Here is a 101,848-nt window from a genome sequence, read left to right as displayed (position 1 = left end):
AGTGTACTCAATGAATTTATCAAGTTTTTTTGATGCATTTAAAGAGGATGCGGATTCTTTATTGAGATCTTCAGATTGGCCTGATATACCAGAGCATTATCAAATACCTGCGCATTATAATTGCCCTATCAAGTAGCAAAGTTTCCAGCAATTTGGCCGGGATCTTTGTTTCAAGCATGGTAGGCAAAGGACAGAGCCGCCTCGATACCGGCACGCTGGGCTGGACGGACATCCACAACCAGGCGGACTACAGCGCGACGCACAGCGGCGGGTCATTCAGCACCGGCGGGCCGGTGGGCAAAGACCTGCTGACCAACATGGCCGGCGGCATGCTGTCGGGCGCCAACAACAGCGGGCACGCCGAGGGCACGACAAAGGCCGGGGTTAGCGAAGGTACGCTGATAGTCCGCGACACCGGCAAACAGCAGCAGGATGTGGCGCAGCTGAACCGGGATACCGAGCATGCCAACGCCGGCAGCATCAGCCCGATATTCAACAAGGAGAAGGAGCAAAACCGGCTCAAACAGGCGCAGCTTATCGGCGAGATTGGCGGCCAGGCGATGGACGTCATCCGCACGCAGGGCGATATCGCCGGGCTGAAGGCGCAGAAAGACCCGGCGGCGCTGGCGCAGGCCAGGGAACAGCTTGAGAAGAGCGGCAAACCAACGAACGATGCGGCGGTGATGCAGCGGGCGTACGACAACGCGATGCGGCAATACGGCACCGGCAGCGACCTGCAGAAGGCGGCGCAGGCGGTGACGGGGGCGCTGACGGCACTGGCGGGCAATAACCTGGCGGGCGCGCTGGCGAGCGGTGCCTCGCCGTATCTGGCGACGGAAATCAAGAAACTGACCACCAATCCGCTGACCGGTGAAGTCGACGTTGCCGCCAATGCGATGGCGCACGCGGTGCTGGGGGCGGTGACGGCGCAGTTGAACAACCAGTCGGCCGCGGCAGGGGGACTGGGCGCGGGGGGAGGTGAACTGGCGGCGCGCTACATTGCCGGCCAGCTGTTCCCGGGCAAAACGAAAGAGCAGCTGAGCGAAAGCGAGAAGCAGCAGGTGAGCGCACTGAGCCAGCTGGCCGCAGGGCTTGCAGGCGGGCTGGCGACGGGGGATACTGCAGGAGCGGTGACCGGCGGGCAGGCAGGGAAGAATGCGGTGGAGAATAACTTCCTGAAGGTCGTTGCGGAAGGTTGTGCTATCGCTGCACCGTGTCGTAGCAAGGTCGCAGAGCAGTTGCTGGAGATAGGCGCCAAGGCGGGTATTGCCGGACTGGCAGGTGCAGCCGTGAAGGATATAGCGGACAAGATGACGTCCGATGAGCTGGAGCATCTTGTTACCTTGAAAATGATGGGTAACGATGAAATCACCAGTAAATATCTGAGTTCACTTCAGGATAAATATGCACCGGATGCAGCCTCGAACCCGAGTATAGGCAAGGATCTGACTGATGAACAGAAGAAAGAACTGGGTGGTTCGGGGTCTGGAACTGGAACACCACCACCGCCAGAAAATGATCCGAACAAATCAGAAGAGAAAAAAGTCGATAATCTGAATCAGAAGCAAGAAAGTGCTATCAAGAAGATTGATAACACTATAAAAAATGCTCTGAAAGATCATGATATAACAGGAACCCTCAAGGATATGGATGGTAATCCTGTTCCTAAAGAGAGTGGCGGTTATTGGGATCATATGCAGGAAATGCAAAACACTCTCCGGGGATTGCGGAACCATGCGGATACGTTGAAAAACGTAAATAACCCTGAGGCTCAGGCTGCATATGGCAGAGCAACTGACGCCATTAATAAAATAGAATCAGCCTTGAAAGGATATGGGATATGATTACCTTCCGTAAATTGATAGGAAACATCAACTTAACGAAGGAACCAAGTCAACAATCTCCGCTTGAACTATGGTTCGAACGCGTCATTGACATACCTATCGAAGAGTTGGCCGTAGAGGATCTTTGCCGTGCCATTCGGCAAGATCTATGTGTTGATCAGTTGATGCCAAGAGTTTTGGGTGTTCTGACTGAAGATCCGCTGGCTGGAGAATATTATGATGGTGAACTTATAGCCGCTTTATCGACGATAAAAGGCGAAGATCTAAAAGATCACAAACGTACTTTTATCCAAATAAAGCAGCTTATAAGTCAGTTAGAGCCTTCGGATATTAACGATGATTTAAGAAAAGATATATTAAAAATCAATCAAATAATCGTATAACTGACCCCGGCCAACTGGCCGGGGTTCTTACTTCTAAGCCCTAAATCCTCCCACTTCCCGCCGCTGTAACCGGATAACACCGTGCGCAGCGGTCACCTCAAGCTGTTCAGCGCTGGCAATGCCGGACTCGGTGAGCCAGTCGCCGCCAATAATCACCTTGCCGTTCTCCCGCACCCATTCAGCCCCCATGCCGTGGCGGTGCTGGCTGGCTTCACAGACGGCTTCCCAGGTGGCCTCATCGGTCACAGTGGTGATCCACAGACCACCAGGCCGCAGCGTAAGCTGCAACGGTATGCCGGATGTAAAACCGAGTGCGGCCAGGGCGCCGTCTGTGAGCGTCAGCTCCGGGATCGGCTCAGGGGTAAAGGTGATGTTCATACGGCTCCCTCAGTGGCGGGTACTCAACTGGCCCGGTTCGGTGATCACCTCGATCCGCTGGCCTGTGGTGAATCCCAGCGGCTCCAGCCAACGGCCCTTGAGGGTCAGTTGCGACAGCGGGTTCGGCTTACCGGCGCGCAGGCCAGCGGAGAAAAAGTCACCGTCGACGTGGGCCGTAACCTGGCGCTGGAAAGCCAGCAGGACAGCGACCGTTATGACGCCAAACAGCAAAACGCCAGCGCGGGCGGCAGCTTCACCTTCGGCTCGATGACCGGCTCAGCCAACGTAAGCGCCAGCAAGGACAAACTGCACAGCAACTTCGACTCGGTAAAAGAGCAGACCGGGCTGTTTGCCGGCCAAGGCGGGTATGACGTCAAGGTCAAAGAACACACCCAGCTCGACGGCGCTGTGATTGCAAGCCAAGCTGACAAGGAGAAAAACCGCCTCGATACCGGCACGCTGGGCTGGACGGACATCCACAACCAGGCGGACTACAGCGCAACGCACAGCGGCGGCAGCTTCAGCACCGGCGGGCCGGTGGGCAAAGGCCTGCTGACCAATATGGCCGGCGGTATGCTGTCGGGCGCCAACCACAGCGGGCACGACGAAGGCCGGGGTCAGTGAAGGTACGCTGATAATCCGTGACACCGGCAGACAGCAGCAGGATGTGGCGCAGCTGAACCGGGATACCGAGCATGCCAACGCCGGCAGCATCAGCCCGATATTCAACAAGGAGAAGGAGCAAAACCGGCTCAAACAGGCGCAGTTGATTGGGGAGATTGGCGGCCAGGCGATGGACGTCATCCGCACGCAGGGAGATATCGCCGGGCTGAAGGCGCAGAAAGACCCGGTGGCGCAGGCCAGGAAGCAACTGGAGAAGAACGGCAAACCGTTCCGCGAGGCGGACGTACTGCAGCGGGCATACGACAACGCGATGGGGCAATACGGCACCGGCAGCGACCTGCAGAAGGCGGCGCAGGCGGTAACGGGGGCGCTGACGGCACTGGCGGGCAATAACCTGACGGGTGCGCTGGCGAGCGGCGCCTCGCCGTATCTGGCGATGGAAATCAAGAGGCGGGTCGGTGAAGACAATATTCCTGGGGGCGACATCTTCAGACAAACTGTCGTCCGTTAACGGCCCAACCCCTTAAGCAGTGCTCTGCTCAAGAGGCCGGCCGTTTATCCTAACGGCGAGACTCAGCTGCGGCCGGTCTCCTCCCGCAGCGCGGCGCTGACCTCATGCGTCGTCGGCTGTTCGGAGCGCAACGCCCGGCGGATCGCGAAGAAGGCGGCGATCAGCATGGTTACCGCCACCAGCATAAAGAACCCGCACAGCGCGGCGTTGATTTGGTTGCTGAACACGATGGTCTCCATGTCTTTCAGCGATTTGGCCGGCGCAATGATCGTGCTTTGCTCAATGCCGGTGGAGAATTTCTTCGCCTGCGCCAGGAAACCGATGCTCGGTTTCTCGTGGAAGATTTTCTGCCAGCCGGCGGTCATGGAGGTCACGAACAGCCAGGCGGTCGGCAGGATGGTAACCCAGGCGTAACGCTGTTTTTTCATCTTGAACAGCACCACGGTGCCGAGGATCAGCGCCATCGATGCCAGCATCTGGTTGCCGATGCCGAACAGCGGCCACAGGGTATTGATGCCGCCGAGCGGATCGACCACGCCTTGATACACGAAGAAGCCCCAGCCGGCTACCGCCACCGTGGTGCCCGCCAGATTGCCGAACCAGGAACGGTTGTTGGCCAGCTGCGGCACCGCCACGCCCACCAGATCCTGCACCATAAAGCGGCAGGCGCGGGTACCGGCGTCGACGGCGGTCAGAATGAACAGCGCTTCGAACAGAATGGCGAAGTGGTACCAGAAGGCCATCATCGCCCGGCTGTTGAACACCTCGCTGATGATGTGCGCCATGCCCACGGCGAAGGTCGGGGCGCCGCCGGCGCGCGACAGGATGGAGTTCTCACCCACCTCTTTGGCGATCAGCGCCAGCGTTTCCGGTGTGACGATAAAGCCCCAGCTGTTGATGACCTGCGAAGCATTTTCCACCGTGGTGCCGATCAGCGCCGCCGGCGAGTTCATGGCGAAGTAAACGCCCGGATCCAGCACCGAGGCGCAGATCAGCGCCATGATGGCGACGAAAGACTCCATCAGCATGGCGCCGTAACCGATAAAGCGGATGTGGCTTTCGCGCTCCACCAGCTTGGGCGTAGTGCCGCTGGAGACCAGCGCGTGGAAGCCGGAAATGGCGCCGCAGGCGATGGTGATGAACAGGAACGGGAACAGGGCGCCGGCGAACACCGGGCCGCTGCCGTCGATGAAGCGCGAAACCGCCGGCATTTTCATCTCCGGCATGGCGAAGACGATGCCGATGGCCAGGCCGATGATGACGCCGATTTTCATAAAGGTGGAAAGGTAGTCGCGCGGCGCCAGCAGCAGCCACACCGGCAGCACCGAAGCGACGAAGCCGTAGATCACCAGCACCCAGGTCAGGGTGGTGCCGTGCAGCGTGAAGAACGGCCCCCAGTAGGGATCTTGCGCCACGTTGCCGCCGTAAATGATCGCCAGCAGCATCAGCACGAAGCCAATCACCGAAATTTCAGCGATCTTGCCCGGCCGGATAAAACGCATGTAGATGCCCATTAACAGCGCGATCGGGATGGTGGCGGCGATGGTGAACAGCCCCCACGGGCTGTCGGCCAGCGCTTTTACCACCACCAGCGCCAGCGCCGACAGGATGATGATCATCACCCCCAGCGCGCCGAGCATGGTGATCACCCCGGCGAAGGCGCCCAACTCTTGCTTGGCCATTTCCCCCAGCGAACGCCCGTCGCGGCGCGTGGAAATGAACAGCACCAGGAAATCCTGCACCGCGCCGGCCAGCATGACGCCGACCAGGATCCAGATGGTCCCCGGCAGGAAGCCCATCTGCGCGGCCAGAATCGGCCCCACCAGCGGCCCGGCGCCGGCGATGGCGGCGAAGTGGTGGCCGAACAGCACCCATTTGTTGGTGGGCACATAGTCCAGGCCGTCGTTGCGGCGTTCGGCCGGGGTCAGACGGCGGTCGTCCAGTTCAAAGACCTTGTCGGCAATGAACCGGCTGTAGAAGCGGTAGGCGATGCTGTAGCAGGCGACGGCGGCGACCACCAGCCAGACGGCGTTGACGTGTTCGCCGCGGCTGAGCGCCAGCATGGCGAAGGCGAAGGCGCCGACCAACGCCACCAGCAGCCAGATAAGTCCGGACCTGATGTTTTTCATGAAACAACTCCTTGGCGTACAGAGGTAAAAATCGACGTTGTTATTTGGAATGACGTTTTAACAGTAGAAGTTTTGCCGCTGAACTGCGGCAGGTCGGATGAGAAATGTGAAGCAGGTGGGGTTTTAGTGTAAAAACAAAGTGATGAAACAGCGTTGGCGCAGGCTGCCGCCCACAGAATCCCGGGCAGTTATTCATTCTGCATTTTCGCGGTGCGTACAGCGAATCATTGTCGTTTTTTATCTGGATACGGCGTCTGGCGGATTATTATTTTATCTGTCGAGGCGAGCCGAAATAAAATTATTCATGCCGTGTTATACCTTTATTTTCACCCTCAGGTTTATTCATTCACGAAATAAATAATAAAATCACGAAAGGAATGTAATTATGATAAATAAAATCATCGAAGGGTATTTACCGCAGCTCACGGCTATTCGGCACGACATTCATCAGCACCCCGAATTGGGTTTCGAAGAGTTTCGCACCAGCGATCTGGTCGCGGATTATCTGAGTTCGTGGGGTTATGAGGTGCACCGCGGATTGGCGGGCACCGGCGTGGTGGGCACGCTGCGGGCGGGCGACGGCGTGAAAAGCCTCGGGCTGCGCGCCGATATGGATGCCTTGCCGATCGAGGAGAACACCGGCAAACCCTGGAGCAGCAGCGTGGCCAACCGCATGCACGCCTGCGGCCATGACGGCCATACCACCATGCTGCTCGGCGCCGCCCGTTACCTGGCGCATACGCGCAACTTCAACGGCACGCTGCACCTGATTTTCCAACCGGCGGAAGAGATGCTGAACGGCGGCGCGCGCATGGTGGAACAGGGGCTGTTCGAGCGCTTCCCCTGCGACGCCATCTTCGCCATGCACAACATGCCGGGCATGCCGCTCGGTGAGTTCTTCTTCCAGCACGGCCCGTTTATGGCCTCGATGGATCAGTTCAACGTGCGGGTGCAGGGGCGTGGCGGCCACGGCGCCATCCCGCAGCTGACGATCGATCCGGTGCTGGTGGCCTCGCATATCACCGTTTCCCTGCAGAGCATCGTCTCGCGCAATATCGATCCGCTGGAAGCGGCGGTGATCACCGTCGGCAGCATCAAGGCCGGTGAGGCGGCCAACGTGATCCCGGACAGCGCGGAGATGAAGCTCAGCGTGCGCTCGCTGGATCGCCAGGCGCGCGCAACCTTGCTGGCGCGCATTCCGGCGCTGATCGAGGCGCAGGCGGCAAGCTTCGGCGCTCGCGCGGTGGTGGAACATGTTAACGGCACGCCGGTGCTGGTCAACGACGAAGGGATGACCCGTTTCGCCCACCGCGTGGCACAGCAGCAGTTCGGCGCCTCCCGCGCGCACTATGGCGCCCGGCCGCTGATGGGCAGCGAAGATTTCGCCTTCATGCTCGATGCGCACCCGCAGGGCTGTTACCTGATCATCGGCAACGGCGATGGCGAAGGCAGCTGCATGGTGCATAACCCGGGATATGACTTTAACGACGGCTGTCTGGCGGCCGGCAGCCATTATTGGGCAGCGTTGGCGGAAGCGTATTTAAAATAAACGCGAAAAATAATAACAGGGAAGATAATGATGAGTGAAAATACGGCTGAAACTCAAACGGCAATAATATCGGCTCCGAACGCCAGCGGCAAAAAGGTCATATTCGCCGCCTCTTTCGGTAATGCGCTGGAGTTTTTCGACTTCGGTATTTATAACTTCTTCGTTATTTACATCAGCGTATTGTTCTTTCCACCGTCCAGCGATCCGCATTTGGCATTGCTGTTGGCGTTCGCGACGTTTGGCGTCAGCTTCTTCATGCGGCCGCTGGGCGGCATTCTGATTGGCGCCTATGCCGATCGCTGCGGCCGCAAACCGGCGATGATCCTGACGATTTCCTTGATGAGCCTGGGCACGGCGATGATCGGCTTTGCGCCGACCTACGCCAGCGCCGGCTACTGGGGAACCGTCACCTTGGTAGCGGCGCGCTTGATCCAGGGCGTGGCGGCGGGCGGCGAGGTAGGGGCGTCGATGTCGTTGCTGGTGGAGTCGGCGCCGCCCAACCGGCGCGGCTTCTATTCCAGCTGGTCGTTGGCGACGCAGGGCATCGCCACCGTGGTTGGCGGCGTCACCGCGCTGGCGCTCAGCGCGGCCTTGCCGGTGCTTTCCGGCGAGCCGAACGCCATGGCCGAGTGGGGATGGCGTATTCCTTTCTTTATCGGCGTGGCGTTGGCGCCGCTCGGTTGCTGGCTGCGTCTCGGGCTGGAGAGCGATCGGCCGTCGGTGCCGCGGGCGCACGAGCCACCCGCGCAGTTGCGCAAGCACTCGCGGGCGGTGGTGCTCGGCGTGATGCTGACCATCGGCGCCACCGTCGCCACTTACATCTCGATGTATTATCTCGGCACCTACGCGGTGAAATACTTGGGGATGGCGCAGGCCTACGGCTATGCCGCGATGCTGCTGGCGGGGCTTGTCACCTTCGGCGGCAGCCTGCTGGTCGGGCACTGGTGCGATCGTTACGGCCGCCTGCCGCTGATCCGTTGGTCGCGGATCGCAATTCTGATCGTGGCCCTGCCGGCGTTTTGGTGGCTGAGCGCGGTGCCGCATCCGGCGGTGCTGTTGCTGATAGTCGCGCTGCTGGTCGGGTTGACCACGCTCGGTTCGGTGCCGACCATGCTGATGATTTCGGAGCTGTTCCCGCAGCGCATTCGCGCTTTGGGGTTTGCGTTGGTCTACAGCCTTGGGGTGGCGATCTTCGGCGGTTTTGCCCAGTACATCGCCTCGCAGTCGATCGCGCTGAGCGGCTCGCTGCTGGCGCCCGCCGTCTATTTGATGCTGGCGACGCTGGCTTCGCTGGCGGTACTGCCGCTGCTGCGCGAAACCGGCGGCGAGCCGCTGCGCTAGCCGGAATAAGGCGAAAAAAAACGCCGGCGGTTTTCACCGTCGGCGTTTGGCGCTGCTACCGTTTCAGGTTGGCGTTCAGGCCGCAGGGCGGGCGATCACGCTGCGCGTTTCCATGCGCACTTCGGCGATGGTGACCTGCAAGGTGTCGCTCTGGCGGTAAACCACTTCACCCTTGATCTGCACGGTGCCGGTTTCCTGGCTGCACTGCATCTCGTCGCGCACCGCGTGAATAAACGGCGCCGGAATGAAGGCAACCGCGCCGTTGTCCAGCAGGCGCACGCGCAGGCCGCCGCGGGTCACGTCGATGATCTCGGCGTTGAAGCGGGTATCGGTACCGGCCTTGTCCTGCAGGAAGCGAGCGTACAGCCAGTCGCCGACGTCGCGCTCCGCCATGCGGTTGAGGCGGCGGCGCTCCGCCAGCTGTACCGTCACGTCATCCTGCGGTTTTTCCGCCGGCTGCTGGTTGATGATCGCCTTCAGCAGGCGATGGTTGACCATATCGCCGTATTTACGGATCGGCGATGTCCAGGTGGCGTAAGCCTCCAGCCCCAGACCGAAGTGTGGCCCCGGCGTGGTGCTGATCTCCGCGAAGGTCTGGAAGCGGCGGATGCGGCTGTCGAGGAACTGGGTCGGCTGCGCGTCCAGGTGGCGGCGCAGTTCGCAGAAACCGTCGAGGGTCAGCAGCTTGTCGGCTTCGGCTTCCACGCCGTTGGCCTGCAATACGGTGACCGCTTGCTCGACCAGCGCAGGATCGAAACCGGTGTGCACGTTGTACACGCCGAAGCCCAGGCGATCGCGCAGCACGATGGCGGCGCAGACGTTGGCGGCGATCATGCACTCTTCAACGATGCGGTTAGCGCTGCGGCGCTGCTCGGTAACGATCTCCAGCACGTCGCCTTTTTCACCCAGCACGAAGCGGTAGTCCGGGCGATCTTTAAACACCAGCGCATGCTGGTGGCGCCAGGCGTTGCGCGCGTCGCAAACGCGTTTCAGCAGGGCTACCTGCTGTGCGATGGCGTCGCTCGGTGGCTGCCAGCCGGCAATGCCTTCCAGCCAGTCGGACACTTCGTCGTACACCAGTTTGGCTTTGGATTCGATCTCGGCGGCGAAGAACTGAATATCTTCGCCCAGCGCGCCGTCGGCGGCGATGGTCACGCGGCAAGCCAGCACCTGGCGGCGCTCGTTAGGGCGCAGCGAGCACAGGTTGTCCGACAGATCGCGCGGCAACATCGGGATGTTGAAGCCAGGCAGGTAGTTGGTGAAGGCGCGCACGCGGGCGATATCGTCCAGCTTGCTGCCTTGTTCGACGTAGGCGGTCGGATCGGCGATGGCGATGGTCAACTGCAACGAACCGTCGCCGTTGTCGGTCACGTACAGCGCATCGTCCATGTCTTCGGTGCTGGCGCTGTCGATGGTGACGAATTCGAGCGCGGTCAGATCTTCACGCGCCGACGCGGCGGCCGGTTCGCTGAGAGCCAGCATCTCCGGCGCCTCTTTTTCCAGGTTGTGACGCGCCAGCGTCACCCACCACGGGGCGAAATGGTCTTCACCGTTGGTGATAAACTGGGTCAGATCGGCGTTGAAGCCGCGATCGCCTTTCAGCGGATGACGGCGCATTTCCGCCACCGCCCAGTCGCCGGCCTGGAAGTTGTGGGTCAATTCACGCACCGGGCGGCACGGAATCGCCTCTTTCAGCAACGGATGATCGGGCACGATGGACAGACGGTCGTCGCGCTTTTGCACGCGGCCGACAAAGCGCGACAGGAACGGCTCGACCAGGGTTTCCGGCTCGGCGATTTCGCGCTCTTTCTCGGTGTGCAGGGTGGCGATAATGCGATCCCCGTGCATGACTTTCTTCATGTACGGCGGCGGAATGAAGTAACTTTTTTGACCGTCTACTTCAAGAAAGCCAAAGCCTTTCTCAGTCCCTTTCACGACGCCTTCAACGCGCGGGGTTTGAGAGTGAAGTTGCTGTTTAAGCTGCGCCAGCAGCGGGTTATCTTGAAACATATCGTCCAGTGAATGGGTTGTGAGTGGCAAGATTTGCGGCTGACAGTTTTACGCGAATCACCCGCTGCGAGCAAGCCTAACGTCACTGAACCCCGCGTTGCCGCGCGATTTTGCGCAAGATTGGTCAATCGAAACGCTATCGATGAAAAACCCCGGCGCGAGGGCCGGGGTGGAGGGCGGGTGACCGTCAGTCTTGCAGCGGCGTCGGCTGCAGGATTTCAATCCAGTAATCGTCCGGATCGCGAATGAACGCCACGTAGTTCATGCGGCCTTCATGCAGGCGTTTCTGGAAGGTGACGCCGAGGCGCTCAAACCGCTCGCAGGCGGCGCGCACGTCCGGCACCGTGACGCACAGGTGGCCAAAGCCGCGCGGCTCGCCGTTGCCGTTGTGATAGTGGAAATCCGCCTGATTTTCGGTGCCGTGGTTATGGGTCAGCTCGAGAATGCCCGGCTGGCTCAGCGCCCAGCGTTTGCGCTCGTCGTCGTCCTGCGGGATCTGTTCACGCGGGCTGCGCGTCAGGTAGCAGATGGTGAAGGCGGCTTCTTCGAACGTTTCCAGATAAACCGGGGTAAAGCCCAGCACGCGGGTGTAGAAATCCAGCGCCTTGGTCAGATCCTTCACGCGGATCATGGTGTGGTTGAACACGTAACCGTCGGTTACCGCATCCGGTTGGGCCGCCACGCCGGGCAGCGTCAGTAGGTCATTCAGTGGCATCAGAGATCCTCCTCAGGGTGTCGGCAGACTGTAGGTGAAATCGATGCTAATCTAAAGTGATTGTTTTTAACTAAAACACTAACTAAAAGTGAATGATAGATGAAGCTGAGCCAGCTGAAGTTTTTCTGCACCGTGGTGGAACATAAAACCATCGCCGCCGCCGCGCGCGAGCTGCACTGCGTGCCTTCCAACATCACGCTGCGGCTGCGCGAGCTGGAGGAGTCGCTGGGCGGCGAGCTGTTTTTCCGCGACAAGAACCGGCTGTACGTCAATCCCAAAGGGCGGCTGTTCTACCAGCAGGCGCGCGACATTGTGGCGCAGGCGGAGCGCAGCAAGCAGCTGTTCGCCGGCGAGCACCAACATGGGCTGCTGAACCTCGGGGCGCTGGATTTCTCGCTGGTCAGCCATTTGCCGGCGCGCATTGCCCGGCTGCGCCGTTTACAGCCTCATCTGCACATCAACGTGCTGAGCCGCGACTCGTTGGTGCTGGAACGCATGTTGATCGACAGCGATCTCGATCTGGCGATCACCGACGGCCCGATAGAACATCCGCTGCTGGCCAGCCAAAAGGCATTCGACGAACGGCTGGTATTGCTGATGCCGGCCGATGCCGGGGAACCCGACGCCGCCACGCTGGCGCCGCTGGAGTTTTACACCTTCAGCCGCGAATGTTCGTTTCGCCTGAAGGTCGATCACTGGCTGGCCTCGCGCGGGCTGAAACCGCGCATGACGCTGGAAATGGAGTCTTATGCCGCGATGGCGGCCTGCGTGCAGGCCGGTTGTGGCGTCGCCTGCGTACCCGGTTCGTTGCTGCCGCTGATCTTGCCGGCGCCGGGGCTGAAGGTGGTGGAAATGGGTGAGGAGGGGGTGAGCGACCTGTACTTCGTCTGGCGACGGCATCAGCTGTCCGACGAATTGCAGACCATCCTGGCGATATTGGCGCGCCCGGGGTGAACCGGGCGCGCGTTTTCAGGCGATGCGCCGCGAAGGTTGCTGTTCGCTGCGGCGGATCACCACCGGAATCGACTTCGAAGTCGGCGTGCCGGTACCGTCGCCGAAGCTGGCCAGTGGCACCAGCGGGTTGGTTTCCGGGTAGTAGGCCGCCAGGTTGCCACGCGGAATGTCGTAACTCACCAGCTTGAACCCGTCCACTTTACGCACCACGCCATCGTTCCACAGGGTTTCTATCTCTACCCGTTCGCCATCCTGCAGGCCCAGCGCCGCCAGATCCTCCGGATGGATGAACAACACTTCGCGTTGGCCGTAAACGCCGCGATAACGGTCATCCAGGCCATAAATGGTGGTGTTGTACTGATCGTGCGAGCGCAGCGTCTGCAGGGTAAACGGCGCTTGCTCGCCGCCCAGCTGCGGGAACAGGGTGGTCGGCAGCGCGGCGGCGCTGAATTCTGCCTTGCCGCTTGGCGTGGCGAAGCGCAGTTCGGCGGCGGCATTGCCCAGGTAGAAACCGCCGGGCTGGTCGCAGCGCCGGTTGAAATCCTCAAAGCCGGGAATGGTGGCGGCGATATGATCGCGGATCAGCGAGTAGTCGTCGGCCAGTTCCAGCCAGTCCAACTGCTGGGTGCCCAGCACCGCGTCGGCGATGCCGCAGACGATCGCCGTCTCCGAACGTTGGGTCTCCGCCAGCGGTTTGCCGATGCCTTCCGAGGCGTGCACCATGCTGAACGAATCCTCGACCGTAATGTACTGCGAGCCGCTGGCCTGCATGTCCAGTTCGGTGCGGCCGAGCGTCGGCAGGATCAGCGCGTCTTTGCCGGTCACCAGATGGCTGCGGTTAAGCTTGGTGCTGATATGCACCGTCAAATCGCAGTTGCGCAGGGCGCGGGCGGTGCGCTCGGTGTCCGGCGCCGCGGCGGCCAGGTTGCCGCCCAGCGCGATCAGCACTTTCACTTCGCCGCGCAGCATCGCTTCGATCGCTTCCACCGTGTTGTGGCCCAGCGCGCGGTTGGCGGTAAAGTTAAAGTGGCGCTCCAGGCTGTCGAGCAGCGCCTTCGGCGACTTCTCGTCGATCCCCATGGTGCGGTTACCCTGGACGTTGCTGTGGCCGCGCACCGGGCACAGGCCGGCGCCCGGTTTGCCCAGTTGCCCGAACAGCAGCTGCAGGTTGGTGATTTCGCGCACCGTCGCAATGGAGTGTTTATGCTGCGTCACGCCCATCGCCCAGGTGCAGATCACCCGTTCGGCGCCCTGATAGGTGGCCGCCGCCTGGCGCAGCTGCGCCTCGCTCAGGCCCGACTGCGCGGTAATGGTTTGCCACTCGGTGGCGTCTACCTGCGCCAGGTAAGCCTCCACGCCGACGCTGTGTCGTTCGATAAACGCCAGGTCGAATAGGGCGGGCTCGCCGGCGGCCAGACGCTGGCGGTGGGTTTCCAGCAGGGCTTTCACCATGCCGCGCACCGCCGCCATATCGCCGCCCAGATTCGGTTGGTAATAGGAAGAGCTGATCGGCGAGGATTTTGGCGTCAGCATCTGTACCGGATCCTGCGGATCGGCGAACCTTTCCAGCCCACGTTCGCGCAGGGTGTTGAAGCTGACGATGCGCGCGCCGCGTCGGGCGGCGTTTTTCAGGCTGTGCAGCATGCGCGGGTGGTTGGTGCCGGGGTTTTGACCGAACACGAAGATGGCATCGGCCTTTTCGAAGTCATCGATGCGGATGGTGCCTTTGCCGACCCCGATGCTCTGTTTCAGCCCAACGCCGCTCGCCTCGTGGCACATATTGGAGCAGTCGGGGAAATTGCTGGTGCCGAGCATGCGGCCGAACAGCTGATAAAGGTACGACGCTTCGTTGCTGGCGCGGCCCGAAGTATACAGCTCGATCTGGTTCGGGTTGTCCATGCCGTTGATGTGCTTGGCGATCAGCGCCAGCGCATCCGGCCAATGGATAGGCTCATAGTGGTCGGTTTCGGCGTTGTAGCGCATCGGATGGGTGAGGCGCCCCTGATACTCGAGGAAATAGTCGCTTTGCTGCTGCAGGGTGCTGACGCTGTGGGCGGCGAAGAACTCTGGCTCGACGGCGCTGCGAGTCGCTTCCCAACTGACCGCTTTGGCGCCGTTTTCGCAGAAGCTGAAGGTGCTGTGGTTGTCGTCGCCCCAGGCGCAGCCTGGGCAGTCGAAGCCGCGAGCCTTGTTGACGCGCATCAGGTTGCGCATGTTTTTGAGCGTTTGTTTACTGTCGAGGACAAAGCGGGTGGTGGCTTCAAGCGAACCCCAGCCGCCCGCCGGGCCGGTGTAAGGCTTGATTGACGGTTTAAATTTCATGATGACACTTCGCAGGTGGTTGTAGCTAAAAAGTAAACGCTTTTTTATGCGTCTTGCGTATTTATGTCACAAGTTTAGGGGGGCTGCCGGGTGGCGTCTAATCGAATGGGGCAATGGCGGCATAGAGCTTATCTATCGCCGGCGGGCGATGACGTAAACAAATGGTTGCATAAAGACACCCGCTGCAAAAGAGTAATGGTTTCGTCTGAAAGTGAATTAATGCAGTCTATCTCGCGGATTATATTGGCATTTTATTCAGCCTGCGGGCCTGAGGAACACAGCGTGAAGCGTTCAGTATCAGTGGTGATCGGCGGTATATTACTGCCTTTAGCGGCGCAGGCGGCGGGAACGACGCCCCATTTTCCCACCATGACCCCGCCGGCGATAGACGCCGCCTCTTATGTTTTGATGGATTACACCACCGGCCAGGTGTTGGCTGCCGGCAATGCCGATGAACGGCGCAACCCGGCCAGCCTGACCAAACTCATGACCGGGTTGGTGATCGACCACGCGCTTGACCAGCACAAGATTGGTCTTGACGATGTCGTCACCGTGGGGAAAGACGCCTGGGCGCAGGGCAACCCGGTGTTCAAGGGGTCTTCGTTGATGTTCCTGAAGCCAGGTGACAGGGTCACGGTGCGCGATCTCAGCCGCGGCATTATCATCGATTCCGGCAACGACGCCTGCGTGGCGATGGCGGACTATGTGGCGGGCAGCCAGGCCAACTTCGTCAAGCTGATGAACGAGAAGAGCGCGCAGCTGGGCCTGCAGAACACCCATTTTGAAACGGTACACGGGCTGGATGCGCCGGGGCAGTTCACCACCGCCGGCGATCTGGCGGTGATTGCGCGTGCCATTATCATGAGTGAACCGGCGGAATATCATATGTACAGCGAGAAGTCGCTGACCTGGAACGGTATCACGCAGCAGAACCGCAATGGCCTGCTGTGGGATAAGACGCTGCACGTCGATGGGCTGAAAACCGGGCACACCGCCTCGGCCGGATTCAACATCATTGCCTCCGCCACCAAGGGGGATCGCCGCCTGATCGCCGTGGTGATGGGCGGCAAAAGCGCTAAGGGGCGTGAGGAGCAGGCGCGTAAGCTGTTGACCTGGGGGCTGCGCGACTTTACCACCGTACACCTGTTCAGCGCCGGGCAGAGCCTGGGGGAAGAGCCGGTCTGGTACGGCGAGGATCACCGCTTGCCGGTCGGCAGCGCGCAGAACCAGTCGCTCAGCCTGCCAAAAAACGAAGCGGACAAGCTGAAGGCGCAGTACGTAATCAATACCGCACGGCTGGAAGCGCCGATTGTCAAAGGGCAGACCGTCGGCGAGATCCGCATCAGCGACAATGGCCAGGTGGTGAAAACCCTGCCGCTGGTCGCGCTGCAGGCGGTGCCGCAGGGCGGTGTGTTCTCTCGCCTGGCGGATTACGTGAAGCTGAAGCTCTGACTCACCGGGCGGGCGAAGGCGCCCGGTGGTATACTGATGCGACTGCCGATCATTGAGCCGCGCTATGGATATTAAACAACTGATTTATTTGTGTAATTTAGAACGGGAACGCCACTTCGGCCGGGCGGCGGAAGCCAGCTTTGTCAGCCAGCCAACGCTATCCATGCGATTGAAAAATCTGGAAAAAGAGCTGGGCGTTTCGCTGATTAACCGCGGCAACCATTTCGGCGGTTTTACCGCCGAAGGCGAGCGGGTGCTGGCGTGGGCACGTGAGATCGTCTCGGTCTACCAGGGGCTGAAGCTGGAGGTGGAGTCGCTCAAGCACGGCTTGCACGGCACGCTGCGCCTTGGCGTGGTGCCGCAGTGCAGTATCTCGGTATCGGAAATGCTCAAGGCGGTCAGCGCGCGTTACCCGCATCTCGATTACCGGCTGGCGGTGCTGAGCGCCGATCAGCTGCTGGAGGCGCTGACGGCGCATACCGTCGACATCGGCATCGGCTTTTTCGAGCTGTCGACCTTAAAGGAGCTGCATTTCCAATCGCAACCGCTGGTGGAAACCGGCGTCGAGCTGGTATTTCATCCGCAACACTTCCCGAAGCTGGTGGGCGATACGCCGTTACCGCTGGAAGCGGTGGCCGCTTTGCCGCTGTGCCTGGCCGAGCCGACGCGTTATTTTCGCCGCTATCTCGATCAACACTTCCGCGACGCCGGGTTGACGCTGCACACGCGGCTGGAAACTGCCTCGATCTTCCAACTGTTGGAGGGAATTTTCGTCGGCCTGGGCTGCGGGCTCTTCCCGCGCGGCCAGCTGCAATCGCCGCTGATGCCGGCATTACAGCGGCGCCCGGTGGCCATCGGCGCCATGCCGCGTCATGCGGCGGTGGTGGTCGATATGGCGGAGCGCGCCACGCCGTTGGCGCAAAAATTCTTCGACGCCGCCAGCGAGTGGCAGCGTCGGCAAAATGAATAGAGATGTTTAAGTTTACCCGATGTTTCCGCAACGATTATGGCCCCGAGGGGCCATAATCATGTGGTGCCTAACGGTCGACGGAATAAGGTTAATTGCTGATGGTAATGGTCGGATCCCAATAGAAATAACCCAGTAATTTCTGATCGCCGCCGTTTGGCCGATAATAAAGGCCAAATTGGATGCAATAATTTTCCGTGCCGGTATTGCTGATGTCCGCCTGGATGAACCAATAGGTTTGGTTGGTGAAGGTGACGGGGAACACGGTATTTTGCGCCGGCATCATCGAGCTGCGGGTGTACATTTTGAAGGTCGGGTTGGAAAAGACCTGGGTGCCGCTGCCGAACTGCGGCAGCCCGTAGATCAACACGCCGGCGTCGAAATTGGCGGATTCTGAGGTGCCGGTCCAGCGAATGACGTCGCCGACATTGGCTTTAAAGTTCAGGTCCGCCGTACCGGAACCGCCGATCACCTGTTCGGAGGTGACGACCATATAAGCGTATTGATGGCCGATACCTGTTGGGTTGCCGGAGTCCTGACTGGGGTTGTTATTCTCGAATGCTTCTATCAGAGCATCGGTATCGATGACGACAATCACGTTAACGATACTGTTGCTGGATTTAAGTTCTTGCTCAGACATGGGGTTACCTCACAATATTTTTTTGCTGTGATGGAAAATCAAAAAATAATGGGGTTGACGGCGAGCGTTTATTTTTAGTGAATATTTGAAATGGAAATCACAACGTCGCTATCGGCTTAATCATAGAAACTAAACAGCAAGGCCACCACTGCTGAAAAGTTAGAGGCGTTAATGTGTTCCTCTATTAATTAGCAGGGTTAAAACCTTGTTTTACTGCTTCTGCGATGAGAACGGTTACATAATTGAGCGAGGGCGCAATCTTTCTATTGCTTTGTTTGCAGACATAATTTTGACGAGTCGTTATTTTCGCGAACGGCAGGAAAAAACGAATCATAATTCTGACAAATATTATTTTTTCGGATTTATACTTTATCAGTTCATCTTTTGCTGAAGTTTTTAGCCAAAATAGACCAAAGAGAGTTAACGGCGAAATTAGCCGTCAACTCAGTGATAGGTCATTGCGCCGGCTGTGCCGGCTCTGCATCGCCCAGCGTTTGGCGCAGGCGGTTTTCCCAGGCGTAGAGCGCGGCGGTGAGGATCACTTCCAGCGCCTGCGCCTGATTCAGGCCGCTGTTGAACAACGGCTGCACGCTCTGCGGGGTGAATTTCTCCGGAGCGCGCGTCAGCTCGGCGGCGGTGTGGATCACTGCACGTTTGACGGCATCCTCGGTAAAAGCCAGCCCCTGAGGCAGCCCGGCGAACAGCGCCTGGGCCAGCCCGTCGTCCTGTAGCTCTTGCGCCACCGTGGCCGCGCAGTAGCGGCTGCCGTTGATGCGCGAGACCGCCAGCGTCGCCAGCGCTTTCAATCGGCTCGATAACCCATATCCTTCGGCATTGATGCCGTTAAACACGCCGTTACGCTCGCGCAGCGCGGCGGCATCGTGCGCCAACAGCAAATAATAAGATTCGGCGCGCGCCTGCGGGTGGCTCTGATCCAGCACGTCAAGCTGTTCGGCGGCGGCGGCTTCCGTGTCGATTGTCGGCAGACGCGCAGTCCAGCTCAACTCGTCGGCGCTGAAAGCGACGCCATCGGCGTCTTCGACGTTCGGGAAGCCGGGCACCACCACCGCCGGGCGGCCGGCCAACGCCGCCACACCCGCCACTACACGCGCCTGATAGCTGACAAAACCGATCGTCTGAGAGAAGGTTACGATATCCGCCGGGCTCAGCCCGACGTCGCCAAGCTGTTGCAGCGCCCTGCGGCAAATCAGCGTGGGCTGGCTGGCGAGCTGGCGGGCATATTGGGTGATCTGGGCGAGACGGATATTGCTTTCCCGGGAGGCGTCCGGGCTGTGCAGCGGGGCGAGGCGGGCGGCGTAGTGGCTACAAAGCGATTGCACGCCAGTCACCTGAGCGACGGTCAACGCGGTGCTGAGGCGATCGTAGGGTGACAATGTCACGTATCGAGACAGCGACACCTGGTCGGGAAACAGCGCGTGGTAACCGGCCAGCGAGGCATTGAATACCCCGGCGCGGGCGCTGAGCGCAGCATTTAGCGCTTCGTCGGCGAAGGCGCCCAGCCCCAGCAGAAAACGATCGCGCAGGGTGGCCGCCTGCGGCTCCAGCGGCGCATCGCCCCGTACGCTGCTTTGGGTTTCGTGATACCACTGGGCATTATGTTGTCGACGGAGTCGTTCCATAGGGTCAATCCTTAATCGTGATCAACAGCCAACGCTGCGTACGGCAGCGGCGGCTGGACAAAGAGGCAACATGCCCGCAGGCGGGGCGAAGGCGGATTCAGCGCAGCTCATCGCAGCACAGCGCGTGGCCGTAAACAGAGAAACCGGCGGCCAGCGTAAGCAGAAACTGCGAGAGGCGGCGATGGCGAAGGCTGTTCATCAGTGCGATATCCTGTCGTATGAGAGGCTCAACGTAGGGGATATCCTCACCGATCGCCCTGGCGAGATAAAATAATGTTACGGACTAATCAATAACTGAAAGGAATAAAATATAAGGATATATAACAAGAATGTAATTTGTATTTGCGTTTTCTGGCGTAGCGGCAGGCGCGTGCGGCAATAAAAAACCCGCCGCAGCGGGTTTATTGCAGGCCAGGACGGGGCTCAAAAACGGCCGCCGTCGCGCCGCCAGGCGTCGGCGGTCAGCGCCTCGCCGAAATGGCTGGCGATAAGGCGCTTGGTCAATTCGTGCAGCGGCGCCGCCAACACCTCGGCGGTGCTGCCGCGTTCGACGATTTCTCCTTCGTGCATCACCAACACCTGGTCGCTGATATGCTTCATCATGCCGAGGTGCTGAGTGACGTAGATATAGGAAATACCGTGTTTTTCCTGCAGTTCCAGCATCAGGTTGATGATTTGCGAGCGCATCGACATGTCCAGCGAGGCCAGCGCCTCATCGGCGACGATTACCTTCGGCTGCAGGATCAGCGCACGCGCCAATGCGACGCGCTGTTTCTGCCCGGAAGCCAGCATGTGCGGATAGTAGTAGGCGTGATCCGGCAGCATGCCGACCTGGCGCAGCGTCTGGTTGATGCGCTGCTCGCGTTCGGCGGGTTCCAGACTGGTGTTCAGCCGCAGCGGCGCGTCCAGCAGCTGGCCGATGCGCTGGCGCGGGTTGAGCGAGGTGCTCGGATCCTGAAAAATCATGCGAATGCGCTGGCTGCGATAGCGATAATCGCCGAATTCCAGCGGATGATCGTCGATTAGCAGTTCGCCGGCGGTCGGTTCCACCATGCCGGAGAGCATCTTCGCCAGCGTGGATTTGCCGGAGCCGTTCTCGCCGATCACCGCCAGCGTCTGGCCTTCGCGCAGGGTAAAGCTGACGGATTTCACCGCCTCGACGTGCTGACGGCGGAACAGCCCGGTGCGGTAGCGGTAGGTTTTGCTCAGGTTGCGCACTTCCAACAGCGTTTCCATGTTATTGCTCCTCCATGTTCAGCGGGAAGTGGCAGGCGAAGAAGTGGTTTTTGACCGGGCGCAGGCGCGGCGTTTCGATACACTTCTTCTGCGCGTAAGGGCAGCGCGGCCCCAGACGGCAGCCGATCGGCAGGTGTTCCAGCGAAGGAATGGCGCCCGGCAGCGTGTTCAACCGGCTCTTGTGCGGCAGCGAGCGGCCAAAATCCGGCATGGCGCGGATCAGCGCCTGGGTGTAAGGGTGGTGCGGTGCCGCCAGCAGCTCTTCGCACTGGGCGCTTTCCACCGTTTGCCCGCAGTACAGCACGTTCACCCGGTCGGCCCATTTGCTCATCATCTGCAAATCATGGCTGATCAGCAGGATGGTGGTGTTGTTGTTCTGATTGAGGCGCGCCAACAGGCGGAAAATCTGCGCCTGGGTGGTCGGCTCCATGGCGTTGGTTGGCTCATCGGCGATCAGCAGGCGCGGCTGGTTGGCCAGCGCGATGGCGATCATCACTTTCTGACACTCGCCTTCGGTCAGCTCGTACGGGAAGCTGCCCATGATGTCGTCGTGATCCTTGATGCCGACGCGGTGTAGCAATTCGATGGCGCGGCGTTTGCGCCAGTTGAAGCGCTGCCACCAGTGGCCTTTATAAGTCCAGCCCGGGATCGCCTGCGCCAGCTGGCGGCCGATGCTCTCGGAAGGATCGAGACAGGACTGCGGCTCCTGGAAAATCATCGAGACGTTGTGGCCCACCAGCCTGCGCCGCTCGCGCGGGCTCAGCTGCAGCAGATCGATGTCGTCGAAGCGGAAACGGTCGGCGGTGACGCGCCAGTTGTCTTTGGTTACGCCGCAGATGGCCTTGGCGATCAGGCTCTTGCCGGAGCCCGATTCACCCACCAGGCCGCGCACCTCGCCCTCGGTCAGCGTCATGCTGACGCGATCGACCGCCTTGACCGGCCCTTCGGCGGTCATAAATTCAATCGTCAGATTGCGGATATCGAGTAACGGCATTATTCCACCCCGGCATTGATTGCGCGGCGCATACCGTCGCCTAACAGGTTAACCAGCAGCACGCTGACGAGGATGGCCGCGCCGGGCAGCATCACCGTCCAGGGGGCGACGTACACCAGCTCGAGCGAATCGCCGAGCATCGCTCCCCATTCCGGCGAAGGCAGCTGCGCGCCGAGATCGAGGAAGCCGAGTGCGGCGATGTCCAAAATGGCCATCGACAACGCGCGGGTGAACTCGGTCACCAGCACCGCGGCGATGTTCGGCATGACGGCGTACCACAGGATCTGCAGCGTGGAAGCGCCGTCGAGCCGCGCCGCCACCACGTACTCTTTCTCCAGCTCGTCGTGCACCGCGCTGTAGATGGTGCGCACCATGCGCGGCAGCAAGGCGAGCCACACCGCCAGCATGGCGTGTTCAAGTTTGGGGCCGATAAACGCCACCACCACGATCGCCAGCAGCAGCGAGGGAATGGACAGCAGGGTATCGAGGATGTGGTTGAGCACCGCCGAGCGCAGCCCGTGGGTGACGCCGGCGAACACGCCGAGGATCACTCCGCAGAACGCTGCGGCCAGCGTTACCGCCAGCGCCGAGCCGAAGGTGGCGGCAGTGCCGGTCAACAGGCGGCTGAGGATGTCGCGCCCGAGATCGTCGGTGCCGAGAAAGAACGACACGTTGCCGTAGCGCGACCAGGACGGCGGCAGCAGCTGATAGCCGAGGAACTGCTGATCCAGCGCGTAGGGCGCCAGCAGGCTGCCGAACAGCGACAGCAGCAGCAGGGCGATCACCCCGTAAAAACCGATCATCGCCAGCGCGTCGCCGTAGAAAATCCGCCAGGTGTAGCGCAGCGGGCTCGGCATTTTTTTCTCGCGGTATACGTTATCGAAGGGCATACCATTCCTTATGTTTCAGCGGGTTGGTTGCCGCACCCAGAATATCGGCCAGGACGTTAATGGTGATCACCAGCGTGCCGACCACCATGACGCCGGCGGAGATCGCCGCATAGTCCTGCTGGCGAATGGCGTTGATCAGCCAGCGGCCGAGGCCCGGCCAGCTGAACACCACTTCGGTGATCATCGCCAGCGTGAGCATGGTGGAGAACTGCAGCCCCAGCTTGGGCACGATCGGCGGCAGCGCGTTGTGCAACACGTGGCGGCGAATGATGGTGAAGCGCGACAGACCGCGGGTGGCGGCGGCCTTGATGTAGTTTTGGCTCAGCACGTCGTCGGTGCTGATGCGCATCAGGCGCACCACTTCGGTGGTGGGCGCCACCGCCAGCGCGGCGATCGGCAGGATCATGTGGCGCAGGGCGCTGCCGATCATCTCGGCGCGGTACGGCGAGTCCGACAGCCAGGCGTCGATCAGCGCGAAACCGGTGATCGGCTTCACCTGATACAGCAGATCGAAACGGCCGGATACCGGCAGCCAGCCCAGATGCAGCGAGAAGAACAGCATCAGCAGCAGCGCCAGCCAGAACACCGGCATCGAAAAGCCCAGCAGCGCGAAGGTGCTGATGGCGGTGTCCTGCCACTTGCCGCGCAGCACGCCGGCGATGATGCCCAGCGGAATGCCGATAAACAGCGCCAGGGCGAAGGCCAGCAGGCACAGTTCCATGGTGGCCGGGAACACTTCACGCAGCTGTTCGCTGATCGCCTGGCCGTTGATGCTGGAGACGCCGAAGTCCCAGTGCAGCAGGCTGACGAAGTAGAACTGATAGGCGTCCAGCAGGGCGGCGCCGTTCAGCGGCGCGCGCGGCGTGAAATAGCTCAGGCTGAAGCTGACCAGCGTCAGGAAGAACAGCGTGATCAGCAGCAGCAGAATGCGGCGCAGGGTAAAGATAATCACTTTTTCACCTCCGGCGCGGATTCACGGTACACCCCGGCGAACGAGGCGTTGCCGAACGGGCTCAGCACCAATCCCTTGATGTCGTAGCGGTAGGCCTGCAGCCGCAGGGAAGAGGCCAGCGGCAGCACCGGCAATTGCTGCTCGAGGATCTTCTGCGCCTTGCGGTAGTTGTCGATGCGCTGAGACAGCTGCTGCGACAGCAGCGCGTTCTGCAGCACCTCGTCGAAGCCCGGGTCACACCAGTGAGCATAGTTGGTTTGCGAACGGATTGCCGCGCAGCTCAGCAGCGGCCGGAAGAAGCTGTCCGGGTCGTTGCTGTCGGTGGCCCAGCCGGTCAGGGTCAGATCGTGGTTCATCTCCATCAGGCGCGCTTCCTGGAAACGGCCTTCCACCGGCACAATGGTGACGTTGATGCCCACCTGGCCGAGATCGGCCTGGATCAGCTCGGCGGTCTTCAGCGGGCTCGGGTTGTAAGACTGCGAGGCGGTCGGCACCCACAGCTTCAGGTTCAGCTGGCCGACGCCGGCCTGCCGCAGCATTTCGCGCGATTTGGCCGGATCGTACTCGGTGACGTGCGCGTCGTTGTCGTAGGCCCAGGAGGCGCGCGGCAGGATCGAGGCGGCGGTTTCCGCCGTGCCGTAATAGATCGATTGCATCAACCGCTGGTTGTTGATCGCCAGCGAGATCGCCTGGCGCACGTTGAGGTTGTCGAGCGGCGGCTTGCGGGTGTTGAACGCCAGATAGGCGATGTTCATCCCCGGGCGCAGCGTCAGGCGCAGGCGCGGATCGTCGCGCAGGATAGACAGCTGGCTCGCCGCCGGATAGGCCAGCACGTCGCACTCGCCGGTCAGCAATTTGGAGAGGCGGCCGGTGCCGCCGGCGCCCAGATCGATCACCACCTGCGGCATGCGCGGCAGGCCTTTCCAGTAGGCGGCGTTGCGCGCCAGGCGAATATATTGCCCCGAGCGGTATTCGTTGAGCAGGAACGGGCCGCTGCCGACCGGTTCGCGGTCGATCAGCTCCTGATGGCCTTCGCGCGTCAGCGTGTCGGCGTACTCGGCGGACAGCACCGGCGCGTAGTGGGTCGCCAGGTGCCACAGGAACGAGGCGTCCGGCGACTGCAGGCGGATCTCCACCGTGTAGTCGTCGAGCTTTCTCACGCTCTGCACCGAATCGCCGAACTGCAGGCTGTCGAAATAGGGGTATTCGCCGCCGTTGACGTCGTGATACGGGTGTTTTTGGTCAAATACGCGCGCGAAGCTGAACACCACGTCGTCGGCGTTCATCTTGCGGGTGGGCGTGAACCAGGCGGTGGTCTGGAACGGCACGTCCTTGCGCAGATGGAAGCGGTAGGTGGCGCCGTTGTCCAGCACTTCCCAGCTTTGCGCCAGCTCGGGGATCAGCCGGTAGGTGTAGGGATCGACATCCAGCAGGCGATCGTACAGCTGGGCGGCCAGGGTATCCACCGTCAGGCCGCTGCTGGCCATTTGCGGGTTGAAGGTATTCAGTATGCCGCTGACGCAATAGACAAAGCCGCTCTGGCGAATGTCCGGCAGCGGCGCCGCGGCGGGCGCGGGCGGTGTTGTTGTGGCCAGGGCGGAGCCGGTAAAGCACAACGACACTATCCAAAGGGGTAAACCACGCATAGAGGCTCATGGGTTAATCAGCAATAGCGTTAGTGTATCGCACTCTGACCGGCAGCCCAATCCATTGAGCAAAATCACTGAGTTTTCTGCGACTTGATTAATCAGGTCGTTCGCGATCGTGAAAAAAATCTTATTTGATATGTTATAACATAACAAAATCATGATACCGTTCCCCGGCAAAGTCACAATAACGCAAGGGGATGTATGAACGAAGTTGCACTTCCACCACGCCGTTCGCTGCCGGACGCTCAGGCATGGCGCGGCGAAATGAGTGATGTCGGGCTCGATTGGGTCGGGATGCAAGGGATCGCGCTGCCGCTGGAGCTGGCCGGCAAGCCACTGATGGCCAAGGTCGACGCCGGCATCAACCTGCGCGCCGAAGCGGCGGGCGAACGCGGCATTCACATGTCGCGGCTGTATCTGGCGCTGGACGAATTGACGCAGGGCGAGCTGACGCCGCAGCGCCTCTGCCGAACGCTGCAGGCCTTTCTGGATTCGCAGCCGGAACACAGCGATCGCGCCAGCCTGACGCTCAGCGGCGAGCTGCTGCTGTCGCGCCCGGCGTTGCTGTCGCCGCAGCGCGGCTGGAAGGCTTACCCGCTGCGCATCGAGGCCACCCTGACGAACAGGCTGACGCTGGCGCTGACCGTCGGCGTGCCTTACTCCTCCACCTGTCCGAGTTCGGCGGCGCTCAGCCGCCAGCTGGCGCAGCAACAGTTTCAGTTTGATTTTGAACAGGCGGCGGAGCGGATCAGCCAACGGCAGGTGAGCGAGTGGCTGTTGGAGCAGGGAATGCCGGCCACCCCTCACAGCCAGCGCAGCTGGGCCTGGGTCACTGTGACGCCCGAGAATGAACGGGCGTTCGAACCGGTGAAATTGATCGACCGCATCGAACACGCGCTGGGCACGCCGGTACAAACGCTGGTGAAACGCCGCGACGAGCAGGCCTTCGCGCTGGCCAACGGTCAGAACCTGATGTTTTGCGAGGACGCGGCGCGCCGTCTGTATCGCATGCTGCGCAGCCAGTGCGATTACCGCGCCTTCTCGCTGCGCGTCGAGCATCAGGAGAGCTTGCATGCCCACAATGCGGTGGCTGAGCTGAGCTGGCGGGGAGAAAATCATGCTGCGTAAAAATCCCAGCGGCCACCTGCCGCAGGTCTCGCCGCTGGCCTACATCGATCCCACCGCCATTATCTGCGGCCGGGTGATCGTCGAAGATTTCGTCTACGTCGGCCCGTATGCGGTGATCCGCGCCGACGAGTTGAACGCTGCCGGCGACATGGAGCCGATCGTCATCGGCTCGCACTCCAATATTCAGGACGGCGTGGTGATCCACTCCAAGAGCGGGGCGGCGGTCATCATTGGCCGTTACAGCTCGATCGCCCACCGCGCCATTGTCCACGGCCCGTGTCGCATCGACGATCGGGTGTTTATCGGTTTCAACAGCGTGCTGTTCAACTGCCACATCCAGTCCGGCTGCGTGGTGCGTTACAACGCGGTGGTGGACGGCGTGACGCTGCCGGAAAACCGCTATATCCCCTCGACCGAGCGCGTAGGGCCGGACAGCGAGCTGTCGCGCTATCGCCAGGTCGATCGCGGCGCGCTGCAGTTTTCGGAAGAAGTGGCCGCCACCAACGTCGAGCTGGTGCGCGGCTATCAGGCATTACGCAATGAATTTTAATGAGGCTCCCATGAAACAACTTCCCGTGACCGTGCTTTCCGGCTTTCTCGGCGCCGGCAAGACCACGGTGCTGAACCACATCCTGAACAACCGGCAGGGCATGCGCGTGGCGGTGATCGTCAACGACATGAGCGAAGTGAACATCGACGCCGCGCTGGTGGAAAATGCCGTGCATCTCGATCGCCAGGAAGAGAAGCTGGTGGAGATGAGCAACGGCTGCATTTGCTGCACGCTGCGCGAAGACCTGCTGGTATCGGTGCGTGAGCTGGCGCAGGACGGGCGTTTCGATTACCTGCTGATCGAATCGAGCGGCATCTCCGAGCCGCTGCCGGTGGCGGAAACCTTTACCTTCGAGGATGAACAAGGGGAAAGCCTGTCGCAGTTCGCCCGGCTGGATACTCTGGTGACGGTGGTCGACGGGGTGAATTTCATCCAGCAGTACCAGCGGGCGCAAAGCCTGCAAGAGGCCGGCCAAAGCCTGGGCGAGGACGATCTGCGCAGCGTGGCGGATCTGTTGATTGAGCAAATTGAATTTTGCGACGTGATGCTGGTCAGCAAGACCGATCTGTTGACGCCAGCCCAGCAGGGCGAAGTGATGGCGCTGTTGGCCAGCCTGAACCCCGATGCCCGCATTGTGCCGATCGCGCCGGGTAAGCTGCCGCTGGAGGCGGTGCTGAATACCGGCAGCTTCAGCTTTGAAAAGGCGCAGCAGGCGCCCGGCTGGCTGAAAGAGCTGCGCGGCGAACACGTGCCGGAAACGGAAAACTACGGCATCAGCAGCTTCGTCTATCAGGCGCGGCGGCCGTTTGCGCCTGACAAGTTTTACCGCGTGATCAACGGCGATTGGGGCGGCGGCAAGCTGCTGCGCTCGAAAGGCTTTTTCTGGCTGGCGACGCGGCCGCGGCAGGCCGGGCAGTGGAGCCAGGCCGGCGGCATCGCCCACTACGGTCTCGCGGGCACCTTTTGGCGCGCCATCCCGCAAAAGAACTGGCCGCAGGATCCCGAAGCGCGGGCGCACATTCAGGAAAAATGGGTGGAGCCGTTCGGCGACATGCGCCAGGAGCTGGTGTTTATCGGCCAGCATCTGCAGCAGGCGACGATCGTGCGTTTGCTGGACGAATGCCTGCTGAGCGACGATGAAATGGCCGCCGGCGTGGACTACTGGCTGGACATGGCTGACCCGTTCCCTGAGTGGTAATTGCGCAATCTTCGTGTGGAAATGAGAAAAATTCTCAACAAAGTGCTTTACAGACGATACTGATAACTATTATCATCGCCTGGCAGTTCACGGAAGGCCACAGTTTGCGGCTCTGATGTGGAAGGCACGACATTGCTCACATTGCTTCCAGTGTTTTTTAAGCCAGCTCGGGTGCTGGCTTTTTTTTTGCCTGTTATTCCTCGTCCGCTTCGCCGTTTTGCAGCAGCGCATGTTTTTTCAGCATGCCGCGCAGCTGATGATAGGTGAGCCCCAGCAGCTGCGCCGCCTTGCGCTGATTGAAACGCCCCTGCTGCAGAGCCGTTTCGATCAATACCTTCTCCTGCTCCAACTGCCAGTTTTTCAAATCCAGCGGCAGCGCCGGTAATGCGCCGACGCCTTCAGGGGCGGGCGCGACCGGCGCCGCCTCACGCGGCGCAAACGGGTTGATGATGATTTCGTCAAGCGGGCTGTCGCTGTCGTCATGACGATAGACCGAACGTTCGACCACGTTTTTCAGTTCACGCACGTTGCCCGGCCAGCCATATTCGAGCAACGTTTGCCTGGCGCGTTCGGTAAAGCCGGGAAACAGCGGCAGCGCCAGTTCGCGGCACATTTGAATGGCGAAATGCTCGGCCAGCAGCATGATATCGGGCCGCCGTTGGCGCAGCGGCGGCAGCTGCACCACGTCGAACGCCAGCCGATCCAGCAGATCGGCGCGGAATTTGCCCGCCGCCGCCAGCGCCGGCAGATCGTCGTTGGTGGCGCACACCAGGCGCACATCCACCCGCAGCGGCTGGCTGCCACCCACGCGCTCCAGCTGACCGTATTCGATCACCCGCAGCAGCTTCTCCTGCACCAGCATCGGCGCGGTCGCCAGCTCATCGAGGAACAGCGTGCCGCCATCGGCGCGCTCGAAGCGCCCCAGATGGCGTTTCTGCGCGCCGGTAAAGGCGCCGGCTTCGTGGCCGAACAGTTCGGAATCCAGCAGGTTTTCATTCAGCGCCGCGCAGTTGAGCGAGATGAACGGCCCTTGCCAGCGGTTGGAAAGGTAGTGCAGGCGGTGGGCGATCAGCTCCTTGCCGGTACCGCGCTCGCCGATCACCAGCACCGGTTTGTTCAGCTTTGCCACCTGGGAGACTTGCTCCAATACGTCGACAAAGGCGTTTGCCTCGCCCAACAAATTCTCTGGCTGCTCGTTCATGATGAAATTCGCCAATGTTTGGTGAAAATAATCACTCTACAGCAAGCGCGCAGAGAGTCAAAAAATAATATCCATTATTTATCAATGACATAAAAGTTGGCACGGGTTTTGATTATATCTTCAGGCAAGCTGTACGACTTAACGCGGCGCTTCAGACGCCATCAGAATCAAGAGGAAGTGAATTATGGGTATTTTTTCTCGTTTTGCCGACATCGTGAACGCCAACATCAACACCCTGCTGGACAAGGCGGAAGATCCGCAGAAGCTGGTGCGGTTGATGATCCAAGAGATGGAAGACACGCTGGTTGAAGTTCGCTCTACGTCGGCGCGTGCGCTGGCGGAGAAAAAGCAGCTGCTGCGTCGCATCGAACAGGGCGAAAGCCAGGTAGGCGACTGGCAGGAAAAAGCCGAACTGGCGCTGCGCAAAGATAAAGAAGATTTGGCCCGTGCGGCGCTGATCGAAAAACAAAAGGTGGCCGATCTGATCGCCACGCTGACGCAAGAAGTGGCGACCGTAGAAGAAACGCTGGCGCGCATGAAGAGCGAAATCGGCGAGCTGGAAAACAAGCTGACCGAAACCCGCGCGCGGCAGCAGGCGCTGGCGCTGCGTCATCAGGCCGCGTCTTCTTCCCGTGAAGTGCGCCGCCAGCTCGACAGCGGCAAGCTGGATGAAGCGATGGCGCGTTTCGAACAGTTCGAGCGCCGCATCGACCATATGGAAGCCGAAGCGGAAAGCATCAGCATCGGTAAAAAGAAGTCGCTGGACCAAGAGTTTGCCGAGCTGAAAGCCGACGACGCCATCAGTGAGCAGCTGGCGGCGCTGAAAGCCAAGATGAACCGCTCAGAGTAAGGCGAACCGCGGCCACACGTCGGAGGTGGCCGCCTATCCAGGACCCGATAAGAAGGAATAACAATGAGTGCTTTATTACTTGCCATTCCGCTGACAATTTTCGTGCTGTTTGTCGCGCCGATTTGGCTTTGGCTGCATTACAGCAATCGGCAACAGACCGGCATCCAGCTGAGTCAGCAAGAAATGCAGCGCCTGGCGCAGCTGGCGGAAGACGCCAAACGCATGCGTGAACGCATTCAGGCGCTGGAAGAGATCCTTGATGCGGAACACCCGAACTGGAGACAGTCCTGATGAGCATGACGCTGGGCAGTAAAAAGCTTTATCGCGTTCCCGAAGAAGGCATGGTGAAAGGCGTCTGCGCCGGGTTGGCCCACTATTTCGACGTGCCGGTGCGCCTGATCCGCGTGATGGTGGTGCTGTCGCTGTTCTTCGGGCTGTTTTTCTTCACGCTGGTGGCCTATATCGCGCTGGTGTTCGTGTTGGACGAAGCGCCGGCCAGCCGTTTCGAAGGCGAGCATCAGAAGACGCCGCGCCAGCTGCTCGATCAGCTGGAATATGAGTTGGGCAGCGGCGAGCAGCAGCTGCGTCAGGTCGAGCGCTACGTAACGTCCGATACCTTCGGCGTGCAGAGCCGTTTCCGCAAGCTGTAACCCTTCTTGCGATGCCCGGCCTGCGCAGGCCGGGCATCTTCGCCGCCGTTATCCCGTTGAATGTAAAATTAATCGTCTTGTGCCGGAGGGCATTGTCATGAATAAAATCGATGTTGCGAACACCGCCAGAACGGGTGGATTTAAACGAGGAGCGGCGGCAATGTTGAAGACATTGGCTAAAGTCATCATCATAGCGTTATTGAACTATGGCCCGGCGGGCGCCGCCGGCTGGCTGTTGAAGACCGTCGGCCGCAAACCGGTGCGCTTCGTGCTGGCGCTGGTGCTGGAACCGCTGTTCCGTAAAGGCCTGAACAAGGCATTCGGGCGTTACGTCAAGGAGAGCAATGAAACGACTGCAAAATGAGTTAACCTCGCTGGTCAACCGCGGAATGGATCGCCATCTGCGCCTGGCGGTGACCGGCCTGAGCCGCAGCGGCAAAACCGCCTTTATCACCGCCTTCGTCAACCAACTGCTGCATGTGCACAGCGGCGCGCGCATGCCGCTGTTTTCACCGGCGCGCGAAGAGCGCCTGCTGGGCGTCAAACGCATTCCGCAGCGCGATCTCGGCATCCAGCGTTTCACCTATGACGAAGGGCTGGCGCAGCTGTACGGCACGCCGCCGGCCTGGCCGACGCCGACGCGCGGCGTCAGCGAAATTCGTCTGGCGCTGCGCTACCGCTCCAACGACTCGCTGCTGCGCCACTTCAAAGACACCTCCACGCTGTACCTGGAGATCGTCGATTATCCCGGTGAATGGTTGCTGGATCTGCCGATGCTCGAGCAGGATTACCTGGCTTGGTCGCGCCAGATGGCCGGGCTGCTGAAGGGCGAACGCGCAGAATGGGCCAAACCCTGGCTTGAGCTGTGCAAGGCTTGCGATCCGCTGGCTCCGGCCGACGAAAACCGCCTGGCGGCGATCGCCCAGGCCTACACCGATTATCTGCTGCGCTGCAAAAGCGAAGGGCTGCACTTCATTCAGCCGGGGCGTTTCGTGCTGCCGGGCGACATGGCCGGCGCGCCGGCGCTGCAGTTTTTCCCGTGGCCCGACGTGGCCGCGTTCGGCGAATCGAAGCTGGCGCAGGCCGACAAACACACCAACATCGGCATGTTGCGCGCTCGCTTCAACTACTATTGCCAGTCGATCGTCAAAAACTTCTACAAAGAACATTTCGTCCGTTTCGATCGGCAAATCGTGCTGGTCGACTGTCTGCAACCGCTCAACAGCGGCCCGCAGGCGTTCAACGACATGCGTCTGGCGCTGACCCAGCTAATGCAGAGCTTCCATTACGGCAAGCGCACGCTGTTTCGCCGCTTGTTCTCGCCGACCATCGACAAACTGATGTTCGCCGCCACCAAGGCGGACCATATCACCGCCGATCAGCACGCCAATCTGGTGTCGTTGCTGCAACAGCTGGTGCAGGAGGCGTGGCAGAATGCGGCGTTCGAGGGCATCAGCATGGATTGCGTCGGCCTGGCCTCGGTGCAGGCGACCGAGAGCGGCATCGTCGATCATCAGGGGCAACGCATTCCGGCGCTGAAGGGCAACCGCCTCGGCGACGGCGCGCCGCTGACGGTGTTCCCCGGCGAAGTGCCCGCGCGCCTGCCGGGGCCGGCGTTCTGGCAAAGCCAGGGGTTCCACTTCGATGAATTTCGTCCACGCGCCATGAGCGTGGACAGCCCGTTGCCGCACATCCGTCTGGATGCGGTGATGGAGTTTTTATTGGGAGACAAATTGCGATGAGCGAGCCGATCAAACCGCGTATCGATTTTGACGAGCCGCTGCAGCCGCCGCAGGAGCCGGCGTTGCGCGCCGGCGTCGCGTTCGATGCCGAACAGGCGGAAAGCTTTTTCCCGGCGGCGCCGGAGCTGCAGCAGGAAGAGGAAGAAGGGCGCGCCGAAGGCATCATTAACGCCGCGCTGAAACCGAAACGCAGCCTGTGGCGCAAAATGGTCACCGCCGGCCTGGCGCTGTTCGGCGTCAGCGTGGTGGCGCAGGGCGTGCAGTGGGTGCATACCGCCTGGGTGCAGCAGGACTGGATCGCCATGGGCGGCGGCGTGGCCGGCGGCCTGATCGTGTTCGCCGGCGTCGGTTCGGTGGTCACCGAGTGGCGGCGTTTGTATCGGCTGCGCCAGCGCGCGGAAGAGCGCGACGTGGCGCGCGAGCTGTTGCACAGCCACGGGCTGGGCCAGGGGCGCGAATTCTGCGAGAAGCTGGCGCGTCAGGCCGGGCTGGATCAGGGGCATCCGGCGCTGCAGCGCTGGCAGGCCTCGCTGCATGAAACGCAAAACGATCGTGAAGTGGTGGAGCTGTACGCCAAACTGGTGCAGCCGGTGCTCGACAACCAGGCGCGGCGCGAAATCAGCCGCTCCGCCGCCGAATCGACGCTGATGATCGCCGTCAGCCCGTTGGCGCTGGTGGATATGGCGTTTATCGCCTGGCGCAACATCCGTTTGATCAACCGTATCGCCGCGTTGTACGGCATCGAGCTGGGCTACTTCAGCCGCATTCGTCTGTTCCGGCTGGTGCTGTTGAACATCGCCTTCGCCGGCGCTTCCGAGCTGGTGCGCGAAGTGGGCATGGACTGGATGTCGCAGGATCTGGCGGCGCGGCTGTCGGCGCGCGCGGCGCAGGGCATCGGCGCCGGCTTGTTGACCGCGCGGCTGGGCATTAAGGCGATGGAACTGTGCCGCCCGCTGCCGTGGCTGGAAGGGGAAAAGCCGAAGCTTGGCGATTTCCGCAGCCAGCTGATCGGCCAGTTGAAAGACACGCTGAAAAAGAGCGACGGCAAGGCCAAATAATCTCGCACGGCGTTCTCAGGAGCGCCGCTTTCTCAATGGCGCCGACGCCGGACGTAATCGAGACTTGACGACAGTCGATCCCCCTGCGAGTGCGTGATAAATCTCTGCAAAATTAATTCTGGTTGTGATAACTCTCTGTTTGTAGTCTAAAATGACGCCGATGCTGTTATTCGCTTGCGTTTAAAATCAGCAACCACGGCAATAAATCAGAGTTCTGTCAACTTTTGCTGACAGATCGCTTCTACCGCCCGGTGCGAGGGAGTATCATCATCGTCAACGATCCCCGCACCTGCAGAGATAAGGCCAACACTGATGCGTTTGGAAGTATTTTGCGAAGACCGCCTCGGTCTCACTCGAGAATTACTCGATCTTTTGGTATCGCGCAGCATTGACTTACGTGGCATCGAGATCGATCCCATCGGCCGCATTTACCTCAATTTCTCCCAGCTGGATTTCGATACTTTCCGCGCGCTGATGGCGGAGATCCGCCGCATCGCCGGCGTGACCGACGTGCGCACCGTCAGCTTTATGCCTTCCGAACGCGAGCATCGCGCGCTGCGTGCGCTGCTGGAATCGATGCCGGAACCGGTGTTCTCGATCGACATGAAGGGCAAGGTCGAGCTGGCCAACCCGGCGGCGCAGGCGCTGTTCAGCCTGAACGAAGACAAGATCCGCAACCAGACCGCCGGGGCGCTGATCGGCGGCTATAACTTCAGCCGCTGGCTGGAGAGCGAGCATACGGCGCCGCACTCCGAGCGGGTAGTGATCCGCAGCCAGGACTTCCTGATGGACATCACGCCCATCTATCTGGAAGACGAACAGCAGCAGCCGGCCGCGGTCGGCGCGGTGGTGATGCTGAAGTCCACCGCGCGCATGGGCCGCCAGCTGCAAAATCTGTCGGTGAACGACGATACCGAATTCGACCACATCGTCGCGGTAAGCGCCAAGATGCGTCACGTGCTGGAGCAGGCGCGCAAGTTGGCGATGCTCGATGCGCCGCTGCTGATCGTCGGCGATACCGGCACCGGCAAGGATATTCTGGCTCGCGCCTGCCATTTGCGCAGCCCGCGCGGCAAACAGCCGTTCCTGGCGCTGAACTGCGCCGCACTGCCGGATGACGTGGTGGAGAGCGAGCTGTTCGGCCATGCGCCGGGCGCTTATCCCAACGCGCTGGAAGGCAAGAAGGGCTTCTTCGAGCAGGCCAACGGCGGCTCGGTGCTGCTGGATGAGATCGGCGAAATGTCGCCGCGCATGCAGACTAAATTGCTGCGTTTCCTCAACGACGGCACCTTCCGCCGGGTCGGCGAAGAGCATGAGGTGCACGTCGACGTACGCGTGATCTGCGCCACCCAGAAAAACCTCACCGAGCTGGTGCAGCGCGGCGAATTCCGCGAAGATCTCTATTATCGCCTCAACGTGCTGACCATCACCATCCCGCCGCTGCGCGAACGTCCGCAGGACATCATGCCGCTGACCGAGCTGTTCGTGGCGCGCTTCGCCGATGAGCAGGGCGTGGCGCGGCCCAAGCTGGCGAGCGATTTGGGCGGTTTCCTCAGCAAGTACGGCTGGCCGGGCAACGTGCGCCAGTTGAAAAACGCCATCTACCGCGCGCTGACGCAAACCGAAGGCTACGAACTGCGGCCGCAGGATATCGTGTTGCCGGAGTTCGAGGTGGAGATGTCGCTGGGCGACGAGGTGCTGGACGGCTCGCTGGACGACATCAGCAAGCGTTTCGAGCGCTCGGTGCTGACGCGTCTGTATCGCACCTATCCCAGCACCCGCAAGCTGGCGAAGCGCCTGGGCGTTTCCCACACCGCCATCGCCAACAAGCTGCGCGAGTATGGCCTGAGCAGCCGCAAAGGCGGCGCCGAGGGCGAAGAATAAGAAAGGCGCCTTGCGGCGCCTTTAATGGGTATCCAAAGCCGGCGTTCGCCGGCTTTGTTATTTCAGCGCAGCCAGCGCCGCGTCGTAGTCCGGCTCGGTGGTGATTTCGTTCACCAGCTCGCTGTACAGCACGTTGTCCTGGCCATCCAGCACCACGACTGCACGCGCGGTCAGGCCCGCCAACGGGCCTTCGGCGATTTCGACGCCGTACGCCTGCTTGAACTCGGCGCCGCGCAGGGTGGACAGGGTGACCACGTTGCTCAGGCCTTCTGCGCCGCAGAAGCGAGACTGCGCGAACGGCAGATCGGCGGAGATGCACAGCACCACGGTGTTATCCAGGCCGCTGGCCAACTGGTTGAATTTACGCACCGACGTCGCGCAGACGCCGGTATCGATGCTTGGGAAGATGTTCAGGACTTTGCGTTTACCCGCGAAGCTGCTCAGCGCTACGTCTGACAGGTCTTTGGCAACCAGTGAGAAGGCCTTGGCTTGTTCGCCCTGCTGTGGCAGTTTGCCCGCTACGCTGACCGGATTGCCTTGAAAATGTACTGTCTGAGTCATTGCTAGATTCCTTTTACAGGTGTTTATACAAAGGGTATGAACCTGATGAAACGGCGCACCGGCAACGGCATTTAACATCAGGTTCACACCCTGGCGCCAGTTTATGACAACCGGGGCGGATTGGATATCAAAGTTTGCTAAATAGTTGTATATATTAGGCTGTTCTATAAAACATCACCGGCGCATCAGCCTGGCTGAATGCGCAGTTTTCGCTCAGGAGCCGTTATGAGAGACATGCGTTTTTACCCGGAAGCCTGGCCGCTGCATACCGCCTTCGTGATTGCGCGCGGCAGCCGCACCGAAGCCCGGGTGGTGGTGGTCGAGATCGAACAGCAGGGCGTGCGCGGCACCGGTGAATGCACGCCGTACCCGCGTTACGGCGAGAGCGAGGAATCGGTGATGGCGCAGCTGGCAGAGATGGCGCCGGCGATCGCACAAGGCATAACCCGCGAGCAGCTGCTGGCGCAGATGCCGGCGGGCGCCGCCCGCAACGCGCTGGATTCGGCACTGTGGGATCTGGAGTGCCGCCTGCACGGGCAGAGCCTGTGGCAGCGCAGCGGCGTGGCGGCACCGGCGCATATCCGTATGGCGCAGACCGTCAGCATCGGCACGCCGGAAGCGATGGCCTTCGCCGCGCGTGAACTGGAGCAGCAGGGCGCCACGCTGCTGAAGATCAAACTCGACGATCACTATATCAGCGAACGACTGGTGGCGATCCGCGCTGCGGTGCCGCAGGCGACGCTGATCGTCGACGCCAATGAGTCCTGGCAGGCGGAAGGGCTGGCGGCGCGCTGCCAGCTGCTGGCCGATCTCGGCGTGGCGATGCTGGAGCAGCCGCTGCCGGCCGGTGACGACGCCGCGCTGGAGCACTTTATTCATCCGCTGCCGATCTGCGCCGATGAAAGCTGCCACACCCGCGCCGATCTGCCGCGGCTGGCGCAGCGCTATCAGATGATCAATATCAAACTGGACAAAACCGGCGGCTTGACCGAAGCGTTGGCGCTGGCGCAGGCCGCGCGCGAACAAGGGTTCGCCATCATGCTCGGCTGCATGTTGTGCACGTCGCGGGCGATATCCGCCGCCTTGCCGCTGGCGCCGGCGGCGCGCTTCGTCGATCTGGACGGCCCGACCTGGCTGGCGCGGGACGTCGAACCGGGCCTGGCGTTCGAATGCGGGGCGATCGTCGATATCGCCCCGTAAGGATTAATTCGGGTAGGTCAGCAGCTCGGTCATCGCGTCGATGTAGCGCTCGCTGGCGGCATCGGCGGAGATCGGCGGGAATTCGGCGGTGATGCACGGCAGCGACAGATCCGCGCACCAGCTGCCGAACGAACCGGGCGTTTCATAACCGACGCTGGTCACCAGTGGTAGTTCGAACTTGTGCGCCAGCCAAACGCCGAGCCGCGAGCTGGCGGGATCTTCGATGCAGGCCAGCGGCTCATGGAACGATACCACCCAGTGGGGCTTCAGGCGATGGATCAGGTGACACAGCGCCTGGGTTTCCGGTTCGGAACCGGGGCGCCCGCCGGTGGAGAGCTTGACGTCGCGCACCGGCGCCGCGCTGTTCCAGCGGTAGACGGTGTCGCCGGAGCGCCAGTTGGCGGCCGGGAAGTTGCGGTTCAGATCGACGCCGTTGGCATTGGCGCGCAGCCCCAGCTGGCAGCCGTCGGGGTTGACCGCCAGCACCACGTGGTGACGCAGTTGCTCGGGCGCGATGCTGCGCAGCGCGCAGGACAGGGTCACGATGGCGGCGCTCTCATCGCCGTGGGTTCCGGCGATGATCAGCCCGGTCTGCGGACTGATCATCGCCGCCGGGAAATAGAGCAGCGGCGCGCCCAGCAGCGAGCTGCCGTAGTTCTCTCCTGCGATGGCCAACTGGCCACGTTCACTGCGTGGTCGATGTTCGGTCATGGTGTTGTCCCTGGATTAAAGGTCGAGAGTCATTGTCATTTTATTCAGTGTATTACGCTTTGAGACATCTTTCCCATCGCAATTGTGCGGCGTTTGCGCGATCTGTGACGCGGCGGCGGCGAAAACGCCAATTAAACCGCACCTGGCCTGACGCTGTTGTTATACTAACGGCAGTGCTAAGCCAATCACCCGCAAGAGGATTTAACATGCCAGTAGCCAGAATCATCGCCAGCTATAGCGAAAATGAAAATGACACCATCACGCTGCTGTGCGGCGTGGACGCTGAAAACCAGATCCGCCAGGGGGAGTGGTTCGGCGTGGTGAAAAACGACGACGGGCGCGGGGATGAATCGAACTATCCGTTCACCCTGCATATCGATTACCAGAAAGATGCCTTCTACCTCGATTACGGCTACGACGATGCCGACGCGCGCCAGCTGCAAAAAACCGATATTTCGGCCCGTCCGCTGGCCGAGAAAGGCTTTTTCACCGTGTTCGATGAAGAAGAAGGCGAAGAGTTCAGCTACCGCATCAACAGCATCCACCTGTACGACTGACGGTCGCCGCTGCAAACACCGCCCGTGCCGCCCTGCGCCGCACGGGTTTTTTTATCGCCTGAATCGCACTTTTTGCAACTTCTCGGCCGTGAGCGCTAGGCCGGACGGATCTTGTGCTATATGATAAAAAATTCAGATGGTTAACGGGGGAACATCATAATGACGGGAAGAAAAATGCAACGAGGTTTTCGTTTGGCGCTTTGCGCGGCGGCGATCGGTGCCTGTATGAGCAGCGCCATGGCGGCGCAGGTTCCCCCGGGCACCGCGCTGGCGGCCAAACAGGAAATCGTGCGCCACATTAAAGACGAGCCGGCCTCGCTCGATCCGATCAAAGCGGTAGGCTTGCCGGAGGCCCAGCTGGCGCGCGATCTGTTCGAAGGGCTGGTCAATCAGGACGCCAACGGTAAAGTGATCCCCGGCGTGGCCGCGCGTTGGCAGACCAGCGACAACCAGACTTACATTTTCCATCTGCGTAAAGACGCGCAGTGGTCAAACGGTGACCCTGTCACGGCGAAGGATTTCGTCTACAGCTGGCAGCGGCTGGTCGAGCCGAAAAACCTGTCGCCATTCGCCTGGTTCGCGCAGCTGGCGGGGATCCAGAACGCCGAGCAGATCATCAGCGGCAAATTGCCGGCCGATCGCTTGGGCGTGTCGGCGCCGGACAACTACACGCTAAAAGTGCAGCTGGACAAACCGGTGCCGTACTTCGTCAGCCTGACGGCCAACTTCAGCCTGTTCCCGGTGAATCAGGCAGTGGTGGAAAAATACGGCAACGACTGGACCAAGGTCGGCAATCTGGTGGGCAACGGCGCGTTCAAACTGCAGGAGCGGGTGGTGAACGAGAAGCTGGTGCTGACGCCTAACGATCATTACTGGGATCATGCGCATACCGTGCTGACCAAAGTGACCTTCGTACCCATCAACCAGGAATCCAACGCCACCAAGCGTTACCTGGCAGGTGACATCGATATCACCGAATCCTTCCCGAAAAACATGTATCAGAAGCTGCTGAAAGACATTCCGGGGCAGGTGTACACACCGGATCAGCTCGGCACCTATTACTACGCGTTCAACACCCAGCGCGCGCCGACCAACGACGTGCGGGTGCGCCAGGCCTTGTCCTATGCCATCGATCGCAAGATTATCGCCGAAAAAGTGCTGGGCACCGGCGAAAAACCGGCCTATCACTTCACGCCGGACGTGACGGCCGGGTTTAAACCGGAAGTGAGCTTGCTGCAACAGCAATCACAGGCGGAGTTGGACGCGCAGGCCAAGGCGTTGCTGCAGGCGGCCGGTTACGGCCCGAACAACCCGCTGAAGCTGACGCTGCTGTATAACACCTCGGAAAGCCACCAGAAGATCGCCATCGCCGTGGCCTCGATGTGGAAGAAGAAGCTGGGGATTGACGTCAAGCTGCAGAACCAGGAATGGAAAACCTACATCGACAGCCGCAACACCGGCAATTTCGACGTGATCCGCGCCTCCTGGGTAGGTGACTATAACGAAGCGTCGACCTTCCTGTCGCTGCTGACCTCGACCCACAGCGGCAACATCGCCAAGTTCAAGAACGCGGACTACGACAAGCTGCTGGCGCAGGCGGGGCGGGAAACCAATCCGGCGGCGGTGACCGCCGATTACAACAAGATGGAGCAGATCATTGCCGATCAGGCGCCGATCGCGCCGATTTACCAGTACACCAACGGCCGCCTGATCAAACCGTGGGTAAAAGGCTACCCGATCACCAATCCGGAAGACGTGGCCTACAGCCAGACGATGTATATCATCAAACACTGAGTCGCTTTAATTATCGCCCTCGCTTGATGCGGGGGCTTTATTTTTTCGACGATGAAACTAAGAAGATAATTAATTATTCCACGCGATAAACCCCGTTTAATAATAAACAGGGTTACCATCATCACAGTATTTTCGCTATTTCAGAGAGTGGTTACGCTTATAGACAGTCCCGCATGGCATCCACCACCACCCGGCCGTTCATGTCGGTTTGAGTGATGCGGTAACTGGTGGGGTACGAGCGTCGGGTGCTGAAACGATCGTGGACGGAGACCTTGCCAATCTGCAGGCCGGCGGCGTTTTTCACCACAAACTCACTGATCTCTTCCTGGCCCTGGTTTTGCAAATGGATATTGCTGATTTTTTCCAGCGTATCGCTGGCGTTTATTTTTAAATGGTCGCGTAACATAACTACCTCCTCGTAGTGAGAAAAGTATATGCCCCTAAAATTTGCGCTGAAACAGCTTTGTGTTGATTTATTATTATCATTTTGAATTAAAAATGATAGCAATATGTTAAGTCATAATAATAACGGCATTGCCAGCGCTTTATCGGCGATATTGCCTGATTTGTCGGCAAAGGTTTATTTCATTGCCGTTATTATTAGTCTGCATTAATGGGGAAAAGCGCCTGCCTGGCCGCCGGGGCGGAAAATACGCAGGCGACGTTGTGCCCGCAGCCGGGAACGATCGTTAACCGATGCGGCTTCTCCGGCGCCAGGTAATGCCGATCGTAGTCGGCGTAGGCCAGGGCGCGCTGCAATCGATAGGGGCCCTGCAACTGGGCGGCGCAGGATTTGTCGAGTATCCGATAGTAGGCGCCCGGCGCGGCGCCGGTATCCTCGGCGGCGGCCAGATAGGTGATATCGGCGGCGGCGTAACGCCGACGAGCCGCGTCGGCGGTGCGCTGCAGGTGAGCGGGAAACGCTTCCAGACCGTATTTCCATCGGTTGGCCTGCGGACAATGGCCGGCGTCCAGCGTTTGCCAGCGAAAACGGCAGGTTTCTTCACTGCTGCAGTTTCCCCAACTGGTGGGCAGAGGGCGCAGGCGATCAAAATAGAGCCAGCTGCCGGGATCGGCCACCACATAGCGCAGACGCACTCCGCGTGGCGGCTGGGCAAAGCCGACATAATGCTGCACGAACTGGGCGCCGGCGGAAAAACCGGCCACGGTTATCGACTGCAGCGACGGCCAGCGCCGTTTCAGATCGGCCAGCAGGTTATCCATGGCGTTGAACGAACCGGTCTTCCCGCCATTATCCAAGCCGCCCTCGATCCAGGAGCCGCAGCGCCACAGGGCGTCGCCGTCTTGCGGCTGGGGCAGACCGGCGGAATGGCAGTGGGCGGCGAGTTTTACCGGTACCTGAAACAGCGGGGCGACCAGCAAGCTGCTGTCTCCTGCTCCCTGCGCGGCGTCGATCGCCGCTTGCAACGTCCTGGCGGCGTCGCGTGGATGGCCGTGCATCACCACCAGTGCGTTACGCGGCTGGGGGGATTGAGCGTGAGCGACAAAATAAGGCAGGGAACCGGCCGCCGTCGGCGCGCGATAGGGCGTGGCGAGGCGCTCCAACACCGGCTCTGCACGAACCGATTGGCCGAACAGCAGCAGGGCGGCCATTGCGATGCACCGCAGGCAGCGCATTCTCGTCAGGCTCGGCGCAGCGCAGTGCGCATTTGTCTCAGGACTTCCCGGCATCGTTGTTCCTCACGCGCTCGTTGGTAGTAGCGATAAAAGGCGCGTTCCGAGCTGAGGTTACCCGCGCGTGCCAGCTGTCTGAAGGTCAGGTATGCCAGGCTGAACATAATGATAATAAATAATAAGCCGGGGAACAGCAGCTGCCAGCCGTCGGTGATGCGCGCATTAGGCAGATAGCTGAGTGACTGGGGCGTAATCAATACCCCTAACTGTTGCAGTCCCCATTGAGTCAACGCGGGGAGTAGTACCAGCAGCGTGACGAACAGCAGATACAGCAAAAAATGGCGACAGGAAAGCAGGAAACGTTTGAAGGCGTTATTGGCGTTTGGCCGCAAAACGAAACCGTCGGGCGCAGTGCGCAGGATCTGCTGTCGGCCTGCGGTGAAGCGATAGCGCTCCAGCGCGGCTACGCTGTCCGGCAATGCCAGCAGCAGCTGCAGCGCAGTAAGGCCGGCGCTGCTGTTGCCGAGATAGTCGCGAAATCGCAACAGGCGTATGGGGGCGCTCTGGCGCTTCTCGACGGATTCGAGCAGGTTCAGCAGCTTATCGCGGTTTTCCCGCCGAATGCGAAAAGGGGTTTTGACGACGGCGATAAACAGCGTAATGACGGTCGGTAAGACGATTTTCAAAATATCCGCGGCGCTGATTTGTAACATGCGAGTCTCCTCTCGGGCTGTCTTGCGTTCCTTGCGGCAGAAGTATAGACCACGCTTGCGGGACAACGTGAAAACTGGCGTTACAGCTTGGCCTTTGATCTCCAAGGCGTTAACGCTAGACTCAGCAACATAAGCAAGACTGAGGGGATAAATGAATGGATGTGATTGAGGGGAGCGAGCTGCAGATCGCCGATGCGGTTTACGCCTACCAGCTGGACGGCAAGGGCGGCGTCACGCCGATCGAGCAGGGTGACAAGATCACCTGCGACGCGCCGTGCTGGCTGCATCTTGATTACGCGCACCCGGCCAGCGCCGAATGGCTGAGCACCACGCCGCTGCTGCCGGACTCGGTGCGCGAAGCGCTCTCCGGCGAAAGCTCACGGCCGCGCGTCAGCCGCCAGGGCGAAGGCACCATGATCACCCTGCGCAGCATCAACTTCAACGCCAATTCCCGGCCGGACCAGCTGGTCACCATTCGCGTGTACATCACCGATAAACTGATTGTCTCTACCCGACACCGCAAGGTGTATTCCATCGATCAGGTGGTGAACGATCTGCAAAGCGGCGCCGGGCCGACCAACAGCGGCAGCTGGCTGGTGGAAATTTCCGATGCGTTGACCGATCACACCAGCGAATTTATCGAAGATCTGCACGACAAGATCATCGATCTGGAGGACGCTTTGCTGGAGCAGCAGGTGCCGGAGCGCGGCCAGCTGGCGCTGATCCGTAAACAGCTGATCGTGCTGCGCCGCTATATGGCGCCGCAGCGCGACGTCTTCGCGCGGCTGGCCAGCGACCGCCTGCCGTGGATGAGCGACGACGATCGCCGCCGCATGCAGGACATCGCCGATCGCCTGGGGCGGGGATTGGACGATCTGGACGGCAGCATCGCGCGCACCGCCATCTTGTCCGACGAAATCACCACGGTGATGGCCGATGCGATGAACCGCCGCACTTACACCATGTCATTGTTGGCGATGGTATTTCTGCCTACCACCTTCCTGACCGGGTTGTTCGGGGTCAACCTTGGCGGCATTCCGGGCGGCGGCAATCCTCTCGGTTTTGCGGCGTTTTGCCTGATGCTGGGCGGGTTGGTGCTTGGCGTCGCCTGGTGGCTGAAGCGCAGCCGCTGGCTGTAGGCAAAAATGACGAAAACCCGGTTAACATTGAGCAATATCAACATTTAGCCGGGGGAAATGGGGCATGATCTCTCTCGCAGGTGAATGCAACGTCAAGCGATGGGCGTTGCGCTCCATAATTGTCTTACTTTCTTATTTTTGAATTACTGCATAGCACATTTGATTCGTACAATGCCGGTTTAATCACCGGCATTTTTTTATTCGGCATTCCTCTTTTCTTCAGGCTGCGCTTTCATCCCAGAAGCTGGCTTCAATCTTGTGCCCATCCAAATCACGGACAAAGCAGCCGTAGTAAGCCTCGCCGTAGTGCGGCCGCGAGCCGGGCGCGCCTTCATCGGCGGCGCCGGCCAGCAGCGCCTGGCGATGGAATTCATCCACCTGTTGCTTGCTGGTGGCGAAAAAACCGACGTGCGTGCCGTTGCCGGGCGAGGCCGGCCGGCCGTCGATCGGCACCTGCAGCCAAAACTCCGGATAGTCGCGGCCGTAACCGATGGCGCCGGGATGCTCCAGCACGCGTCGGCAACCCAAGGCGGCCAGCGTGCGATCGTAAAAGGCGGCGGCGGCCTCGAAATCGTTGGAGCCCAGCGAGACGTGGGACAGGCAGGGGGTGATATTCATTGCGCGATCTCCATATGACTGTATAAATAAACAGTATAGGGTAAAAACGGCACCGCCCAGTAAATTTTGCGCAAACTGTGAACAGGATCGAGATCGTCGAGAGAGGGGAATGTCGCCGCTTGCAGAGGGCAAGCGGCGAGAGGGGCTTATTTGATTTCCAGCACGTTCAAACGCTCTGGCGCAGGCACCGCGTCGTCCGAATCTTCCGGCTGCCAACCGACGGGCTGCATCGGGATGTCTTCGCGATCGAAGGCCAAATCGCCGCCGTCCACCACGGCGCTACCGTGGTGAATGCCTTTGAAATCGAACAGATTGATGTCGCTCAGGTGCGAAGGCACCACGTTTTGCATGGCGCTGAACATGGTTTCCAACCGGCCAGGGTAACGCTTGTCCCAGTCGCGCAGCATATCGCCGATCACCTGGCGCTGCAGGTTAGGCTGCGAGCCGCACAGGTTGCATGGGATGATTGGGAATTCCTTGGCGATCGAGAAGCGTTCGATGTCTTTCTCGCGGCAGTAGGCCAGCGGGCGGATCACCACGTGCTTGCCGTCGTCGCTCATCAGCTTGGGCGGCATGCCTTTCATCTTGCCGCCGTAGAACATGTTGAGGAACAGCGTCTGCAGAATGTCGTCGCGGTGGTGGCCCAGCGCGATCTTGGTGGCACCCAGTTCGGTGGCGGTGCGGTACAAAATGCCGCGGCGCAGGCGCGAGCACAGTGAACAGGTGGTTTTGCCTTCCGGGATCTTGTCTTTAACGATGCTGTAGGTGTTCTCTTCGACGATCTTGTACTCCACCCCCAGGCTTTCCAGGTAGGCGGGCAGAATATGCTCCGGGAAGCCGGGCTGCTTCTGATCGAGGTTCACCGCCACCAGGGAGAAGTTGACCGGCGCGCTCTGCTGCAGATTGCGCAGGATCTCCAGCATGGTGTAGCTGTCTTTACCGCCGGACAGACAGACCATGATGCGGTCGCCTTCTTCAATCATATTGAAATCGGCGATCGCTTCGCCCACGTTGCGGCGCAGGCGCTTTTGCAATTTGTTGAGGTTGTACTGCTCTTTTTGGCTAACGGATTGCTTTTCTGACATTTAAATCGTGCTCATTCTCAATGGGGGGCACTAGGGGCATGGCGTTGTAGCCGCGAGTTTACCATTCAACCGGCCGCTTTTGATCATTATTCATCATCCTGCTGCCACGCGCCCGACGCGAGGCCTGTATGGTACGGATTGCGCGCAGGAATGCCAGCGGGTTTTTGCTGCGGCTGACGCCGGCGGTAAAAGAACAGGGCGCGAATCGCTCGCGCCCTGAGGGAGGTTACTCTGCGGCGGATTTTTCCGCCTTGCCGGCCAGCAGGCTGAGGAAATCGTATTTCTCCTGCAGCTCTTTCTCGGCGGCCTGATACAGCGCGCTGGCCACTTCCGGCTGCTGCGCGTTCAGGCGGCGGAAACGCTGTTCTTTCAGCAGCGTTTCCGACAGGCTGCTGTTCGGCGGCCGCGAATCCAGCGCCAATGCGGCCTTGCCCTCGGCGCTGCGGCGCGGATCGAAGCGGTACAGTGGCCAGAAGCCGGTGGCGGTCAGCTGTTTCATCTGATCGTGGCTGAGCGCCAGATCGTAGCCGTGCTCTTCGCACGGGCTGTAGGCGATGATCAGCGACGGCCCCGGATAGGCCTCGGCCTCCTGAATCGCTTTCACCGTTTGGTTGAGCTGCGCCCCCAGCGAGATCTGCGCCACGTAGACATGGCCGTACATCATCATGCTGACGCCCAAATCCTTGCGCGCCTTGCGCTTGCCGTGTTCGCCGAACTTGGTCACCGCGCCGAGCGGCGTGGCCTTCGACTGCTGGCCGCCGGTGTTGGAGTAGCACTGGGTGTCGAGCACCAGCACGTTGACGTTCTCCGTCAGGCTGAGGACGTGATCCAAACCGCCGAAGCCGATGTCGTAGGCCCAACCGTCACCGCCGATCAGCCAGATGGATTTATCCACCAGGTAGTCGGCGCCGGCCGCCAGCTGGCGCGCGTCTTCGCCTTCGAGATTGGCCAACAGCGTGCGCAGTTCGGCGATCTGCTTACGGCGCGGCTCCGGCGCCACGTCGCCCATCTGCAGGGCATTGACCAACCGCTCCGGCAGCTGCGGCGCCAGAGCATTCAGCAGGCGCAGCACTCGCGCGCGATGTTGATCGACCGTTAAACGGAAGCCCAGGCCGAATTCGGCGTTGTCTTCGAACAGCGAGTTGGCCCACGCCGGCCCGCGCCCTTCGGCGTTGGTGGTGTACGGCGTGGTCGGCAGGTTGCCGCCGTAGATCGACGAACAGCCGGTGGCGTTGGCGATCAGCAAACGGTCGCCATAGAGCTGGGTCAACAGCTTGATGTACGGCGTTTCGCCGCAGCCGGAGCAGGCGCCGGAGTACTCGAACAGCGGCGTGATCAGCTGCGAGGTGCGAATGTCGATGCGCTCCAACTGCGTCGGATCGATTTCCGGCAGCTGCAGGAAGAAGTCGTAGTTGTCTTTTTCCGCCGTCAGATTATCGAGGCGCGAAGCCATGTTGATGGCCTTGATCTCCGGGTTCTGGCGATCTTTCGCCGGGCAGACCTCGACGCACAGGTTACAGCCGGTGCAATCCTCCGGCGCTACCTGCAGCACGTATTTCTGGCCGCGCATATCGCGCGCTTTGACATCCAGTGACTGCAGGGAGGCGGGGGCGTGCTCCATCTCCGCCGGCTGAACCACCTTGGCGCGAATGGCGGAGTGCGGGCAGGCGGCGACGCAGTGGTTGCACTGGGTGCACAGGTCGGGCTGCCAGATCGGGATCGCTTCGGCGATGTTGCGCTTTTCCCATTGGGTGGTGCCCACCGGCCAGGTGCCGTCCGGCGGAAAGGCGGAAACCGGCAGCGCATCGCCCAGCCCGGCCAGCATCGCGGCGGTGACGGTTTTGACGAAGTCCGGTGCGGCGTCCGAGACCACCGGCGGGCGCATCGGGCTGCTGGCGTCGACCGGCTGCAGCGGGATCTCGGTCAGCGCGGCCCGGGTGGCGCCCAGCGCTTGCCAGTTGCGCTCGACGATCTCCTGGCCCTTGCTGCTGTAGCTGCGGGCGATGGCGTCCTGCAGCTGTTGCAGCGCCACGTCGCTCGGCAGGATCTGCGTCAGGTGGAAGAACGCCATCTGCATCACGGTGTTGATGCGCGCGCCGAGCCGGCATTCGCGCGCCAGCTTGGCGGCGTTGATGATATAGAAACGCGCCTGGCGTTGGTGCAACAGCGCCTGAACCTCCTGCGGCAGGCGCGACCAGACCTCGTCGGCGCCGTAAGGGGTATTGAGCAGGAAGGTGCCGCCGGGCTTCAGGCGTTCGACCATTTGGTACTTATCGATAAACTGCAGCTGGTGGCAGCCGATGAAGTCCGCGTGGCTGACCAGGTAGGCCGAGTTGATCGGCTGTTCGCTGACGCGCAGGTGCGACACCGTCAGGCCGCCGGCCTTTTTGGAGTCGTAGACGAAATAGCCCTGGGCATACAGCGGCGTGGCGTTGCCGATGATCTTGATGTTGTTCTTGGTGGCCGAGACCGAGCCGTCGCTGCCCAAACCGTAGAACAGCGCTTCCAGCGAGGCGCGCTGCGGCAGGATTTCGTCGCTCAGCGGCAGCGAAAGCCCGGTGACATCATCGAAGATGCCGACGGTAAAGCGCGGGCGCGGCTGCGGCTGGGCCAGCTCGCGGAACACCGCCAGCGCGCAGTCGGGGCCGAATTCTTTCGACGACAGGCCGTAACGGCCGCCGATCACCCGCGGCAGCGTGGCGCGCTCACCCCGGCTGTAGGCTTCTGCCAGCGCGGTCATCACGTCCAGATACAGCGGCTCGGCCAGCGCGCCCGGTTCTTTGGTGCGATCGAGCACCGCGACGCTGCGCACGCTGTCCGGCAGCGCGCCGAGCAGGTATTTGGCGGAGAACGGCCGGAACAGCCGCACCTTCAGCACGCCGACTTTCTCGCCGCGGGTCAGCAGGGTGTCGATCACCTCTTCGCAGGTGCCGGCGGCGGAGCCCATCACCACCACCACGCGCTCGGCCTGCGGGTGGCCGTAATAGTCGAACGGCCGATAGTGGCGGCCGGTGAGGGCGGCGAAGGCTGCCATGGCGTCGATCACGTGCTGGCCGGTGGCGTCATACCACGGGTTGGTGGCTTCGCGCGACTGGAAATAGGTGTCCGGGTTGGCGGAAGTGCCGCGCACCACTGGATGATCCGGCGACAGCGCCCGGCTGCGGTGAGCGTCGATCGCCGCCTGCGGCAGCATTTGCCGCAGCGTATCGTCGCTGAGCGGTACGATCTTGTTGATTTCGTGCGAGGTGCGGAAGCCGTCGAAGAAATGGATAAACGGCACGCGCGCGTTGAGGGTGGCGGTCTGCGAGATCAGCGCGAAGTCCTGCGCCTCCTGCACGCTGCCGGCGCACAGCATGGCGCAGCCGGTCTGGCGCACCGCCATCACGTCCGAGTGGTCACCGAAGATAGACAGCGCGTGCGTGGCTACGGTGCGCGCGGCCACGTGCAGCACAAACGGCGTCAGCTCGCCGGCCAGTTTGTACAGCGTCGGGATCATCAGCAGCAGACCTTGCGATGAGGTGAACGAGGTCGACAGCGCGCCGGTTTGCAACGCGCCGTGCACGGTGGCGATCGCGCCGCCTTCCGACTGCATTTCCACTACCCGGGGAATATCGCCCCAGATGTTTTGCCGGCCATCGCCGGACCAGGCATCCGCCTGTTCCGCCATGGTGGAACTCGGCGTGATAGGGTAGATGGCAATCACTTCGTTGGTGCGATAGGCCACGGAAGCGACTGCATTATTACCATCTGTAGTTATCATCGGCGTTACCTTTTCATTGCTCTCAAAGCCGCGAAAGCGCACTTTCGCAGTAATGGAAAAAAGTCTAACAGAGGGTTTGAACGCGGCTTTATCGTGTTTGTGTGGCGGGTGACAAATCGTCAAAGGCCTATTTCCTCGCCGATTGGGGCCGGCGGCAATAAATTGTTTTCACCGTTTAAAGACAATTTATTTCCGGCACGTCATAATTGCGCATCGGCAAACTGACAGAAGAAAATCATGAGCGCATTTATGTATTTGACGATGGCGATAGTCGCGGAAGTGATCGCCACCACCATGTTGAAAGCTTCCGAGGGCTTTACCCGTCTGTGGCCGTCGCTGCTGGTGGTGCTGGGCTACGGCGTGGCATTTTGGGGGCTGTCGATGGTGGTCAAGAGTATGCCGCTGGGCATCGTGTATGCGATTTGGTCAGGCATGGGGATCGTGCTGGTGTCGGTCGCCGCGGTATTTGTTTATCAGCAAAAATTGGATTGGCCGGCGGTCGTCGGCATGGGATTAATTATTGCCGGCGTGCTGGTGATTAATTTACTATCGAAAGCCACGGTGCACTGAGTGTTATTTTAATGTGAAAAAAGGCCGGCGCGACAGCAAGTCGCGCCGGTTGAAGAATTCAGCCATCATTCACTGAAAATAGTGGAATGCTAATTACTTAGCGCCGCCAGCATAGACGCAAATATCGTCCTCTCCGGTAGTAAAAAATGCGCCGTTTCACTGAAAGCACGCGAAGATAATGAATAGCGATATCGCCGGAAAAACTTCCTGGTCGGCAGCGGTGACGTTATCACTTCCTGCGTGCGGCCGAAGCCTGGCAGCGGGTGGCGCCGTCACGTTTGGCACCGCGCGCCGGTGCGGAAATATTCTGCAAACAAAATAAATGTCCGGCCGACGCAAAAAAACGACAAATAATGGCTGGAATATATTTTCATTATTTATATATCGAGCTAGATTAAACAAGTTTGCATCAAAGATAGCGAAACGTGTCCGCCAAGTGACGCGCGTTATCAGCAATGGCGATTTTACACAGCGCAGTTCCGGGTTCAGGAGTGGGATAATGACGACATCAAAATGGCTGCTTGCCAGCGCCGTGCTGCTTTTAGCCGCCTGCAGCAGCAATAACGAAGAGCCAGTACAGCAGGGCAACAGTGCCAGAATCAATACGTTGCAGACCAGCGCCGGTTGCGCGGCGGTCGGCGGCGTCACCACCATCGCGCACAACCTGAACGGTGAAGCGCTGCGCATGTGCCAAATGCCGAACGGCAAGCAGTGCGAAGAACGCACGCTGGGCCTGGGCAGCTGCGCCGGGTAAGCCCGCAGCGCCAGGCCCAGCGTGCAGGATCAATACACCCAATCGCGCAGGGTATAGATAAGCGTGTGGCCGCTGCCGTTGAGCGTCAGCTGCTGGGCGCTTAGCGTCACTTCGGCGCCGTTTTCCAGCACGGTGCCGATCACTTGATCCCAGCGGTTGCGCTGTTCATCAGGGCACAGTCTGCGCGTCGTGGCCAGCGGTTTCACCGTCAGCACGCCGTCGCGTAATTGCCCCTGGCCGAAGAAGCGGTTGCACATCGCGCCGGAGACATGCAGGTTCTCGCCGAACTCCAGATTGAGCAGGCCGCCGCCCGCCGGTGGCTTCGCCGTTTCGCCATCCACGCTCTGCAACACGAAGTTGTGATGCAGCAGATCGCCTGGCGTGACGGCCGTATGTGGTTTCATGCTGCACCCCGCTAAAGCCAGCGCCGCAAGGGCGGCTACCGTGGTTGTTCTCATCGCGTTCTCTCAAATAAACAGGGCGCCGCAAGGGCGCCCCGAGGTGACGCTCAGGCGTTCAACTGGTTCGGGCAGGCTTCGCCGCGATCCAACTGGCTGATGTTCTGCAGCGTGGTTTGCGAAATGCTGGTCAGCGCCTCTTCGGTCAGGAAGGCCTGATGGCCGGTAAACAGCACGTTGTGGCAGGCCGAGAGGCGGCGGAACACGTCGTCCTGAATCACGTCGTTAGACTTGTCTTCAAAGAACAGATCGCGTTCGTTCTCGTAAACGTCCATTCCCAGCGCGCCGATTTTCTGCTGCTTCAGCGCGTCGATGGCGGCGGTGGAGTCGATCAGCGCGCCGCGGCTGGTGTTGATCACCATCACGCCGTTTTTCATCATCGCAAAGGCGTCGGCATTCAGCAGATGGTGGTTTTCCGGCGTCAGCGGGCAGTGCAGGGTGATCACGTCGGACTGCGCGTACAGCGTTTTCAGGTCGACATACTCCGCGCCCAGTTCCAGCGCCTGTTCGCTCGGGAACGGATCGTAAGCCAGCAGCTTCATGCCGAAGCCTTTCAGAATGCGCATCGTCGCCACGCCGATTTTACCGGTGCCGATCACGCCGGCGGTGCGGTTGTGCATGTTAAAGCCGATCAGCCCTTCCAGCGAGAAATTGGCGTCGCGGGTGCGTTGATAGGCGCGATGAATACGGCGGTTCAGGCACATCATCATGCCTACCGCGTGCTCCGCCACGGCTTCCGGTGAGTAGGCCGGTACGCGCACCACCTTGATGCCCAGTTCTTTGGCGGCGTCCAGATCGACATTATTGAAACCGGCGCAGCGCAGGGCGAGAATCTCGACGCCCAGCGCCGCCAGTTCTTCGAGCACTTCACGGCTGCCGTCGTCGTTAACGAAGATACACACCGCCTTGCAACCGGCGGCCGTTTTGGCGGTTTTTTTGCTGAGTAAAAAGTCGAAGAATTCCAGCTCATAGCCAAACTGCTGATTCACCAGTTCGAGATATTTACGGTCATACTGTTTGGTACTGTATATCGCCAATTTCATCGTGGTTTCTCCACCGTGATTTTGTGATCAATTTAACAGATTTTAGTAAATTCGACAATTGGTTAGCAGTTTGTCCCGCGCGGGGCTTGTTCTATCAGACAGGGGGGTGAAACCGACCCGCATTGGGCCGGTTCACGCGGTTTTAACGAGCGATTTCCGTGTAATGATGCTCATCGTAATCATGGGTCAAATAACTGTTAACGACATCGTTAAAGGCGATCCAATGAGGCGTTTTCTGGTGTGCTGAAAGCGCCGCCTTATCGTCCCAGTTTTCGATCAGCGCGTAGCTGTTCTCATCGCTCTGGCATTGCCAAAGCTGGTAAAAAGAGCAGCCGGCTTCTTTATTGGATTCCTGCACCATGGTGTTGAGCAGGCTCAGAAACGCTTGCCGCTTGGCCGGATTGACCTGAAAAAAGACGTTGAGCGTAATCATGATTGATTTCCTCGGTCGGTAATGAAACTGGATATCTCCAGGGGCAGCATTGTGCTGACAGCGAGGATTTTACGGACTTGATGGCTGACTAAAAGTGAAATAAAGTTCGTGAATCGTTCACTTTTGGTGAAGGCTTAAGGTGTTTAAACGTGCCCAGTTAGCCACCTTTTGCATGGTGGTGGAGTCGGAGAGTCTCACGGCCGCGGCGGAGCGGCTGTTTTGCGTGCCCTCTAACGTGACCAAGAAATTAAAAGAGCTGGAAATGGCGTGCGGCGTCACGCTGTTCGAGCGTGAGCGCAATCGGTTGTCGCTCACGCCGGAAGGCCGAGCGCTTTACCATAAGGCCAAGCGCTTTTTGGCTATCGAAGAGCGGGCGCGAGCGCAGCTTGAACAGGATCCGGTGCAGGGCGAACTGAAGCTTGGCGCGCTGGATATCGCCTTGAGTCATCATCTGCCGCAAAAGTTGGCCCATTACCGTGCGCAGAATCGCCGCGTTCAGCTGAGTGTGGTGCAGGGATATTCGCTGGATCTGGAGTTTCAGCTGCAAAAAGGGGCGCTGGACGTGGTGTTTTCAGATGGGCCGATCGAACATCCGCAGATGCAGAGCCGGCGTGCTTTCCAGGAGCGTTTGGTCTTCATTGGCGGGGCATATCGGCCGGCGTTGTTGGCAAAAAGCGATCTCTATGTTTATTCGCGGCAATGCCACTATCGCCATCTGGTGGACGCCTGGCTGCAGAAGCAGCAAGTCATCCCCGCCGCGCTGCTGGAGGTGGAATGCTACGACGTGATATTTGCCTGCGTAACAGCGGGATTAGGCTATGCGTTTGTGCCCGAAAGCCTGGCGCGGCAGCGAAAGGTTGCATACATAGAATGCGGGAATGAAATGCGCAGCGATATTTATGCTATCTGGCGTAAAGCGAGCGACAGCCGCATATTGCACGATTTTATTGACGCCGTGATTCGGCATTAAGGCAAAAAAATCCCCACGGGGGTGTGGGGAATGGCTTCTCTAGTACACAGTTAGCTAGCAGCTGAACTTTTATTAGAATGGTTGCAAGACTATTAATCATCAATGGCAACGACAATAACAAAAGTCTGAAAACTGTCCTGTTTATGTGATGCATATGTAACGAAAATCTACAACTCCGCACACGTTTGCGCCAAAAAGGTGCAAATCGCCGCTGCGACCCCGCTCAGCTTCACCCTATGTCAAATTCATGCCATCATTATTGTCAATTCAGGCATAGACTTAACCAATGCCTAACTCAGGAACGAAGCAACCATTTAATGACCAGGCGATTAAAAGTATTCATAGGGACGGTGGCGGGCTGCGCAATTCTGGTGCTGGCGTTGTGGCAAACTTTGCCGCGCTGGCTGCCGGGCGTGTTATCGCATTGGTTGCCGGCGGGAAGCCGCCTGGAGTTGCAGGGCAAATTGCACTGGCGCCAGGGTGGCCTGGCGCTGGCGGGGGCGCGTTTCACCGCGCAAGATTGCCTGCTGACCAACGTCGGGCCGACGCGGTTGGCTTACCGCCAGGGCCGCTGGCAGCTGTCGAGCGATAAGGTCAGCGTCGATAGCGCCTGTTTGTCAAAACTGCCGGGCGGCGATGCCAACAGCACGCCGCTGGCGCTCGATCAGCTGCAGCAACAGCTGCCGCCGCTGGATCTCACCATAAATGACCTGACGATGGTTCCCTGGCAGCGCTATGCCGGCAAGCTGCAGCTTTCCTCCGGCCCTGACGGGCAACGCCTGCATTATCAGGGGCCGAATCTCAGCGCCGAGGCGCAGCTGGATGAAAAACAGCAGCTGACGTTGCAGAGCCTGACCGTCGTCCCGCCCAACAGCGCGCAACCGCTGCGTCTCGCTGGCAAGATAACCATTCCGCTGGATCTGGCCAGCCTGCCGACGCAGGGCGCGCTGCAGGGGGAAATGCAGACCGCCTATCTGGAAAAACCGGTATTGCTGGACATGCGCTGGCAACAGCGGCAGGGCGTGTTGACGGTAAGCGAAAAAGGCGACGATCGGCCGCTGGCGGTGCTGCCGTGGGAAGTCGCGCCGCAGCGGGTCAGCATCAGGCAGGGCGAGTGGCGTTGGCCGTACAGCGGGCAGCCGTTGAACGGCGGCCTGAGCGTTGCGCTGCACGACTGGAGCAAAGGGTGGGATGAAACGGAGATCAGCGCGCGGCTGAACGTGATCACCGCCGGCCACAACGGCAAGGGCAATGCGGTACTCACCCTCGGGCCGGGCAAGGTAGGGTTGACCGACAGCGATCTGCGCTTCCAATTGACCGGTCAGGCCAATCTGGCCGACTTCTCCGCCACCGCGTCGATTCCGGGCGTGATCGGCGGCAGCATTCTCAACCCGACGCTGGTGCTGCAGCCAGGGTCGCTGTTGCGCCTGTGGGGCAAGGTGACGCCGGAAATGACGCTGGAAGAGGCGCGTTTGCCGCTGGCGGGCGTGAAGGTGACTGCCGCCGGTATCACCGGCCGCCTGCAGGCGATTCTGAACGCCAGCGACAGCTATTGGGGGCGCTTCAAGCTGCACCTGGACGGCCAGGCGCAGGATTTCTGGCCGGACAAGGGCGACTGGCAGTGGCGTTACTGGGGCAACGGCCGGTTGCCGCCGCTGCAGGCCGCCTGGGACGTCGCCGGCAGCGGGCGCTGGCAGGACAGCGAGCTGGTGCTCGTCAAGCTCTCCACCGGTTTCGATAAATTGAAGTATGGTTTGGTGACGGTCGCCGCGCCGCGCCTGAGCCTCAACCGGCCGCTGCGCTGGCGGCGTGATGAACAAAGCCCGCAGTTCAACGGCGAGCTGCAACTGGCGGCGGATAAGGTCAGCTTCAGCGACGGCGGCCATCTGCCTGCGCCGGTGCTGGCGCTGCAGGTGAACGGCCTTTCGCCGGACAGTTTCCAGCTGCAGGGCAAACTGCAGGCGCAGCAGATCGGGCCGATCGCGCTGCGCGGCCGTTGGGACGGCGAACGCCTGCGCGGTGAAGCCTGGTGGCCGAAACAGTCGCTGAAGGTCTTCCAGCCGCTGCTCGCGCCGGATCTCAATCTCACGCTGCGCGACGGCGAGTTTTATGCGCAGTCGGCGTTTTCCGCCGCCCGCGAGCAGGGCTTCGAGGCCGGCGGCCACTGGGTGGTGAAAAACGGCGGCATGTGGCTGAAAGACGGCGAGATGAGCGGCCTGGACTTTATCCTGTCGTACCGGTTCAAGCAGCATCAGTGGCTGCTGGGGGCCAAACAGCCGGTGTCGCTGCGCATCAAGTCTTTCAGCAACCTGTTCGAGATGCAGAACATTTCCGCCGATCTGCAGGGCACCTATCCTTATAGCGAAGGGCAGCCGCTGACGTTGAGCAACGTCGGCGTGGACATGCTCAACGGGCATATCAGCCTGTCGGCGCTGCGGTTGCCGCAGCATGACGCCGCGGTGCTGAAGCTGGACAAGGTCGATCTCAGCGCGCTGTTCACCGCCCTGAAGCCGAAGCAGTTCGCCATGTCCGGCCGGGTCGACGGCGAGCTGCCGCTGTTCCTGAACCACCCGAAATGGCTGGTGCAAAACGGCTGGATCGCCAACGCCGGCACCCTGACGCTGCGGCTGGACAAAGATATGGCCGACGCCATCGGCAGCAACAACCTGGCGACCGGCGCGGCGATCGACTGGCTGCGCTACATGGAAATCAACCGTTCGCACGCCCGGGTCGATCTCGACAACCTGGGCGAACTGACGCTGAGCGCGCGTATCGACGGCATCAACCCGCAGAAGAACGCCAAGCGCGAGGTGATCCTGAACTATCGGCATCAGGAAAACGTGTTTCAGCTGTGGCGCAGTTTGCGCTTCGGCGACAATTTACAGGAGTGGCTGGAGCAGGCCCTCTCACAACCTGGGGAGCAACAATGAAAATCATGAGTGTGTCGACGCTGGCAGCGGTGCTGTGCGTTTCGCTGCTGAGCGGCTGCGTGCCGCGCATCGAGGTGGCGACGCCGAAGGATCCGATCACCATCAATATGAACGTCAAGATCGAGCATGAAATTCATATCAAGGTGGATAAGGACGTCGAAAACCTGCTGAAAACCCAAAGCGGTCTGTTCTAGGAGCCGACATGAAAAAACGTTATTTGTGGCTGGCCGGTGCCACCTGGTTGTTCAGCGGCGTGGCGATGGCGTTGACGCTGGATGAGGCGAAGCAGCAAGGGCGGGTGGGCGAAACCCTGAGCGGCTATATCGCCCCGGTGAAGCAGGACGCGGAAACGCTGGCGCTGGTGAAGCGCATCAACGCCGGCCGCGCCGAGAAGTATCAGGAAGTGGCGGACGGCAACCATATCGCCGTCGACGAAGTGGCGCGCATGGCCGGGCAGAAGCTGGTGACGCGGGCGCAGAGCGGCGAGTATGTGCGCGGCATCAACGGCCAGTGGCTGAAGAAATAAAAAAAGCGCGCCGTCTGGCGCGCCAAGAGATACGGATAGATGATTATTATGAGGGTAGTGCAGGTTTGACAGGACTTGCTTCTTGTCCGGCAGGGGCGCGGCGCCCCTGCGCAGGATCTTAGGCAGACACCACCTGAGACAGGGCCGCCTTGGCGTCTTCCTGTGCTTTGGTCGCCACTTCCGGGCCGTAGGCGATGCCTTCCGCGAAGACGAACTCCACGTCGGTGATGCCGATGAAGCCCAGGAACAGACGCAGGTAAGGTTCCACCAGGTCGGTCGGGGTGCCTTTATGAATGCCGCCGCGGCTGGTCAGGATCACCGCGCGTTTGTTTTTCACCAGGCCTTCCGGACCGTTTTCGGTGTAACGGAAGGTCACGCCGGCGCGGGCAACCAGGTCGAAATAGTTTTTCAGCTGGGTCGGGATGTTGAAGTTGTACATCGGCGCGGCAATCACGATGACGTCATTGGCCTGCAGCTCGGCGATCAGCTCGTCCGACAGGGCCAGCGCTTCTTGTTGACGCGGGGTCAACGGAGCATCGGAAGGACGCAGCGCGCCGACCAGTTCACCGTCCAGCACCGGGATGGGCTGTGCGGCCAGATCGCGCACGGTGATAGTGTCGCCGCTGTGGGCGTTGCTCCATTGCTCTACGAAGAAATCGGCCAGTTGGTTAGACTGAGAGTAGGTCGCCAGGATGCTTGATTTCAGAACCAATACGTTGCTCATCGATAATTCCTTACGTTGTGACAGTGACATCAGGACTCAGCGTCCCTTGCATGGAGTACATGCTATTCACATTCCTCCAACAGTGATAGCGCAATATTTCGAGATCTTCGTTCGATTTTATTGAATGACATGGCGAGGCTTTACTCGCGGAAGTAGGGGGAGAAAGCCGTTTGTGATAGGCTGTGCGGCTAAAGCAAAAAAATCGCTAAAAAAACATCAAACCGTTGCCAAGCCTGGCCTTGGCGGCGAAGAAACAAGGAACACCGAACGTGAAATCTCCGCTCGAGGCACTGCCGGCCCAACTGGGTGAGCTGATGCTCCGCGATCAACAACGCCTGCGTCGTCGCCTGCAGGGCGCACGAAAAATCAAAAATCCCGATGCCCAGCTGGCGGTTGCCGCCGAAGTAGAAAGCGACATCGCGGCGGCGCGGCAAAAAGTGCAGGCGCGCGCCGCGTCTTGCCCGCGCATTACCTATCCGGAAAGCCTGCCGGTCAGCCAAAAAAAGCAGGACATATTAAACGCCATCCGCGATCACCAAGTGGTGATTGTCGCCGGGGAGACTGGCTCGGGGAAAACCACCCAGCTGCCGAAGATCTGCCTGGAACTGGGGCGCGGGGTGAAAGGGCTGATCGGCCATACCCAGCCGCGCCGCCTGGCGGCGCGCACCGTCGCCAACCGCATCGCCGACGAGCTGGAAACCCCGCTCGGCGGCAGCGTCGGCTACAAGGTGCGCTTCAACGATCAGGTGGGAGAAAATACCCTGGTCAAGCTGATGACCGACGGTATCTTGCTGGCGGAAATTCAGCAGGACCGCCTGCTGATGCAGTACGACACGCTGATCATCGATGAAGCGCACGAGCGCAGCCTCAATATCGACTTTATTCTCGGCTACCTGCGCGAACTGTTGCCGAAGCGCCCGGATCTGAAGGTGATCATCACCTCGGCGACCATCGATCCGCAGCGCTTCTCGCGCCATTTCAACAATGCACCGATCATCGAGGTTTCCGGCCGCACCTACCCGGTGGAGGTACGCTACCGCCCGGTGGTCGACGACGGCGACGATACCGATCGCGACCAGCTGCAGGCGATTTTCGATGCGGTGGACGAGCTTGGGCGCGAAGGGCCGGGCGACATTCTGATCTTCATGAGCGGCGAGCGCGAGATCCGCGATACCGCCGACGCCCTGAACCGCCTCAATCTGCCGCATACCGAGGTGCTGCCGCTGTATGCGCGCCTGTCGAACAGCGAGCAGAACCGGGTATTCCAGTCGCACCACGGCCGGCGCATCGTGCTGGCCACCAACGTGGCGGAAACCTCGCTGACGGTGCCGGGCATCAAGTACGTCATCGATCCGGGCACCGCGCGCATCAGCCGCTACAGCTTCCGCACCAAGGTGCAGCGCCTGCCGATCGAACCGGTGTCGCAGGCTTCCGCCAACCAGCGTAAAGGGCGCTGCGGCCGCGTATCGGAGGGGGTGTGCATCCGTCTGTACTCCGAGCAGGATTTCCTGTCACGGCCGGCGTTTACCGATCCGGAAATTCTGCGCACCAACCTGGCGTCGGTCATTCTGCAGATGACCTCGCTGGGGCTGGGCGACATCGCCGCGTTTCCGTTCGTCGAGGCGCCGGACAAGCGCAACATTCAGGATGGCGTGCGCCTGCTGGAAGAGCTGGGGGCGATCGCCACCGCCGACAACGGCCACTATCAGCTGACGCCGCAGGGCCGCCAGCTGGCGCAGTTGCCGATCGACCCGCGTCTGGCGCGCATGGTGCTGGAAGCGCAGAAGAGCGGCAGCGTGCGCGAGGTGATGATCATCACCGCCGCGCTGTCGATTCAGGATCCGCGTGAGCGCCCGATGGACAAGCAGCAGGCCTCGGATGAAAAACACCGCCGCTTCGCCGACAAGGACTCCGACTTCCTGGCGTTCGTCAACCTGTGGGATTATCTGCAGGAGCAGCAAAAGGCGAACTCCTCCAGCCAGTTCCGCCGGCTATGCCGCAACGATTTCCTCAACTACCTGCGGGTGCGCGAGTGGCAGGATATCTACACCCAGCTGCGCCAGGTGGTGAAAGAGCTGGGGCTGCCGATCAACAGCACGCCTTCCGACTACCGCAGCGTGCACACCGCGCTGCTGACCGGCCTGCTGTCGCACATTGGCCAGAAGGATGCGGACAAGCAGGAATACACCGGCGCGCGCAACGCCCGCTTCTCCATCTTCCCCGGCTCCGGCCTGTTCAAGAAGCCGCCGAAGTGGACCATGGTGGCCGAGCTGGTGGAAACCAGCCGCCTGTGGGGGCGCATCGCCGCGCGCATCGAACCGGAATGGATCGAGCCGCTGGCTCAGCACCTGGTGAAACACAGCTACAGCGAACCGCACTGGTCGAAGTCGCAGGGGGCGGTGATGGCCAGCGAAAAGGTCACGCTGTTCGGCCTGCCGATCGTCGCGGCGCGCCAGGTCAACTACGGCTCCATCGATCCGCTGCTGTGCCGTGAGCTGTTTATTCGCCATGCGCTGGTGGAGGGCGACTGGCAGACGCGCCACGCCTTCTTCCGCGAAAACCAAAAGCTGCGCGCCGAAGTGGAGGAGCTGGAGCATAAATCACGCCGCCGCGACATTCTGGTGGATGACGAAACGCTGTTCGGCTTCTACGATCGCCGTCTCCCCAACGACGTGGTTTCCGGCCGTCATTTCGACAGCTGGTGGAAGAGCGCGGCCAAACAGCAGCCGGATCTGCTGAACTTCGAAAAAGAGATGCTGATTAAGGACGGCGCCAACAAGATCAGCGCGCTCGATTACCCGAACTTTTGGCATCAGGGCAACCTCAAGCTGCGGCTGAGCTACCAGTTTGAACCGGGCACCGACGCCGACGGCGTGACGGTGCACATTCCGCTGCCGATCCTCAACCAGGTGGAGGAGCAGGGCTTCGAATGGCAGATCCCCGGCATTCGCCGCGAGCTGGTGATTGCGCTGATCAAATCGTTGCCGAAACCGGTGCGCCGCAACTTCGTGCCGGCGCCGAACTACGCCGAGGCGTTCCTTGGCCGCGTCACTGCGCTGGAATTGCCGCTGCTGGACGCGCTGGAGCGCGAGCTGCGGCGCATGACTGGCGTGACCGTGTCACGTGATGATTGGCAGTGGGATCAGGTACCCGATCACCTGAAGATGACCTTCCGCGTGGTGGGCGAGAAAAATCAGACGCTGCGCGAAGGCAAAGACCTGGCCGCGTTGCGCCTGCAGCTGAAAGAGAAGGTGCAGGAGACGCTGTCGGCGGTGGCCGACGATGGGCTGGAGCAGAGCAATCTGCATGTCTGGAGCTTTGGCCAACTGCCGGCGTTTTACGAGCAGAAGCGCGGCGGCTATTCGATGAAGGCTTACCCGGCGTTGGTGGATGAAAAGGACAGCGTGGCGATCCGCCTGTTCGACAGCGAAAGCGAGCAGCAACAGGCGATGTGGCAGGGCACGCGCCGCCTGCTGTTGTTGAATATTCCTTCGCCGATCAAATACCTGCATGAAAAGCTGCCGAACAAGGCCAAGCTGGGGCTCTACTTCAACCCGTACGGCAAGGTGCTGGAGCTGATTGACGATTGCATTTCGTGCGGTATCGACAAGCTGATCGCCGAACACGGCGGCCCGGTCTGGCAAGAGGAAGGCTTTACGCGCCTGCAGGAGCAGATCCGCGCCGAGCTGAACGACACGGTCGTCGAGGTGGCCAGGCAGGTTGAGCAGATCCTGACGGCGGTCTTCAACATCAACAAACGGCTGAAAGGCCGGGTGGATATGTCCTTGGCGCTGGCGTTGTCGGACATCAAAACCCAGCTTGGCGGCCTGGTCTACCGCGGTTTCGTCACCGGCAACGGCTGGAAACGCCTGCCGGACACGCTGCGCTACCTGCAGGCGATCGAACGCCGATTGGAAAAACTGGCCATCGATCCGCATCGCGATCGCGCGCAGATGCTGCGGGTGGAGCAGGTGCAGCAGGCCTGGCAGCAGTGGCTGAACAAGCTGCCGCCAAAGCGGCAGCAGGAGGAAGAGGTGAAAGCGGTGCGCTGGATGATCGAAGAGCTGCGCGTCAGCCTGTTCGCGCAGCAGCTGGGCACGCCGTACCCGATCTCCGACAAGCGCATTCTGCAAACTATCGAACAGCTTTCGGGCTAAGTTCGGGCGCGCCGGCCGGCGTCGAACGACAGACAGCACAACTGGCCGGGCAGAAGGTTTTGGGCCGCCGGGCGAGAGGGGGCACCGTGGAGGCATTCCCCTGGCATATTTCTGCCAGGGGGCGTTTGCCTGTCCAGGCTCGGCTCCGATGGCATGAAAGGCGAGCCGAACCCTCTTCGAGTGCGCTGGAGGCTGCATTACTGAGAGAACGGGGATGTTTCAGGTGCATGTTTGTCTCAAAGTCTGTTTCGAAAACCTTGAATACCAGATGCGTGACTACACTGAATTTAATGATTCAGCGTGATTTCAAACGAATCGTTAAAAGATAAAAATGAGGGATGCCTGAGGTACAGAGGCCTTTTTTCAGCCATTATCTCTGAATGCCGCTCCATTTAAAAACATGTGAACTGCATGGCAAACCATTTCCTGAATTTGCGGTGTACTTAGCGGGGTTAATTGGCGCTGGTACACACGCATATCAACCTCTGCGGTTAATAGCGACAAAAATTGTAAAGCTCTAAGGTGCGGATCTGCCAAATGCAGTTCCTTACGCTCCATCGCTATCGCCATGAGTTCCGAGAGTTTTGTTACACTTTCTCGTATTCCTGCATCATAAAATAGAGTGCCGATATCAGAATTACCAGACTCGGCAACCACCATCCGATAAACGGCGATTGCGCTATTATCGTTGGCAACAACCTGCAGCTTTCGCTCGGCAAAACGCATCAAAGTCTGTTCCAGCGTGAAAGTTTGCGCATCAATCATCAGTCCCTCAGCGGCTTCTGTGAGGTGCTGAGTTGCATGTTCACGAACAACGGCGACAAATAGCGCCTCTTTAGAAGGGAAATAACGGTAAAGAGTCGCTTTCGATCCGCCAATCCGCTTGACCAGTTCATTCATTGACGCTCGTTCATAGCCCATTTCTTGAAAAAGCAATGCCGCTTCTTCGACGATAGCGTCGCGGCGTGCTTTAGTACGTACTTTCATTAGCATTCCTTACCGTTAAAGCAATGGTTATATGACAAGACGCTTTTTCTTGACACGCGATGAAACTGTGATAAAAGTGTACCAAGTGGTACTGTTTTGGTGTTTTTGTAATCGATCTTGGTTGTGTACACCACCATCCACCTAAAGAAAAAGTCTTGTTAAGCACCATATTTCGGTTGTTTTTCTGGGGAAAAACAATCAGTTAAAATCAGTATCGATGATATCTCTGGTCGGGAGTCTTAAATGTCTAATTACATCAACGCTTTTCTCTTGGTTGTTGCGGTACCTACCGTTATTTTGGCCGGATGTTCGGCAAAACCACCGGTACGGTATGCTAGCATTGATTCATCATCATTGCTCACTCCTAACACTGATGATAAATCCAACCGTATTCCTTACCGCTATGCCCCGCCAGTGGACTGGAGTAAATACACCAATATCATTATCGAACCGGTCGTTATTTATCAAGGGGGGGATCACCAGTTTGGCGATCTCTTACCGGAAGAGCGCAAGTTATTGGCGGATTATATGTATAACAAATTCAGCGAAAGTTTGCGTCCACACTTCCGAGAGGTCAGCACACCAATTTCCGGTACTATCCGATTAAAACTGACGCTAACAGGTGCTGATACGACGACGTCTTTTATCGGCACTATCACTAAGTTAGACCCTCTGGTGGGAGGGCCTTACAATATTGTGCAATCTATCCGTGGTGAGGAAGGATTATTCAACGGCTCAGTGAATTACGTTGTGGAGCTTTATGATGCTTCTAACCATAGCCTTCTCAACGCCTACGTGGCCAGACAGTATCCGAATGCCATGAATATCGGTGCAAGTATCGGCTCGCTCAACGCGGCCGAGGTGGGAATTGACAAAGGTGCGGAAGAGCTGGCTGAGATGTTGAATTAATTATGCTCAAAGTGCTGATGGTGAAGCTGAATTACCGCCCTTAATGGCGAAAAGATATTTTACCAGAGCCGCCGACAGATAAACATGAGTGAGTCAAGTGGGTATATTAATCTACCACGGAGACAGTGCAATAGCATACATCGGCTATCAGAGAACATATGTTTGAGCGCAGTGCAAGGAGGGATGATGACGGTGGGCCGGTTTATAGTGATATTTACAATCATAGACATTTCATTTCTTGTGTTTGTTGTCTTACTGATTTTGTAAACGACACTGATATTTATAATTGGCAATGGATAGCTCAGCGGGTTTTTCTGGATGCATTATGGGAATACGGCATTTTTGCCTTATGCTCCACACAGCGGCGCCTATTCTGAAGAGGTCGCGCATCAGTATTTGAAAGCGGAATGAGATGTTATCTGGCTTTTTTTATAAAAACGGTCAGTCGCCAACTTTTTGATGAACGCGTTGGCGGAAAGCAAAGCAAGGCAAACCACAGTTACTGATAGATTTAACCCTCTCATCGGAGAAGATAGGGCATCATAATCTCAGTGATATTTGATGAATTATTTAAATGATAAATTTGTATAGGAGTAGCTTAATTATGGCAGATGAATATAGTATGCAATCGCAAGCGTCCTCTTGGCAGAGCGTATTACCCATTTCCCGTAATCTGTATTATGGTGGAAATTGGCATGCTCCCGTCGGAGGTGAAGTCAGAGCAGTGAATAGCCCAGGAACCGGAACGGAGTTATGCAAAGTTGCAGAAGCTGACGAACGCGACGTGTCTTCCGTTATTGACGCCGCCAGAAATGGATTTCAGCTGTGGCGTCAAGTCAAGCCACTCGAAAGAGCAAAAACACTTCGAAAAATGGCTGCTGTAATCCGCAGCAATTTACGCGAGCTGGCGTTGCTTGATGCCATTGACTGCGGAAACCCTGTGCAGATGTTATATGGGGATGTGGCTGCGGCGGCAGAACTGCTGGACTTCTTTGCGGGACTTGTCACCGAGATGAAAGGAAGCTCAATCCCAATGGGAGTCGGGACCGTTAATTTTTCGACACGGGAGCCCTATGGTGTTGTTGCGCGAATAATTCCTTTCAACCACCCACTCCTGACGTGTGCGGGGAAAATAGCTGCGCCGTTGGCGGCGGGAAATGCCGTTATAATTAAACCCTCAGAGCAAAGTCCGCTCTCGGCGCTGAGACTGGCTGAGCTCTTTCACGAACTGTTGCCGCCAGGAGTCTTCAATGTGGTGACAGGAGGGAAGGCCGTTGGCGCTGCACTCTCGCAGCATCCAGGCGTTTCAATGATCACTGTAGTCGGAAGCATGCCTACGGGGCGGGCGGTAATGCGTGCAGCCGCGGAAACGATAAAACCGGTGCTGCTTGAGTTAGGTGGAAAAAATGCCCTCATTGCCTTCTCTGATACTCATCCAGATCAAGTTGCCGATGCTGTGATACGTGGTATGAATTTTGAGTGGTGCGGGCAATCATGTGGTTCAACAAGCCGGGCATACATTCATAGCGATATATATGAGGATGTTATCGAAAAGGTTGCATCGCGCGTGACTCGATTTAAACCAGGCATACCGTCAGACCCTGAAACCACCATGGGGGCATTGATTTCTCAGGCTCAATTAAGCCGCGTGGAATCTTATGTTGAGCAGGCAAAGCTCGCTGGGGCACGGCTTATTGCCGGAGGCTCGAGGCCCGCACATGAATCACTAAAGAACGGCTGTTTTTTTGAAGCAACTGTATTTGCTGATGTAACCATGGATATGGATATTGCACGGGAAGAAATTTTTGGTCCCGTGTTGTCCATTATAAAATGGGATGACAAGAAAAGTCTTATTCAACAAGTGAATCAGTTGGATCTTGGGCTAACTTGTTCTATATGGACTGACAGCCTGCAAGACGCGAATCAATTGGCTCAGGATGTTGAGGCAGGGTTTGTGTGGATAAATGATGTGGCTAAACATTTTCTTGGTGCTCCATTTGGTGGTGTAAAACAGTCTGGGATTGGCCGAGAAGAGTGTTTGGGTGAGCTTTTGGCCTTTACCAGGGAAAAGAATATACATATCAATTTCACACCAGAATAAGTTGATTTGATACAGCATCGATTTTATGTAAAGGGAAATATAAGGAGTTTTCACGATGAGATTTCTGAGCATTTCATTAGAACCAAAAAGATAGAGTTATTTATATGTCATTATTGCCTCAGATTATTCCCCCAGAGCATGGCAATATTTTCAATCATTGGCATGATACAAAGAACTGTCGGGTTTTAATCAAGGCGATAATGGCATATTTCTTAACATTAAAACCCTCTTTCTCTCGGATTAAACGCTGGTTAAGGGAGATCGCCTGAAACCAGCGCTTGTGGAGATAAAGGCTATTTGCCTGCCGCCAGGGCGTCCAGTGCTTCGCGGATGCCGGGCACCGCCAGGGCGCGGTTATCGGCGCGGTAGCGATCTTTCGCCGCCGGCGCCGAGCTTTGGATGGCGATCAACTGCCAGCCGTCGGCGGTTTTCAACAGTAGCGGTGAGCCGCTGTCGCCGGGCAGGGTATCACACTGGTGCGACAGTACGCCTTGCTGGGCCCAGCCGGTGACCTTGCAGTTTTGGTGGCTGTAGAGGTCATCCAGATGATCCTCCGGGTAACCCGCCTGAGTAATTAACCGCTTGGCCTGTTTCAGGGCCTGGGTCAGCGCCTTGCTGTCGCCTTGCCACAGCGGCAACGGTGCGATCGGCAGCGGCTTTTTGTCTTTCAGACGGATCAGCGCAAAGTCATAAGCGGCGGCGGCGGGCGGCACGATCCAGCCATCGCCGTCCGGCTTCAGCTTTTTGCCCAGCTTGCTGTCGACCAGAGTTTCGATATTGTCGGTTTGATACCGCCAGGATTTATCGCCCGCCACGAAGCGCAGGGCGATGGCTTTATCCAGTTGCCCCGGCGGCGCCAGCACGCAGTGGCCGGCGGTCAACGCCAGGTGTGGGGAGATCAGCGTGGCGGTACACAGATTGCCGCTGGCGGTTTCGACCTGGCCGATGGCCTGCCAGGGCTGGGCGGTGGTATCCGTGACCTTGATGCGTTCATCTTTGCCGAAAAACAGACGCGTTTGCTCGGCCTTGGACGGGCCGTCGGCGCGTGCCGCCTGAGCAGCGATGAGCGGGAGTGAGCACAGCAACAGTAAAACGGATTTGCGCATAGATCTCTTGCCTGACAAATACGGATCATCCATAAACACACTGAATGCTAACTATAGACTGATTTAGCATCCGTGTGGATGGGCAATAATTGATTTTTCAATAATTTCCCGCCGGCGATGCGGCAGGCTACAGGTAAAAAAAGACGGCGATCAGGCCGCAAAGGATCAGGGCGGTCAGAACGATCTCGAACAGGTAGCGGCGCAGCATCAATGCGAACCCCCGATGAAAAAACACCCGGCGAACCGGGTGTTGTACACGTCAAGCCTGAAACGGTGAGGGGATCCTCACGTTGTTACGCCTTTTTGTGGCTGGCTTTCTTGTGGTGTTTTTTAGCCGCCTGGGCTTTTTGGGCCGGGGCTTTCGCACCGGCTTTTTTGTGATGCTTTTTGGCCGCCTGAGCTTTCTGAACCGGGGCTTTCTTGCCGTGGTGTTTCACCTGGGCTTTAGCCGGCGCAGCGGTGGCGGTGGTTGCGCTAGCCGCAGGTGCGGTGGTGGCAGCCTCGGCAGCGAAAGCTACGGAAGACAGACCCATTGCAGCGGCAACAACCAGAGCTAATACTTTTTTCATCGCAGAATCCTCAATATGGCTTTTGGGTATCAACCCCACTGCGGGGCCGTTGAAATGATAGTAGGCAAACGGCGTCCGCCTTTCCGTGAGTGATTGGTTTCGGCATGTAACCTAATGTACAGGGCGGCGGTGGGGAGTGGGATTGCTGTTATAATGACCGCCAGGCACGGTAAAAAGGATTTAACATGAACGAGATATCAATTCGTTGTGGCGTGACCGAACAGGGCGAGGTGCCGCTGGCCTATGAGGACTGGGGTGATGAGGCGCACCCGCCGCTGCTGCTCATCATGGGGATCGGCGCACAGCTTTTGCTGTGGCCTGACGACTTCTGCCGCGCCCTGGTGGCCAAGGGATTTCGGGTGATCCGCTATGACAACCGAGACGTCGGCCTTTCCGGCAAAACGCAGGCACAACGTACGCAGCCGTTGTGGCTGCTGATGTTGCGCGCCCAGCTCGGTTGGCAAACGCCGGTGCCTTATACCCTGGCGGACATGGCGGCGGACGCGGCGCATCTGCTCGATCACTTACGCATTCCGCAGGCTCACGTACTGGGCGCTTCGATGGGGGGGATGATCGCCCAGGTGCTGGCCGCCGAATACCCGCAACGCGTCGCCTCGTTATGCATCTTGTTCTCCAGCACCAATCAACCGCTGTTACCGCCGCCGGCCCCTTCGCTGCTATGGCTGTTGGTGCGCCGGCCTGCGGCCGATTTGACGCTGCAGCAGCGCCACGAGGGGATGAAAACCTTCCTGCGCGCGCTCGGCACCCGATTTTATCCGCCGGAGGAGGCGGAGCTGGATACGCTAGTGACGCGGTTGCTGAAGCGAGACGTGGATCCGGAAGGCATGCAGCGGCAACTTTCCGCGTTGCTCGGCAGCGGCGATCTGCGTCGTTATAGCCGGCGCATAGCCGCGCCGACGCTGGTTATTCACGGCGATCGCGATCGGCTGGTGCGCAAGGCGGGTGGGGTTGCGATCGCTCGTGCGGTCGCCAACGCCAAATTGCATATCATGCCGGGCATGGGGCATGACCTGCCCGCGCCATTGAGGCCGCAGCTGGCGGCGATGATCGCCCGTCATGCGCTGGGATGAGAGGCCGGAAAGCCCGGCTTTTTTTGCCATTTTAGTTACAACATACTTATGGTGAGTAGCCAGCCGCCACTCTGTGGCCAAGGCGTTGTCGGCAAAGAATGCGCGCTATGAAACATTATCCGGTCATGCAGGCGGGAAAAGGGCGCGGCCGGGGCCGCGCCAGGAGAGATTACAGGTAGCGGGTTTCCAAATGCTGACGGAAGTAGCGTGGATTGAGCGCTTCGCCGGTCGCGTTGGCGATCAGCGTTTCGGTCGGGAAACGGCTGCCGTGGCGCCAAATGTTGTGCTGCAACCAGTGGAACAGCGGCTGCAGGTTGCCGGCGGCGATATCTTCGCTCAGCGAAGGCAGGGCCTGACGCACGCTGTGGAACAGCTGCGCGGCGTACATCGCGCCGAGGGTGTACGTCGGGAAGTAGCCGAAGGCGCCGTCGGTCCAGTGAATATCCTGCATGCAGCCGTTGCGGTAGTTGCCGATGGTGTCGAGGCCGAGGTAAGCCTGCATCTTCTCATTCCACAGCGCCGGAATGTCTTCCACCTCGATATCGCCTTCGATCAGCGCTTTTTCAATTTCGTAGCGCAGGATGACGTGGGCAGGATAGCTCACCTCGTCGGCGTCGACGCGGATCAGGCCCGGTTTAACGCGCTGGTTGAGGCGAATAAAGTTGGCCTCTTCCAGCGCCGGCTGTTCGCCAAACTGCGCGGTGACCAACGGACGCAAGATCTTCAGGAATTCATTGCCGCGCGCCAGCTGCATTTCGAACAGCAGGCTTTGCGATTCATGGATAGCGGTGGAACGAGCCAGGGCGACCGGCTGGCCGAGCAGATCGCGCGGCAGGTTCTGCTCGTAGCGGGCGTGGCCGGTTTCGTGCACGATGCCGAGCAGCGCGGTCAAAAACTCTTTCTCGTTGTAACGCGTGGTGATGCGCACATCTTCCGGCACGCCGCCGCAGAACGGGTGGGCGCTGACGTCGACGCGGCCGTTGTCGAAGTTGAAACCGAGCAGCTTCATCACGCTGAGGCTAAGCTGGCGCTGGGTGTCCACATTGAACGGACCCTGCGGCGCCTGGCAGGGCTCGTTAGCCTGTTTGGCCACCACGCGCTGCAGCAGATCCGGTAGCCAGGTTTTCAAATCGCCGAAGATGCGGTCGAGATCGCTGCTGCGCATGCCCGGTTCATACAGGTTTAGCAGGGCGTCGTAACGGCTGGTGCCGGCCGCCTGCGCGCGGATCTGCGCTTCTTCCCGGCTGAGCTTGACCACTTCGCGCAGGTTGTCGGCGAAGCCGTCCCAGTCGTTGGCCGGGCGCTGGGCGCGCCAGGCGTGTTCGCAGCGCGCGCCGGCCAGCGATTTGGCTTCGACCAGCGCGGCCGGCAGCAGCACGGCGTCTTCATATTGGCGGCGCATTTCGCGCAGGTTGGCGCGGTCGATTTCGTCCAGCGTCTCTTGCTGCGCGCGATCCAACAGCGCGCCGGTGCTTTGTGCCGTTAAAATCTGGTGCTGCAGCACGCTCAGCTCGGCCAGCGCTTCGGAGCGCGCCTTGCTGCCGCCCGGCGGCATCATGGTTTGCATGTCCCAACCGGCGATGGCAGACAGGTGGCCGAAACGCGACAGCCGGCTGAACAGGGCGCGCAGGTGATCGTAAGCAGACGTGTTGGAATGTGCAGATGTCATTATTATTCGGCTCCAATGAGAAGGTCTGGCGGCATTACGCCAGATCGGCTTTTAAACTGAATGTCGGCTTCACCGGCCAGCAGAAACGGAAGCTGGCGCCGCCGAGCGAACTGCCTTCGACGAACACCTGTCCCTGGTGGGCGACGGCGATGGAATGGACGATGGCCAGCCCCAGCCCGCAACCGCCGGTAGCGCGATCGCGGCTGGGATCGAGACGGACGAAAGGTTCAAACACCCGTTCGCGCTCTTCCGGCGGGATACCCGGCCCGTCATCCTCGACCTGCAAGCAGGCGAGGTCGCCGTCAAACCACAGGCCAACGCGCAGCCGCTGTTCGGAATAGCGCAGCGCGTTGTTGACCAGGTTGTCGAGCACGCGCTCCATCAGGCGCAGATCGACGCCGCCGAAGTCGCCGACGTGCGGGATATCGAGCTGGATGTCGCGATCCTGATGGATCAGGCGGATATCATCGACCTTGTCCTCGAGCCACTTTGGCAGATCGATGGGTTCAATGTTTAACGCAACCTGCGGACGGTCCAGACGGGCATAGGTCAGCAGTTCGTCGATCAGCGACTCCAACTGGCCGATATCGCGGTTCAGCGCCTGCTGCTCGCTGTCGGACAGGTTATCGCTCATTTCAAGCCGGTAACGCAGCCGCACCAGCGGCGTGCGCAGCTCGTGCGCGATGCCGTCGATCAGCTGTTTCTTGCTGGCGATCAGGGTATTGACGTTGTCGGCCATCTGGTTGAACGCCACGCCGAGCCGGCTCAGGCTGGAGGTGGGATCGAAGTGGGTGCGTTCATCCAGATGCCCGGCACCGAGCCGCTGGGCGGCGTTTTCCAGCTTGAGCAGGTCTTGCCAGTGCGGCCGCATCCACAGAAACACCGGCAGCGCCAGCGACATGCCGATAAACACCAGCAACACCAGATCCAGCAGGCGCATCTGATGCAGATAGAACAGATAAGGAATGGGGCCGACCACCAATACGTAGTGGCTGCGCGGAATGCGCTGCATAAAGGTGTACTGATCGTCGAGGGCGATGATTTCCCCCAGCCGTAGCCGCTTTTTCAGATCCTCGCTCAGTTCCTGTTTGCCGAGCGGTTCGATATGCAGCTTGAACGACAGGTTGAGATCCAGCGTGGCGATGGTCTTGTTCCAGTCTTTCAGCGGGATTTCGCGCAGCTCGCTGCGCATCAGGTACAGCGAACTTTTCATCAGATCGTCCATCGACTGGCGGCCGGCGCGCTCGGCGGTCACCTTGTACACCAGGCCGACCAGCATCGCCATCACCAGAAAACAGACGAACAGCAACAGGAAGAACTGGACGAAAAGTTTTCTCATTGTTGCACCGATGCCCAGGCGTTAGGGGCGAACAGATAACCTTTATTGCGCACGGTCTTGATGCGGAACGGCTCCAGCGCGTTGTCGTACAGCTTGCGGCGCAGGCGGGAGATCGCCACGTCGATGCTGCGGTCCATGCCGTCGTAGCTCACGCCGCGCAGGTTTTGCAGCAGCGCCTCGCGATCCATGATCTGCCCGGCGTGGGTCGCCAGTTCCCACAGCAAATCGAAATCCGAGGTGGACAGGGTGATCGTTTCCTCGCCCAGCGTGACCTGCCGGTTGACCGGATCGATGCACAATAGCCCGAAATGCAGCGCGTTGTGCTGGGTGAGCGGCTGAACCGACTCTTCTTTCGGCTGTTGGCTGTGTTGGCGCAGGTGCAAACGCAGGCGTGCCAGCAGCACCGCCGGCGGCGTGGTTTTCAGGATATAGTCGTTGGCGCCCATCTCCAGCGACAGGATATGGTTCATGTCGCTGTCGAGCGAGGTGAGCAGCACGATCGGGCCGGGGAAGGTGGGGCGCAGATCGCGGCACAGCGTCATGCCGTCTTTGCCGGGCAGCATGATGTCCAGCAGCACCAAATCGGGTTGCTCGCGCGCGATGCGCGCCTGCGCACTGTCGCCGCGCGGTTCGATCAACACCTCGATGTCGTGTTTGCCCAGATAGGCGGCGATCAGTTTGCCGACTTCAGGATCGTCTTCCACAAAAACAATTTTATGCATATGCCCGTGTTTTAATAAGAAAAGCGGATTTCAGCATAGCGCGGCCCGCGGCGATGCGCCATGCGGATCTTGGCCTCAGCGCAGCGGCCGGCCGCCGTCGACGCCGTGGGTGCGGCCGGTGACGTAGCGGCTCTCCAGCAGGTAGTTCACCAGGTTGACCACTTCGCTCTCGCCCGGCGCGACCTTCATCAGCGATTTCGCCAGCGCCTGCTGGCGATAAGCCTCGTCGTCGCCAGGATTGAAGATGATCAGCGCCGGCGCAATGGCGTTGACCTTGACCTCCGGCGCCAGCTTGCGTGCGAACGAACGGGTCATATTATCCAGCGCAGCCTTGCTGGCGGCGTAGGCGATGTGTTTGTCGCTGCCTTTTTCCACCACGTAGTCGGTGAGATGGATAATGTCCGCGCCGGCCTGGCCCTGGCCGGTCAGGCAGGTTTCAAGCAGTTGGTTGAGCAAATAGGGCGTATAGACGTGAATTTGCAGCATCGCCGCCATCACCTGTTCCGGCGGCACCTGCGGCGACTCTGCCTGCCAGGCGCTGGCGTTGTGGATCACCGCGCGCAATTTGGGCGCCACCTGCCGCACCTGGTCGGCGAAACGGTAGATGCCTTCGTGCGTGGAAAAGTCGCCCTGAATGCAGCAGGCGCCCAAGGCTTTCAACTCGGCCATCGCCGGATATTCGCTGCGATAGGCGATGATGACGGGAACGCCGCGCTGGAGAAACGCTCTGGCGAGCGCCAGCCCGATGCGCCGCGCGCCGCCGGTAATCAGCACCGGGGCAGAGTTGGGGTGTTCCATTGATTAAAGCTCCTGGACAGACTGGCAAACAATAGGGGAATTATGCCATCATACGGCGGAAAGTCGTTAAAGCTTCGCATGATTATCCATTTCTGGATGTAAGATCCCCAATGCATTTCAGGTTGTCGCCCGGCGGCGGCTTGAAAGACCACGGGTTAACACTGGCCATGAGAGGAATGAGGGGATGAACAGCAATCACCTTGCATCCATCGCGCGCAGTGAGAAAATCTGTTTCGACTATATGGATTTTCTGTCCGCATCGTGCAGGAAGCACTGGCGCTTTGTTGATGCTATTTATGGTGTGATGCCGTTCTTCGGCATGGTGTTGAAATCGCGCGTGACCACGTCACAAACGCGCAAAGAGCAGTTGAAAGAGCTGGCGCTGCAGGTGGTGTCGACCCAGGTCAGCGATGAAACCAATATCGTGCGCCTGATTGACCTGGCGCAGCAGCAGGGCCTGACGGTATTTGATATTCAGCTGCCCTATGAGCTGGAGGCGCAGCAGCTGGCGGCCATTCAGAAAGAGTGCGCGGAAGGCATCGCGATCGCCCTGGTGGGTGAGCGCATGACCGTCACCATTCCCCCTAAAAGCTGACCGGGAATCAACCCGGCCACTCGTTGATGGTTAGGCAATTGACTTGCCGCGATAGCCTAACCATGAACGAGATATTCCGCGCCGCGTAGCGGCCTGCCTTTAAAGCCGGGTTCCGGCATTGGGGCCGGAGCGTAGGGTATAAATGCCGTCTATATGAATCAGCACTGCGTATTTCGGCGGCTTTATTCCATTTTTTTCTGCAAACGCCAGCGCATCGTCAAACGGCTTGCCCGCCAGGAACAGTTCCGGGGTGCCGACAAAGCGGTAACCGTCCAGCGCCTCGCGATCGATAACCACGACGGCCATTTTCGATCCTTCCCTGATATTTTGCAGCGTCTGGCCGCCGGTATTTTCGTTGTAAATCAGCGTACGGTCGTCATACAGGCGCAAAGAGCGCTTGGGGCCGATATCGGGCACGCCGCTTGGGCTGCTGGTCGCCTGCACAGGCAGCTGTTTGGCCAGCATCTTTTTCATCTCATCATTCAATTCATTCATTGGCAGATTACCCCTCAGGTCGTGGTGGCGTTGTTAATGCACGGTGGCGGAATGGTTCGCTGCGGGCGCGCAGACGCTGGTTCCCGGCAGCCGGTGCTCGCGCAGCGCCTGCAGCGTTTCAATTCGGAACCGCAGCAGGTGCCGTTCGGCGATCTGCTGCATCTGTTCGCACAGCGAGGTGTCGTCCATCAGTTGCTCGATGGCGAGCCGGGCCTGATGCACGTGGGGTTCTACGCCGCGAAGCGGCTTTTGCCGCAGGCGCAGATGGGTGATGTTGTTGAACGTGACGATCAGCGCGGCCAGGGCGGATTCGAAAAGATGCAGTGCGTCAAACCGTTCGATATATTCTGCGTTTTGCCAGGGCCGCTCGGCGACGAGCGCCTGAGCGGCCTCCAGTGCCTGCTGGTAGTGCGCCATCGCCAGGCGATCGCGCCGCTGATTAAATGCCGTGTTGCCCTCGGCGATCAGCGCTTCCCAGGCGGCAAACAAGGGTAATGCGTGCAGCAGTTTTTCAGCCATGAAATGCCTTCCATTTTCAGCCGGTCTAAACCCGCCTCCTGACGCCTCTCGGCAGGGGGCGCTCGCGTCTTGCCGTTAATGCTCAGATGATAATGATAATTAATTGCATTTAAGATCGCAAGAGGAGCAACTGACGGATCAACAACGGGTAGCGGGGTAACGGGGAAAGAAGAAAGAAGGGGGAAACGAAATGCGGCTGACGGGCAGCCGCATTGACAGGCGATTTTAGTGCAGCATAAGCCAACCGGCAGGCAGCGTGGCCGCCAGCAGCAAGAAGATGCTGCTCTTTTCCAGCCGGTTGAGCAGATTGATGTCCCGATGGCCGCGGCGGGCATACATGAACACCAACAGCCCAGGCGCATACAGCAGCACCGACATCAGCAGGTGCATCAGCCCGGAAGCGTACAGCAGCCACAGGCCATAGACGCAGGCGCCGGTGGCGGCGAAGATCAGGCGTTTGTCGCGGCGGCGGTAAGCCACCTTGAACAGAAACGCGCCAACCAGGAAGTAAGGCACCAGGATCATTTCCGAAGCGATGGTCAGCAGCGAGTTATAGTTGCTGCCGGTCAGCCAGATCAGCACCAGCGCCAGCTGCACCGCGATGTTGGTCAGCCACAGCGAAGAGGACGGGGCATGATGGCGGTTCTGCTTGCCGAACACGCGCGGAAACGCGCCGTGCTGCGCGGCCAGCAGCGGCACTTCCGCCGCCATGATGGTCCAGCTCAGGTAGGCGCCGCACACGGAAATGATTAGGCCGGCGGCGATGAGCACGTCTCCCCACGGGCCGATCAGTTCCACCATCAGCACCGCCATCGACGGATTGCGCATTTCGGCCAGTTCGCTGCGCGGCACCACGCCCAGCGACAGCAGCGTCACCATCAGATACACCGCCAGCGCCGACAGCACCGCCAGCATGGTGGCGCGGCCCACGTCTTTCTTATTGCGGGCGCGGGCGGAAACCACCACCGCGCCTTCCACGCCGATAAACACCCACAGGGTGATCAACATGGTGTCCTTGACCTGTTCCCACACCGGCTTGCCGAGGGCGATGCCTTTGAAATCCAGCGTGAACACGTCCATTTTAAAGGCGATCGCCGCCAGAACGGCGAACATGCCCAGCGGCAACAGCTTGGCGAGGGTGGCCGCCAGATTGATGCTGGCGGCGGTTTGCACGCCGCGCAGCACCAGCGCGTGTACGATCCACAGCAGGGCGGATTCGGCGATCAGCGCCTGCCAGGTATTGCCGTCACCGAGAATCACGCTGCCGCCGCGATCGGTGAAGATACTCAGCGCCGCGAACACGATCACCAGATACGAGACGTTGGCGATCACGGCGCACAGCCAGTAACCCCAGGCGGAGCAGAAGCCCACCAGCTCGCCGAACCCTTCCTTGGCGTAAGTGAAAATGCCGCCGTCCAGATCCGGACGCAAACGCGTAAGCAACAGCATGGCGAAGGCCAAAAACAGAATGCCGACGCCGGTGATCCCCCAACCCAGCAGCAGCGCGGCGGGGCTGGCGACCTGCGCCATGTTTTGCGGCAGACTGAACACGCCGGCACCCAGCATTGAGCTGAGCACCAAAGCGGTTAGCGCGGTAAGACCGAGTTTTTTTTCCAATGACGGATCCTGAACGCAGAATAAACAACTGGAAGGGAACTGCTTGGTGGCAACAATGTATTAACTACCACTGCGCGAATAGACAATAGCCCTAAAAATTGGCGCAAATTTTACGGAGGGATGATTAGAGATGCAATGATTGAATATGCGGAATTTACAAAAAACTATTCAACGCGCGATGAAAAAAGCGGCAATAAAAACGGGCAGCTCAAGGGCTGCCCGATGGTAAACCGAAAAGCGGGTTTTATTTGAACAGATCGGCGCTGACGGTCAGGTTGCCGCCGCTCTTGTTCTGCCACTGGCGGGTGACGTGGTAGTACTTGGCGCCTTTCTCGGCCGCGCGTTTCGCCACTTCGGTGGAGACATCGGTCATGCTGTTGAAGTGGCCGGTGAAGGTGACGGAATCGAACGGCACCATCTGCGCGGCGGTCACGTTGTTCACTTCCTGGATCTTGGTGCCGTTAGGCAGCGTGACGGTATAGCGTTGGCCGGTAGAAGACTGGGTTTCAAAGAAACGGCCCACTTCGCGGCTTGGCGAACCGGAAGACGCGACGCCAGGAATTTCGACTTTCGCGGCAGCGGCGCCGCCGGCGGCCAGCGCGGCGCGGCCGGCGTCAGAATCGGCCGGAATGGCATCCGGGCTCTGCACGCGGCGTTTTGGCGCATCGGCCTTATAGATGTAGGCGGTAACGAACTGGTTGCCGCCGGAGTTGGCGTCAACCTGGCGCACGATGAAGAACGAGGCGGCGCCTTTTTTCTTCGCTTCTTTGGAGATAGCGTCATTGATGTCCGGCTGGCTGCGGTAGAAACCGCTGACGCTCACGGTATCGTAAGGCTCCAGCAGATAGGCTTCCTCTTTAGGCAGTTCGTTCACGCCGTTAAATACGCGGTATTTTGGTGTTTTGCTCACTTCTGGCGCATCTTTATGATAAAGGTCTGCGGTGACGCGCCAGTTGCCGCCGTTGTTGCTGTTGTTGCTGTCCTGGATATAGAAGGAATCGGCACCCAGTTTGTCTGCACGGCGGGATACGGCGTCGACGGCTTCATTGATGGCATTGAAGCGGCCGGTAATCGTGATGCGATCAAACGGCTTCAGCGCCGCTGCTTTCTCAGGAGTTAACTCTTGCGCCGCATGAGCAGACAGCGCGGTGAGTGATAACAAGGCTGACGCGATGATCGTGGTCTTCAGCTTCATAAAAAATCCTTTCGCCTAGCGCATTAACGTTTATAACGTACTGAACTGTTTAAGTGTAATTCAGCCGTCGATTATTACATGTAATTCTGAAAACTGTCTCAGCATTTTATGTTATCCCGTGCGACAAATCGCCGATGGTGACGCCGGGCGCACGGATGGCGCCATAGCCATAAGTTTCCATAATAACGGCTTTGGTGTCATTAATGTTAATTATTCACAAAATGATAACTTTTATGCTTTTACACCGCGCATGGCCATAAATCGTTACGCCGGGCGTAAATCTCTTTTCACGCAGAATGCGCTGTTCTGTATGGATTTTTTCACAGTAAATTGCGATTTGTCATATCACGCGCGGCGTTTTTATGTAAAAACAGAGCTGAATGCGTAAGCAATTATGGATCATCGACCTTATTTTCAGTAGGTTATAGTTGGCGTCTGAAATCAGTGCGGGCAAGTTAATGCCACGCCCGCCGGTGACGCCGTGCTATGGGCAGGAAAATAATAAACATCATCCAAGACAGGTGAGAAGGGAACATTATGCGTATTGGTGTACCAAGAGAGCGGTTGGCCAATGAAGCCCGGGTCGCAGCCACGCCAAAAACGGTGGAACAACTGCTGAAGCTGGGTTTTACCGTCGCGATTGAACGCGGGGCGGGCAAACTGGCCAGTTTTGAGGACGTCGCCTACGAGGCCGCCGGCGCGGCGCTGGTCGACGAAAGCGAAGTGTGGCAGTCGGATCTGATTCTGAAAGTCAACGCGCCGCAAGACGACGAGATCGCCTTGATGCGCGAAGGCAGCACGCTGGTCAGCTTTATCTGGCCGGCGCAAAACCCCGAATTGATGGCCAAGCTGGCGGCGCGCAACGTCACCGCGCTGGCGATGGACTCGGTGCCGCGCATCTCGCGCGCCCAGTCGATGGACGCGCTGAGCTCGATGGCCAACATCGCCGGCTACCGCGCGATCGTCGAAGCGGCGCATGAGTTCGGCCGTTTCTTCACCGGCCAGATCACCGCCGCGGGCAAAGTGCCGCCGGCCAAGGTGATGATCATCGGCGCCGGCGTGGCCGGCCTGGCGGCGATCGGCGCCGCGGGCAGCCTCGGCGCCATCGTACGCGCCTTCGACACCCGCCCGGAAGTGAAAGAGCAGGTGCAGAGCATGGGCGCGGAATTCCTCGAGCTGGATTTTGAAGAGGAAGCGGGCAGCGGCGACGGCTACGCCAAAGTGATGTCTGAAGCCTTTATCAAGGCCGAGATGGCGCTGTTCGCCGCGCAGGCCGCGGAGGTCGATATCATCGTCACCACCGCGTTGATCCCGGGTAAACCGGCGCCGAAACTGATCACCAAAGAGATGGTGGCGTCGATGAAGCCGGGCAGCGTGATCGTCGATCTGGCGGCGCAAACCGGCGGAAACTGCGAGCTGACCGTGGCCGACACCATTACCGTGACCGACAACGGCGTGAAAATCATCGGCTATACCGATCTGCCGAGCCGCCTGCCGACCCAATCTTCGCAGCTTTACGGCACCAACCTGGTCAACCTGCTGAAGCTGCTGTCGAAAGAGAAAAACGGCGAGATCGACATCGATTTCGACGATACGGTGATCCGCGGCGTTACCGTGGTGCGCAGTGGTGAAATCACCTGGCCGGCGCCGCCGATCCAGGTCTCCGCCCAGCCGAAAGCGGCCCCCGCCGCCGCACCGGCCGCCAAACCCGAAGCCAAACCGACCTCGCCGTGGCTGAAGTACGGCCTGATGGCTCTGGCGATCCTGCTGTTCGGCTGGCTGGCGGATGCGGCGCCGAAAGAGTTCCTGTCGCACTTTACCGTGTTCGCGCTGGCCTGCGTGGTCGGTTACTACGTGGTCTGGAACGTCAGCCATGCGCTGCATACCCCGTTGATGTCGGTTACCAACGCGATCTCAGGGATTATCGTGGTCGGCGCGCTGTTGCAGATCGGCCATGGCGGCTGGGTGAGTTTTCTCTCCTTTATCGCCGTGCTGATCGCCAGCATCAATATTTTCGGCGGGTTCACCGTCACTCAACGCATGCTGAAGATGTTCCGCAAGAACTAAGGGGTAGCAAATGTCTGGAGGATTGGTTACAGCTGCATACATTGTTGCCGCTATTTTGTTTATTTTCAGCCTGGCGGGCCTGTCGCGCCATGAAACGTCGAAGCAGGGCAACCTGTTCGGCGTCGCAGGTATGGCGATCGCGCTGCTCGCTACCATTCTGGGGCCGGATTCCGGCAACGTCGGCTGGATCATCATCGCCATGATCATCGGCGGCTCGATCGGCGTCTATCTGGCCAGGAAGGTCGAGATGACCGAAATGCCGGAACTGGTGGCGGTGCTGCACAGCTTCGTTGGCCTGGCGGCGGTGCTGGTCGGCTTCAACAGCTACCTGGATCACGGCGCGCCGATGGAGCCGGTGATGGCGAACATCCATCTGACCGAAGTGTTCCTCGGCATCTTTATCGGCGCGGTCACCTTCACCGGTTCGATCGTCGCCTTCGGCAAGCTGCGCGGCATCATTTCTTCCAAGCCGCTGATGCTGCCGAACCGCCACAAGCTGAATCTGGCGGCGCTGGTGATCTCGTTCCTGCTGCTGGTGGCGTTCGTGCGTACCGACAGCGTGGGCTGGCAGGTGGTGACGCTGCTGCTGATGACGGCGATCGCGCTGGCGTTCGGCTGGCATCTGGTGGCCTCGATCGGCGGCGCCGACATGCCGGTGGTGGTGTCGATGCTCAACTCCTACTCGGGGTGGGCGGCCGCCGCGGCGGGCTTCATGCTGAGCAACGATCTGCTGATTGTCACCGGCGCGCTGGTGGGTTCTTCGGGTGCGATCCTGTCTTACATTATGTGTAAGGCGATGAACCGTTCGTTTATCAGCGTGATCGCCGGCGGCTTCGGCAGTGACGGTTCGTCTACCGGCGACGCCGAAGAGATGGGCGAATACCGTGAAACCACAGCGGAAGAGGTGGCCGAGCAACTGAAGAACTCCACCTCGGTGATCATCACCCCGGGCTACGGCATGGCGGTGGCGCAGGCGCAATATCCGGTGGCGGAAATCACCGAGAAACTGCGGGCGCGCGGCGTGAAGGTGCGTTTCGGCATTCACCCGGTCGCGGGGCGTTTGCCGGGCCACATGAACGTGCTGCTGGCGGAGGCGAAGGTGCCGTACGACGTGGTGCTGGAGATGGATGAAATCAACGAAGATTTCCCGGATACCGACACCGTGCTGGTGATCGGCGCCAACGACACGGTGAACCCGGCGGCGCTGGAGGATCCGCGCAGCCCGATCGCCGGCATGCCGGTATTGGAAGTGTGGAAAGCGCAGAACGTGATCGCGTTCAAACGCTCGATGAACACCGGCTACGCCGGCGTGCAGAACCCGCTGTTCTTCAAGGAGAACACCCAGATGCTGTTCGGCGACGCCAAAGACAGCGTGGAAGCGATTCTGCGGGCATTGCAGAAGTAATTGAGCAACCAAAAAAACGGGCCGCTCAGCGGCCCGTTTTTTATGCGCGAGGGTTAATCTTCGTCGTCGTGCTCATCGTCTTCATCCGTCTCAATCGGGCAGTTGAAGTTCTCCGGCTTAATCACCAGCAGATCGCATTTCAGATGGTCGATCACATGTTCCGCGGTGTTGCCGATAAAGGCCGCCGAAATGCCGGTGCGGCCCAGCGTGCCCAGAACCACCACGCCGGCCTGCAGGTGTTCGGCCAGATCGGGGATCACTTCTTCCGGCAGACCTTTTTCCACGTGGGTGAACTCTTCCTTAATGCAGAATTTCTGCCGCAGCGCCTTCATGGCGATCAGATGCTGGCCGCGGATGGCGTCGTTGTAGACGCTCGGATCGAAATCGGGCAGCTCGATGGCGATGTTGATCGGAGTAACGGGATAGGCGCCTACCAGGTGAACCTCGGTCTGGTTGACGTTCTGCGCCAGTTCGACGGTTTCTTGCACCAGTTTGATATTGAGCGGATCGTGATAGGGTTCTTCGCTGGCCAGGTTGACCGCCACCAGCGCTTTACCGCCTTCCGGCCAAGGCTGGTCTTTCACCATCCACACCGGGCAAGGGCATTTTCGCAGCAGGTGCCAGTCGGTGGGGGTGAAGATCACCGATTCCAGCCGGTCGTGCTGGTGCGCCATTTTCAACAGCAGGTCATGTTGGCCGGAAAGCACTTCCTGAATGATGGCTTCGAAGGGGCGGTTGTGCCAGACCACTTTGATTTCGATCGGCACGCCGTCGTTGAGGTAAAAGCGGCACTGCTCGTTGATCCAGGCGGCGCGTTGGCTGATCACACCTTGCCGCATCGCCGTTCTTTCGTCCGGGGAGAGCAGGGTCGTCATTTCGTAAGAGAAGTCATAAATGGGCAGGAAGGCTTTGATGCGCCCGCCGTTCCGTTTCACCAGGTACACGGCGCGGCGCAATGCCGGCTGGTCGTCCTGATTGGGGTCAATAGCCACCAGAAGATTCTGATACTTCGCCATAGGGCCTCCTTACAGCTGAAATCAACAGTCTGTTAATTTACAGAGTAACCCAACATTGAAAAACAGAACAACAACAGAAGCGGCGCCGGATCAACAATTTCAGTGAAATGTTGATCCGGCAGGGGGATCAGGCGTTAACGGACACGTTGATGCGTGGCGTACCGGCCAGCACCGACAGGGCGTCGGCGTTTTCGATGGTGATGTATTTGCCTTTCACGCTGAGGATTTCGCTTTTCTGGAAGCGGCCCAGCAGGCGGCTGATGGTTTCCACCGTCAGTCCGAGGTAGTTGCCTATGTCGCCGCGGGTCATGGTCAAACGGAACTCGCGCGGTGAGAAGCCGCGCTCCGCGAAGCGGCGCGACAGGTTGTAAACGAACGCCGCCAGGCGTTCTTCGGCGTTTTTCTTCGACAGCAGCAGGATCATGTCCTGGTCGCCTTTGATCTCGCCGCTCATCAGCCGCATGATCTGCTGACGCAGGTTAGGCATTTTGCCGGACAGATCGTCGAGGGTTTCGAACGGGATCTCACACACCATCGAGGTTTCCAGTGCCTGGGCAAAACTCGGGTGCTTCAGGCCGCCGATAGCGTCGAAGCCCACCAGATCGCCCGCGAGGTGGAAGCCGGTGATCTGCTCGTCGCCTTGCTCGGTGATGGTATAGCTTTTGATGGTCCCGGAACGGATCGCGTACAGCGACTTCAGCTCGTCACCGGCCTTGAACAGGGTCTGGCCTTTCTGGATGGGCTTTTTCCTCTCGATAATGTTGTCGAGCTGGTCCAGCTCGTGGGCATTAAGGGTGAAAGGAATGCACAGCTGGCTGATGCTGCAGTCCTGGCAATGGATCGCACAACCACCAGACTGGATACGACGAATCACGCGTTTTTCCGGGATCATAGATTACGCTCATTCAATAATTGATATGAGTCAATTTTAACATCTTTTGCAGCAGCTGATAAGGGTGGCATTAGCATGAATAGGGGTATTGTGTGCGAATTTTACGCACACATGCCGCCGATTATTCTGTATGGGACTGAAGTTATGAGTATTATTTGTGACTTATGCGTTTTATTCACACAAGTTATTGATAGTGCCAAAGCGGGCACGTGCGCGGCGTAGAGCAACGTGCTTTATTAAGCAGCGCCAAACAATGGCGCTGGATGAGCTTATCGCCGCGGCTACAGTAAACTTTTCGGCAGGTAGCCTTCATGCTGCAACAGCCACTGCTTGCGCTGTACGCCGCCGGCATAGCCGGTCAGCGCGCCCTGCGAACCGATCACCCGGTGGCAGGGCACCACGATGCTGATCGGATTCGAACCGTTAGCCATGCCGACCGCGCGCGAGGCGGTAGGACGGCCGATGCGTTGCGCCAGCTGGCCGTAGGTCAGGATCTCGCCGCACGGGATTTGGCGCAGCTGTTGCCATACGGTGCGTTGGAACTCGGTGCCGGCGGTCATCACCGGCAGCCGATCGATAATGCTCAGCTCACCGGCGAAATAGCGTTGCATCGCATCGGTCAGGCCGCCGGGATCGCGCTGCTCGCGCAGGGTGAAGCGATCGGCGCGGTAGTGGGTATTCAGCAGCTTCATCAGGCGCGCTTCGTGATCGGTCCAGTCAATCGCCCGCAGGCGCCCCTGTTCATCGGCAATCAGCACCAGTTCTCCCACCGGCGTGGCGGTACGATCAATCAAAAAAGTCTGCATCTGGATCACTCCTCGGTTTGGTATGGCGATTATCGCATGAAAGCGGGGGAAGCGATGGCGGATTTCGGACATGCTGATGGGCAACCGCAGGATTGCCCAAATAGCCGGATCAGGGAAATACGGGGAGTCATTGCCCGATGAATTTATAAAATAAATTTATAAGTAATCAAGGCAAGCTGTGTTCTGTTTATTATTTCACCAGGCATTAACGCGTTGGCGTTACTTATAGCTGATGGTCACGCGCTTTAAATGGGGATCGTTATTCACCATTTCACTGCTGACGGCAGAGACTAATTCTTTTGGCATCTCTTTTAACGAAGAGGAAATATATCCGTTCTGATATTCGGTCACTTTGCCGAAGCAGTTGGAGACAAGCTGTTCATCCTGATGCGTGATGGTGCAGGTCGGGGTGGTAATGGCGCCGGTGAAGCGCACTATACCGGAGGCGACCTGGCTGCCGGAAAGCGGTTTTGCTTGTAGAGCGAAGGGCAGAATGACCAATGCGCTTAATACGGTTAAGTAATGGTTCATACGCTGTTCCTCTCAGAGTAAAAAACACTGCCAATTAAAAGACAAGCACCCTTGTTTTCATAAAATAAGCTATTTCGCCTGGCAAAATAAAAACGAATAGGCAAAAATCCTACTGCCTGCATTCAATGAATTTGATAATAAGGAGGTAGGGTGGGTAAAACCATGATTTGGATCATAGTGAAGGCTGCTTAATGATTTCCGGCGCGAACAGGGTAAAAAGGCTGTGATCGTTCTCTCAGGAGAGCGGGAAAGGGCGGGATGTTTTCGCCCCCGTGGCGCAACCGCAGGAACCGGGGGCGAGCGGGGGGTTACAGCATACCGCTGCTGCCGCAGATGCGGATCTTTTCCGCCACAACTTCTTTCATCGCCAGCTTGCCGGGGACGATGTATTTGCGCGGGTCATTGGCATCCGGGTGCTGTGAAAAGTAGCTTTTTACCGCATCGGCAAAGGCGATTTTCAATTCGGTGGCGATGTTGACCTTGCAGACGCCGAGCGAAATCGAGCGCTTGACCATCGCCTCCGGAATGCCGGAGGCACCGTGCAGCACCAGGGGCACGTCCACCTGTTCGCGGATCAGCGCCAGGCGCTCGAAGTCCAGCTTCGGCTCGCCGTGATACAGGCCGTGGGCGGAACCGATCGCCACCGCCAGCGAATCGATGCCGGTGGCGGCGACGAACTCGCGTGCCGCCGCCGGATCGGTATAGAAGCTGTCCGCCGTATCGACGATCAGATCGTCTTCCTGCCCGCCCAGGCGCCCCAGCTCCGCTTCCACGCTGGCGCCGTAGCGATGGCACAGGGCCACTGCGGCGGCCACCTTGGCGATGTTCTGCTCGAACGGCAAATGCGAACCGTCGATCATCACCGAGCGGATGCCGCTTTTCACCTTGTGCTCGATGTCGTCCAGCGCTTCGTGATGATCCAGATGCAGCGCCAACGGCAGATCGTAGCGGTGCGCGGCAGATTGGCAAATGCCGATCAGGTAGTCGGTGCCGGCATAGCTGAAGGTGCCGGGCGTGCCGGCCATGATCACCGGGGAGCGCAGTTCGGCGGCGGTTTCCGCCACCACCTGCACGGTTTCCAGATTGTGGACGTTAAACGCCGGGACGGCGTAACCCTGACGCTGCGCCTTGAGCAGCATTTCTCGGTTGGCTATCAGATACATGGGATCTCCTTACAGCACCGGGGAAGGAAAACGGTAAATCGTCACGCCTTTCACCACCCGGTTGACCTCGCCGGTCGGGCAAGGATTGTCCGGGGTCAGCCCCAGCGCCAGCGAACTCTCGAAGGCCAGCATCTGGGTAAACAGCAGATACGGGAACAGCAGCCAGATATCGTCGGCCGCGTCGTGCATAGGCAGCAGGGCATCGGACAGGGGTTGGCGCTCGCCGGTCAACCCGACCAACTGCATCGCCAGCCCGTCGCGCTGCAGTTCGTTCCACAGATCGCGGTCATACTGGCGGGCGTAGTCGTCGCGGGAGAACATCAGCACCACCAACGTCTGGCCGTCGACCATGAATTTCGGGCCGTGGCGCAGGCCGAGCGGCGAGTCGTAGCGCGTAACGATGCGGCCGGCGGTCAGCTCCAGCATCTTGAGCGAGGCCTCTTCGGCGAGGCCGGTAAAGCAGCTACCGCCGAGGGTGATATAACGGCGGAAACCGCTGGCGGCCAACGCCTTCACCTGCGGCTGCAGCGTTTCGCGCAGTGTACGGCAGCGCTGCACCATGGCGTTGAGCGGCGCCTGGGCGGCCTCGAGCGAGGCCGGGCCGAGCAACAGCGCGGCGCTCAGCATCATGCAGCTGAAGCTGGAGGTCATGGCGAAGCTTTGATCGTTGGAACCTTGCGGCATCACCAGCGAACAGACGTTGCCACGCTGATGCGCATACTGCGCCAGCCGGCTGTCCGGGTTGCACACCAGCATCAGGTGATAGCTTTCCGGCAGCAGCTGGTCGGCCAGCTCCACCGTCGCCACGCTCTCCGGGCTGTTGCCCGAGCGGGCGAAGGAGACCAGCAGCGTCGGCCGCTCAGGGTCGAGATACTGCAGCGGATTGGCGACGATATCGGTGGTGCCGTAGGCCGCCACGTCGCGGCCGGTTCGTTCGCGCAGCCAGGGCGCCAGGGCGCGGCCGGTGAACGCCGAGCTGCCGGCGCCGCACAGTACGATTTGCAGGTGCGGATTGGCCAGCAGCGGCGCCAGGAACGGCTGCCACTGAGCCTGTTGATCCTGCAATTGCCGGTGCAGCGCGGCCCACAGATCCGGCTGCTGCCAAATCTCTGCGGCGGTGTGCCAGGCGTTGCGCTGCTTCAGCCAATCCGCCTCGTAAGAGAAATACGCGTTCATGATGACAACTCCTTAAAAGCCTTGGTTAACGGTCGGCGATAATCACGTCGCTCCCTCTAATGGTGCAGCGCCTGTAGGCAAGCACCGATCCTGCACTGCTGCGGGTCGATAATTAATTCCCGGCGTGTTGCGGTATTGGGCATTAACGCAAACTCCGGATTTACCGGTAGCCGTGCCCGACCACGGCTTAATAAGCCGCGGCGATACCGACCGGAACGCTTTCAGTTAGTTATGGCGAATTACAGCAAACGAAACGCTGAAATGCAATCGGTTATTTTAAAAATACTTATATCTATCAGTTGGTTATATTTATTTTTGCTTTCGATTGAGCGGCAAGCGAAAGCGGTGTCAACGCAAAGTGAAAACGGCAAATTCGTTATTTATCAGTCGACAATTCTCGGCGTCTATTTATTCAGTCTGCCGATGACGAAAGCCGCAGCGGTAATTCGACAATCGCCGGGCTTTCACTGTTTTTTTATGCCGGCGCGCGTAACCGTGCTGTTCCGCGTACGCCGCTAGCGGCGCCGATGTGAGGGCAAGTGGGGACGAAAATGCGTCTTTCGCTCCCAATTCTTCATTACTTTGCTATACCTGATAGTCGATGGATTCATTTTATTGTCATGTAACTGACACGTCAGAGTCACGGCTCTGGCTTAAGTTTGCAGCGACTACGTCAGGAGATAACGCGATGTTCAGCCTGGATTCTCTGTTGCAAGATGCATTTCCACACCGCAATACCCCTGCCTGGCAGCGCAGCCTGCTAAGAACCCTTCTCTTCGAAAAAGAATTCAAACAGTTCGCCGCCGACTATCCCCACCTGAAAGGGCTCGATCTGATCGAGCAGGTGGTGGACTACTTCAACCTCAGCTGCGAGCTGGTGGACGGCGATCTGGAAAACATCCCGAGCCAGGGGCCGGTGGTGCTGGTGGCCAATCACCCGATCGGCTCACTCGACGGCCTGGTGCTGCTGCGCGCCGTCGCGGCGGTGCGCCCGGATGTGAAAGTGGTGGCCAGCCAGCTGCTGACCTACATCGAACCGCTGCGCAACCTGTTCGTGCCGGTGGATAACGTCGCTTATAAAACCAGCCGCAAACAGATTGAAGGCATGCAGCGGCAGCTGGACAATCAGGGCGCGCTGATCCTGTTCCCGGCCGGCGAAGTGTCGCGCATGAGCCCGAAAGGCATCCGCGACGGCCACTGGCATACCGGTTTTCTGCGCCTGGCCGCCAAGGCGCGCGCGCCGATCGTGCCGATCCACATCAGCGCGCGCAACAGCAACCTGTTCTACTTTACCTCGTTGGTCTACCGGCCGCTGTCGACGCTGCTGCTGGTGCGCGAAATGTTCCAGCAGCGGGGCGGGCGCATCAAGATCCGCGTCGGCGGCCGCGTGCCGTTCGCCAGCTGGCACGACGGCCACACCAGCGCCAAGGATCTGGCGGAGCGTTTTCGCCGCCATGTGTATCGCCTGGGCCAGGGCAAGCCGGGGCTGTTCGCCAGCGAATCGCCGATCGCGCTGCCGGAAGAGCGTTTGGAGCTGAAAAAGGCGCTGGCGAACTGCGAGCGGTTGGGGGTAACGCCGGACGGTAAAACCATCTACCTCTATCGCCGCCACGACGAAGCGCGCACGCCGATCCTGCGCGAACTGGGGCGTCTGCGCGAGATCGCCTTCCGCGCGGTAGGAGAAGGCTCCGGCCGCCGCCGCGATCTGGACAGCTATGACGACGATTACTACCACCTGGTGCTGTGGGATGAGGAGGAGCTGGAGATCGTCGGCGCCTATCGCTTTATCCCCACCGCCGAACAAATCGAACGCAAAGGGCTGGAAAGCATCTACAGCAACAGCCTGTTCCACTACGATCGTGATATGGAGCCGATCCTGGCGCAGGGCATCGAGCTGGGGCGCAGCTTCATTCAGCCGGCCTATTGGGGCAAGCGCGGGCTGGACTATTTGTGGCTGGGCATCGGCGCCTACCTGGCGAAATACCCGCAGTATCGCTATCTGTTCGGCCCGGTGTCGATCTCCGGCGGCATGCCGCTGGCGGCGCGCGATTTGCTGATCGCCTTCTATCGGCTCTATTTCTCGCCGGACCACGCCTTCGCGCAATCGCGCCGGCCTTATCCGGCGTCGCTGCCGCAGGTGCTGGCGCAGTTTGCCGGGGATAACTACCAGGAAGATCTGGTGCGGCTGAAGAGCCTGCTCAGCAATATCGGCTGCTCGATCCCGACGCTGTACAAGCAGTACACCGAACTGTGCGAGCCGGGCGGGGTACAGTTTATCGACTTCGGCACCGATCCGGCTTTCAACAACTGCATCGACGGGCTGGTGCTGGTGGATACCACGCGGCTCAAGCCGTCGCGGTATCAGCGTTATATCGCGGTGCACCAGCCGCAGCCAGCCGAGACGGCATGACTACAGTCTGACTCATGCCTTTTTGATCTAAGCACGACCTTGGGGCCGGCGACGGGATAGCGCTACGATAAACGTTTTGCTTTCCACCGCCGGAGCCCGTCATGCCTCACTCGTTTATCCCGCCGTTATTGTCCGCCGACGAACCCTCTGCCGCCGCCGTTGAAATCCCGCGCGGCAAAGCGCCCTTTTTGCTGCTGTGCGATCACGCCGGCAAGGCGATCCCGCAATCCCTCGGCGACCTCGGTTTGCCGCCGGGGGAGATCGAACGCCACATCGGCTGGGACATCGGCGCGCTGAGCGTGTCGCGCCATCTGAGCCGCCAATTGGACGCCACGCTGATCCACCAGCGTTACTCACGGCTGGTGATCGACTGCAACCGGGCGCCCGGCATCGCCAGCTCGATCCCGCATTTGTCCGAGTTGACGCCGATCCCCGGCAATATCGGTATCGACGCCGAGCACGCGCTGGCGCGCGAGCGCGAGGTGTTTTTGCCGTATCACCACGCCATCGACGATCATCTGGGGCAACGCCAACTGCGCGAACTGCCGACGGCGGTGATCGCCATGCACAGTTTCACGCCGGTGTTCAAAGGGGCATCGCGCCCCTGGCAGGTGGGGCTGCTGTTTAACCGTTACCCGGAATTTGCCCATCTGCTGGCCGAGCTGCTGCGCGAAGAGGGAGATTTGCAGGTGGGGATCAACGAACCCTATGCGATGACCGATGCCACCGACTACACGTTGCCGGTCCATGCGGAACGCCGCGGTTTGCCTTATGTCGGCATCGAAATCCGCCAGGATCTGATCGCCGACGAACGTGGGCAACAGGCGTGGGCGAAACGTTTCGCACGCCTGCTGCCGCAGGCCTGGCAGCGCTGGCAAATTTGACTTTAGGAATATTCCCAGAGATGATAACCGTAAGGAATACGTAATACGTCATTAGAAAAAAAGTCAGGAGAGACGTGTGGAGCACAGCGATAACGGACTGTTTATCAAACGGGAGCGTTTTGAAGTTCTGGCGATTCTGCGTGAAATTTGCAAACAACGCACGCCGCTGCGCGTAGAAAATCAGCAGCACCGGTTTCAAAGTCTGTTATTGAGCGTCGGGCCGGACAATATCGTGTTTAGCGGTGAGGAAGCGGAAAACGCCATCGACGGCGCCTGCACCATCGTGATTGAAAGCAACGACGCCAAAATCGAGTTTTCCGTCGGCCAGGCGGAACTGACCGAACATCAGGGCGTCCAGGCCTGCTCGACCCGGCTGCCGCAGGAGTTGGTTTACATCCAGCGCCGCCGCCAGTTCCGCATCACCACGCCGCACTGGCGCCAATTCTTCTGTACCGGCGAATACCCGAACGGCACGCCTTATGAGCTGCGGATCCACGATCTGTCCGCCGGCGGCGTCGGTTTGCGTTTCGACGGCCCGCTGCCGGATTTCTTCCAGCCGGGCCTGCAGTTCAAGAAAGCGGAGTTGGATTTGGGCAGCTACGGCAGCTTCAAGGTCAACATGGAGCTGGTGGTAGTCAACGACGATCAGGAAACCGACGATAACGATCAGGTGGTGCACTTCTCGCGCCTGTCGTGCCGTTTCCTCAAGCTGGGGCTGGCGATGGAGCGCAAAATTCAAAGCGCGGTGTTCGCCTTCGAGCTGGATTTCAACAAAAAGAAAAAACGCTGATATTTATCAGGGGCGGCACGCTGCCCCTGACTCTCCACTGGCCTTACGGCTGTAACGCCCGCAGGCTGCCGATCTCTTCCCAACCGAAATGCGCCGCTTCGGCCAGCACGTTGCACACTTCGCCGCCGGCGGCGACCACGGCCGCGTCAAGCGCGGCGCCGTGCAGCAGATGGCTCACCAGCAGTGCGGCGAACAGATCGCCGGTGCCTTTGACCGCCGATTTGACCTTCGGATGGGTAAAGCACCGCGTTTCCTGCCGGGTGACCAGCATCAATCCCACTTCGTCTTCGTGCTGCGCCACGCCCGGCGCGCTGGTGACCAGCACCCATTCGGTGGTGTCGTTCAACAGCGCCTGCGCGGCGTGCTGCGTCTGCTCTTGGCTGCTCAGTTGCCGGCCGCACAGCTGCTCCAGTTCGAAACCGTTCGGCGTCAGGCCGTTGGCCAGCCGCAGGAACGGTGAGCGATAGCAGTTGACGATGCGCTTATCCACGTAGATCCCTTCACCGTAATCGCCCATCACCGGATCGATATAGATCTTTATCTGCGGATTGAGGGCGCGCACCCGCTGCAGCCAGTTGGCCAGAATATGGCACTGCATCACGTCGCCCAGGTAGCCGACGATCACCGCCCGGGCGCGCTTCATCACGCCGCGGGCGATCAGATCGTCGAGAAAGCCGCCGAACCACTCGCCGGAGATGACGCCGCCGTGCGGCTTGCCGTAATAGGGCGGGCAGCCGAACAGCACGCTGGGCACCTGCAGCGCTTCCAGCCCTTTTTTCAGCAGGGCGCGGTAGGCGATGCCGTTGCCGACGCTGCCGTAGACCACCTGAGATTGAATGCTGATCACGTCGATGGACGGTGATCGCAAGGGTGAAGTCTGTTGCATGAGTTACATCCTTGGTTCGTTATTATCCAGCCAGCGGGCGAACACCTGCCGCGCGCGCTGTTCCAGCTGTACGCCGTGGCGCGCCGCCTGTTCGCGCAGGCTCTGGGGCGCGATGCCGGCCAGTTCCAGTTCGCAGGCATGGCCAATCAGCCAGCGTTCGATATCGCGATGATCCGCCTCCAGATGGAACTGCAGGCCGAGCGCAAACCCCTGATAGTCGAAGGCCTGATGCGGGCAAACCGCCGTGCCGGCCAGGCAGCGGGCGCCCTCCGGGATCGTGAACATATCACCGTGCCAATGCAGCACCGGCGTATCGGCCAGCGGCGCCAGCACCGAGTCGTCTTGCGCCGTGAGCGTGGTCAGCGGGGCGAAACCGATCTCTTTGACGCCGAGCGATATCACGTCGGCGCCCAGCGCCTGGGCGATCACCTGCGCGCCGAGACACACCCCAAGGGTCGGCCGCCGCTGCGCCAGCCGCTGTTTGACCAGCGCCAATTCATGGTCGAGAAAATCATAGCGCTGCGCGCCGGAAAAGTGTTGGGCGGCGCTGATCGGCCCGCCGAGCACCACCAACAGATCGGTCTCTTCATTATTGATAGCACGAATATCATCACGGCCGGCATCGTAATAGTCGATCTGATAGCCGCGCAGCGAGAGCAGGGAACCGAGGATGCCCAGGTTTTCAAAATTGACGTGTCGAATGGCGACGGCTTTCTTCATTGTTTAACCTCGTGAGCGTGGGTGAACGGCGTCAGCGCCAGCGACTCGCCCAGCACCGCGATGCCTTGCGCGCCGCTCTGGTAGACGATGCGGCGTTCGCTGACCTGGCTGAGCTGCACCTGATAACCCTGCGCGGCCGGGAACAGCGCGCAAGCCTGCTCCAGCTGATCGGCCGCCCAGGGCGTGAACATCTGCAGGCGGGCAAAGGCTTTTCCTGCATACTGAATGTCGAGCACGTAATGTTTATCCATGGAACCCCTTACTTTTGGCCGCGGAAGCTGTTAATCTATTTTGAACTAGTACAAAAGGATTTATGTATGACTTCATTGTATGCAAAAGGCGGCGGCGCTGTCCAGATTGCCGAGCAGATCGCCGCACGCATCAAAGACGGCGCGCTGCGGCCGGGCGAACTGTTGCCGCCGGTACGCCAGCTGGCGGCGGAGCTGGAGGTCAATCCGAATACCGTCGCCAGCGCATACGCCCGATTGCGCGATGCCGGTCTGGTGGCGACGCGCGGGCGGGCGGGAACGGTGGTGCTGGAGCCGCCGCTGGCGGCGGTGAGTGCGGCCTATGCGCCGCGCCAGGTGCCGGCGGGGATGTGCGATCTGGCCAGCGGCAACCTCGATGCCGCATTGTTGCCGGCGTTGGCGCTGGGCGCGGCGGAGGCGTTCCCGCAGCAAAACGGCTATGACATCAGCGGCGATCTGCCGGTATTGACCGGCCTGGGGCGCGAGTGGCTCGGCCGCCAGGGCGTCACGCAGGGGGAACCGGCGGTGTTCTCCGGCGCGCTGGACGCGATGGAAAAGGCGCTGCGCTGCCATATGCAGCCGGGCGCGGCGGTGTGGGTGGAAGATCCCTGCTGGCCGCCGCTATTGACGCTGCTGCGCCACCTGCGTCTGCGGCCGCTGCCGCTGGCGATGGATGAACAGGGGTGTCGGTTGCCGGAAAGCGGAGCGGCGGGCGCGGTGATCCTGACGCCGCGCGCCCACAATCCGACCGGCGCCACGCTCTCTGCGCAACGCGCGCAGCAGTGGCGGCGTTTTCTCAGCGCGAATCCGCAGTGTCTGGCGATCGTCGACGACTTCTGGGGGCCGCTGTCACAGCTGCCGCTGCATCTGCCGTTCGACGGCGATCGCGGGCTGTACGTGCTGTCGCTGAGCAAGTTTCTCAGCCCGGATCTGCGCATCGCGCTGGCCTGCGGCAACCCGACGTTGCTGCAGGCAATGCGCGCCGATCAGTACATCAGCGAGCGCTGGGTCAGCCATATCTTGCAGCAGATCGCCGCCAGGCTGTGGGGGCAGGCCTTGCAGGAAGGGCAGCTGCAGCGGGCGCAGCAGGCGTATCAGGCCAGAAGGGATGAACTGGTGCAACGGCTCAACGCGCTGAATCACACGGCGCTGGCGGTAGGTGAAGGGCTGCACCTGTGGTTGCCGGTGCGGTCGGAAACCGCCGCCGCGCAGCTGATGGCGCAGCGGGGGTGGCTGGTGCAGGGCGGCGAGCCTTTTCGTCTGAAGAGCGATCCTGCGATCCGCGTCAGCCTGGCCAACGTGGCGCCGGCGCAACTGGCGGCTCTGGCGCAGGATCTGGCCGACGCCATGCGGGCCAGCGCGGCGATCAACTAGGCTGGCGTCAGGCTCTCCTCCGCCAGCAGCTGCAGTGAGGTGAGCCGGGCGCTCGGTTCGGCGATCGGCGTGTCGATGATGAACTCGTCCACGCCGTACCGCTGCTGCAGCTGCGCCAGTTGCTGATGCACCTGCGGCGCGGTGCCGAGCAGGATATGGCTTTCCCGCGGCTCGATGCGGTAGTCGGTGGCGCCGGCCTGCTGCACGAAACTCTCGGCCTGCGCCAGGCTGCCGACGGTCACGCTCTGCTCACCGGCGACGTGGACGCGGTATTGCTGTATATCCGCCGCCAGCGCTGCGGCCTGTTCCGCGCTTGGCGCCGCGATCGCCGCTACCGCCAGCAGCGCCTTGCGGCCGCCGCTGTGTGCGGCGTAGTGCGCCAGCGCTGCGCTGATATCTTGCGGATTGCCGTTCAGATGCGCGGCGAACACGAAAATCCAGCCGGATTCGGCCGCCAGCGCCGCACTCTCTTTACTGGCGCCGAGCAGGAAGCGCTGAGCGCCGTGCGGCGGCAGCGGCGTGGCGCTCAGGCCGGGCTCGGCGTCGTCGTTCAGATAGGCGGTCAGCTGCGACAGCTGCTGTGGAAAGGCCGGCTTGTGTTGCCGGTCATGGGCGGCCTGCAGCGCCTGGGTGGCGAGCGGCAGCCCGCCGGGCGCTTTGCCCACCCCGAGATCGACGCGCCCCGGCGCCAACGCCGCCAGCAGGTTAAAGTTTTCGGCCACCTTGTAGGCGCTGTAGTGTTGCAGCATCACGCCGCCGGAGCCGATGCGAATGCGCGACGTCTGGCCGAGCAGGTAGCCGATCAGCACTTCCGGCGACGGGCAGGCGAGCTGCGGCGTGTTGTGGTGCTCCGCCAGCCAGAAACGCCGATAGCCCCAGCGTTCCGCCTGTTGCGCCAGATGCAGCGTGCGCGCCAGCGCCTGGGCGGCGCTTTCCCCGTCGGCGATCGGACTCTTTTCCAATATGCTCAAGGCATAAGCCATTTTCCCGCTCCTTTCCTCATCAGATATGCCTGACAAATACCATGCGGGCGGCGCGCGCCTTAATACTGATTGGCGATAGGATATTCCATTGATCCAAAACGAATTTGGATATGCGCAGATCGGTAAAGCGCCGCGATATTATCCTTCGAGCCAGGCCTTCAGACGAATGGCGTCACGGTAGTGGCCGTAGCGCGACTGCGCGCCGAGCAGGATCATCACCACCGGCTGCCCTTTGATGGTGGTGCGCATCACCAGGCAGTGGCCGGCCTCGTCGGTAAAGCCGGTTTTCTGCAGCTGGATCTTCCAGGCTGGGTTGTTGATCAGGCCGTTGGAACTGCGGTAGACCAACTGGCCTCGGCCAGGACGCACGATCTGCTGCTTGTCGGTGCTGAAGCGGCGAATCGATTGATAGCGATAGGCGTGATTGACCATCTTCAGCAGATCGTTGGCGGTCGCCACATTGCGCGGCGTCAGCCCGGTCGGATCGTAGAAGCGGGCGCGTTTCATACCGATGGCGCGCGCTTTCTGATTCATTTTCGCCACGAAGGCCTTGCGTCCGCCGGGATAGCTGCGGCTCAGCGCCGCAGCGGCACGGTTCTCCGAAGACATCAGGGCGATGTGCAGCATGTCGCGGCGGCTGAGCACCGAGCCGATGGTCAGGCGCGAGTGGGTTTTCTTCAGCAGATCGCGATCGGCGGCGGTGACTTTCAGCCTGCTGCCCATCGGGCGTTTGCTGTCCAGGGCGACCATGGCGGTCATCAGCTTGGTGAGCGAGGCGATCGGCAGCACGCGGTTCGGCTGCTTCTGATAGAGCGTCTTTCCGGTGCGTTGATTGACGACCAGCACCGATTTGGCGTTCAGCACCAGCGGCGGCGCAGCGGCATGCACGGGCGCCAAAACGAACAGCAGGCTGAACAGGAGGGCGGCGCCGAAGCGCCGGGCGGGCAGACGGAGAAAAGCGTGAGATAAAAGCATAACGGCGGCAATAGTGACCCTAAGTGATTAAAAAATATCAAAAGAGTCTGCCCGGCAAATGTGAAGAAAATAGGGCGATAATCGCTCAAACTGTTACAACAATCCCTTTTGTTGCAGCGTGAAGCGGGTGGCCTCGTTCAAATCGTAGTCCGCGAGACGCTCGCGCGGCACCCAGGCGTAGTCGTCGAACTCGTCGTTGATCGTCACGTCGCGGTTGGCGGCATGGCAGTCGAAAATCAGGTAAATCATATAGATTTGCTCCCGGCTGCCGTCGGCATAGGTTTTGATGCGCACGTCGTCGCGGAAGGTCCAGGGCGTGATGCCGTCGAGGATCAGCGCGGCGCCCAGCTCTTCGCGCACTTCGCGCCGCAGTGCCTGTTCTATCTGTTCACCCGGCTCGACGCCGCCGCCGGACAGTGCCCATTGGCCGGGGAACACGCCCTTGTGCGCCGCCATTTTGCACAGCAGGAAGGCGTTATCGTTTTCAATCAGCGGGCAGACAATGATGCGCTGGCGCATGGAAGACTCCTGTCAAAATGGAAAGCAACCACTTTAACATGGGGTTTAGCCCCTTAGCGTGAGAGAAATCAAAGCGTTGTATTAGCGCAGAGAAGCGGTAGCCGCCTCTCTGCGCTAAGGTCAGTAGATTTCCGGCACCACCATGTTGTCCGGCACCGGGCTACGGTGGTATTCCGGGCTGCGTTTGCGCTGCGGCAGCGTGATGACGTTGCCTTCGGCTTCCTCATAAGGCACCTGCTGCAACAGGTGGGTGATGCAGTTCAGGCGGGCCTTTTTCTTGTCGACGCCCTGAACCACCCACCAGGGCGCTTCGGCAATGTTAGTGCGCGCTAACATGATTTCTTTGGCCTCGGTGTAGTCCTCCCAGCGGCGGCGGCTTTCCAGATCCATTGGGCTGAGCTTCCACTGCTTGAGCGGATCGTGAATGCGGCTGAGGAAACGCAGCTCCTGCTCCTCATCGGTGATTGAAAACCAGTATTTGACGATTTGGATGCCGCTGCGCGTCAGCATTTTTTCGAATTCCGGCACGCTGCGGAAAAACTCCTCATACTCTTCGTCGTTGCAAAAGCCCATCACGCGCTCCACGCCGGCGCGGTTATACCAGCTGCGGTCGAACAGCACCATTTCACCGGCGGCCGGCAGATGCGCGATATAACGCTGAAAATACCACTGGGTGCGTTCGCGATCGTTCGGCGCCGGCAGCGCCGCCACGCGGCAGGTGCGCGGGTTGAGGCGCTGGGTGATGCGCTTGATCACGCCGCCCTTGCCGGCGGCGTCGCGGCCTTCGAAGATGATCACCAGCCGGTGGCCGGTGCGCATCACCCAATCCTGCAGCTTCACCAGCTCGCCCTGCAGGCGCAGCAACTCGCGGAAGTATTGCTTGCGCCAGGCTTTCTTCGCGTCGCTGTCGACTTCTGCCGCGTCGAAGCGCAGGTCGTCCAGCTCCATTTCCAGCTCTTCGTCGTAGCTGTCGTAAAACTCTTGCAGCAGGCGCTGATTGAAACCGTCATCGCGGTTGACTTCATGCATGGTCATCAGATTTTCTCCGTATCGGCCCGGTGTTAGAAATGGTTGAAGATCCAGTACAGCACCGCCGACAGCAGCACCGAGGCCGGCAGGGTTAGCACCCAGGCCATCAGCAGATTGCGCAGGGTGGCCATCTGCAGCCCGGAGCGGTTGGCGGCCATGGTGCCGGCGATGCCGGACGACAGGACGTGCGTGGTCGAAACCGGCAAGCCGAAGGCGTCGGCCGCGCCGATGGTGGTCATCGCCACCAGTTCGGCGCTGGCGCCCTGGGCGTAGGTCAGGTGCGATTTACCGATCTTTTCGCCCACCGTCACCACGATGCGGCGCCAGCCGACCATGGTGCCGAGCCCCAGCGCAATCGCCACCACCACCTTCACCCAGAAGGGAATGAAGCGGGTGGCGTTGTCGAGTTCGCCCTTCAGCGCGTCGAGGTTGCGCTGCGCGTCGGGATTGATCTGCAGCTGATGTTCTGCCTTCAGGTGCTTGATGGTCTCGGACGCCAGATACATGTCGTTGCGGGTGTTCGACACCGCCTGCGCCGGGATCTTGTCGACCGAGCCGTACTGACGGATTTGATCGCCGATCGCACCGGCCAGCTGCGCCAACGCCGGCACCACCTCCGGCGTTAGCTCGCTGGTGCGCACATAGCCGGTCAGCACCTCGCGCGGCGGCGTTTGGCCGCCGGCCGGGAACTGGCGCAGCAGCTGGTTTTGGGTCACCTCCGCCAGCGCCGCCACCCGGGGAATCTGCTCCGGCGGCATCGAACGGTTCAGGGCGTAGGCGATCGGCATGGTGCCCACCAGGATCAGCATGATAAGGCCCATGCCTTTCTGGCCGTCGTTGGAACCGTGCGCGAAGGAAACGCCGGTGCAGGTGAGGATAAGCAGCCCGCGGATCCACAGCGGCGGCGGGGTATTGCCCTTAGGGGCGCTGTACAGCTGGCGGTTCTTGACGAACAGCTTCAGCGCCAGCAGCAGCAGGCCGGCGAACACGAAGCCGATCACCGGCGACAGCAGCAGCGCGTAGCCCACCTTGATCGCCTGGCCCCAGTCCACGCCGCTGGTGCCGGTACGGCCGTGGATCAGGGCGTTGGCTACGCCGACGCCGATAATCGAGCCGATCAGCGTATGCGACGACGAGGCGGGCAGCCCGAGCCACCAGGTGCCGAGGTTCCAGATGATGGCGGAGAACAGCAGGGCGTACACCATGGCGAAACCGTTGCCGGTGCCGGCCTGCAGGATCAGCTCGACCGGCAGCAGCGAAATGATGCCGAAGGCCACCACGCCGCTGGAGAGCAACACGCCGAGAAAGTTGAAGAAACCGGACCACACCACGGCGACCATCGGCGAAAGCGAGTGGGTGTAAATCACCGTTGCGACCGCATTGGCGGTATCGTGGAAGCCGTTGACGAATTCAAAGCCCAGCGCAATCAATAGCGCCAGCCCCAATAATAAAAACGGAACGTAACTGGTATAGACGGCGCCGGCGTCGCTGACGTCGTTAAATAAGTTCACCCCGGCGAACGCGATCCCCAGAATTAATAAGAACACAAAAAAAAGAACAGTGAGTCGACTGTTCTTTTGATGCAGTTTGGGCAGGCTGGAGGCGGCCGGCATGTCCGGTTGAACGGCGCTGTTATCGCTCATAATGACCTTCCTGAGAGGATTGGATGCGGTAGCTGTCGCCTGAAAAGTATTCTGAATGAATGTGGCTTTTTTATGACGAAAATATTAATCATCGGGAACGGTGAAAATCATTAACGCCGATAAATAAAGATTGTTATAACAGCGGGGACGGTCTTGGGTTAACGGCAACAGGCAGGATAGGGCGTTATGGTGCAACGGTTAGCGGAAAAGATGCACAAGCTGGATTTTGATGATGAAGTGACCGGGCTGATCTACGGCCATGTGTTTCGTTCCGGTGAGCCGCCGAGGCGCCTGAACTCGCAGCAGGTCTGCCAGGCCTATCAGACGTTGCCGCCCGGCGACGGTTTTATCTGGCTGCACCTCAATCTCAACCACGCGGCGGCGGAGAAGTGGTTGAAAAATCATTTCGCCATTTCCGATTTTTTCTTCCACGAGATTCGCCACGGTTCCCACACCACGCGCATTGAGCGCCAGGGCGACGATCTGTTCGCGGTGCTCAACGATGTGATCTTCCACCCTGAGGAGAGCAACCCGGAAACGGCGACGCTGTGGCTCTATTGCTGCCGCGGGCTGGTGGTGACCGTGCGCCATAAACCGGTGCGGCTGATTGAACGGCTGCTCGGCCGCCTGACGGCGCTGCAGCTGGCCTCGTCCACCGAACTGCTGGCGCACCTGCTGGAAGAGCAGGAGGACGTGCTGGAGCAGGTGGTGCGGCAGGCCAACCAGTATGTCGATACCATCGAGGATCGCCTGCTGACGCGCCGCGTCAAACGCAATCGCACCGAGCTGGGGCGCATGCGCCGCATGCTGCTGCGCTTTCAGCGCCTGTTGGCGCCCGAACCGGCCGCCCTGTTTCGCCTGTTGAACCGGCCGCCGACCTGGCTGAGCCGTGAGGTGGTGCAGGATCTGCGGCAGTTTACCGAAGAGTTCACCGTGGTGTTGAACGATCTCGCCAGCCTGACCGAACGCATCCGGCTGCTGCAGGAGGAGCTGGGCGCCAAGCTGATGGAGCAGAACAACCGCACGCTCTACACGCTGACGGTAATCACCGTGCTGGCGCTGCCGATCAATATCGTCGCCGGTTTCTTCGGCATGAACGTGGGGGGGATCCCGCTGGCCAGCAATCACCACGGTTTTATCCTGCTGGTGTTGCTGGTCGGCAGTTTTACGCTGATCGCCGGTTATCTGGCGTTCAGGCGCAGGGACGAGGCGTAATTACAGGCGGGCGCGGTACTCTTCTTCCAGCCGGGCATGGGTGCTCCAGAACGGCTGCGGTGCCCGATCGTGCAGGCGATCCAGCAGGATATCCAGATGGGTGTGCCAGCCGCCGGCGACGCTGAGCATCTCGTCGCGGTTGGCCAAGCGCCGGTGGGTGACCGTCAGCAGCACGGCGCTTCCCTGTTCCGTCAGTTCGAAGGTCACCTCGGAAGGGCGGCCCTGATCCTGTTCGGCCCAGGTAAAGCTCAGCAGGCGCGGCGGGAACAGGCAGGTGATGTGGCCGCGGTTGCTGACGCAGCCGCCGTGCTGTTTATACTTGGCCGGCGGTGATTCGTGCTCGCCCGCCAGATCGGAGTTGCGAAATTCCAGCTCCAGCGGCGCGCCGTTCTCCAACGTCATGGCGCCGGCCGCCAGCCAGGTGGCGCGCTTGTCGGATTCGGTCAGGTAAGCCCACACCCGCTCGATGGGGCCGGGCAGCAGCCGCTGGATGCGCAGCGTACCGGGTTCGATAATCATGCCGTAATCATTCATGGTTCACTCCTTGGGAGGAAGCTGTTCGGGCTGCAGCAGCGCCTGTTCGAGCGCATCCAGCCGTTCAGTCCAGAAATGTTCATAGGTTTGCAGCCAGTGCATGGCCTGCGCCATAGGCTCGGGTTCGAGCCGGCAGATATGGTTTCTTCCTTGCACGGTGCGTTGCACCAGGCCCGCATGTTCCAGTGCTTTCACGTGCTTGGAGGCGCCGGCGAACGACATCTGCAGCGGCGCGGCCAGTTCGCCGATGCTGCGCTCACCGCCGGCCAGCGCACGTAACATCGAGCGGCGGGTCGGGTCGGCCAGCGCATGAAAAATGGCGTCCAGCTGTGAGGAAGATAATTCAACCATATGGTTGAATATAGAACAGGCGGGCTAATATTCAACCGTTTTGTTGAATATTTTTTGCCCCGGCGAAAAACCGGGGCGGGGATCAGGCGCCGGCGTGCGCCAGCAGGGCGTTCAGCAACACGTCGGCGCCGGCGGTTGCCCAGGCGGGGGTGATGTCTTCCCGCTCGTTGTGGCTGATGCCGTCCACGCAGGGAATGAAAATCATGGCGGTTGGGGCGACGCGGTTAAGGTAACAGGCATCGTGGCCGGCGCCGGAAATCATGTCGCGATGGCGGTAGCCCAACGCTTGCGCGGCATGACGTACGCTGTCGATGCAGCCCCGATCAAAAGCGATCGGGGGATACTGGAAAATGCGCTCGGCGCGAGCGGTCAGGCCGCCGCCGTTGACGTGGTTTACCGCCGCCAGCAGGCGCTGCTCCATCTGTTCCAGAATTGACTCCTGCGGATGGCGGAATTCGACGCTGAAAAAGACCCGGCCCGGCACCACGTTGCGTGAATTGGGGGTAATTTGCGCCATGCCCACCGTGGCGCGCGCGTCGGGCGCGAAATCCCAGCCGATGCGGTTGACCGCCGTCACCAGTTCGGTGAAGCCCAGCAGGGCGTCGCGGCGACGATCCATCGGCGTGGTGCCGGCGTGGGCGCTGAAGCCGACGACCTCCAGTTCGTACCAGCGCTGCCCCTGTGCGGCGGTTACCACGCCGATGTAGTGGTGCTCCGCTTCCAGAATTGGCCCCTGTTCG

General features: G+C 59.9%; 95 protein-coding genes and 2 pseudogenes (1 of these 97 running past the window's edge). 43 read left to right on the top strand and 54 right to left on the bottom strand.

Translation table 11 applies throughout. The annotated features are described in order from the left end of the window. Positions 1-194: 194 nt before the first annotated feature. Together ACJ8IN_RS07065 and ACJ8IN_RS07060 are read left to right on the top strand one after the other, a co-directional pair. Positions 195-1,844 (top strand): annotated as a pseudogene (locus tag ACJ8IN_RS07065) (VENN motif pre-toxin domain-containing protein); the annotation flags it as partial. After that, a complete protein-coding gene (locus ACJ8IN_RS07060; RefSeq protein ID WP_047567222.1) occupies positions 1,841-2,227 on the top strand; it encodes a contact-dependent growth inhibition system immunity protein in 387 nt (128 codons plus the stop codon). The pseudogene ACJ8IN_RS07065 and the gene ACJ8IN_RS07060, both read left to right, overlap by 4 nt. A gap of 33 nt (positions 2,228-2,260) precedes the next feature. On the opposite strand, the gene ACJ8IN_RS07055 is transcribed toward ACJ8IN_RS07060, so the two are convergent. Together ACJ8IN_RS07055 and ACJ8IN_RS07050 are read right to left on the bottom strand one after the other, a co-directional pair. Further along, entirely contained in the window at positions 2,261-2,605 is a 345-nt protein-coding gene (locus ACJ8IN_RS07055; protein WP_047567224.1) for a hypothetical protein, read from the bottom strand. A gap of 9 nt (positions 2,606-2,614) precedes the next feature. Further along, positions 2,615-2,746: a SymE family type I addiction module toxin gene (locus tag ACJ8IN_RS07050; protein WP_072270352.1), complete on the bottom strand. Its 132-nt coding sequence runs from the start codon at positions 2,744-2,746 to the stop codon at positions 2,615-2,617. Between ACJ8IN_RS07050 and ACJ8IN_RS07045 the strand changes: the two are divergent. Next, positions 2,732-3,701: pseudogene (locus ACJ8IN_RS07045) on the top strand (hemagglutinin repeat-containing protein); the annotation flags it as partial. The gene ACJ8IN_RS07050 and the pseudogene ACJ8IN_RS07045 sit on opposite strands and share 15 nt — an antisense overlap. 101 nt (positions 3,702-3,802) lie before the next feature. Here the strand turns inward: ACJ8IN_RS07045 and ACJ8IN_RS07040 are convergent. After that, complete coding sequence (locus ACJ8IN_RS07040; protein ID WP_308325768.1) at positions 3,803-5,869, bottom strand: carbon starvation CstA family protein; 2,067 nt, start codon at positions 5,867-5,869, stop codon at positions 3,803-3,805. A gap of 385 nt (positions 5,870-6,254) precedes the next feature. On the opposite strand from ACJ8IN_RS07040, the gene ACJ8IN_RS07035 reads away from it, so the two are divergent. Then, positions 6,255-7,418: a M20 aminoacylase family protein gene (locus ACJ8IN_RS07035; protein ID WP_308325767.1), complete on the top strand. Its 1,164-nt coding sequence runs from the start codon at positions 6,255-6,257 to the stop codon at positions 7,416-7,418. A gap of 30 nt (positions 7,419-7,448) precedes the next feature. Next, positions 7,449-8,759, top strand: a complete 1,311-nt coding sequence (locus tag ACJ8IN_RS07030; RefSeq protein ID WP_039565906.1) for an MFS transporter — start codon at positions 7,449-7,451, stop codon at positions 8,757-8,759. 75 nt (positions 8,760-8,834) lie between these two features. Here the strand turns inward: ACJ8IN_RS07030 and ACJ8IN_RS07025 are convergent, their stop codons facing one another. Together ACJ8IN_RS07025 and gloA are read right to left on the bottom strand one after the other, a co-directional pair. Then, positions 8,835-10,769: an exoribonuclease II gene (locus tag ACJ8IN_RS07025; protein ID WP_048321642.1), complete on the bottom strand. Its 1,935-nt coding sequence runs from the start codon at positions 10,767-10,769 to the stop codon at positions 8,835-8,837. A 187-nt stretch (positions 10,770-10,956) separates the two neighbouring features. Next, positions 10,957-11,484, bottom strand: a complete 528-nt coding sequence (gene gloA, locus ACJ8IN_RS07020; protein WP_004930603.1) for a lactoylglutathione lyase — start codon at positions 11,482-11,484, stop codon at positions 10,957-10,959. Positions 11,485-11,583: 99 nt separating this feature from the next. Here gloA and ACJ8IN_RS07015 point away from each other — a divergent pair, with 99 nt between their 5' ends. Then, on the top strand, positions 11,584-12,438 hold the full coding sequence (locus ACJ8IN_RS07015; protein WP_060420968.1) for a LysR family transcriptional regulator: 855 nt from the start codon (positions 11,584-11,586) through the stop codon (positions 12,436-12,438). 15 nt (positions 12,439-12,453) lie between these two features. Here the strand turns inward: ACJ8IN_RS07015 and ACJ8IN_RS07010 are convergent, their stop codons facing one another. Beyond that, positions 12,454-14,760: an FdhF/YdeP family oxidoreductase gene (locus ACJ8IN_RS07010; RefSeq protein WP_308325765.1), complete on the bottom strand. Its 2,307-nt coding sequence runs from the start codon at positions 14,758-14,760 to the stop codon at positions 12,454-12,456. A 282-nt stretch (positions 14,761-15,042) separates the two neighbouring features. Between ACJ8IN_RS07010 and dacD the strand changes: the two genes are divergently transcribed. Continuing rightward, positions 15,043-16,212, top strand: a complete 1,170-nt coding sequence (gene dacD / locus ACJ8IN_RS07005) for a serine-type D-Ala-D-Ala carboxypeptidase DacD (RefSeq protein ID WP_308325764.1) — start codon at positions 15,043-15,045, stop codon at positions 16,210-16,212. 64 nt (positions 16,213-16,276) lie between these two features. After that, a complete protein-coding gene (locus ACJ8IN_RS07000) occupies positions 16,277-17,182 on the top strand; it encodes a LysR family transcriptional regulator (protein WP_308325763.1) in 906 nt (301 codons plus the stop codon). An 88-nt stretch (positions 17,183-17,270) separates the two neighbouring features. On the opposite strand, the gene ACJ8IN_RS06995 is transcribed toward ACJ8IN_RS07000, so the two are convergent. The 7 genes from ACJ8IN_RS06995 to sapA form a co-directional block, all read right to left on the bottom strand. Next, a complete protein-coding gene (locus tag ACJ8IN_RS06995) occupies positions 17,271-17,819 on the bottom strand; it encodes an inclusion body family protein (protein WP_033634697.1) in 549 nt (182 codons plus the stop codon). A gap of 455 nt (positions 17,820-18,274) precedes the next feature. Next, positions 18,275-19,459, bottom strand: coding sequence for a CMD domain-containing protein (locus ACJ8IN_RS06990; RefSeq protein ID WP_033634696.1), 1,185 nt, complete (start codon positions 19,457-19,459; stop codon positions 18,275-18,277). A gap of 423 nt (positions 19,460-19,882) precedes the next feature. Then, entirely contained in the window at positions 19,883-20,695 is an 813-nt protein-coding gene (gene sapF, locus ACJ8IN_RS06985; protein ID WP_033648455.1) for a putrescine export ABC transporter ATP-binding protein SapF, read from the bottom strand. Position 20,696: 1 nt separating this feature from the next. Then, positions 20,697-21,689, bottom strand: coding sequence for a putrescine export ABC transporter ATP-binding protein SapD (gene sapD, locus ACJ8IN_RS06980; RefSeq protein WP_004930587.1), 993 nt, complete (start codon positions 21,687-21,689; stop codon positions 20,697-20,699). Next, the gene (gene sapC / locus ACJ8IN_RS06975) at positions 21,689-22,579 is read right to left on the bottom strand and encodes a putrescine export ABC transporter permease SapC (protein ID WP_004930580.1); all 891 of its coding nucleotides are present in this window, start codon (positions 22,577-22,579) and stop codon (positions 21,689-21,691) included. The genes sapD and sapC overlap by 1 nt, the downstream gene beginning before the upstream one ends. Further along, complete coding sequence (sapB, locus tag ACJ8IN_RS06970; RefSeq protein WP_004930575.1) at positions 22,566-23,531, bottom strand: putrescine export ABC transporter permease SapB; 966 nt, start codon at positions 23,529-23,531, stop codon at positions 22,566-22,568. Before sapB ends, sapC begins: the two co-directional genes overlap by 14 nt. Continuing rightward, positions 23,528-25,177 (bottom strand): ABC transporter substrate-binding protein SapA, encoded by a 1,650-nt coding sequence (gene sapA / locus ACJ8IN_RS06965; RefSeq protein WP_033648454.1) that lies wholly within the window; start codon positions 25,175-25,177, stop codon positions 23,528-23,530. The genes sapB and sapA overlap by 4 nt, the downstream gene beginning before the upstream one ends. A gap of 204 nt (positions 25,178-25,381) precedes the next feature. On the opposite strand from sapA, the gene folE2 reads away from it, so the two are divergent. The 3 genes from folE2 to zigA are packed head-to-tail and all read left to right on the top strand — an operon-like array spanning position 25,382 to position 28,056. After that, positions 25,382-26,308, top strand: a complete 927-nt coding sequence (gene folE2 / locus ACJ8IN_RS06960) for a GTP cyclohydrolase FolE2 (RefSeq protein ID WP_041035291.1) — start codon at positions 25,382-25,384, stop codon at positions 26,306-26,308. After that, positions 26,298-26,858, top strand: a complete 561-nt coding sequence (locus ACJ8IN_RS06955) for a carbonate dehydratase (protein WP_060420950.1) — start codon at positions 26,298-26,300, stop codon at positions 26,856-26,858. Before folE2 ends, ACJ8IN_RS06955 begins: the two co-directional genes overlap by 11 nt. 10 nt (positions 26,859-26,868) lie before the next feature. Continuing rightward, positions 26,869-28,056, top strand: coding sequence for a zinc metallochaperone GTPase ZigA (zigA, locus tag ACJ8IN_RS06950; protein WP_033648451.1), 1,188 nt, complete (start codon positions 26,869-26,871; stop codon positions 28,054-28,056). Between the two features lie 193 nt (positions 28,057-28,249). Here the strand turns inward: zigA and pspF are convergent, their stop codons facing one another. After that, positions 28,250-29,257, bottom strand: coding sequence for a phage shock protein operon transcriptional activator (gene pspF / locus ACJ8IN_RS06945; RefSeq protein WP_060420947.1), 1,008 nt, complete (start codon positions 29,255-29,257; stop codon positions 28,250-28,252). 184 nt (positions 29,258-29,441) lie between these two features. On the opposite strand from pspF, the gene pspA reads away from it, so the two are divergent. From pspA to tyrR, 7 genes are all read left to right on the top strand, one after another. Then, positions 29,442-30,107, top strand: a complete 666-nt coding sequence (gene pspA / locus ACJ8IN_RS06940) for a phage shock protein PspA (RefSeq protein ID WP_033634686.1) — start codon at positions 29,442-29,444, stop codon at positions 30,105-30,107. A gap of 63 nt (positions 30,108-30,170) precedes the next feature. Continuing rightward, entirely contained in the window at positions 30,171-30,398 is a 228-nt protein-coding gene (gene pspB, locus ACJ8IN_RS06935) for an envelope stress response membrane protein PspB (protein WP_004930553.1), read from the top strand. Next, entirely contained in the window at positions 30,398-30,757 is a 360-nt protein-coding gene (gene pspC / locus ACJ8IN_RS06930) for an envelope stress response membrane protein PspC (protein WP_033643233.1), read from the top strand. Before pspB ends, pspC begins: the two co-directional genes overlap by 1 nt. Before the next feature lie 97 nt (positions 30,758-30,854). Beyond that, entirely contained in the window at positions 30,855-31,121 is a 267-nt protein-coding gene (gene pspD / locus ACJ8IN_RS06925; RefSeq protein ID WP_031299672.1) for a phage shock protein PspD, read from the top strand. Beyond that, on the top strand, positions 31,102-32,499 hold the full coding sequence (locus ACJ8IN_RS06920; protein ID WP_060420944.1) for a YcjX family protein: 1,398 nt from the start codon (positions 31,102-31,104) through the stop codon (positions 32,497-32,499). The genes pspD and ACJ8IN_RS06920 overlap by 20 nt, the downstream gene beginning before the upstream one ends. Then, on the top strand, positions 32,496-33,557 hold the full coding sequence (locus tag ACJ8IN_RS06915; RefSeq protein ID WP_004930545.1) for a YcjF family protein: 1,062 nt from the start codon (positions 32,496-32,498) through the stop codon (positions 33,555-33,557). Before ACJ8IN_RS06920 ends, ACJ8IN_RS06915 begins: the two co-directional genes overlap by 4 nt. 312 nt (positions 33,558-33,869) lie before the next feature. After that, positions 33,870-35,441: a transcriptional regulator TyrR gene (gene tyrR / locus ACJ8IN_RS06910; protein WP_038880356.1), complete on the top strand. Its 1,572-nt coding sequence runs from the start codon at positions 33,870-33,872 to the stop codon at positions 35,439-35,441. A 57-nt stretch (positions 35,442-35,498) separates the two neighbouring features. Here the strand turns inward: tyrR and tpx are convergent, their stop codons facing one another. Beyond that, positions 35,499-36,002 (bottom strand): thiol peroxidase, encoded by a 504-nt coding sequence (gene tpx / locus ACJ8IN_RS06905; RefSeq protein WP_004930536.1) that lies wholly within the window; start codon positions 36,000-36,002, stop codon positions 35,499-35,501. Positions 36,003-36,227: 225 nt separating this feature from the next. On the opposite strand from tpx, the gene ycjG reads away from it, so the two are divergent. Continuing rightward, complete coding sequence (gene ycjG / locus ACJ8IN_RS06900) at positions 36,228-37,202, top strand: L-Ala-D/L-Glu epimerase (protein ID WP_060420942.1); 975 nt, start codon at positions 36,228-36,230, stop codon at positions 37,200-37,202. A gap of 3 nt (positions 37,203-37,205) precedes the next feature. On the opposite strand, the gene mpaA is transcribed toward ycjG, so the two are convergent. Beyond that, positions 37,206-37,913 (bottom strand): murein tripeptide amidase MpaA, encoded by a 708-nt coding sequence (mpaA, locus tag ACJ8IN_RS06895; RefSeq protein ID WP_060420939.1) that lies wholly within the window; start codon positions 37,911-37,913, stop codon positions 37,206-37,208. Positions 37,914-38,119: 206 nt separating this feature from the next. On the opposite strand from mpaA, the gene ACJ8IN_RS06890 reads away from it, so the two are divergent. Next, positions 38,120-38,470 carry a hypothetical protein gene (locus ACJ8IN_RS06890; RefSeq protein ID WP_015378006.1) on the top strand — a complete coding sequence of 117 codons (351 nt, stop codon included), beginning with the start codon at positions 38,120-38,122 and terminating at the stop codon, positions 38,468-38,470. Between the two features lie 159 nt (positions 38,471-38,629). Further along, on the top strand, positions 38,630-40,264 hold the full coding sequence (locus tag ACJ8IN_RS06885; RefSeq protein ID WP_308325762.1) for a peptide ABC transporter substrate-binding protein: 1,635 nt from the start codon (positions 38,630-38,632) through the stop codon (positions 40,262-40,264). A 157-nt stretch (positions 40,265-40,421) separates the two neighbouring features. Here the strand turns inward: ACJ8IN_RS06885 and ACJ8IN_RS06880 are convergent, their stop codons facing one another. The 3 genes from ACJ8IN_RS06880 to ACJ8IN_RS06870 all read right to left on the bottom strand — a co-directional run bounded on the left by ACJ8IN_RS06880 (position 40,422) and on the right by ACJ8IN_RS06870 (position 42,612). Then, entirely contained in the window at positions 40,422-40,670 is a 249-nt protein-coding gene (locus ACJ8IN_RS06880; RefSeq protein ID WP_033648443.1) for a hypothetical protein, read from the bottom strand. A gap of 194 nt (positions 40,671-40,864) precedes the next feature. Then, complete coding sequence (locus ACJ8IN_RS06875; protein ID WP_060420932.1) at positions 40,865-41,902, bottom strand: hypothetical protein; 1,038 nt, start codon at positions 41,900-41,902, stop codon at positions 40,865-40,867. 5 nt (positions 41,903-41,907) lie between these two features. Next, complete coding sequence (locus ACJ8IN_RS06870; RefSeq protein ID WP_060420929.1) at positions 41,908-42,612, bottom strand: hypothetical protein; 705 nt, start codon at positions 42,610-42,612, stop codon at positions 41,908-41,910. A gap of 155 nt (positions 42,613-42,767) precedes the next feature. On the opposite strand from ACJ8IN_RS06870, the gene zntB reads away from it, so the two are divergent. Beyond that, positions 42,768-43,751: a zinc transporter ZntB gene (gene zntB / locus ACJ8IN_RS06865; RefSeq protein WP_033653059.1), complete on the top strand. Its 984-nt coding sequence runs from the start codon at positions 42,768-42,770 to the stop codon at positions 43,749-43,751. Positions 43,752-43,970: 219 nt separating this feature from the next. Here the strand turns inward: zntB and ACJ8IN_RS06860 are convergent, their stop codons facing one another. The 3 genes from ACJ8IN_RS06860 to nifJ form a co-directional block, all read right to left on the bottom strand. Continuing rightward, entirely contained in the window at positions 43,971-44,369 is a 399-nt protein-coding gene (locus tag ACJ8IN_RS06860; RefSeq protein WP_033634674.1) for a VOC family protein, read from the bottom strand. A gap of 146 nt (positions 44,370-44,515) precedes the next feature. Further along, a complete protein-coding gene (gene ttcA, locus ACJ8IN_RS06855) occupies positions 44,516-45,454 on the bottom strand; it encodes a tRNA 2-thiocytidine(32) synthetase TtcA (protein ID WP_033634672.1) in 939 nt (312 codons plus the stop codon). A 226-nt stretch (positions 45,455-45,680) separates the two neighbouring features. Further along, complete coding sequence (nifJ, locus tag ACJ8IN_RS06850; protein WP_060420926.1) at positions 45,681-49,214, bottom strand: pyruvate:ferredoxin (flavodoxin) oxidoreductase; 3,534 nt, start codon at positions 49,212-49,214, stop codon at positions 45,681-45,683. Positions 49,215-49,451: 237 nt separating this feature from the next. Here nifJ and ssmE point away from each other — a divergent pair, with 237 nt between their 5' ends. Both ssmE and ACJ8IN_RS06840 read left to right on the top strand, forming a co-directional pair. Continuing rightward, positions 49,452-49,784, top strand: coding sequence for a multidrug efflux SMR transporter SsmE (ssmE, locus tag ACJ8IN_RS06845; RefSeq protein WP_060428186.1), 333 nt, complete (start codon positions 49,452-49,454; stop codon positions 49,782-49,784). Between the two features lie 499 nt (positions 49,785-50,283). Then, complete coding sequence (locus tag ACJ8IN_RS06840; protein WP_015377999.1) at positions 50,284-50,538, top strand: DUF333 domain-containing protein; 255 nt, start codon at positions 50,284-50,286, stop codon at positions 50,536-50,538. A gap of 29 nt (positions 50,539-50,567) precedes the next feature. Here the strand turns inward: ACJ8IN_RS06840 and hslJ are convergent, their stop codons facing one another. The 3 genes from hslJ to ACJ8IN_RS06825 all read right to left on the bottom strand — a co-directional run bounded on the left by hslJ (position 50,568) and on the right by ACJ8IN_RS06825 (position 52,472). Further along, positions 50,568-50,996 (bottom strand): heat shock protein HslJ, encoded by a 429-nt coding sequence (hslJ, locus tag ACJ8IN_RS06835; protein ID WP_308325761.1) that lies wholly within the window; start codon positions 50,994-50,996, stop codon positions 50,568-50,570. A gap of 50 nt (positions 50,997-51,046) precedes the next feature. Continuing rightward, on the bottom strand, positions 51,047-52,039 hold the full coding sequence (locus ACJ8IN_RS06830; RefSeq protein WP_016927571.1) for a 2-hydroxyacid dehydrogenase: 993 nt from the start codon (positions 52,037-52,039) through the stop codon (positions 51,047-51,049). A 142-nt stretch (positions 52,040-52,181) separates the two neighbouring features. Further along, positions 52,182-52,472 carry a putative quinol monooxygenase gene (locus ACJ8IN_RS06825; RefSeq protein WP_047567278.1) on the bottom strand — a complete coding sequence of 97 codons (291 nt, stop codon included), beginning with the start codon at positions 52,470-52,472 and terminating at the stop codon, positions 52,182-52,184. A 139-nt stretch (positions 52,473-52,611) separates the two neighbouring features. Here ACJ8IN_RS06825 and ACJ8IN_RS06820 point away from each other — a divergent pair, with 139 nt between their 5' ends. From ACJ8IN_RS06820 to ACJ8IN_RS06800, 5 genes are all read left to right on the top strand, one after another. Beyond that, on the top strand, positions 52,612-53,442 hold the full coding sequence (locus ACJ8IN_RS06820; RefSeq protein ID WP_103798499.1) for a LysR family transcriptional regulator: 831 nt from the start codon (positions 52,612-52,614) through the stop codon (positions 53,440-53,442). A gap of 317 nt (positions 53,443-53,759) precedes the next feature. Further along, positions 53,760-56,372: a YdbH family protein gene (locus tag ACJ8IN_RS06815; RefSeq protein ID WP_308325760.1), complete on the top strand. Its 2,613-nt coding sequence runs from the start codon at positions 53,760-53,762 to the stop codon at positions 56,370-56,372. Next, positions 56,369-56,566, top strand: a complete 198-nt coding sequence (locus tag ACJ8IN_RS06810; protein WP_025302979.1) for a YnbE family lipoprotein — start codon at positions 56,369-56,371, stop codon at positions 56,564-56,566. Before ACJ8IN_RS06815 ends, ACJ8IN_RS06810 begins: the two co-directional genes overlap by 4 nt. Before the next feature lie 8 nt (positions 56,567-56,574). Continuing rightward, positions 56,575-56,898: a YdbL family protein gene (locus ACJ8IN_RS06805; RefSeq protein ID WP_308325759.1), complete on the top strand. Its 324-nt coding sequence runs from the start codon at positions 56,575-56,577 to the stop codon at positions 56,896-56,898. Further along, positions 56,883-57,020, top strand: coding sequence for a hypothetical protein (locus ACJ8IN_RS06800; RefSeq protein ID WP_107685448.1), 138 nt, complete (start codon positions 56,883-56,885; stop codon positions 57,018-57,020). The genes ACJ8IN_RS06805 and ACJ8IN_RS06800 overlap by 16 nt, the downstream gene beginning before the upstream one ends. Here ACJ8IN_RS06800 and azoR read toward each other — a convergent pair. After that, a complete protein-coding gene (gene azoR, locus ACJ8IN_RS06795; protein ID WP_033634661.1) occupies positions 57,017-57,622 on the bottom strand; it encodes an FMN-dependent NADH-azoreductase in 606 nt (201 codons plus the stop codon). The genes ACJ8IN_RS06800 and azoR overlap by 4 nt on opposite strands. A gap of 269 nt (positions 57,623-57,891) precedes the next feature. Here azoR and hrpA point away from each other — a divergent pair, with 269 nt between their 5' ends. Then, positions 57,892-61,779 (top strand): ATP-dependent RNA helicase HrpA, encoded by a 3,888-nt coding sequence (gene hrpA, locus ACJ8IN_RS06790; RefSeq protein ID WP_308325758.1) that lies wholly within the window; start codon positions 57,892-57,894, stop codon positions 61,777-61,779. A 363-nt stretch (positions 61,780-62,142) separates the two neighbouring features. On the opposite strand, the gene ACJ8IN_RS06785 is transcribed toward hrpA, so the two are convergent. After that, positions 62,143-62,766: a TetR/AcrR family transcriptional regulator gene (locus ACJ8IN_RS06785; protein WP_033653064.1), complete on the bottom strand. Its 624-nt coding sequence runs from the start codon at positions 62,764-62,766 to the stop codon at positions 62,143-62,145. 243 nt (positions 62,767-63,009) lie between these two features. Between ACJ8IN_RS06785 and ACJ8IN_RS06780 the strand changes: the two genes are divergently transcribed. After that, positions 63,010-63,675, top strand: coding sequence for a DUF3313 domain-containing protein (locus tag ACJ8IN_RS06780; protein WP_047567285.1), 666 nt, complete (start codon positions 63,010-63,012; stop codon positions 63,673-63,675). 604 nt (positions 63,676-64,279) lie between these two features. Then, positions 64,280-65,776, top strand: a complete 1,497-nt coding sequence (locus ACJ8IN_RS06775) for an aldehyde dehydrogenase family protein (protein WP_308325757.1) — start codon at positions 64,280-64,282, stop codon at positions 65,774-65,776. Between the two features lie 293 nt (positions 65,777-66,069). Here ACJ8IN_RS06775 and ACJ8IN_RS06770 read toward each other — a convergent pair whose 3' ends face one another. Together ACJ8IN_RS06770 and asr are read right to left on the bottom strand one after the other, a co-directional pair. Next, the gene (locus tag ACJ8IN_RS06770) at positions 66,070-66,882 is read right to left on the bottom strand and encodes a trypsin-like serine peptidase (protein ID WP_033634660.1); all 813 of its coding nucleotides are present in this window, start codon (positions 66,880-66,882) and stop codon (positions 66,070-66,072) included. A gap of 293 nt (positions 66,883-67,175) precedes the next feature. Then, positions 67,176-67,451 (bottom strand): acid resistance repetitive basic protein Asr, encoded by a 276-nt coding sequence (asr, locus tag ACJ8IN_RS06765; RefSeq protein ID WP_033648431.1) that lies wholly within the window; start codon positions 67,449-67,451, stop codon positions 67,176-67,178. A gap of 185 nt (positions 67,452-67,636) precedes the next feature. Here asr and ACJ8IN_RS06760 point away from each other — a divergent pair, with 185 nt between their 5' ends. Beyond that, positions 67,637-68,542, top strand: a complete 906-nt coding sequence (locus ACJ8IN_RS06760; protein WP_060438616.1) for an alpha/beta fold hydrolase — start codon at positions 67,637-67,639, stop codon at positions 68,540-68,542. A 169-nt stretch (positions 68,543-68,711) separates the two neighbouring features. Here the strand turns inward: ACJ8IN_RS06760 and ACJ8IN_RS06755 are convergent, their stop codons facing one another. The 4 genes from ACJ8IN_RS06755 to folM form a co-directional block, all read right to left on the bottom strand. Then, positions 68,712-70,211, bottom strand: a complete 1,500-nt coding sequence (locus ACJ8IN_RS06755; RefSeq protein ID WP_043147523.1) for a carboxypeptidase M32 — start codon at positions 70,209-70,211, stop codon at positions 68,712-68,714. Between the two features lie 34 nt (positions 70,212-70,245). Further along, positions 70,246-71,550 (bottom strand): two-component system sensor histidine kinase RstB, encoded by a 1,305-nt coding sequence (gene rstB / locus ACJ8IN_RS06750; protein WP_033648428.1) that lies wholly within the window; start codon positions 71,548-71,550, stop codon positions 70,246-70,248. Continuing rightward, positions 71,547-72,272 carry a two-component system response regulator RstA gene (gene rstA / locus ACJ8IN_RS06745; protein WP_049212297.1) on the bottom strand — a complete coding sequence of 242 codons (726 nt, stop codon included), beginning with the start codon at positions 72,270-72,272 and terminating at the stop codon, positions 71,547-71,549. The genes rstB and rstA overlap by 4 nt, the downstream gene beginning before the upstream one ends. Positions 72,273-72,347: 75 nt before the next feature. Then, positions 72,348-73,070, bottom strand: a complete 723-nt coding sequence (gene folM / locus ACJ8IN_RS06740) for a dihydromonapterin reductase (RefSeq protein ID WP_033634654.1) — start codon at positions 73,068-73,070, stop codon at positions 72,348-72,350. Between the two features lie 184 nt (positions 73,071-73,254). On the opposite strand from folM, the gene ACJ8IN_RS06735 reads away from it, so the two are divergent. Beyond that, entirely contained in the window at positions 73,255-73,665 is a 411-nt protein-coding gene (locus tag ACJ8IN_RS06735; RefSeq protein ID WP_197838743.1) for a hypothetical protein, read from the top strand. Between the two features lie 99 nt (positions 73,666-73,764). Here the strand turns inward: ACJ8IN_RS06735 and ACJ8IN_RS06730 are convergent, their stop codons facing one another. From ACJ8IN_RS06730 to ydgH, 4 genes are all read right to left on the bottom strand, one after another. Beyond that, complete coding sequence (locus ACJ8IN_RS06730; protein WP_033648425.1) at positions 73,765-74,160, bottom strand: pyridoxamine 5'-phosphate oxidase family protein; 396 nt, start codon at positions 74,158-74,160, stop codon at positions 73,765-73,767. 33 nt (positions 74,161-74,193) lie between these two features. Then, positions 74,194-74,679, bottom strand: coding sequence for a hypothetical protein (locus ACJ8IN_RS06725; protein WP_049233156.1), 486 nt, complete (start codon positions 74,677-74,679; stop codon positions 74,194-74,196). Between the two features lie 225 nt (positions 74,680-74,904). Continuing rightward, positions 74,905-76,296 carry an amino acid permease gene (locus tag ACJ8IN_RS06720; protein ID WP_033648423.1) on the bottom strand — a complete coding sequence of 464 codons (1,392 nt, stop codon included), beginning with the start codon at positions 76,294-76,296 and terminating at the stop codon, positions 74,905-74,907. Positions 76,297-76,540: 244 nt separating this feature from the next. Beyond that, complete coding sequence (ydgH, locus tag ACJ8IN_RS06715; RefSeq protein WP_004938291.1) at positions 76,541-77,491, bottom strand: DUF1471 family protein YdgH; 951 nt, start codon at positions 77,489-77,491, stop codon at positions 76,541-76,543. A 118-nt stretch (positions 77,492-77,609) separates the two neighbouring features. Here ydgH and ACJ8IN_RS06710 point away from each other — a divergent pair, with 118 nt between their 5' ends. From ACJ8IN_RS06710 to pntB, 3 genes are all read left to right on the top strand, one after another. Further along, the gene (locus ACJ8IN_RS06710) at positions 77,610-77,879 is read left to right on the top strand and encodes a hypothetical protein (protein WP_308325755.1); all 270 of its coding nucleotides are present in this window, start codon (positions 77,610-77,612) and stop codon (positions 77,877-77,879) included. 149 nt (positions 77,880-78,028) lie between these two features. Then, positions 78,029-79,558 (top strand): Re/Si-specific NAD(P)(+) transhydrogenase subunit alpha, encoded by a 1,530-nt coding sequence (pntA, locus tag ACJ8IN_RS06705; protein ID WP_004938288.1) that lies wholly within the window; start codon positions 78,029-78,031, stop codon positions 79,556-79,558. Positions 79,559-79,568: 10 nt separating this feature from the next. After that, positions 79,569-80,963 (top strand): Re/Si-specific NAD(P)(+) transhydrogenase subunit beta, encoded by a 1,395-nt coding sequence (pntB, locus tag ACJ8IN_RS06700; protein ID WP_047567305.1) that lies wholly within the window; start codon positions 79,569-79,571, stop codon positions 80,961-80,963. 53 nt (positions 80,964-81,016) lie between these two features. Here pntB and uspE read toward each other — a convergent pair whose 3' ends face one another. The 6 genes from uspE to ACJ8IN_RS06670 form a co-directional block, all read right to left on the bottom strand. Beyond that, entirely contained in the window at positions 81,017-81,979 is a 963-nt protein-coding gene (uspE, locus tag ACJ8IN_RS06695) for a universal stress protein UspE (protein WP_033648422.1), read from the bottom strand. Between the two features lie 127 nt (positions 81,980-82,106). Further along, positions 82,107-82,871 (bottom strand): FNR family transcription factor, encoded by a 765-nt coding sequence (locus ACJ8IN_RS06690; protein ID WP_033634646.1) that lies wholly within the window; start codon positions 82,869-82,871, stop codon positions 82,107-82,109. Between the two features lie 281 nt (positions 82,872-83,152). Next, the gene (gene ogt / locus ACJ8IN_RS06685; RefSeq protein WP_047567308.1) at positions 83,153-83,677 is read right to left on the bottom strand and encodes a methylated-DNA--[protein]-cysteine S-methyltransferase; all 525 of its coding nucleotides are present in this window, start codon (positions 83,675-83,677) and stop codon (positions 83,153-83,155) included. Positions 83,678-83,896: 219 nt separating this feature from the next. After that, positions 83,897-84,208 (bottom strand): hypothetical protein, encoded by a 312-nt coding sequence (locus ACJ8IN_RS06680; protein WP_308325754.1) that lies wholly within the window; start codon positions 84,206-84,208, stop codon positions 83,897-83,899. Positions 84,209-84,516: 308 nt separating this feature from the next. After that, positions 84,517-85,371: a tagatose bisphosphate family class II aldolase gene (locus ACJ8IN_RS06675; RefSeq protein WP_308325753.1), complete on the bottom strand. Its 855-nt coding sequence runs from the start codon at positions 85,369-85,371 to the stop codon at positions 84,517-84,519. Positions 85,372-85,380: 9 nt separating this feature from the next. Further along, positions 85,381-86,547, bottom strand: coding sequence for an SIS domain-containing protein (locus ACJ8IN_RS06670; protein ID WP_308325752.1), 1,167 nt, complete (start codon positions 86,545-86,547; stop codon positions 85,381-85,383). Between the two features lie 261 nt (positions 86,548-86,808). On the opposite strand from ACJ8IN_RS06670, the gene ACJ8IN_RS06665 reads away from it, so the two are divergent. The 4 genes from ACJ8IN_RS06665 to ACJ8IN_RS06650 all read left to right on the top strand — a co-directional run bounded on the left by ACJ8IN_RS06665 (position 86,809) and on the right by ACJ8IN_RS06650 (position 90,631). Continuing rightward, the gene (locus tag ACJ8IN_RS06665) at positions 86,809-87,066 is read left to right on the top strand and encodes a hypothetical protein (RefSeq protein ID WP_126192093.1); all 258 of its coding nucleotides are present in this window, start codon (positions 86,809-86,811) and stop codon (positions 87,064-87,066) included. Between the two features lie 169 nt (positions 87,067-87,235). Continuing rightward, positions 87,236-88,957 (top strand): ornithine lipid synthase OlsF, encoded by a 1,722-nt coding sequence (gene olsF, locus ACJ8IN_RS06660; protein ID WP_043147518.1) that lies wholly within the window; start codon positions 87,236-87,238, stop codon positions 88,955-88,957. A gap of 101 nt (positions 88,958-89,058) precedes the next feature. Next, a complete protein-coding gene (locus ACJ8IN_RS06655) occupies positions 89,059-89,841 on the top strand; it encodes an N-formylglutamate amidohydrolase (protein ID WP_033634640.1) in 783 nt (260 codons plus the stop codon). A gap of 76 nt (positions 89,842-89,917) precedes the next feature. Continuing rightward, positions 89,918-90,631, top strand: a complete 714-nt coding sequence (locus tag ACJ8IN_RS06650; protein ID WP_033634639.1) for a flagellar brake protein — start codon at positions 89,918-89,920, stop codon at positions 90,629-90,631. A gap of 43 nt (positions 90,632-90,674) precedes the next feature. Here ACJ8IN_RS06650 and pdxY read toward each other — a convergent pair whose 3' ends face one another. Genes pdxY through ACJ8IN_RS06635 form a run of 3 tightly spaced genes read right to left on the bottom strand, consistent with a single transcriptional unit; the run spans position 90,675 to position 92,488 of the window. Then, positions 90,675-91,517: a pyridoxal kinase gene (pdxY, locus tag ACJ8IN_RS06645; protein ID WP_308325751.1), complete on the bottom strand. Its 843-nt coding sequence runs from the start codon at positions 91,515-91,517 to the stop codon at positions 90,675-90,677. A 3-nt stretch (positions 91,518-91,520) separates the two neighbouring features. After that, entirely contained in the window at positions 91,521-92,237 is a 717-nt protein-coding gene (locus ACJ8IN_RS06640; protein ID WP_060420897.1) for a glutamine amidotransferase, read from the bottom strand. Then, on the bottom strand, positions 92,234-92,488 hold the full coding sequence (locus ACJ8IN_RS06635; protein ID WP_033634636.1) for a hypothetical protein: 255 nt from the start codon (positions 92,486-92,488) through the stop codon (positions 92,234-92,236). The genes ACJ8IN_RS06640 and ACJ8IN_RS06635 overlap by 4 nt, the downstream gene beginning before the upstream one ends. Positions 92,489-92,554: 66 nt before the next feature. Here ACJ8IN_RS06635 and ACJ8IN_RS06630 point away from each other — a divergent pair, with 66 nt between their 5' ends. After that, positions 92,555-93,859 carry an aminotransferase class I/II-fold pyridoxal phosphate-dependent enzyme gene (locus tag ACJ8IN_RS06630; RefSeq protein ID WP_060420894.1) on the top strand — a complete coding sequence of 435 codons (1,305 nt, stop codon included), beginning with the start codon at positions 92,555-92,557 and terminating at the stop codon, positions 93,857-93,859. On the opposite strand, the gene ACJ8IN_RS06625 is transcribed toward ACJ8IN_RS06630, so the two are convergent. The 5 genes from ACJ8IN_RS06625 to ACJ8IN_RS06605 form a co-directional block, all read right to left on the bottom strand. Then, positions 93,856-94,842: an MsnO8 family LLM class oxidoreductase gene (locus ACJ8IN_RS06625; RefSeq protein ID WP_039565990.1), complete on the bottom strand. Its 987-nt coding sequence runs from the start codon at positions 94,840-94,842 to the stop codon at positions 93,856-93,858. The genes ACJ8IN_RS06630 and ACJ8IN_RS06625 overlap by 4 nt on opposite strands. Before the next feature lie 138 nt (positions 94,843-94,980). Then, positions 94,981-95,817, bottom strand: a complete 837-nt coding sequence (gene pbpG / locus ACJ8IN_RS06620; RefSeq protein WP_033634633.1) for a D-alanyl-D-alanine endopeptidase — start codon at positions 95,815-95,817, stop codon at positions 94,981-94,983. A gap of 93 nt (positions 95,818-95,910) precedes the next feature. Beyond that, a complete protein-coding gene (gene nudI / locus ACJ8IN_RS06615) occupies positions 95,911-96,336 on the bottom strand; it encodes a nucleoside triphosphatase NudI (RefSeq protein ID WP_033653086.1) in 426 nt (141 codons plus the stop codon). 120 nt (positions 96,337-96,456) lie between these two features. Further along, positions 96,457-97,371, bottom strand: coding sequence for a polyphosphate kinase 2 (ppk2, locus tag ACJ8IN_RS06610; RefSeq protein ID WP_033648410.1), 915 nt, complete (start codon positions 97,369-97,371; stop codon positions 96,457-96,459). A 26-nt stretch (positions 97,372-97,397) separates the two neighbouring features. Further along, entirely contained in the window at positions 97,398-99,008 is a 1,611-nt protein-coding gene (locus ACJ8IN_RS06605) for an inorganic phosphate transporter (RefSeq protein WP_033634630.1), read from the bottom strand. 186 nt (positions 99,009-99,194) lie between these two features. Between ACJ8IN_RS06605 and ACJ8IN_RS06600 the strand changes: the two genes are divergently transcribed. Further along, positions 99,195-100,223, top strand: coding sequence for a transporter (locus ACJ8IN_RS06600; RefSeq protein WP_060420892.1), 1,029 nt, complete (start codon positions 99,195-99,197; stop codon positions 100,221-100,223). On the opposite strand, the gene ACJ8IN_RS06595 is transcribed toward ACJ8IN_RS06600, so the two are convergent. From ACJ8IN_RS06595 to ACJ8IN_RS06585, 3 genes are all read right to left on the bottom strand, one after another. Next, positions 100,224-100,757, bottom strand: a complete 534-nt coding sequence (locus ACJ8IN_RS06595) for an SRPBCC family protein (RefSeq protein WP_060420889.1) — start codon at positions 100,755-100,757, stop codon at positions 100,224-100,226. 3 nt (positions 100,758-100,760) lie between these two features. Further along, positions 100,761-101,108 (bottom strand): ArsR/SmtB family transcription factor, encoded by a 348-nt coding sequence (locus tag ACJ8IN_RS06590; protein WP_004938187.1) that lies wholly within the window; start codon positions 101,106-101,108, stop codon positions 100,761-100,763. Between the two features lie 82 nt (positions 101,109-101,190). Then, a protein-coding gene (locus ACJ8IN_RS06585) for a Zn-dependent hydrolase (RefSeq protein WP_060420886.1) crosses the window boundary here: on the bottom strand, positions 101,191-101,848 show its 3' portion. The gene runs 569 nt beyond the window's last position; 658 of the gene's 1,227 nt are visible here — the last part of the coding sequence; the start codon falls outside the window, past its right edge; the stop codon is at positions 101,191-101,193.

It is taken from the genome of Serratia sp. CY31944, from assembly GCF_052169175.1.
Taxonomy (GTDB): Bacteria; Pseudomonadota; Gammaproteobacteria; order Enterobacterales; family Enterobacteriaceae; genus Serratia; species Serratia sarumanii.
The sequence above is the reverse complement of the archived record's forward strand: the minus strand, read 5'-3'. Positions and strand labels throughout refer to the sequence as shown.

Excerpts from the sequence above, each read along its gene's own strand:
- ACJ8IN_RS06870 (WP_060420929.1), bottom strand. The coding sequence starts at position 42,612 with ATGTTACAAATCAGCGCCGCGGATATTTTGAAAATCGTCTTACCGACC.
- ACJ8IN_RS06890 (WP_015378006.1), top strand. The coding sequence starts at position 38,120 with ATGCCAGTAGCCAGAATCATCGCCAGCTATAGCGAAAATGAAAATGAC.
- ACJ8IN_RS07040 (WP_308325768.1), bottom strand. The coding sequence starts at position 5,869 with ATGAAAAACATCAGGTCCGGACTTATCTGGCTGCTGGTGGCGTTGGTC.
- ACJ8IN_RS06995 (WP_033634697.1), bottom strand. The coding sequence starts at position 17,819 with ATGTCTGAGCAAGAACTTAAATCCAGCAACAGTATCGTTAACGTGATT.
- mpaA (WP_060420939.1), bottom strand. The coding sequence starts at position 37,913 with ATGACCGAACATCGACCACGCAGTGAACGTGGCCAGTTGGCCATCGCA.
- ACJ8IN_RS06955 (WP_060420950.1), top strand. The coding sequence starts at position 26,298 with ATGCTGCGTAAAAATCCCAGCGGCCACCTGCCGCAGGTCTCGCCGCTG.
- ACJ8IN_RS06885 (WP_308325762.1), top strand. The coding sequence starts at position 38,630 with ATGACGGGAAGAAAAATGCAACGAGGTTTTCGTTTGGCGCTTTGCGCG.
- pspC (WP_033643233.1), top strand. The coding sequence starts at position 30,398 with ATGAGCATGACGCTGGGCAGTAAAAAGCTTTATCGCGTTCCCGAAGAA.
- ACJ8IN_RS07030 (WP_039565906.1), top strand. The coding sequence starts at position 7,449 with ATGAGTGAAAATACGGCTGAAACTCAAACGGCAATAATATCGGCTCCG.
- ACJ8IN_RS06755 (WP_043147523.1), bottom strand. The coding sequence starts at position 70,211 with ATGACATCTGCACATTCCAACACGTCTGCTTACGATCACCTGCGCGCC.
- ACJ8IN_RS06630 (WP_060420894.1), top strand. The coding sequence starts at position 92,555 with ATGACTTCATTGTATGCAAAAGGCGGCGGCGCTGTCCAGATTGCCGAG.
- ACJ8IN_RS06590 (WP_004938187.1), bottom strand. The coding sequence starts at position 101,108 with ATGGTTGAATTATCTTCCTCACAGCTGGACGCCATTTTTCATGCGCTG.
- ACJ8IN_RS07000 (WP_308325763.1), top strand. The coding sequence starts at position 16,277 with ATGGATATTAAACAACTGATTTATTTGTGTAATTTAGAACGGGAACGC.
- ACJ8IN_RS06915 (WP_004930545.1), top strand. The coding sequence starts at position 32,496 with ATGAGCGAGCCGATCAAACCGCGTATCGATTTTGACGAGCCGCTGCAG.
- pspB (WP_004930553.1), top strand. The coding sequence starts at position 30,171 with ATGAGTGCTTTATTACTTGCCATTCCGCTGACAATTTTCGTGCTGTTT.
- nudI (WP_033653086.1), bottom strand. The coding sequence starts at position 96,336 with ATGCGCCAGCGCATCATTGTCTGCCCGCTGATTGAAAACGATAACGCC.
- ACJ8IN_RS06920 (WP_060420944.1), top strand. The coding sequence starts at position 31,102 with ATGAAACGACTGCAAAATGAGTTAACCTCGCTGGTCAACCGCGGAATG.
- ACJ8IN_RS06665 (WP_126192093.1), top strand. The coding sequence starts at position 86,809 with ATGCAATCGGTTATTTTAAAAATACTTATATCTATCAGTTGGTTATAT.
- ACJ8IN_RS06605 (WP_033634630.1), bottom strand. The coding sequence starts at position 99,008 with ATGAGCGATAACAGCGCCGTTCAACCGGACATGCCGGCCGCCTCCAGC.
- pspD (WP_031299672.1), top strand. The coding sequence starts at position 30,855 with ATGAATAAAATCGATGTTGCGAACACCGCCAGAACGGGTGGATTTAAA.
- ACJ8IN_RS06780 (WP_047567285.1), top strand. The coding sequence starts at position 63,010 with ATGTCTAATTACATCAACGCTTTTCTCTTGGTTGTTGCGGTACCTACC.
- ttcA (WP_033634672.1), bottom strand. The coding sequence starts at position 45,454 with ATGTCAGAAAAGCAATCCGTTAGCCAAAAAGAGCAGTACAACCTCAAC.
- ACJ8IN_RS06880 (WP_033648443.1), bottom strand. The coding sequence starts at position 40,670 with ATGTTACGCGACCATTTAAAAATAAACGCCAGCGATACGCTGGAAAAA.
- ACJ8IN_RS06600 (WP_060420892.1), top strand. The coding sequence starts at position 99,195 with ATGGTGCAACGGTTAGCGGAAAAGATGCACAAGCTGGATTTTGATGAT.
- pntA (WP_004938288.1), top strand. The coding sequence starts at position 78,029 with ATGCGTATTGGTGTACCAAGAGAGCGGTTGGCCAATGAAGCCCGGGTC.
- ACJ8IN_RS06830 (WP_016927571.1), bottom strand. The coding sequence starts at position 52,039 with ATGAAATTGGCGATATACAGTACCAAACAGTATGACCGTAAATATCTC.
- ACJ8IN_RS06825 (WP_047567278.1), bottom strand. The coding sequence starts at position 52,472 with ATGATTACGCTCAACGTCTTTTTTCAGGTCAATCCGGCCAAGCGGCAA.
- ACJ8IN_RS06860 (WP_033634674.1), bottom strand. The coding sequence starts at position 44,369 with ATGAATATCACCCCCTGCCTGTCCCACGTCTCGCTGGGCTCCAACGAT.
- ACJ8IN_RS06875 (WP_060420932.1), bottom strand. The coding sequence starts at position 41,902 with ATGCGCTGCCTGCGGTGCATCGCAATGGCCGCCCTGCTGCTGTTCGGC.
- folM (WP_033634654.1), bottom strand. The coding sequence starts at position 73,070 with ATGGAACACCCCAACTCTGCCCCGGTGCTGATTACCGGCGGCGCGCGG.
- ACJ8IN_RS06990 (WP_033634696.1), bottom strand. The coding sequence starts at position 19,459 with ATGGAACGACTCCGTCGACAACATAATGCCCAGTGGTATCACGAAACC.
- ACJ8IN_RS07035 (WP_308325767.1), top strand. The coding sequence starts at position 6,255 with ATGATAAATAAAATCATCGAAGGGTATTTACCGCAGCTCACGGCTATT.
- folE2 (WP_041035291.1), top strand. The coding sequence starts at position 25,382 with ATGAACGAAGTTGCACTTCCACCACGCCGTTCGCTGCCGGACGCTCAG.
- ACJ8IN_RS06770 (WP_033634660.1), bottom strand. The coding sequence starts at position 66,882 with ATGCGCAAATCCGTTTTACTGTTGCTGTGCTCACTCCCGCTCATCGCT.
- ppk2 (WP_033648410.1), bottom strand. The coding sequence starts at position 97,371 with ATGACCATGCATGAAGTCAACCGCGATGACGGTTTCAATCAGCGCCTG.
- ACJ8IN_RS06625 (WP_039565990.1), bottom strand. The coding sequence starts at position 94,842 with ATGGCTTATGCCTTGAGCATATTGGAAAAGAGTCCGATCGCCGACGGG.
- ACJ8IN_RS07015 (WP_060420968.1), top strand. The coding sequence starts at position 11,584 with ATGAAGCTGAGCCAGCTGAAGTTTTTCTGCACCGTGGTGGAACATAAA.
- pntB (WP_047567305.1), top strand. The coding sequence starts at position 79,569 with ATGTCTGGAGGATTGGTTACAGCTGCATACATTGTTGCCGCTATTTTG.
- ACJ8IN_RS06840 (WP_015377999.1), top strand. The coding sequence starts at position 50,284 with ATGACGACATCAAAATGGCTGCTTGCCAGCGCCGTGCTGCTTTTAGCC.
- tyrR (WP_038880356.1), top strand. The coding sequence starts at position 33,870 with ATGCGTTTGGAAGTATTTTGCGAAGACCGCCTCGGTCTCACTCGAGAA.
- ACJ8IN_RS06785 (WP_033653064.1), bottom strand. The coding sequence starts at position 62,766 with ATGAAAGTACGTACTAAAGCACGCCGCGACGCTATCGTCGAAGAAGCG.
- pbpG (WP_033634633.1), bottom strand. The coding sequence starts at position 95,817 with ATGCTTTTATCTCACGCTTTTCTCCGTCTGCCCGCCCGGCGCTTCGGC.
- pdxY (WP_308325751.1), bottom strand. The coding sequence starts at position 91,517 with ATGCAACAGACTTCACCCTTGCGATCACCGTCCATCGACGTGATCAGC.
- ydgH (WP_004938291.1), bottom strand. The coding sequence starts at position 77,491 with ATGAAGCTGAAGACCACGATCATCGCGTCAGCCTTGTTATCACTCACC.
- ACJ8IN_RS06675 (WP_308325753.1), bottom strand. The coding sequence starts at position 85,371 with ATGTATCTGATAGCCAACCGAGAAATGCTGCTCAAGGCGCAGCGTCAG.
- hslJ (WP_308325761.1), bottom strand. The coding sequence starts at position 50,996 with ATGAGAACAACCACGGTAGCCGCCCTTGCGGCGCTGGCTTTAGCGGGG.
- ACJ8IN_RS06735 (WP_197838743.1), top strand. The coding sequence starts at position 73,255 with ATGAACAGCAATCACCTTGCATCCATCGCGCGCAGTGAGAAAATCTGT.
- ACJ8IN_RS06760 (WP_060438616.1), top strand. The coding sequence starts at position 67,637 with ATGAACGAGATATCAATTCGTTGTGGCGTGACCGAACAGGGCGAGGTG.
- rstA (WP_049212297.1), bottom strand. The coding sequence starts at position 72,272 with ATGCATAAAATTGTTTTTGTGGAAGACGATCCTGAAGTCGGCAAACTG.
- asr (WP_033648431.1), bottom strand. The coding sequence starts at position 67,451 with ATGAAAAAAGTATTAGCTCTGGTTGTTGCCGCTGCAATGGGTCTGTCT.
- ycjG (WP_060420942.1), top strand. The coding sequence starts at position 36,228 with ATGAGAGACATGCGTTTTTACCCGGAAGCCTGGCCGCTGCATACCGCC.
- pspF (WP_060420947.1), bottom strand. The coding sequence starts at position 29,257 with ATGAACGAGCAGCCAGAGAATTTGTTGGGCGAGGCAAACGCCTTTGTC.
- ACJ8IN_RS07055 (WP_047567224.1), bottom strand. The coding sequence starts at position 2,605 with ATGAACATCACCTTTACCCCTGAGCCGATCCCGGAGCTGACGCTCACA.
- sapD (WP_004930587.1), bottom strand. The coding sequence starts at position 21,689 with ATGCCGTTACTCGATATCCGCAATCTGACGATTGAATTTATGACCGCC.
- ACJ8IN_RS06640 (WP_060420897.1), bottom strand. The coding sequence starts at position 92,237 with ATGAAGAAAGCCGTCGCCATTCGACACGTCAATTTTGAAAACCTGGGC.
- sapC (WP_004930580.1), bottom strand. The coding sequence starts at position 22,579 with ATGCCCTTCGATAACGTATACCGCGAGAAAAAAATGCCGAGCCCGCTG.
- ACJ8IN_RS07025 (WP_048321642.1), bottom strand. The coding sequence starts at position 10,769 with ATGTTTCAAGATAACCCGCTGCTGGCGCAGCTTAAACAGCAACTTCAC.
- uspE (WP_033648422.1), bottom strand. The coding sequence starts at position 81,979 with ATGGCGAAGTATCAGAATCTTCTGGTGGCTATTGACCCCAATCAGGAC.
- ACJ8IN_RS06730 (WP_033648425.1), bottom strand. The coding sequence starts at position 74,160 with ATGAATGAATTGAATGATGAGATGAAAAAGATGCTGGCCAAACAGCTG.
- gloA (WP_004930603.1), bottom strand. The coding sequence starts at position 11,484 with ATGCCACTGAATGACCTACTGACGCTGCCCGGCGTGGCGGCCCAACCG.
- ACJ8IN_RS06810 (WP_025302979.1), top strand. The coding sequence starts at position 56,369 with ATGAAAATCATGAGTGTGTCGACGCTGGCAGCGGTGCTGTGCGTTTCG.
- ACJ8IN_RS06655 (WP_033634640.1), top strand. The coding sequence starts at position 89,059 with ATGCCTCACTCGTTTATCCCGCCGTTATTGTCCGCCGACGAACCCTCT.
- ACJ8IN_RS07060 (WP_047567222.1), top strand. The coding sequence starts at position 1,841 with ATGATTACCTTCCGTAAATTGATAGGAAACATCAACTTAACGAAGGAA.
- ssmE (WP_060428186.1), top strand. The coding sequence starts at position 49,452 with ATGAGCGCATTTATGTATTTGACGATGGCGATAGTCGCGGAAGTGATC.
- ACJ8IN_RS06635 (WP_033634636.1), bottom strand. The coding sequence starts at position 92,488 with ATGGATAAACATTACGTGCTCGACATTCAGTATGCAGGAAAAGCCTTT.
- sapA (WP_033648454.1), bottom strand. The coding sequence starts at position 25,177 with ATGCGTGGTTTACCCCTTTGGATAGTGTCGTTGTGCTTTACCGGCTCC.
- ACJ8IN_RS06595 (WP_060420889.1), bottom strand. The coding sequence starts at position 100,757 with ATGAATGATTACGGCATGATTATCGAACCCGGTACGCTGCGCATCCAG.
- ACJ8IN_RS06815 (WP_308325760.1), top strand. The coding sequence starts at position 53,760 with ATGACCAGGCGATTAAAAGTATTCATAGGGACGGTGGCGGGCTGCGCA.
- nifJ (WP_060420926.1), bottom strand. The coding sequence starts at position 49,214 with ATGATAACTACAGATGGTAATAATGCAGTCGCTTCCGTGGCCTATCGC.
- tpx (WP_004930536.1), bottom strand. The coding sequence starts at position 36,002 with ATGACTCAGACAGTACATTTTCAAGGCAATCCGGTCAGCGTAGCGGGC.
- ACJ8IN_RS06690 (WP_033634646.1), bottom strand. The coding sequence starts at position 82,871 with ATGATCCCGGAAAAACGCGTGATTCGTCGTATCCAGTCTGGTGGTTGT.
- ACJ8IN_RS06775 (WP_308325757.1), top strand. The coding sequence starts at position 64,280 with ATGGCAGATGAATATAGTATGCAATCGCAAGCGTCCTCTTGGCAGAGC.
- zntB (WP_033653059.1), top strand. The coding sequence starts at position 42,768 with ATGGATGTGATTGAGGGGAGCGAGCTGCAGATCGCCGATGCGGTTTAC.
- rstB (WP_033648428.1), bottom strand. The coding sequence starts at position 71,550 with ATGAGAAAACTTTTCGTCCAGTTCTTCCTGTTGCTGTTCGTCTGTTTT.
- ACJ8IN_RS06680 (WP_308325754.1), bottom strand. The coding sequence starts at position 84,208 with ATGAACCATTACTTAACCGTATTAAGCGCATTGGTCATTCTGCCCTTC.
- olsF (WP_043147518.1), top strand. The coding sequence starts at position 87,236 with ATGTTCAGCCTGGATTCTCTGTTGCAAGATGCATTTCCACACCGCAAT.
- ACJ8IN_RS06725 (WP_049233156.1), bottom strand. The coding sequence starts at position 74,679 with ATGGCTGAAAAACTGCTGCACGCATTACCCTTGTTTGCCGCCTGGGAA.
- ogt (WP_047567308.1), bottom strand. The coding sequence starts at position 83,677 with ATGCAGACTTTTTTGATTGATCGTACCGCCACGCCGGTGGGAGAACTG.
- pspA (WP_033634686.1), top strand. The coding sequence starts at position 29,442 with ATGGGTATTTTTTCTCGTTTTGCCGACATCGTGAACGCCAACATCAAC.
- ACJ8IN_RS07010 (WP_308325765.1), bottom strand. The coding sequence starts at position 14,760 with ATGAAATTTAAACCGTCAATCAAGCCTTACACCGGCCCGGCGGGCGGC.
- zigA (WP_033648451.1), top strand. The coding sequence starts at position 26,869 with ATGAAACAACTTCCCGTGACCGTGCTTTCCGGCTTTCTCGGCGCCGGC.
- ACJ8IN_RS06670 (WP_308325752.1), bottom strand. The coding sequence starts at position 86,547 with ATGAACGCGTATTTCTCTTACGAGGCGGATTGGCTGAAGCAGCGCAAC.
- sapF (WP_033648455.1), bottom strand. The coding sequence starts at position 20,695 with ATGGAAACGCTGTTGGAAGTGCGCAACCTGAGCAAAACCTACCGCTAC.
- azoR (WP_033634661.1), bottom strand. The coding sequence starts at position 57,622 with ATGAGCAACGTATTGGTTCTGAAATCAAGCATCCTGGCGACCTACTCT.
- ACJ8IN_RS06805 (WP_308325759.1), top strand. The coding sequence starts at position 56,575 with ATGAAAAAACGTTATTTGTGGCTGGCCGGTGCCACCTGGTTGTTCAGC.